The organism is Variovorax nivicola (assembly GCF_051216475.1).
Taxonomy (GTDB): domain Bacteria; phylum Pseudomonadota; class Gammaproteobacteria; order Burkholderiales; family Burkholderiaceae_C; genus Variovorax.
In genome coordinates, this window is record NZ_JBPJZK010000005.1 from 563,935 (window position 1) to 674,996 (window position 111,062).

Genomic DNA, 111,062 nt, shown 5'->3' on the forward strand with positions numbered 1-111,062 from the left:
TGGCGGCCGTTGGTTATAGTCCCACGAGTTTCACTGCTTATGGGGCTTGATGTCTCGCGTGAGCGAAAGTCTCTTGCAGATTCGATAGATACGTTCGGGTGGCCTCCCGGTTCATGGCCAAATAGTCTGGTCGTGTCCATTGACCGTTTCGAATAACTGCGCAGTAGTCGCCGACCGCTGGAATCTGGATGTGCTTTTGCGCACTTGACTTTGCTATCACCAACAGAACGAAATTTGAAATGAGGATCTGAACCGCATGCTCACCCAGCACTCTATCTAGTAGATTCTCTCGATGCCCCATCGGTTGTGTTTCATCGTAGACGATTGCGAATATAGGTAAGTTCATATCGCGTGATCGCTCGATTGCAGACTCCAAGGAATATGTCAGTCGATCGCGTAACGCATGAAGTCCTGAAAATTCTGCAGGTATATCTGCGAGATCCTCCTCAAGGATTCGAAGCATATCCGCTTCAACCGCGTTCTTGATGATGGTATCTAGCGATTCATCTTCAAGCTGTGTATTCATCCGCGCTCGGTATACCTCTCCATGGGATGTGTACCAAACAAGCTCTCTACCTGAGACTTCCACCCATAGATAGGTACAAAGCCAGTACTCACCTTTGAAGTCCCAACGGATCCTTACATGGCCGATTTCGATCCCGCAGCGGATGTCTACCTGTTGTGCCGTCATGGAACCGTGGCTCTGGTTCGCGACCCCGCTATACGCGCGCATCGCCCACTGCAATGCTTCGCGTACGCGCACGGATCGTTTTCCGCTGCTTTGAAGGGCAACCCCACCCAAAATTCTATGAAGCCGCTCCGTCCGATCGGCTGGCTCGGGCTCCGAATGCCGAGTCAGGATTTTGCGCAACTCTGTCTTCATCAACTCAGAAGTTTGGTACCGGTCATTGATAGCCGGTGCGAACGCTTTATCGAAAAAATTCCTAATTCCACTTCGCTCGAATCCTGCGAAAAACTGTTGCGCCTTCTCTCTCTGATGAGGAAGTCTGCCGTACCCATCACTTAGCTGAGTCGGGTTTCTGCCAGTAAAAAGGTAGTAGAAGATTCCCGCGATCGTTGTGAGGTCGGAAGCGGGATTGCGTTTGTCATCGCTGCCTCCGTTTAGTTCCGGCAGCGACAGAAATCTGTTGCCGAGTTCATCGCCTTCTCGAGTGAGCGTCTGCCGTTCATCATTGCTCTGGTCGAAAGCGAGACCAAAGTCCACTAAAACAGGAGAAGGCATCTCGCCGTCTCGCATGATGATGTTTTCCGGTTTGATATCTCTATGCAAAATTCCAACTGCGTGTGCACGGGCAACCGTATCCAGAAGCAGCAGGGTGATCGCGGTCGCTTGATCGAGGGTGACCTGTTTGGTTCGATTGCGCCACGAGCGCATGTTCGCACCTTCGATGAATTCGGTCGCGATGTATAGCTCGACACTCTTGTCTTCGTGGCGATGCGCATTGGTCTCGATAAGGCTCGGTACCTGAAGTCCTTGGAGAGATAGGTACGCCTGAGCCTCTCCATAAAATCTGGCACGCCGCTCTCTGCTGATCCCGCTCTTCTCCTGGATGACTTTCACGAAGGCGACTTGCTGGTTCCCCTTGCGGATGACCCTGTGTCCAACACCCTGTCCCCCTTGGCCGACCTTATCGTCGAGAACATCCCACCGTTCCTCAAACGAAGCAGCATCGACCCAAATATCAAGCGGTGACTCAAATTTCAAGTTCCGTCCCCTACGTTATCCATTGAGGCCTCATCGTACTAGGCACTACGGGTTTCGATGGTGACTTTGGGGTGAGGGCAAGCTGGCCGCAGCCCATGAGGGCATCTTTATTCGGGGGCTTACCTTCGTAAACGCCCACTTATCGCCGGTTAATGCGCTTGCGGGCCACGAGGGAGGCTGTGATCTTGTAGATGTCAGTGGCTGCTATGCGGAAGCGGACTGTCATTGACCGAGGCTGAACCTTTGACTTTGGCCAAGCGCTGACAACGGCCCGGCACCTTGTTCAAAGGGCCGCGTCCGACTCGACGCATGCAGAGTGTTTCCGCCGCTGGTTGCGCACGAAAGAGCCGGCACGCCTGCTCGCGAGGAAAACTGCCACGCTTGAAGCGGTGACCAGGAGTGCTGCCGCAATGATCGGCATCGACAGGGACCGACTTCCCACAAGCGCAAGCATCAGTGTCGACAGGATCGGGGTCGCGTTGGACAGCACGCCGACGATCCGCGTGTCGCCGCGGCGCATGGCCAGACTCCATAGATAGAACGCACCGCCCGTAGGGCCAACGCCCAAGGCGATCATCATCAGCCACTGAGACGCATCAAGCGAAACGGTCGGCTCGAGGGCTGCATGTCCAGCGAGAGCGAGCAGGCCCGACACCATGCAAGCCGGCCCCACGTCCACGGGGGATGAGGTCTTGCTGCGGGCTTCGGCGATGGAATAACTCGCCCAAATGAATGCCGCAGCAAGTGCGAACCCATAGCCCGCGTGCCAGCGCAAGGACATTTCGACGCCGTCGATGGTCGCCAGCACCACCCCGCCGAACGCAGCTATTGCCGCAGCGATATGGATCCATCCAAGCTTCAGCCCCTGCCCCGCCAGCGGAGCCATCAGGAGGATGAGCAGTGGCCACGCATAGTGCACGAGATTGGCATTGACCGGCGGTGCCGAACGCAGAGCGACGATGTACACCAGGTGATAGGTGAACTGGCCATAGACGCCCACCGCCAATGCACGCCAGTCCAGCGACCATCTATTCATCCATGGCAGCGACAACGCGCCACCGATGAGCAAGCTCATGCCTGTCAGATACAAGGGAGGAACCCCGGCAAGCGACACCGTGAGCGTGGCCAGCGAAGACCACATGACGATGGCGGCGAGTGCCGCAAACAGAGGCATCGGATCAAGCCGCTTTGGCGAGATCGAGGTGAAGGGTCTGGATCTCCAGAAACTCCTCAATGCCATACAGGGATCCTTCTCTCCCGATGCCGGACTCCTTGACGCCGCCGAACGGGGCAACCGCCGTCGAGATGGCACCCGTGTTCATCCCCACCATGCCGCATTCAAGCGACTCGCTCACGCGGAACAGCCTGCTCACATCGTTCGAGAAAACGTAGGCTGCCAGTCCATAGGGCGAGTCGTTGGCCCTGTCGACCACTTCGCTTTCCGTGTCGAAGCGAAACAGCGCAGCGACCGGCCCGAAGGTCTCCTCGTGGGCCAGGACCATGGTGTCGTTCGCCTCTGTCAGCACCGTCGGCTCGAAGAACTGGGAACCACGTTCGGAAGCCTTCCCGCCGCAAGCGATTGATGCGCCCTTGGCTTGCGCGTCCGTCACGTGTGCCTGCACCTTCTGAAGCGCGGCCTGGTTGATCAGCGGACCGATGGTGGTACCCGCTTCCGTACCTGCGCCCACTCGCAGCTGTCGCACTTCCTTCACCAGCCGATCGGTGAAGCGCCCGTAGATGCCCGCCTGAACGTAGATGCGGTTGGCGCACACGCAGGTCTGCCCGCTGTTGCGGAACTTGCTTGCCATGACGCCGGCGATCGCGGTCTCGAGATCGGCGTCGTCGAACACGATGACGGGTGCATTTCCTCCGAGCTCGAGGCTGACACGCTTGACGGTGTCGGCGCACTGGCGAAGCAGCGTCTTGCCGACGGCCGTCGATCCCGTGAAGGTCAGCTTGCGCACCGTGGGGTTGCCCGTGAGTTCGGCGCCGATGCCCGCCGGCGCACCCGTCACGATGTTCAGCACGCCCTTTGGAAACCCGGCGCGCTCGCCTAACTCGGCCAGTGCCAGTGCAGAGTACGGGGTCAGCTCGGAGGGCTTGACCACGACCGTGCAACCGGCGGCCAGGGCAGGCGCCAACTTGCGCGTGATCATCGCGTTCGGGAAATTCCAAGGCGTGATCGCCGCGCACACGCCCACAGGCATCTTGCGAACGAAGATGCGTCGGTTCGGCTGCGTCGCTGGAATGGTCTCGCCATAAGCGCGCACGCCCTCGCCCGCGAACCATTGGACGAACGACGCGCCATACAGGATTTCGCCTTTGGCTTCACTCAAGGGCTTGCCCTGCTCGAGGGTCATCAGGAGGGCAAGATCATCGGCGTGCGCCAGCATGAGGTCGTGCCACTTGAGCAACAGCGCTGCACGATCTTGCGCAGTCAGTGCCCGCCACGTCGGCAGCGCGGCCTGCGCCGCCTCGATGGCATCACGCGTGTCGGCGCCGTCACATGAGGGAATGGTGCCGAGCGCTTGCCGATTGGCAGGGTTCACGACTTCCATCGTTCCCCCGGCTCGGGCATTTCTCCACTGCCCGTCGATGTACGCTTGCTGGCGCCACAGCGCCATGTCCTTGAGTCGCAAATCCATGGCGCGTTGTTCCTTCAGGCGCCGATTTCAGCCTGATGGGCCTTGGCAAGCGCGATCATGCTTTCGAAGGTGAAGTCCAGCTTCGGCGTGCCGGGCGGCGGCATGGTGGCGCCCCAGCCCTTGTTGGCATGACGGCGATCGATCCAGGCAGAAGCGAGTCCGAAATTGTTCGCAGGTGCGTGGTCGTGGAAGAGACTTTGGGCGGTGTGAAGGATGTCCTTCTTCTGGAGACCGAAGTCGCTTTCCAGGCGCTTGAGCATGTACTCGAAGTTGCGCGGGCTCGGCTTGTAGGAGCCGATGTCCTGCGCGGTGTAGATCGCATCGAAGACCACCTGCAGGCGCGCATTGCTCGAACGGAACGAAAGACGATCGACGTTCGAAAGAATCACGAGCTTGTAGTGCTTCTTGAGGTACGCCAGTGCCTCGACCGAATCGGAGAACTCTGGCCAGTCCGGCACCGATGCACCGAAGATGTTGGCTTCCTCGTCACTGACGCTGACTCCCCACTCCTTGGCCAGACGCTTGTAGACGAGTGTCAGCAACTGCGAGTAGGGCATCGCCGGCGTTTCCTCTTCTTGCGCGGACTCGTGCTGCGCGTAGTTCTCGAGGACCTGGTCTCGCGTCTTGTCGTTACCCGCCTTGGCGCGCAGCGGCTCCAGCGCGTTGTAGATCCCGGATTCCCAGTCGATCAGGGTGCCGTAGCAATCGAAGGTCAGTACTTTGAAGTCGGAGAGTTTCATGGTTGCTCCTGGTGGTGGTTGATTCAAGAAAAGACGTGAGCGATGGAAGCGCGAAGGCGCGCGATGAGGACGTCAACGTCCGCTTCCGTGTAGTTCAGGGAGGGTGCGAAGCCCAGAATGTCATCGCCGAAAGCGCGGAAGACCAATCCGTTCTGGAACGCATGATCGAGCACGCACTGGCCCAGCTTGAGCGCCGGATCGGGCTTGGTCTTCGTGGTCTTGTCGGTGACCAGCTCAACAGCGCCGAGCAGGCCGCGGACGCGGACTTCGCCCACGCACGACAGGGATTCGAGGTCTTTCAGACTCGCTTCGAAGTATTTCCCGACGCGCTGACCGTTCTCGAGCAAGCCGCCGTCCGTGTACAGATCGAGCACGGCGTTGGCCACCGCAGCGCTGACCGGATGCCCTGCATAAGTCTGTCCGTGACCGAACGCGGTCCCGTCGCTGCCGCCCTCGGCGATGCCCTGGTACAGCTCCTCCGAGATCAGCGTCGCGCTCATCGGGGCATAGCCGGCCGTCAAACCCTTGGCCAGGGTCAGGATGTCCGGCGCTACGCCTTCGGAGGCGCACGCAAACATGGGCCCTGTGCGACCGAAGCCGGTGATGACCTCGTCGACGATCAGCAAGATGCCCAGCTCATCGCAAGTCTTGCGCATGGCGGCCAGGAATCCGGGGGGCGGAATGATCACGCTACCCGAGCCCTGGATCGGCTCGCAGATGAATGCCGCCACGTTGTCGGCGCCGAGTGCCGCCACCTTGTCGCGCAGCGCGCGCACCGTGCTCGCGAGTACCGCCTCCGGATCCGGTCCGTCCGCATGGCGGTAGGGATACGGGGATGGGATATGGTGTTGCTGCGGAGCGGGCACATCGAAGAATCGATGGAACAGCGGCAATGCGGTCAAGCCGCTGCCCACGGCCGAGCTGCCGTGATAGCCGCGTTGAAGGCCGATGAAGTGCTTCTTGTCCGGTTTGCCGATGGCGTTGAAGTAGTAGCGGACGGTGCGAATCGCGGTGTCGACAGCATCGGAGCCGCCCTGTCCGAAGAGCACACGGGTGAGGCCTGCGGGGGCCAGCGCCGTAAGACGCCCGGCGAGGCGGATGGCCGGCTCGCTCGCGAAGTGAAAGTAGCCGGTGGCATACGGCAGCTTGCGCATTTGCTCGGTGGCGGCCTGCACGATCGATTCGTGGCCGTAGCCGACGTTCACGCACCACAGCCCGGAGAATGCATCCTGCACGCGGTGGCCACTGGAGTCGATCAGGTGGATACGGTCAGCCTCTTGCCAGATCGTCGCGCCCCGCTTTTCGTGTTGCCGCAACGCAGCAACCGGATGGAGCCAGTGGCGCCTGTCGATCTCTGTGAGTTCGGCGAAATGGTCCGACATGTTCATGGAAATCCTCTTTGGTAGGTGTTCAGAAAATCGTGGCCCCGGGAGCCACCGGGCGCTCGGTGGTCAGCAGCACGGGCGCTCCGGAATCGCTGCGCGCGCCCACGACCAGTACCTGCGATTCGAAGCCCCCAATGCGGATGGATCCCAGGTTCATCGCGCACACCACCTGCTTGCCGATGAGGTCTTCCGGTTTGTAGAGCTCGGTGTACTGGCCGCTGGACGTGCGGGTGCCGATCTCGCCGAAGTCGATCTTCAGCTTGTAGGCCGGCACTCTGGCCTTGGTGTTGAGCGCGGCTTCGACGACGCGTCCGACGCGCAGTTCCAATCTCTCGAATGCATTGGGATCGATGTCAGTCATGAGTGGCTTCTTTCATTGCGTCCAGTTGGGGAAGAAACTTGCCCGGGTTGAGCAGGTTCTTGGGGTCGAGGGCGCGTTTGATGCGCCAGGCCATCTCCAGCTCTACCCGGGACTTCACGGCCAGCAACTCATCCCGCTTGGCGACGCCGACGCCATGTTCGGCAGAGATCGATCCGTTCATCGCCATGGCAATCCCGTCTGCGATGCGGGTGATCGATTGGCTGGCTCGCGCCAGATAGTCGGCAGCCGTTTCGTCTGCCGGTCGCAGAGGGTTGAAGTGCACGTTGCCGTCGCCGACATGCCCATAGATCACCATGCGCGTCTTCGGCTCGACATCGAGCACGCCGGCCGATGCTTGCGCGATGAACTCCGGAATCCTCGAAAGCGGAACTGAGATGTCGCAGCGAACGCTTCCGCCGGTTCGTGTCTGGGCATCCGAGATTTCTTCACGGATTCGCCAGAAGTCGCTGGCGTGCGCCTGCGTTGCGGCCACTGCCGCATCGCGGATGCTTCCATCTTCCAGACCCACTTGCATGACGTCGTAGAAGTCACTCTCGAGTTCCTCTTGCGATCGCCCAGCGCCCATTTCGACGAGCACATACCAGCCTGCACGCGTGGAGAGAGGCGTCCGTGTATCGGGAAGATGGCCCAGGACCAAGTCAAGGGCTGTCTGGGAGATCAGCTCGTAGGCGGTCACGTCCTGGCCGACGCATTTGCGCAGTTCTGAAAAGAAGGCCAGTGCGATCTCGGGCGTATCGAACGCCAGGAAGGCCGTGCAGACAGCGCGCGGCTGGGGCATCAGCTTGAGAACGGCGGCCGTGACAATACCGAGGGTGCCCTCGGCGCCGATGAAGAGCTGCTTCAGGTCGTAGCCGGTGTTGTCTTTGCGCAGGGCTCGCAGCCCGTGCCAGATGCTTCCATCGGGCAGTACGGCTTCGATGCCCAGCACGAGATCGCGCATGTTGCCGTACCGCAGGACGTTGGTGCCCCCCGCATTCGTCGAGATGTTTCCGCCGATCTGGCAACTTCCCTCTGAGCCGATGCGCAGGGGAAAAAGCTTGCGCACCTCCTCGGCCGCCATGCGCGCCTGGTGCAAGGTCACGCCGGCCTCGACGACCATGGTGTCGTTCACCGCGTCGACAGAGCGGATGCGGTTCATGCGCGACAGGCTGAGCACGATGCTCTCGCCCTTGGCATCGGGAACGGAGCCGCCGAGCAACGAAGTGTTGCCACCTTGGGGTACCACGGGGATGTCATGCGCGTGGCAGTACGCCACCACGCGACTGACCTCGGCGGTGTCGGCTGGTCGGACTACGGCCAGCGCTTTCCCATGGAAGACGCCTCGGTAGTCGGTCGCAAACGGCCGCGCGCTTTCTTCCTCGACCAGGCAATTCGCCGCGCCGACCAGGGAAGAGAGTTGCTCGATGTGTGATGAAGGCATGCGACGAATTTAGGGGCGATTGCGACTCGCAGATATGTACGAAGAATAGGAATTGATAGTCAATTTCTGCACTGATTCGTAGAATTTCCGAATGCAACTCGACGAAGCTCTTCGCACTTCACCCCTCCAGGCAGGCGCCGTGGTGGCTGCCTCCGGGCATCTTGCGAGAGAGATTTCCTGGGTTCAGGTGGTCGATCACCCCGACATCGAAAGCTGGGTCGAGCCAGGGCACCTGCTTCTGAGCACCGGCTACAACTGGCCGAAGGGTGGCAACGAGGCTGCCGTGCTTGTCGAAAAGCTCGCGGCCAAGGGCGCGTGCGGCGTGGTGTTGGCGGTCCCTAACTTCGTCGAGCATTTCGAGGCCGAAACGATCGCCGCCGCGGATCGGGTGCATTTGCCTCTCATCGAGTTGCCTTGGGAGGTGCCATTCAGCGCGATCACCCAGTACGTGCACCGAGAACTCGTGGACCGCCAGAGTCGAGCGCTGACGAAGTCGGAGCAGATTCATCGCCAGCTAACGGAGGCCGCAGCAACGGGAGACAGCCTGCAGGACGTTGCCCGCGTGCTTGGCCAGGTCCTGGAGCGCTCGGTTCAGATCTACTCCGCCGAGGGCGGACTGCTGGCAGCTCATGCCATCGAACACGGCGGGCATGTTTCTCCGCTCTTTGAGCAAGGCGTTTTCCGCGCGTTGTCCGCAGGCGGCGGCGTCAAGGCGATGGACACGCAGACACGCGCCGTGCGCTGGCATCCACGCCCCTCGCGCCTGGCAGTGACAGCCCAGAGCGTGGTGGGGTGCGCCGTGCGCAATCGCAATGGCGGACTCGGCTACGTCCTGGTGGCCGAAGGCGTTCCGCCGCTCACTGAGATCGACCTGCGCGCAGTCGAGCACGCCGGAACCGTGGCCGCTTTGCAGATTGCACATCAGCGCGAGCTATCAGCCCATGAAGCACGTCTCGGCTATGCACTGGTCGCTGCGTTGCTCGAGGGGCGTTTCGACGAAACGCCCAGTGCCATCGAGCGCGCCCGTTTGTTGGGCTGGGATCCGGAGCAGCGCTATCGATTGGCAACGATCCTGCTCGACGAACCCAACCCGCTCTCCAGCGAAGGCCTCGGGCGGCGCGAGCAACTCGCGGGGCAATTGACACAGGCGTTCCGACAAAAGGGCGTTCAGCCACTCATCAGCTTGTCTGCCAATCAGATCAACGCGCTCGTCCCGGACACCATGGATGTCGAGTGGCTCTGGTCGAACATCGCCCACGGCCGCTCTGCAATGGGCGTGAGCGAATTTCATCGGGGGGTTGCAGGCATGCATTCGGCGGGACGCGAGATCGCCGACCTCATGCCGCACACCAAGCCGGGCCGCGTCCACTTCTCCGAAGAGGCCATGTTCCCTCGGGTACTCGCTGGCGATGCGGCAGCGCGCCGGATCTTCATCACGCGGTTGTTCGGCGCGTTGGAGGCGGACAAGCGTGGTCAAGCCCTGATCGATACCGCCATTGCGCTGACCGACGAGGGATTCAATCTGCAGCGCACTGCAGACCGCCTCGAGGTGCACATCAGCACATTGCGCTACCGGCTGGGGCGCCTGAGCGAACTGACCAAGCTGGACCTGGACTCGGTCGAAGGACGCTTCCGGCTCCAGCTGGGCGTGCGGTTGTACCTGGCCGAGCAGCCCTGAGCGGCTTCAGCCGGCGAGCAGGCGCTTCACCAGGTCTGGTGTGCTGCTCACGCTGTACTTGCGCAGCAGGCGAGTCTTGTAGATGTCCACGGTGCGTGGGCTGATGTTGAGTGCCCGTGCGACTTCCTTGCCCGTCTTCCCCTCGATGAGCAGTGCCGCGATGTCGCGCTCTCGCGGCGTCATGGAGCCGCGCAGGGCCGAATTCACCTTGCGCCCGGTCGAGAGGTCGGTGAAGGCCCAGAGCGTGTCGTGGTGAGGATCGTCCGGCGTGTATGTGAATCCGCTGACATGCACCCAGAACAGTTCTCCGTCGAGCCGGCGCATGACCCGGTCATCAGAGAAAGTGTGGTGCTTGACCAGCACGGGGGCGATGCGGTCACCGGTCTGTTCGAAGTGCGTCTGTGTGGGATACAGCCGCTCGAAGGAGGACCCCACCAGATCGTCGACCTCTGCTCGAAAGATGGCGGCGAATGCCCGGTTGCACGCAATGATGACGCGATCTCGCCCTAGCGCCTGACCGACCGGCGCATCCTGAAAGGCGCGGTGGTAGTCGATCACCTGGTTCTTCTCGGTTGCTTTATTGCGCATCGATGAAAAGTCCCCTAGGAAAAAACACTTAGGTGTTTGGCACCTATTGTCTTAGGAGTATACGACTCCTAGACTCCTATCGCATTAGGTGCTCAAGACGGAGATTTTTCATGTCGGTGTTTGTTCTGCGGAATGCGAACCTGCTGGACCTCGAGAAGGGGGAACTGGTCGATGGCATGGACGTCGTCGTTGTCGACGGTCATGTGGCGGAAGTCGGGTCGCGGCTCGCTCAACCGAGGGCGACGGATGCCGTCTACGAGCTCTACGGCCTGACGCTCATGCCCGGCCTGATCGATTGCCATGTGCATGTGACGGCCTCGTCCGTCAACCTGGGGCTTGCGGCACGGTTGCCCAACGCGTTGGGCATCATTCGGTCGCTGCCGATCCTCAGGGGGATGCTTATGCGCGGCTTCACGACCGTGCGCGACGCGGGCGGCGGCGACTGGGCCCTGGGCCAGGCTGCCAAGGATGGTCTGATCGAGTCGCCCCGGCTCTTTACATCTGGCAAGGCACTCTCGCAAACCGGCGGCCACGGCGACTTCCGTGCACGCAGTGACCAGCTCGAGTCCTGTGCATGCTCGTTCCGCATCGGAAACATCGGCCGCGTCGTGGACGGCGTGGACGAGGTGCGACGCGCAGCGCGCGAAGAGCTGACCAAGGGGGCAACCCAGATCAAGGTGATGGCGAGCGGCGGTGTGACCTCGCCGAATGACCCCATCGGCAACACCGGCTACTCGATGGACGAGCTCCGGGCAATCGTCGATGAAGCCACTGCATGGCAGACCTATGTGATGGCGCATGCCTATACGCCGCGCGCCATCCGGCGTGCTGTCGAAGCAGGCGTGAGGACGATCGAGCACGGCAACCTCGTGGACGAGGCCACAGCCGTGCTGCTGAAGGAGTCTGGGGTGTTTGTCGTCCCCACCTTGATCACCTTCGATATGCTCTCTCTTGAGGGTGCCTCTCTCGGTCTTCCGCCGGAGTCGATTGCCAAGGTGGACGACGTTCGCCTGGCAGGCCGCGAGGCCGTCGCAATGCTGCATCGAGCCGGCGTGAAGATGGGATACGGCAGCGACCTGCTGGGCGAGTCACACCGGCACCAGAGCGAAGAACTGCGGGTGCGCTCCGAGATCATCGGCAATCTGGAGGCATTGCGCAGTGCCACGACGGTGGCAGCGGAGATCGTCCAGCACGCCGGCAAGCTGGGCGTCATTCAGCCTGGTGCAATCGCCGATCTTCTGGTGGTGCGGGGCAACCCGCTTCACGATATTGGTGTGCTGACGGGGCAAGGCGAAAACATCGCGGCCATCATGAAAGATGGAAAGTTCGCAAAGAACGAACTGCCGGCGCGCACTGGCACTGCACTGGCGAACTGACATGGACGCACTTCTCGAAATCTCGGACGTGCGTGCCACGTTTGGCGGATTGCACGCACTTGATGGGGCGACCTTCAATGTCGCGCGCGGCAAGACGACCGGGCTGATCGGTCCTAACGGCGCGGGCAAGACAACGCTCTTCAATGCCATCACGGGATTGTTGCCACAGGCGTCAGGGCGAATTGCGTTCAACGGCAAGGACATCTCGAACCTGAGGCCGGAAGGTATCTCGCGGGCGGGCTTGATCAGGACGTTCCAGCTCGCGCGCGGTTGCCCGCGGATGACCGTCTTCGAGCACCTGATGCTCTATGGACCGCGGCAACGTGGAGAAGGATTTTTTGCGGGTCTCCTTGGCAATGCAGCGGTCCGTGCACGCGAGGAAGAACTGCGGGAAAAGGCGTGGGCGATGGCGCGCAGGCTTCGTCTGGACCATGTGCTGGACAACCTCGTGCCGGCCCTGTCGGGTGGACAGAAGAAGCTTCTCGAGATCGGGCGGGCGCTGCTTGCCGAGCCCGAGATGATCCTGCTGGATGAACCCATGGCAGGCGTCAATCCGGCGCTTGTCAGTGAGATCGCCGATCAGCTCGAGGCCGTCAAGTCCGAAGGCATCACGATTCTCTTGATCGAGCACGAGATGGCGCTCATCAAACGCCTGTGCGAGGAAGTCGTCGTGATGGCCGAAGGCAAGTACCTGACCCACGGCAGCTTCGACCAGGTCACCTCGGACCGTCGCGTTCAATCCTCTTACCTTGGAAGGAGCCGCGCATGACGACTCTGAATGTGCGTGACATCCGCGGCGGCTATGGCAGCGCGGACGAGATCGTCAAAGGCATCGATCTCGAAGTGAAGGCGCGCGACCTTGCCGTGATCATCGGTCCCAACGGTGCTGGCAAGTCGACGTTCCTGAAGCTCGTGGCCGGGCTCCTCAAGCCCAAGACCGGCCATGTGGAGATCGATGGACGCCATCTCGTGCCCGGCAGTGCACAGGATGCCTGCGAGCAAGGTTTGAGCTTCGTGCCGCAGGAACGCAACGTCTTCCAGAGCCTGACTGTGCGGGAGAACCTCGAGATGGGCGGCTATCTGGTGCGCTCGGAGCTCAAAGCCCGGGTGGAGGCGCAGCTCGAGCGCTTTCCCCTGCTCAAGCCGCGTCTGAAGCACAAGGCCGGAAATCTTTCCGGTGGCCAGCGGCAGGTGCTCGCGATGGCCATTGCGCTGATGACGCAGCCGAACGTGCTGCTCCTGGACGAACCGACCGCGGGGCTCTCGCCTGCCGCGGCCGACGAAGTGTTCGACCTGATCCGCGAGTTGGCGGGCCAGGGTCTCGCAATCCTGATGGTCGAACAGAACGCGCTGCTGGCCCTTGGGTACGGCACGCGAGGGCTGGTTCTCGTCGCCGGGCGAAAGCTCCGCGACGCGAGTGCCTCGGATCTGCTGGCGGACGACGAGGTCCGCCACCTCTTCCTTGGCGGCGCACAGATTCACTGATTTCAACTTCCTTGGAGCATGGCTATGACTAGCAGAAGATCTTTCCTGACGACAAGTACCGCTGTGGCCTTCGGGGCAGCCCACCCGCTCCTTTGGGCGCAGAACAAGGAGCCGATCAGGATTGGTATCCTGATTCCCTTGACAGGCGCTACCAGTCAATTCGGTGCGACGATGAGCCGGGCTGCACAGATCGCCGCTGAGGAAATCAACGCCGCCGGCGGAGTCAACGGACGCCGCGTGGAAGTTGTCATTGAAGACGACCAGAGCAATCCAGAGGCATCGGTACGCGCAGCGCGCAAGTTGATCGACGTCGATCGCGTCGTCGCCATCGGCGGGTCGTACGCCTCATCGGTGACGTCAGCGATCGCACCGCTTTGCTGGGAAAGCAAGACCGTCCTGGCTACGTCTTCGGGTGCGGACAGCATCACGAAGCTGCCTCACCAAGGCTATATCTTCCGCACGTCGCCGACGGTCACGCTGCAGGGCACGCGAGTGGGCGATCTCGGCATCGAACTCGGCTGCAAGAAGATGTTCTTCATGGGGCCGCAGACGCCTTTCGCGCAGTCCTACATCGACATCATCTCGGGCATCTTCACGCGCGCGGGCGGTACGGGCGCAGGACTGATCTACGAAGACAAGAAGTCCAGTTATCGTTCAGAAGTGGACCATGCGCTGCGTGCCAAGCCCGATGTGATTGTGCTCGGAGGCTATGTGCCGGATACGTCAGTTGTTCTGAAAGACCTCTACCGCGCCGGTTACGACGGCAAGCGCATCGGTTTCTCGTTCGGCATCAATCAGAAGCTGGTGGAGGCGGTGCCCGCCGAAGTAGGCGAAGGCGCTTACTCGCTGGTCCCGTCGGCTTCCGTGAACGCTGGCGCGTACAAGCGACTGATCGCAAAGATGAAGGTCGAGGCCCTGGACAGCTATTCCTGCCAGGTCTACGACCACGTCAACCTCGTGGCGCTCGCGCTGGCCAGCGCACCCACTGCCGAGGCCAACGGCACGACGGTGCGAGACAACCTTCGGGGCATATCCCAGTCGCCACAAGGCAAGGTTGTCGACAGCGCCCCTGACGGCCTGAAGCTCTTGAGCTCGGGAAGTCGCATCAACTTCGACGGGGCCAGCGGACCACTCGAGTTCGCCGACAACGGCGACGTCAAGGGCGTCTTCTTCCGCTACGAGCAGATCCAGAAGGGCAAGCTCGCGGTGACGAAGGTCGCTTGACCGAACCGAAGAACCGAGATGTTCTCCGACATTGTTCAACACCTGGTCAACGGGCTGGTGATGGGGGCAGTGGTGGCCCTGCCTGCCTTGGGCTTGACGCTGATCTTCAGCGTGCTTGGATTCATCAACTTCAGCATTGCGGCGCAGATGACGGTGGGCGCCTATGCAGGTTGGCTGGTCAACAGCTACCTGCACTGGCCTCTTGTCCCAGTTCTTGTAGTGGCATTTGCGATCGCTGGACTGGTGGGTATCGTCGGTGATCGGCTGGCACTGGTCCCTATGCGCCGCAGGATCTCGGCGCACACGCCACTGATGGTCGCCATCGTGTCGATTGCGTTGAACCTCGCCCTGGAGAACGCCCTTCGCTTCGGGTTCGGAAGCGATCTGAACAGCTTCGATATGCCCGTCGCCCGGGACGTCCAGTTCGCTGGCATTCGAGTCGGGCCGCAGCAGATGCACAACCTCGGCATCGCCCTTGCCGTCGCGGTCGTCCTGGCCGCTTTCTTCACGGTCACCCGCGTCGGGAAGGCAATGCGCGCGGTCGCAGACAACCCGGACCTGGCTCGCCTCAAGGGCATCGATCCGGCCAGGCTGTCGAACCTTGCCACGTTCATCGGGATGGGCTTGGCCGGCATCGGGGGCGCGCTGCTTGCCATCGACACCAGTGTGGACCCATCCACGGGATCGCGCCTTCTGCTGATCATCTTCTCCGCGAGCGTGCTCGGCGGGTTGACCAGCCTCACTGGTGCAGTGTTGGGGGCGCTACTGATTGGCATGGTGAGCGAGGTCGCGCTGCTGGCTATTTCGCCTGTCTACCAGTCGGCGACTGCGTTTGTCGCCATCCTGCTGGTTTTGTTGGTCCGTCCGAGCGGCCTGTTCGCCGGCGCGTCTGGAGTTCGCAAGTGACCTCGTATCTCATCTTCATGGCCACCTTGGCCGGTATCTATGCACTGCTGTCCCTCGGCTTGGTGACGATCTGGGGGCAGGGCGGAATGGTGAATCTCGGCTTGGTCGGGTTCTATGCCGTCGGCGCATACACATCGGCGCTGCTCTCGAACGCAGGCGTTCCGATCGGCATTTCGCTGGTCTGCGCGGCGCTTGTGGCAGGGGCGGTCGGCGTGGTGTTGTCCTATCTGACGAGACCACTTCGCGGGGACTACTTGGCCATCGTTTCGCTAGGCTTTGCCGAAGTGATCCGCCTCGTCGCAACGAATGAGAAATGGCTCACCGGCGGAAGTGACGGCCTTTCAGGTATTCGCTCTCCGCTCAAGGTCGAACTGGGTGCCGCGCACCCCTGGTTCTACCTGTTCTTAGTCTGGGCGATTGTCGGAGCCACTGCGTTCGGCCTCACAAGACTGTTCAGATCGCCATACGGACGTGCGCTACGCGCGGTGCGAGACGACGAGCAGGTGGCGGCCGTGGCGGGCAAGCCGGTGCTTCAACTCAAGCTCAAGACCTTTTTCGTGGGTGCTGCGCTGTCCGGAGTAGCCGGAGGCATCTATGCACACCTGACCAGCTACATCGCGCCGGATGGTTTTGTGCCGCTGCTGACAATCTACATCTTCCTTGCGGCCACGGCCGGTGGCTACACCCGGGTGCTTGGGGCCGTGGTCGGCTCGGTTGCCGTGGTTGCGCTGCTGGAGTCGACGCGATTTGCAGCGGCTGTGATTCCGGGCCTCACGGCCGTACAGATCGCTTCCCTGCGAGAGTTCGTCATCGCTATCAGCCTGATCGTGATCATGCAGCTCAAGCCAGAGGGGATGTTCCGTAGCGCCAATCAGAAGGCTGCTCCGGAACGCGTGTCACAGCAAGTCTCTCGCGCGCCGGTTTCCAAACCGGCACAAAGTTCCGACGATGCCCTGGCGAGCCGAGCATGAGTTCCCAGCAGAATTGGTCGGACTTCGCAGAACGTCTGGCACTGCGTGTCAACTTCGATTTGCTGACCATCCTCGAGGTGGACTGGGAATCGAATCTTGTAAGGCGCAGCTTCTCCACCGACGAGAAGAACTATCCGAGTGGCGGCGTGAAACGGCTGATGGGAAGTACGTGGGCGACTCAGGTGATCTTCGACGGTCAGCCGTTTCGCTCACAAACGAGCGCCGAGTTCCGGTCTGCATTCTCGGACTACAAGACCCTGGAAGCGCTCGACCTCTTCTATGCGCTGAACGTGCCTTGTCAAGAGTGGGGCCGAACAGTCAGGATCATCAATCTACTGCGTGGCGTGGGCGCGTTTTCCGAACAGGCAATTGATGCGATATTGCAACGAGAAGCGCTTCGTCGATAACGGGAATCAACTGTGACGAAATGGTGGCGGGCAACAGCGTGCGGCGATGGAGCTATACCCATTAGCGACCGCATGGAGCGCATCGCGCCTTTAGGTGAATCGAGGCGATTGTCGGCGATCAGCCTGAGCCAGAAGTTCGAGAGCGGACTCTCTTTCGTGTCCAGCAATTTCATGCACCGCAGCAACTGCGTGAATACGATGTCGCTGTAGGGCTGGCGCAAGGATTGGGGAACAGCAGGCCGCTATCGATCTGCTGTTGTCGATGCTTTGCCCGGCGTACCTCAAGGAATATTTCATGGCCGCGATGCCGTACTAGGGCGGTTCACTGCTCGGCCCTTTGGTGGTCCAAATGGTCTGCCCATGCTTGCAGCATTGATCGGCGCTCGTCGTGGTACGCATGCCGGTTGTAGGCTGCGCGCACGCGATTCACTGGTACATGAGCAAGGCAATGTTCAATCACGTCGACGCTTGCTCCAAGCTTGTTGAAGTGCGTGCTGAACGCAGCTCGCATGCCATGCGGAGTGCTCTCACCGCCATATCCAAGCCGTTCCAAAACGGCGTTGAGCGAACGATTGGCCATCGGTTTGGCGGGGTCAACACGGTTGGGGAACAGATGCGCATGCTCGCTCGCAGCCCTACTGCGTAGTTCCGTAAGCAGCAGAATGGCTTGGTCAGAGAGGGGGACCCAGTGTTCCTGTTTCGCCTTCATGCGTGTCGCCGGAATGGTCCACGACTTGCCTTGCAGGTCAAACTCCTTCCATTCGGCCCCGATGACTTCATTCTTTCGGCAGGCTGTCAAAAGAACCATCAGCATCGCAATGCGAGTCTCTGGATTGATGCGCGACGCATCGAGCGCGCGCAGAAAATTTCCCATGCGCTCCGAAGGCAGCGACAGATGGTGCTTTGGCCGTCGTGTGGCGAGTACCCGGCGGGGCGGAGTGGGGTTTGCTGCTAGCAAGTCAACATCAATGGCATGCTCAAAAATCGCGTCGAGATGGGTGCGCAGATTTCTGGCTGTCTCGGGGGCGCGTTTCTCCACCGTGGTCAGATGAGCTGCTAGCTCCACGCGCGTGATGCTCGCCACCGGTCGATTCTGAAACTTCGGAAGTAAATCGTTCTTCAGCTCGCGCTCGCGTTGCCTGATGGTTGCTGGGCGCAGTCGGCCATCGGTTACCGAACGCCACGATGCGGCCAAGGCGCCAAACGTCGATAAATCGGTCTGGAGCTTTTCCCGCTGTCGATGGTGAACGGGATTGATGCCATCTGCGACGAGTTTGCGAGCGTCTTGGTGCAGTTCACGCACACGCTTTAGCGTGGTGTCCGGGTAGCGACCCAAAGCCAGCATGCCCTCGGTTCCGTTCAGCGTGAAGCGGTACCGCCAGAGTTTTGTGCCGCTTGGCTGCACAAGCAAGAACAAGCCGCCGGGCTCTACGAGTTTGTAGGGGGCCAGATCGGGCTTTGCGTTTTTTACCTGCGTTTCGGTTAGCTGGCGCAGGCTCCTGTGTGGTGGTGTGGTGGCAGTCAATGGGCAGCGAAGGGATTTACGTACCCGTCAGCATACCCAAAAAATACCGGCTACCAAGGAAGTGCACCAAGATGCATTGCCATGCATTTTTAGTCTAAGCTGTTGTTTTATAAGGTATTTTTTACCAGCCAAGTCGTCCAAAAAAGTTCGGCCAAAATCAAAATGTGCTCAGTGCACATTACAGGTGGCGATTTTCATGGGTTTGCTGACTTGTTGATTGCCAATGATCTTTGCGTCGCGCGCGGCGCAGCGCTGCATTTGGCCGGTCAGCTTAGCAAAAGCACTCGACCTCTCCGAGTGCAAGGCAGGTAAGTGGGCGCAACAGTAGTTCGGGGCAGGCAGGCGGGCACCCCGGGGAGTGCTCCGGTTTCTTTGACCATCGGCGCCCGGGCGGCTAATACGATGCCGATGCGGCTACTCCGGTGCAGCAGCAGGTACTTGGGATTCCTGCACCGGCGCCTGTTGCTGGCTTTGTTGCTGCGGTGCGTCGACCGGGGCGGCCGGCCCGCATGCGCTGCGGTTCCTGATCGCGATGCCTTTAACGAGGTGGCGGGGCACGTGGTGTGTTCTTATCAACTGCGCCAGCGCCTCGCTGCGCGCTGGTTCGCATACCGGTAGAAACATGTGCAATGAGCTCATGGTGTCGTCCCGTGAACGCCAGAAAAGAAAGCTCGGATCTGAAAGAAGGGGAAGGCGGCCTCTGGCGTGGCCGGCGGCCATTATGAGCGCCTGAATTCCGCCGTGCGCAATCGCCCTCCCGGCGCAGATGCCTTCGGTCGAATGACCCCTACAGCGTCTCGTTTTCCTTGAGCACGCCCGCCTTGCGCAGGGCGGAGTCCAGCCACTTGGCTGCCGTATCGCCTTTCTTGATGGCCTCGATGCGTGCAGCTTCGTCCTCGACCTTCTGCTTTGCGGCCTGAAGAAGCGCCTCGACCCTTTCCCGCTCGACCACCACCACGCCGTCTGCATCGGCCACGATCAGGTCGCCTGCACGCACGGCCACGCCGCCCACGGACACCGGATGCCCGATGCGGCCCGAGGCCAGCTTCGTCGGGCCGTTGGGATTGGTGCCGACCGAGAAGACGGGAAAGTCCATCTCGTCGATCTCGACGCTGTCGCGCACCGCGCCGTCGATCACCACGCCGGCGATGCCGACCTGCCGGCAGGCGTTCATCATGATCGTGCCCATCAGGGCGGCGCTCTGGTCGCCCTTGCCGTCGATCACCAGCACGTCGCCGGGCTTTGCCAGCGCGATGGCGGCATGGATCATCAGGTTGTCGCCCGGCCGCACTTCGACCGTGAGCGCACTGCCGGCCAGCTTCATCCGGTGGCGCAAGGCCTGGATGCGGCCGTGCAGGGCGCCCCGGCGGCCCGCCACGTCGGCGAGGATGGCCGGCTGGAACGCCGCGGCCTGCCGGACCAGATCGGAGGGAACGCGCTCGAAGTCGCGAATGATGTCGGGTAGCTGGTTCATCGTCTGTCTCTCGTTCTTACTCGGCCTTGACGTCGGCGTCTTTCACCACGCGGCCCCACTTGCGCTTGTCGGCAGCCAGGAAGGCGCGGAACTGCTCGGGGGTGCTCCCTACAGGCTCCAGGCCGTCGGCCGCGAGCCGCTTGGAGATCTCGGGCATCGCCAGCACCTTGGCAACTTCGCGCTGGATGCGCTCGACAACGGCCGGCGGCGTGTTCTTCGCCGCGCAGATGCCTGCCCAGGTCACGGGGTCGAAGTCGGGAACGCCGGCTTCCGTCACGGTCGGAATGTCCGGAAAGGCTGCCAGCCGGCGCGGGCTGGCCACCGCCAGCGCGCGGAGCTTGCCTGCACGTGCGTACTGCATCGAGCTGACGGGCTGGTCGAAGATCATCGAAACCTGGCCTGCAATGAGGTCCGTCATGGCCTGGCCAGTGCCTTTGTAGGCCACGTGAACGATGTCGATGCCCGCGCGGCTCTTCAGCATCTCCCCGGCAAGATGCCCACCGGTGCCCGTGCCGGAGGACGCGAAGTTGATCTCGCCGGGCTTCTGCTTGGCGTATGCAACGAGCTCCTTGACGCTCTTTACCGGCAGGGTCGCATTGACCAGTAGCATGTAGGGCGCGTTGACGACTTGCGTGACCGGTGCAATGTCCTTCTCGGGATCGAAGGGCATGCTCTTCAAGATGTACGGCTGGATCGACAGGGTTCCCGTGGTGCACATCAGCAGCGTGTGCCCGTCCGCGGGCGCGCCGAGCATCGCCGATGCCGCGATGTTGCCGCCGGCGCCGGGACGGTTCTCGACCAGCACCTGCTGCCCGAGCCCTTCCGCCAGCTTCGGCGCGATCAGTCGCGCCACGACGTCGTTGGAGCCACCCGGCGAAAAGCCGACGAGGATCTTCACCGGTTTCGACGGAAAGGCATCTGCAGCCCACGCATGGGTGGCGCCAAGCCAGACGGTGCCCGCGGCAAGGGCCGGCAACAGCTTCAGAAGAGGTTGGAGTTTCATTGCAGTTCCTGGTTGATGGCTTGGCCCGAGAGTTCGTCGCGCGCCCGCGCAATGCGGCGGCAACCTTCCAGCAGCTGCTCTGTGCTGGCGGCGAACGAAATGCGGAAATGCGTCGGCACGCCGTAGGCACTGCCCTGCAGCGCCGCCAGGTCCTGCGAATCGAGCAGGTGCATCACCCAGTCGTCGCTGCTCTCGATTGCAACGCCCGTGCGCGTGCGAAGCCCGAACAGCGCGCTGCAAGACGGGAAGATATAGAACGCTCCGTCGGGCGCTGCGCAATGGATGCCGTCGATGGCATTGAGCGAGGCAACCACCATGTCGCGCCGCTTCTCGTATTCGCGCCGATTCGAGGCAATGGTGTCCTGCGGCCCCGTGAGCGCGGCGACGGCCGCAGCCTGTGCGATCGAGTTGGGCCCGGAGGTGCTTTGCGACTGGAGCTTGACCATCGCCTTGATCAGCGCCGAAGGCCCCGCGCCGTAGCCGATGCGCCAGCCCGTCATCGCGTAGGCCTTGGAAACGCCGTTCACCGTCAGCGTGCGGTCCTTGAGGTCGGGCGCCACCTGGGCCATGGTGGCGAACTCGACGTCGCCATAGATCAGGTGCTCGTAGATGTCGTCGGTCAGTACCCAGACGTGGGGATGGCGCCGCAGCACCTCGGCCAGTGCCTGGAGCTCGGCACGCGTGTAGGTCGCTCCGCTCGGGTTGTTCGGCGAGTTCAGCATCAGCCACCGCGTCTTGCCGGTGATGGCGCGCTCGAGGTCGGCAGGCTGCAGCTTGAAGCCCGATGCCGCCGGGCAGTCGACGAAGACCGGAACGCCACCGGCCAGCAGGGCGATGTCCGGGTAAGACACCCAGTAGGGCGCCGGCACGATCACCTCGTCACCTGCCGCGACCGTGCACATGAGCGCATTGAAGATCACCTGCTTGGCGCCGGTGCCGACGATGATCTCGCCCGGTGCGTAGGCCAGCCCGTTCTCATTCAGGAACTTGCCGGCAATGGCCTCCTTCAGCACCGGCGTGCCACCCACGTCCGTGTACCGGGTCTGGCCGTCGGCCATTGCACGGATTGCCGCTTCCTTGATGTGCCCGGGTGTCTCGAAGTCGGGCTCGCCCGCGGTCAGGCCGAGGATGTCCCGGCCCATCGCGCGCAGCTCGCGCGCCCTCTGGCCGGCCATGGAACTGGGGGATGGTTTGATTCGATTCAGACGTGGTGCGATGTGAAGCATGCACGCAGTATCAAAGTCAGAGTGCCGCAGGACAAACGAGAAATCGGAGGAGCGCGGTATTCCTTTTTTTCCTGCGAGGCCATGGGCGTACATTCCGCTGGCATGAACTTCACTTTCAAGCAGCTGGAGGCCTTCCTCTTCAGCGCCAAGCTCCAGAGCTTCAGCGCCGCGGCGGTGAAGCTGCACACCACGCAGTCGGCCATCTCCAAGCGCCTGGCGGAACTAGAGGAATCGCTTGGCGGCCCCTTGCTGCATCGCACCTCTCACGGCCTGGAGCTGGCTCAGGCCGGCCGGGAACTGCTGCCGCTCGCGGAAGAAGCGCAACGGCTCTGGCAGCGCATCGAGCACGACATCAGCCTCGACAAGACGCTGCGCGGAACCTTCCGGGTGGGTGTGACGGAGCTGATCGCGATGACCTGGCTCACGCGCCTGATCCAGCTGCTGCAGAAGCTGCATCCCCAGGTCACGCTGGAGCCGGTGGTGGACGCGGGGCTCACGCTCTTCGAACGGCTCGAAGCCAACAAGCTCGACCTGACCATCATGCCCGGCATCTTCTGGGGCCAGGCCTTCGAATCGATCAAAGTGGGGCAGGTCGACCAGGCCTGGATCGCGAGCCCGCGGCTCGACATTCCCGCCCGGGCGCTGAAGCCGCACGAGTTTGCCGACTACCCCGTGATTGAGCAGCCTGCCGGCGCCTCGAAGAACAGGTTCTACGAAGCCTGGCGCGCGGAGCACGGCTTCCGCTTCGGCAAGGTCATGCTGACGAACAGCACGACCGTTTTGCGCGAACTGACGATCAGCGGCTTCGGCATCAGCCAGCAGGCGCTCGACTATGTGCGCCCGGACATCAAGAGCGGCCTGCTGCGCGTGGTGAAGAGCGACCCCATGCCGCCGCCGCTGGTCTACAGCGCGGTCTACCGGCGCGACAACTCCAGCCCCGCGCTGGCGCGCATCGTCGAGCTGGCCGTGAAGACTTGCGATTTCACCTTGCGGGCAAGCCAGCACGACGTGGCCCCGGCGCGCCCACCACGGGGCTCGGGCGCAACGCTGAGGCAACGCTCGCTGCGCCAGGGCGTGAAGACGCCCGGCAGAAAGACCAGGAAATAGATGCGGGGCTACTGGGCCACGTGCCCGTAGCAGGCCTTCAGGCCCGTGTAGTCGTAGTAGTGCGCGGTGCCCGCTGCCTTGGCGCCATCGCAGGCCGCCTTGAAGTCGGTTTCCTTTTCGTTGTAGAGCATGCGCACCAGCAGCTTTCCGCCGCCGTCGGCGAACACGTCCCACTGCATGTTGGCCGCCATCGGCGAGACGTATTCGCCGCGCCACGTATTGCTGTCGTAGCTGAAGCTGGAGGCCTTGGGCACGCTCTGGTCCACGCCCTTCAGGCCCATGCGCACGGCGAAGGGCATCATGATTTCGGCGTGCGTGAAGCGCAGCTTGGCCGCGTGCGAGCGGTCGCCCTTGGCGATTGCATCGACCTCGTTGAACATGTCGTCGACCAGGATCTGCGACATGCGCGAAGTGATGTCGCCCTTCTCCGTCATGCCGGGGCCCTTGTCGTAGAAGTCGGAGCCGTCGTTGAGCGCGGCGAAGAACTTCGCCTGCGCTGCCGGCATGTAGGCCGTGAAATCGACGCCGGCCTCGCTGCGCATCGCGGGCGCGATCACATACAGCTCGTACAGCAGCGCGCCCGCGTCGCCGGGCGACTTGATCGACGTCTTGCCGTCGCCGCTCAGGCTGGGCGCGAACTTGCCGTCGTCGCTCGTGTAGCTGAAGCTGCCGCTGTTGGCAAAGCTGTAGGTGCCGTTGGCGATCTTGTCGACGAAGCTCTTGGCGAACAGGCGCTCCAGCAGCAAGCGGCCGGCGGCCGCGGCCTCGGGCGTGACCGTCAGGCCGCTCTGCTTGGCGAGCAGGTCGGCATCGTTGCTCTTGTAGTCCTGGTAGGCCAGACTGGCCTGGTACGTCGTGTAGAGCGGATCGGTGGTGTTCGTCACCAGGTCGGTCGCCTTCACCAGCTTGTGGAAGTACAGCAGAAAGCGGTTGGTGCCCACAGGCTGGCTCACGGCCGTGCCGTTGTCGGGGTAGGGCGCCGGTGCCGACGGATAGGTCAGCAGTGGTGCCAGCGCAGGCTGCACCGTCTTGAGCGACTGCACGAAGAAGTTGCCGCTGTCGACGGCGCGGTCGACGCCGGAGGTCACCGTCACGATCTGGCGCGGGGCGGAGCCGGCGTTGTCGCCGATCTGCTTCCAGTAGGCCGGCAGGCGCTGAACCAGCCTTGCCGCGAGCTGCGTGTGCTCGTTGATGCCAACTTGCGTCTCGTTGCCGTAGCCGGGCGTGCTGATGCCCGCCACGCCATAGCCGAGCAGGAAGTTGGCTTTCATGATCTTCAGCACGTCGGGCCCGAGCTTTTCGCCTAGCGGCGTGAGGGCGCCGTCGTCTTGCGCTTTCTTCCACATGTTGTAGACCGCAAGGTCGTACTTGAGGCCCGAGAGCCCGCGCGAGCCGTGGCGCGCAACCACCTCGGTGTAGACCGGCGAGAAGCCCGCGGGCGCCGCCTCGTAGGTGCTGACATCCTGCTGCGGGCGGTATGGTGCCTTGGTCTGGTAGTAGCGGTCGGTCAGGGCGGCGGCCGTTACCACCGCCTTGATGTCGTCAGTGTTCGCGGCCGATGCGAGCGCATCGCGGATGCGCTGCAGACCCTCGTCGGATGCGGCCTTGAGCGCGGCCTTGGCAACAGGGTCGGTCTCGGTGTTGATGTCGCCGAGCAGCTTCGACGCGACCACGCCGACAGAGATCGCCACCTTGCCCGCAGCAGTCTTGAAGTCGAGCCCATTGGCTTCCATCTCCGCGACCACCGCAGTCGATTGAAAGTCGACGACGCCCGGAGCTTCCTTCGGCGCACGCAGCACGAGCGCTGAAGTCACCGGCTTGGAAGAGGGGATGGACGGATCGAGCTCGGTGGCATCGGTGCCGATCTCGGCCACGATGCCCGCGCCCGAACCGGCGAGCGTGAAGCCGCCCTGCTTGTCCGACCGGGTGGAAGGCTCGCCCGCATCGCAGCGGCCGTTGGAGTTGACGTCCAGGCAGACCTTGGCGTTGACGAAGTAGCTGCCGACCACGACCCCGCTGGTGCTGGTGGTCGTTGTGTTGCCGGGCGTTGTGGAAACCCCGGAGGCTGGAGGCAAAACGAAAGAAGAGCCGCTGTCTCCCCCTCCGCATGCAACCAGCAGGAGCGCCGAGAGACTGAGACAAGAGATCGGCGCAAAGGCCAGGGCACGGCGAAGCGGGGAAGTTGGTTGCAGCATGTGAGTCACGGACGAGCGAAAAAGGGTGGAGCTTTCAGCGCGTGCGTGACACGGCGGTGACTGACAGAGCGCGGCAGAAGGTGGTCAGGTACTGGTCAGATAGACCTTGCGGAGGGGGAGAATCACCCGGCACTTTCCCGCGCACCATGCATCACCATCAAGCCGTCCTGCTCTTCCTTTTGTTCACGGCGTCGACGCACTGCCTTGCCGCCACGGGCATCGAGGACATGCGCTCGAACGATTCGGTTCAAGGGCTCTACGAGATACGCGAGAAGGCGCGCGAATTCGTTGCACGGGAGAACGCCGCATCGGGGGACAAATGGGAGGCGGGGGAGCCGAACCTCAAGGTTTTCGTGCCCAGGTGCGTGGCTCCCTTGAAAGCGCGGTGGGACACGATCCGCTGGTCGTCGGTGACCAAGGGCGGTGAGCTGGTGCCGCACAGCCGCCGCGTGATCGCCGTGAGCTGCACGCGAACCGTGGGCCGCGCGCAGAGCGCGGGGAAATGGGACGTGCACGTCCCCGTGGTGCCGGCTACCACTTCACCCGCGCACCGATCGGGCCGTTGATCGGGCCATTGCCGGGCCCTGCACGGCCCGGCTGGCTGCGGGATTTCACCAAGGTTGCGCATTTGCCTGTGCGGCGCATACTGGCGGAAAAGCCACTCGTCGGCCCCTCCGGGGTTCCAGGCGACAGCCAGGAGACACGCGTTGCAGCGAACGAACATTGCGAACCCGGCCTATTTCCACAAGGTCGTCGATTGCCAGTACGCCTGCCCGGCGCACACCCCCGTCCCTGAATACATCCGCATGATCGCGCAGCGCCGCTACGGCGACGCGTACATGATCAACTGGGCCTCCAACGTCTTCCCCGGCATCCTGGGGCGCACCTGCGACCGGCCCTGCGAGCCGGCCTGCAGGCGCGGGCGGGTGGAAGAGGGCAACACAGGGGCGCCCGAGCCGGTGGCCATCTGCCGGCTCAAGCGCGTGGCGGCCGACATGAAGGACGACGTGCGGGCGCGCATGCCAACGCCAGAGCCGAAGAACGGCAAGCGCGTTGCCTGCGTCGGCGCAGGTCCGGCCTCGCTCACCGTCGCGCGCGACCTGGCGCCTTTGGGCTATGAAGTGACGGTGTTCGACGGCGAGGCCAAGGCCGGCGGCTTCATCCGCACGCAGATTCCGCGCTTTCGCTTGCCGGAGTCGGTGATCGACGAGGAGACGGGCTACATCCTCGACCTGGGCGTCGAGTTCCGCAGCGGCGAGCGCATCGACTCGATGACGGCGCTGATGGCGCAGGACTGGGACGCGATCTTCGTCGGCTGCGGCGCGCCGCGCGGGCGCGATCTGGATGTGCCTGGCCGACAGGAAGCGGCGGCCAGCATCCACATCGGCATCGACTGGCTGAACTCTGTTTCCTTCGGCCACGTCAGCAGCATCGGCAAGCGCGTGATCGTGCTGGGCGGTGGCAACACGGCCATGGACTGCTGCCGCTCGGCCCGCCGCCTGGGCGGCACCGACGTGAAGGTCATCGTGCGCAGCGGCTTTGCCGAAATGAAGGCCTCGCCCTGGGAAAAGGAAGACGCCCAGCACGAAGGCATTCCGATCATCGACTTCCACGTGCCCAAGGCCTTCGTCCATGAAGAAGGCAAGCTGCTGGGCATGCGCTTCGAGATCGTCCGCGCCGAGTACGACGCCAAGGGCCGCCGCACGCTGGTGCCCACCGGCGAGCCGGACGCGTATTTCGAATGCGACGAAGTGTTGGTGGCGGTGGGCCAGGAAAACGCATTCCCGTGGATCGAGCGCGACTGCGGCATTGCCTTCGACAAGTCGGGCCTGCCGAAGCTGGACGAGAACACCTTCCAGTCGACGGTGCCCAACGTGTTCTTTGGTGGCGATGCGGCCTTCGGCCCCAAGAACATCATCACCGCCGTGGCCCACGGCCACGAGGCTGCTGTGTCGATCGACAAGCTGCTGCGTGCCGAGCCGGTCTACGTGCGCCCGGCGCCGATGACCAACCTGGTGTCGCAAAAGATGGGCATCCACGAGTGGAGCTACGACAACGACACCTCCAACGACCTGCGCTACAAGGTGCCGTGGGCCAAGGCCGAGACCGCGCTGGCCAGCATCCGCGTGGAGGTGGAACTGGGCTTCGACGCCGCCACTGCCTTCAAGGAGGCCGAGCGCTGCCTGAACTGCGATGTGCAGACTGTGTTCACCGAAGCCGCTTGCATCGAATGCGATGCCTGCGTGGACATCTGCCCGATGGATTGCATCAACTTCATCGACAACGGCGAGGAGGCCGAACTGCGGCCCCGACTCAAGGCGCCGGCGCTCAATCTGGCGCAGGACCTGTATGTGTCCGGCGGGCTCAAGACGGGCCGCGTGATGGTCAAGGACGAAGACGTCTGCCTGCACTGCGGCCTGTGCGCCGAGCGTTGTCCCACGGGCGCGTGGGACATGCAGAAGTTCTTGCTGAAGATGACACCTGCCGGGCAGGGGCATGCGCAGGAGGTGGCCGCATGAAACAGATCGAGGCGGTCAACGACTTCGTCATCAAGTTTGCCAACGTCAACGGCTCGGGTTCGGCCTCTGCCAACGAACTGTTCGCCAAGGCCATCCTGCGCATGGGCGTGCCGGTGAGCCCGCGCAATATCTTCCCGAGCAATATCCAGGGCCTGCCGACCTGGTACGAGGTGCGCGTGACCGAGCAGGGCCATCTCGGGCGGCGCGGCGGCACCGACATGATGGTCGCGATGAACCCGCAGACCTGGGACGCCGACCTGGCCGAACTGGAGCCCGGCGGCTATCTCTTCTACGACAGCACGCGGCCGCTGCCGCCGTCGAAATTCCGCAGCGATGTGCGCGTGATCGGCATGCCGCTCACCGAGATCTGCAACGCCGTTTATCAAGACCCGCGCCAGCGCCAGCTGTTCAAGAACATCGTCTACGTGGGCGCCCTGGCCATCCTGCTTGGCATAGAGCCGGAAGTGGTCGAGAAGCTGTTCGGCGAACAGTACAAGGGCAAGGAAAAGCTTCTGGCCTCCAATGTGCAGGCGCTGCACCTGGGCTGCGATTTCGCGAGGGAGAACCTGCACGAGCCATTGGGGCTGCGGGTGCGGCGCGCCGACGGGGTCGGCAACCGCATCTTCGTCGACGGCAACAGCGCCGCCGCACTGGGCTGCGTGTATGGCGGCGCCACGGTCGCGGCCTGGTATCCCATTACCCCGTCGTCCTCGGTGGCAGAGGCCTTCCAGAAGTACTGCACCAAATTCCGCGTGGACCCAGCCACCGGCCAGCACCGCTTCGCCATCGTGCAGGCGGAAGACGAGCTCGCCTCCATCGGCGTGGTGGTCGGCGCCGGATGGAACGGTGCGCGCGCCTTCACGGCGACCTCGGGGCCGGGCATTTCGCTGATGAGCGAGTTCATCGGGCTGGCCTACTTTGCGGAGATTCCCGTCACGCTCATCAACGTGCAGCGCGGTGGCCCTTCCACCGGCATGCCGACGCGCACGCAGCAGGCCGACATCCTGTCGTGTGCGTATGCCTCGCACGGCGACACCAAGCACGTGCTGCTGTTTCCCGAAGATCCTCACGAGTGCTTCGAGCACGCGGCAGCGGCGCTGGACCTGGCCGACCGGCTGCAGACGCCGGTGTTCGTGATGACCGACCTGGACATCGGCATGAACCAGCGCCTGTGCGAACCCTTTGCCTGGGACGACAGCAAAGCCTACGACCGAGGCAAGGTCATGAGCGCCGAAGAGCTCGAGGCGGGCCGCGACTTCGGCCGCTACAAGGACGTGGATGGCGACGGCATTCCCTGGCGCACCCTGCCCGGCACGCACCCCACCAAGGGCAGCTACTTCACGCGCGGCACCACGCGCGACGCCTACGCCCGGTATTCGGAGCGCGGGCCGGACTACATCTACAACATGGAGCGGCTGCTGAAGAAGTTCGCAACCGCGGCCACGCTGGTGCCACAGCCGGTGCTTGGGCCTGCCGCCGAAAAGACCAAGCTGGGCGTGATCTATTTCGGCTCCACCAGCCCATCCATGCACGAGGCGCTGCAGGCGCTGGAAGAGCGCGGCATCCATCTCGATGCGCTGCGGCTGCGCGCCTTTCCTTTTCCGGACAGCGTGGTGCAGTTCCTGGCGCAACACGAGCGGGTGTTCGTGGTCGAGCAGAACCGCGACGCACAGATGCGCAGCCTGCTGGTGAACGAACTGGACGCCGATCCGGCCCGGTTGATACGGGTGCTGCATTTCGACGGCACGCCCATCACTGCGCGCTTCATCGTGCAGTCGATCAGCGCGCATGTGCGACAACAGACGACGCAAGCCTCCGGCAGCACCGATACGAAAGAGCCTGCATGACCTACCTTGCCAAGCCCCGGTTGCGCCATCCGACGCTGGCCACCAACAAGGTCGGCTACACGCGGCGCGATTACGAGGGAAAGATCTCCACGCTGTGCGCAGGTTGCGGCCACGACTCGATCTCCGCCGCCATCATCGAAGCCTGCTGGGAGCTGGACATCGAGCCGCATCGCGTGGCCAAGCTCTCGGGCATTGGCTGCAGCTCGAAGACGCCCGATTACTTTCTGGGCGCATCGCACGGCTTCAACACCGTGCACGGCCGCATGCCCAGCGTGCTGACCGGCGCCAACCTCGCCAATCGCGACCTGCTGTACCTGGGCGTTTCGGGCGACGGCGACTCGGCTTCCATCGGCCTGGGTCAGTTTGCCCACGCCATGCGGCGCGGCGTGCGCATGGCCTACATCGTGGAGAACAACGGCGTCTACGGCCTCACCAAGGGCCAGTTCTCGGCCACTGCCGACCAGGGCTCCAAGAGCAAGAAGGGCGTCGTCAACACCGACAGCCCGGTGGACCTCGTGGCCATGGCACTGCAGTTGGGCGCCAGCTACGTCGGGCGGGGCTTTTCGGGTAACAAGGCGCAACTTGTGCCACTGATAAAAGGGGCGATCAGCCACGGCGGCTCCGCCTTCATCGACGTGATCAGCCCCTGCGTTGCCTTCAACAACCACCCCGGCAGCACCAAGAGCTACGACTACGTGCGCGAGCACAACGAGGCGGTGAGCCGCATCGACTTCATCAGCGGGCGGGACGAAATTGCCGTCGATATCGAACCGGGCGAAGTGATGGACGTACGCCAGCATGACGGCACGCTGCTGCGCCTGCGCAGCCTGCACCCCGACTACAACCCCGGCGACCGCTACGCCGCCATGGCCTACATGCAGCGGCACCACGAGATGGGCGAGGTGGTGACCGGCCTGCTCTATGTCGACCCGCTGGCCACCGACCTGCACACGGCGCTCAACACCAGCGACCAGCCGCTCAACGCGCTGGGGCCGGACCAGTTATGCCCCGGCGCCACGGCGCTGGAGCGGCTCAACGCCTCCTTGCGCTGAGCCGCAGTCGGCGGCACCATCCACGACGCCACTTCCGGAGGGTGCATCATGACCGAGCGCACTGTTTTCCAGTCCATCTCGCGCAAGCACGTGATCAGCCTGGGTCCGCAGGCGAACGTGCGCGACGCCGCTTGCGTGATGACGCGCGCCAACTGCGGCAGCGTGCTCATCATGGACCTGCCCGACACGCTGCTGGGCATCCTCACCGAGCGTGACCTGATGACCCGGGTGCTGGCCAAGGGGCTGGACCCTGACCGCACGGCGGTGCGCGACGTGATGACGCCCAACCCCATCTGCGTGCCGCCCGAAACGTTGGTATCCGATGCGGTGGTGCTCATGCTCGAACGGGGCTTTCGCCATCTGCCACTGGCGGCGGGGGCGAAGATCCTCGGCGTGTTCTCGGTGCGCGATGCGCTGCCGCGGGAGATTGGCGCGGCCGTGAGCCTGACCGAGTTCCGCGAGCAGGTGAACGACGTGCTGGGTTGAGGCACGGCGTTCGGTCCCGCCGCGATCGCCGCTGCCTAAAGGGACCCGGTGCGCGGTCTCGCGAGACCTTGGCTCCTAGAGATTTGTGGCTGACTTTGGCGCTTCTTGCGGCTCCTGGACCTCGACCACTCTGGCGACCGAACCGTGCACGCTCGTGGTCGCGCCGGTGGGCACCGGTGTGGCCTTGGCCCAAGTCACGATCCTGTCGAACTCCGACTTGGCGAGTTGCAGGTTCGCGGCATCTATCGGGGCGGGCAGGCGCGTGTTTGCCAGCAAGGTCGGCTGGGGCCGTGTGCGAGCCTCTGTCGGCTTGCGCTGAGGCTCGTTCAGAACGGGCGCGGGCGTGAACTTCGTTCGCCCCCTGAATGGCCTTCCCAATCGGAAGCCCTGCACCATACCGGCCAGATGGGCGCTGTTGCTCGCGGCGTGATTGGATACGGTACTTGGCTGGTAGCGTTTTGCGCTCTCGTCGCGCCAGTAAAGCTGTTGCTTGATACCGGCGGGTTTCTCCACGACCTGGCGTTCGAATCCGGGCACCTTGCCGATCCACTTGGCCATGCGTTCCGCCTGCTGGTTGAGTTTTTCCTCGAGGTAGAGCGTGCGGATGCCGAGCAGTGCGGGGACTTCGATCATCCCGCTGCGCATGCCGATGATCGACACGCCCGTGTATTCCTCGGCCAGCAGGCACCACAGGCCCAGTTGCGCGGAGCGCGGATCGACCGTGACATCGGTCCACAGCTGGGTCCAGTCGGCGTCTTTCCAGAACTCTGCCAGGGTGGGCAGCGTGCGCAGGCCGATGTAGTCGCCTGCGGCCACGGGAATGACGGAAGACGAGCGGCCGATCTCCTCATGCAGCATGCGCCACGTCAGGATCGACGTGAAGTGATGCGCCTTCTCGGCCCTTCTCGGGCCCTCCTTCGCGAACAGGAAGACATAGGCGCGTTTCTGGAGAAAGCCTCGATCCGTCAGGAACTTGCGGACGTCCGGGCGCTTGTCGATGACGCCGGGACCCGTTTTCTTCGGGACCTTGTCCAGTCGCCAGAGGTCCCGCGTACTGTTTCGTGTGCTCCCTGCATCTTTCTGGAAGGCATCCGCAATGACGCCCGTGCCGAAGGTCGCGGAGCACATGCGGATAGGGAATGGAATCATCGTCTTCATGAAGCCGGGAAGATTCTTGAAATCCCTGCTGCTTACCAGCCGGTAGACATCCTTCATGCACTTTTCGCCCGCCGCGAGAGACGGATCGGACGAATGAATGATCTGAATAGAGGCCACGCGGCTCGCATCTACGATGGATTTGTAGAAGTTCTCCAGCTCCAGTCCCTGGACGCGCAAGGACGGGCTGTAGATGATCAGCACCCCCAGCTTCGCCTTCAGCTTGAGGGCTGTAGCGATGGAGTTGCGGTCTCCACTCATGTGGGCACCCTGGACCAGGACCTCTTCGACGTCAGCGCTCTTGAACGGCATGCGATACCTTTCGTGGAGAAGGGGGGTTCCCCATTTCAGAAAAACAAGATCGCCGCCTCGTCTCTAGGCATCGGGCCTGACGCCGATGATCGAAAAGAAGCGGTTCAGGTCACCGTCTTCGCGCAACACCTCCTGCATCAGTTGAGGCAGCGGCATGCGCCCCCAGGCCACCGCGCGGTTGACGAGGTAGGGCGTCGGGCTGTGCGGCTCCTCGCGCATCAGGTAGGCGGCGGCCAGTTCCAGCAACTGGTAGGCCTCGGCACGGCTGCCGATGCGCCCGCTCGCCGCGGCTTGCGGCAGCGGCCCGGAAGGAGGAGAGATGGAAGAAGGAGAAAGAGGGGCTTCGCTCATATCGTTGTCGTCCATCGAGGTCGCAGCGGGAGTTGATGCATATGCCGCCCAGCTGGCGGGCGGCTCCACCGGCATGGCCGGCTCTTCTGGCTCTTCTGGTTCTTCTTCGTCGCGCGGGTCGCGCTCCTGCAGCAGGCTGCGCAGCGCTTGCCGCATACGCGCCAGCATCTCCGCCACCTTCGAAAGGCTGGGTGCATCGGCGCCAAAGCGTTCGTCGAGCAGGGCTGTCAGCTCCTGCCAGATGTCGGCGGCCAACGCCACCCGGTCGTCGAGCGCGGCAAGCGCATGCAGGTCGCGTGCAGCGTGGTCGAGGATGTCTTGGCGCGATACCGTCTGCGCGCTCGGCTCCTCGGCCACGTCCTTTGCCTTCGACCTGGCGTTGCCTGCGGCGGCGGCCGCACCGGCACCGAACTCGGTGGTCAGCGCGCGCTGCCAGTCGCCCAAGTTGATGAAGGGCGGGGAGAAATCTGGCCACGCGAGCAGCGGCACACGCATCAGCAAGGTCTGCGCGAGGGTGTCGTTGAGCCACACGAAGGTGGCCGTGCGCATGTCGGCGTCGCCATCTTCTCCGATGCACGGATGCACGTCTTCCCAGAAGTCGCGCGCCAGCCCTTCGAGCAGCCGCGTGCCCGCGATCAGCCCGTCGATTGCATGGCGATGCACCCACGCCTCGGTGAGCCACGCGGCCACCTGCAGGTCCTTGCTGCGCCGTTGCAGCACTTCGGCGCAAAGCATCTCGGTGGCGCGCCAGTCGGCCTTCTTTAGCGGGCGCGTCCATTCGCCCATCGGCAGGCTGGCGTCTTCCTCCATGCGCGCATCGCGGATGCGGGAGTACACCGGGTCGTAGCGCAGCGGCGGCCCGGCGGGGCCTTCGCCTTCGATTTGCAGCGGCGCGAGGAAGGCCGCGAGATCGGGTGCGAAGCCGTTGGCGGCCTCGGCGTTCAGGGGAGCGAGCACGGCGGCCATCAGGGCGTGTTCCATTCAGGGGCCCGCATCGGGAACGCGGCGGGCCAGATCAGGGCGGTCTTCTTGCCGGCGGGGCTTGCGGCAACGCGCAGGAACACGCGCGCGCGTCCTCCTGCAGGCGACTGGGCGGTGTCGCCAGCCGACTGGGCCACCAGCGGAAACTCGAACTTCAGCAACTGCGAGCGGCCGTCCGGGCGTTGCGCCGTGTCGGCTTCGCGCTGGCGCTGCGCCAGCGTGAACAGCGCCCATGGGTCCGCGAAGCGGAAGCTCACGGTCTGGCCGTCGGTCAGCAGCGCGTGCTGCTGCGGATCGGCGCGCGCCACCAGTGGCGAATCTTTTGCGATGCGCAGCACCAGCGCCACCGGCATGCCGTATTCCCAGCGCAGCGTGCGCGGCGGGTCGCGCTGCTTGAGCACCTGGTCGCCGACTTCGAAGGACCAGTCGATGATCTTGTTGCCCTCGATCTCGGCGCCGGTGTTCACGCGGAAGTCCACGCTCAGGTCGTAGCCCGGCGTGGCGCCGTCCTCGGTCGGGAACAGCGGGAGCATGAAGTCGCGCGCGCGACCGAACTGCTCGGCGAAGCGGCGCGCGGCCGACCCCGGCATGGCCGAGGTGCGCACGGTGCCGTCGGTGCGGTTGTCCTTCAGCGCGCGCGACAACGGGTCGAAGGCCCGCGCCAGGTCATTCACGTCCGCCGGATCGGCCAGGTCGAAGGCGCGGCCCGTCGCTGCGCCGAACGGATGCCGCCCCGCCAGCGAGCGGTTGAAGCGCGTGGAGAACTGCGTCCACAGCTCCTGCTGGTCGCCGAACTGCAGCTCGTAGCAGCGCGCGAGCAGGGCGCTGTAGATCTGCTGGTGGCGGTCGGCAAAGTAGTCGCCGATGCGCGCCGCCGGCGCCTTGCCGGCCAGCTTGGCGGCGCAGGTCTCGCGGTCGATCTCGGCGCCGGTCGTGCCCAGGAACTGTTCGAGCAGCAGCAGGCTGCTGTTCGGGTTCTTCAGCCGGTAGCGCTCCAGGTCGCGGTTGATGGCCTGCCAGCGCTGCGCGAGCACCGAGCCCGCACCCGCGCCGTCGAGCGCCGCGATGTAGCTGTCGGCCAGCTTGCCCAGCGTTTCGGTGCGATTGAACTGCTGGCCCAGGTAGGCCGCGAGCGAGCCCGTGTCCGGCACGCCGAAGGCCACCAGCATCGGCCCGCGCTCGCCGCGCCAGCCCTGGAAGTCGCGCCCGCGCATGGCGTACAGCTCCGACTGGTTGAAGGCTTCGTCCACGCCTTCGAGTCGCTGCAGCGCGTCGCGCGACATCATCGCGCGCAGGTCTTCGGCGCGCGGGCCGGCGCCCAGTTCGTACAGCAGCGCCTGTATCTTGGCCAGGCGCTGGCGCGAGGCTTCGTAGGCCGCGGCCTGTGTGTCAGTGGCCATCAGCGCGCCCGACGTGGGGCGCATGCCATCGTTCGCACCGGTCGCGGCCTCGGCCACCTGGTCGACCACCAGTTGCGCGAAGTGCGCGTTCAGCGCGCTCTCGATGCCCGGGCGAACCGTGGCCGGAAAGGCTGTCATGCCGTCGGTCATGTAGCGCTTGCGGATGTCGCCGACGGCCAGCGCCTGGTCGAGTCGCATGAGGTCCCACGTGGCCGTCGAGCGCAGGCCCGCGCCCGGCAGCTCGCGGTCGCGTGCGGCGGCCATGAAGGGCTGCGCCAGCAACGCGGTGAGCGCGTCGCGCAGCGCGATGCGTTCGGGCGCCAGTGCGAAGCGGCCTTCCTTGTCTTGCCACACGAGGCCGGGCTGCGCGCCGCCGAAGCGCAGATTGAACTCGGCGCGGAATTTCTGGAAGGCATCTTGCGCGCGGCCGCGCACCGCATCGGCCGGCTCCTGCCCCAGCAGCCGGTTCTGCTCGATGCGCGCGATCGTGCGGTCGTACGAAGCGCCCAGCACCAGCACCGGCTGGCGCATCCAGCCGCCCTTGCCGGAGGCGACCAAGTCTTCCTGGTCCTTGATGGCGGCGATCACTTCGCGATAGCTGGCCGTGGTGCGCGCGAAGGTGCCGGCACTGGCGAGCGAGGGCAGCAGCCGCCCCAGCGATTGCTCGGACACCAGCAGCTCGTTGTTGACGAACAGCCGCGTGTCGAGCTGCGCCGTGCCCTTGTCGAGCGCGCAGCGCAGCGCCGACTGCACCGGCGCCAGCGGAATCGCCAGCGCATTGCCCTCGGCCGCCTGGCGGAAATAGCGCAGATTGCGGCTCAGGTCGGCCGGCAGCTCGGCGCCCAGTGCGTAGCGCACGGCCACGCGCAGGTCTTCTGCGTTGCCGGTGGAGGGCTGGCGCAGTCGTTCCACCGCCTGCAGCGCGGTGTCGAGCTGTTCGGCCGAACCAAGATAGCGCTGCAGGGCGCCGAACTCGGGCTGGTCTTCCACCAGCAGGCCGTTCTTGCGCGGTGCATCGCCGATGGTCTTGAAGCTCGGCGGCAAGCTGCAATTGGCACCGACGATGAATTCGCCGGTGGCCTCGTCCTGCTCCACGCCGCTCAGCTGGCTCACGCGGGCCATCAGCTCGCGGCGCAGCGTGCTCACCGCGATGTCGCCGAACTCGCGCTCGATGCGTTCGATCACGCGTTCGTTCAGGTCGTCGAAGGGCCGCCACGAGCCGGGCATGAAGAAGGAGTAAGTGCCGTCGGTGCGCAGCCGCTCGTTCATGGCCAGCAGCGACAGCGCCTTGTTGCGGTACCACGCAGTTGGAATGGTCTCGCCGCGCTGCAGTGCGCGCATGCGGTATTGCGCGTCGTGCTGCAACTGCGAGAGCGCCGACACCAGCGTGCTGTTGTGCCGGTGCAGCTGCCACGTTGCCACCACCAGGCCAATGCCCCAGCCGCTGAGGAAAAGAATGGCCGTCCAGCGCAGCGCGCGGTGCAGCACCGGGCGCGCCAGCGTCTGCGTGCGCGACGGCCGCGTGAGGCCGTATTCGAGAAAGATCTTCTTCTCGAACAGGTCGCGCAGGAACGCCGGCTGGCGCATCAGCTGGGCGATCAGGTCGCCGCCGATGGGCTCGAGGTCCTTCTGGCCGTAGCTGTCGTGCTCGGCGTCGATGGCGGCAACGGCCTGCGCCGATTCGCCGCTGTCGCCCGTCAGGTAGATGCCGCGGAAGAAGAAGGGCTCGTGGTACGCGCTCGGGCGCATCAGCTCATCGACATACAGCTGCAGCTGGCCGCGCAGTGCCTCGATGCGCGAAGGCAGCAGCAGCTGCGGCCCGGCGCCCTGCGGCGCGGTGTCGGTGGCGAAGAGCTCGGCCGACACGTCGGACACAGAACGCACCACGGTGCCCACCGCCTCGTCGACCCAGCCCGGCTGGTAGGTGGTCGACAGGTCGTAAGGCGAAGACCAGCCCAGCATGCTCGCGCGCAGCGGCTCAGGCAGGGCGCTCGCAAAGGCGCTGAAGCCTTCGAGGTGTTCCGCGCCGGTGACCAGCACATACACCGCGAAGCGCATCGCAAAGCGGTTCTGCGCAAGCCACAGCCGGCGGTGCGCCAGCTTGGCACGCTTGGAGAGTTCGAGCCGGCCGTCGGTGCTGTCGTCGAGCAGCAGCGCCGCCGGAATGGTGATGACCACCGAGTCGAACGGCCGCTGCGGCCGGTAGGCCCGGCACATGCCGAGGAACTCGTCCCACGGCTTCTCGGAGGCATCGTCGTCATCGGGCGAGCCGAGGTAGGCGCCCTGGATGTCGATGACCACGCCGCGATCGAAGAAGTGCCAGGAGATTCCCTGCGTGGTCGCGGCAGAAGCCGACTCGGTGCTCAGCGCGCTCGCCACGCCTGACTGCTCGATGGGCAGCTGGCGATGGTCGTCACCCTCGTTGAGCAGCATGATCCACGGAATGCCGTAGCGGTCGGCGCGCGAGGCGATGTTGCCTTCGATCAGCTCGACGGCCTGGCGGAACGAACTGCGCAGCGAGTCGAAGCGGATGCGCGCGACCTTCGGGTCGCTCGACGGCTTGGCGTGCGAGCGGCGTGCCGCAAAGTACAGCACCATGCCGAGCACGAGCAGCACCACCAGCGTGAGCACCGCGATGGAAATGAGGAAGAGCTGGTCTGTCAGCATGGCGACGACCTCCTGGGGCTCTTTGAATGGCGCATGTCGTTCATCGCTGGTAGGCCCCCGATGCATCGACCGCACCCGGCTGCAGCACCTGCCGCACCGGCCACGACTGCCACAGCCACAACAACTCCGACACCGCCAGCAGCGAGGCGGTACACAGCAGGAACAGCACCGTCCAGCGGCTCAGCGTGGGCAGCTTGCGCGGTGCGATGTGCGAGAGCGTGCTCGCATAGGCCCGCTCGGACACCACGCGGTCGCGGCCGGAGAAGTCGGCCTGACGCTGGTAGACGAACTGGAACAGCTCTTCGCGGTAGCCCAGCAGGCGCGCTTCTTCGCCACCACCGCGGTACTTGCCCTGGAAGCCCAGCGCCAGCGCAAAGAGATACAGCCGCGCGATGTCGCGGCGCGAAGGCTCGCGGCCCGAGAGCAGCTCTTCGATGCGGCTGAACACCAGGTCACCCGCGATGTTGGTGCGGAACAGCGAAGACTCCAGCAGATGTGCGGTCCAGCGCTCGCGGCCGATCCACGGCGTGTGCAGCAAGATCTCGTCGGCCAGCGCGGCCTTGAGGTAGCGCGCATCGGCCACGTTCTCCAGCTCGAAGCGCGTGCTCTCGCGGCGCGATTCGAGCGATTGCAGCTCGAGCAGGTTCTCCAGATGGCGGGCCAGCGCCTGCGCCACCATGTCGATGTCGGTCTCGCGCGATTCGGCGGTGCGGTCGCGCGCTTTCACGATCTCGTCGTAGAACGCGCGGAACTGCTTGGTGATGTGGTCGTCGACCGCAAGGTCGGGGAGGGTGCGTGCCATGGGGGTCGATCAGTCTTTGATGAACAGCACGATTTCCTGCGGAGGCTGCGCGGTGGCGCCTTCGTTGGCGTTGGCGATCACCAGCAGTTCGCCGGGCACGGTCAACGCGGTGCTGGTCTGGATGGCGTAGAGCAGGTAGCCCGAGCCGGGGCGCAGCCCAAGCTCGTCGGCCGACTCGATGGGCCGGCGCACCGCGCCCAGCACGCGGCGCTCGCGCAGTGAGGGGTAGGCCGACTGCGCGCCGACGATGGCGCTGTCCATCCAGGCCAGCAGATCCTTGTCGGACTGGCCGCGCAGGCCGACGACGATGCGCGCGCCGGCCAGCCACTGCGGCTGCAGCGTGGTCTCGAATGCGCCCTGGCGAAACTCGAACTTGTGCTCGCGGTACTCCTGACTCACTTCGGACACCGCGTCGCGCAGCGCCAGCAGCAGAGGCTGGAACACGCGCGAGGGGTTCGCATGGTCGTAGTCCATCGGCACCGGCGGCAGGCCGCCGGGCCGTAGCAGGCTCAGCGATGCCAGCAGCGCGCACAGCGACCAGTACATCGGCAGCGGATGCAGATGCGGCGTGCGCAGCACGGCCTCAGCATGCGGCAGGCCCGACAGCAGGCTGCGCAGCCGGTCCTTCAGTTCGAGGTGGGCGAGGCGGTCGTCCACGCGCGAGGAGGGCACGGCAGTCTGCTTCGCGACGAAGGCCGCCTTGCCGCGCAACTGGCCCAGCAGGCCGGCGGCCGCAGTCCACAGGGGGTTGTCGCGCGCTACTTCCAGCAGCGGCGGTTGTGCTTCGCCGAGCTTCACCACCTCGTTGTCCTTGAACACCTGGCCCAGGCGCAGATGCACGTGCGTGCCGGGCGGCACCGCGCCCGCGCTGAGCGCCAGGCGCGGCAGCATGCGGGGAATGCTCGCGGGCTCGGCGTCCGACACGGCGTCTTCCACCGGCGCACCTGATACCGAGCGAAAGCGCACGGTCGCGCCGCGATGCCGCGCGGGGCCGGCGACCGGCAGCGTGAGGTAGATGTCGAGCGGCTCGATGGCCAGCTGGTCCGCATGCGGCGCGAGCGAGAGTTCGAGCGCGCCGTGCGCGGCCTCGGCGGCCGAGTACTGCACGGCGGTGCCGTCCGGCAGGATGGCGTCGAGCGCCAGCACGCGCAGCAGGCCTGCGGGCAGCAGGCCCTGGTCGAACACCAGGCGGCGCACGCCCCAGCTGAACGGCGCGGCGGCCAGCGTCTGCCAGGCCACGAGGGAATCGGTGCGCGCAGAGAGCTGCTGGAAGTGCTGCGGCGACAGCAGCATGCCTTCATGCCACTCGATGCGATCGGTGATGGGGACGGCGCGGTGCACGTCAGACATGGCGGGCTCCTGCGCGGGAAGAAAGATGGAATGCGGTGTTCACTGGCGAGGGTCCGGGTTGTTCAGCGTGTGGTCGACACGTCGAAGCTTTGAACGTCGAAGCGGGCGACAACGGCGCCCTTGAGGTCTTCCACCCGCACGCGATTGGCGCCGGGCGTGGTGTAGTTCGCGAAGACGAGCACTGCCGCCACGCGCTGCGAGCCGAAGGCGCTGGAGGGCACGCGAATCGTCTGGCCCGGCACCAGCTCCCACGAGAGGTACGACAGGCTCTGCGGAAAGGTCTTCTGCAGGTCAGCGCGTGCGCCGAACCACTTGGCCGCGGTGAGCTCGGTGACGCGGGCGAGCATGGTGTCGTCGAGCACCATCACCACGTCGACCGCCACCGGGCTGTTCTGGTTGGCATCGGGCGAGGCCGACAGCGTGAGCTCGCTCCAGTTCACGCGCGTGCCCTTGGGAAACAGGCTGCCGCATGCGGCCAGCTGCGAGAGCAGCAGCAGGGCGGCGATCCATCTGAAGAGAGAAGTCTTTGTGCGGTTCATCGCGAGATTCCAGGGTTCGCCGCGGCCGAAGTTGCATACGCGGCGGAGGGCTGCGCCTGCCGCGCTCCCACGGCAATGCCCATCAGCAAAATCAGCAGGGAGGCCAGCACGCTGCAGCCCGCCAGCAGCATGACGTTTCCGCGCGTGAGCACGAAGCGCAGCGGCTGCACGGGCGCCGCATCAGCGGTGGGCGTCGTCACGCGCTCCGACGGCAGGCCCGCCGACACGACGGAAATCAGCACGCAGGTGGCCAGCAGCGTCAGCAGGTTGCGCGGCCCTTCGCAGATCAGGTCGATGGCCAGGAACAGCGCCAGCGCGGCCTCGATGGGCAGTTGCAGCATCGACAGCACGATGCCCGCGTAGCCCACGTTGGTCAGGCTGTTGTTGCCCGCCGATGCAAAGGCCGCGACCGTCGCGCCCATGCCGATCATTGCGATGTCGGCCGCGCTGAGCGTGCGGTCATAGAGATTGGCCACGAACAGTGCCAGCAGCACGTAGTACAGCGCCGAGCCCGCGCGCAGGAACACCGAGGCAGTGGGCACCACCAGCTCGACGATGCCGCGGCTGAAGCCCAGCCGTGCGCTCATCGCCTCGATGGTGTGCGGAATGCTGGCCGTGGTGCTCGACGACATCAGGCTCACCAGCATCGGCGTCTTCAGGTGCTGCAGCACATCGGCCAGCGGCTGGTTGCCGCGCTGGTGGATCACCGCGATGGCGCCCGCGGCCAGCAGCGCCACCAGCGCCACGAAGTGCAGCAGGAAGCCGCTCATGGCGCGGATGGTCACTGCGTCGGTCTGCGCGAACACGTGCGCAGACATGCCGAAGGCCACCACCGGCAGCAGGATGTTGGCGCGCGCGATGATGAGTTCGAGCGTGCGGTAGATGCCTTCGAACATGTGGTTGAGCGCGGCGTGCTGTGTGCGCGCCAGCGCGGCAAAAGCCAGGCCGAACAGCAGCGCGCACGACAGGATGCCCAGCGAGCGCCCCTCCACCAGCACGCGGAAGAAGTTGTCGGGCACCAGCGTGACGCGGGGGCGCTCGATGGCCGTTGCCTGCGTGCTGCTGTCGTGCAGGCGCATTTCGAGGTCGCCGCCGTCGCCGGCCTGCTGCACCAGTTCGCCCAGGTGCTCGCGCGATTCGGCGTCCAGGTGAGCGCCCGGTGCGTTCACCCAGCCCAGCGCCAGCCCGGTGGCCGCGCAGCTCATCACCAGCAGCAGCGCAAGGCCCGCGATCATCGCGATGCGGCGTCCCGGAAAGGGCAGCCCCATGGTCTGGCGCAGGCCGAAGAAGGTGGCGACCACCAGCAGCGGAATGGCCGCCATGCTCACGATTGCCAGGTAGACCAGCGCCGCCGTGTACCCCACGTCGCCCACCATGGGCGCATAGACGCCCACGACACCGCCTGCCGCCATGCACAGCAGCAGGGCGAGCAGGCTGTGGGACATGCGCGTCAGGAAACCCATGTCGGCTTGTTCCATCCCTTGTCGAGCGCGAAGGCGACCGTGGCGCGGGCCAGCTCCAGCGAGCTGTCGATCAGCGTCAGCGCGCTGTGCCCGGCGGCGTTCGCGGCCTTTGCGGCGATCGGCAGTTCCGTGCAGCCCATGATGACGGCGGTGGCACCTGTGGCGGCCAGTGCTTCCAGCGCACGCTCGAAGGCCGCCGCGCCGGCCTGCACGTCGCCGCCCTTCACGGCGCGGATGCAGGCGTCCACGTGGTCCTGGCCGGTCGTGGCGTCGGGCACGAGAAAGTCGATGCCGCGTTCGCGCAGCGCCTGCTGGTAGAAGCCCGAGGCCAGCGCGCCGCGCGTGGCGAGCACCGCCACCCGCACCGGCCGTTCGCTCGGTGCAGTGGCAATGGCGGCCACGCACGACTGCGCGATGTGGATCACCGGTGCCCGGCTGTGCTCGACCATCTGCGCATACCAGTGGTGCGACGAGTTGCAGGGAATCGCGATCACGCCCACGCCGATGTCGTTGAGCACGTCGATGCCCGCGAGCAGCGCGCTCAGCGGGTCGGGCCCCGTGCCCAGGATGGCGCTGGAGCGGTCCGGCACGTGCGGCAGGTTCGCCACGATCACCGGCAGGTGCTCCTGGTCGCGCGTGGCGGGAGTGAGCTGGATGATCTTTTCCATGAAGTCCACCGTTGCCGATGGGCCCATGCCGCCGAGAACGCCGATGCGTGACATGAGTGCGTGCTCCCTAGATCTTCAGTGGCCGGGGGCACACGACAGCGACCGCCGCGGTGTTGCCGATGACCAGCACCAGCGTGCGCAGCATGTCGCACACCGGGTCCACCGCCAGGAACAGGATGAACGCCGCCTCGAAGGGCAGGCCCAGGTAGGTGCAGGTCATGCCGATCAGCGACACCGTTACCAGCCCCGTCATGCCCGCCGAGGCAAAGCCCGCGAGCACCGAAGAGGTGAGCACGATGCCGATCTCTACCGGCGACAGCGAGCGCCCGTAGATCTGCGCGATGAAGAGCGTGGCGCACACGTAGTACACGACCGGCCCGATGCGCAGCAGCGACACCGTGAGCGGCACCAGCAGCTCGACCCGCGAGCGCGCGAAGCCCAGCCGCGTGACCAGGCTCTCGATCATGATCGGCATGCAGGTGGCGCTGCTGCGCGTGGCCAGCGCCAGCGCGAAGGGGCCGCGCATGGCATTGAGCGTTTGCCCCAGCGTGCCGTTGGAGCGCTTCCAGATGATCACGCAGGCCACCGCCAGCAGCACCGTCGACACCACCAGGAAGGCCAGCACGAAGGCGCCCATCGCGCGCAGCGGCTCGATGCCCGTCTTGCCCAGCTGCGCCGCGCTCATGCAGAACAGCACCACGGGCAGCGGAAAGCTCAGCCAGCGCATCAGCGTCTGGCAGGCGTGATAGACGGTTTCGAGCGCCTGCGTGAGACCGTCTGAAATGCGCGTGGGCACGTGCCCCACCGCCAGGCCGAAGAGCAGCGCGAACACCAGCGTCTTCAGCGTGTCGCCGTTGGCCAGCGCCGTGAAGATGTTGGCGGGCACCAGGCTCACCAGCATGTCGGCGAAGCTGGCGGTTTTCTTCACTTCATCGGTGCCGCGCAGGCTCATGGCTGTGTCGCTCGCGCTCAGGTCGCCGCCGACGATCTGGCCGAAGGTCTGCATGGTGCTGGCCGGCAGGTTCTCGCCGGGGCGAAGAAGCAGCAGCGTGGCCGCGCCGGCAATGGCCACGAAGGCCGAGAACGCGAGGAACACCAGCGCCACGCGGCCCAGCAGGCTGGCCGTGCCGCCGTCGCGAAACAGCCGCTGCAGGCTGAAGATCACGGCCGAGACCATGAAGGGCAGCGTGATCATCTTCAGCAGGTCGACGTAGATGTCGCCCACGAAGCTGAGGGTGGTGGCGAGCGGGGGCGCGAGCATGCCGAAGGCCACGCCGGCCCCGAGGCTGATGATCACGACCCAGGGGTTGAGGACGAAGGCGTAGAGCTTGGAGGAATTCATGATGGGTGCGTGTTCTTTGCGGCTCAGCGGTCGAGTGCCTGCAGCACCTTCTGGATGTCCAGCTTCTCGGTGCGCTGGGCGAGGAACTGGTTGACGTAGGCCAGCAGCGTGGTGTCGGTCACGGCCACGCCGATGCCCAACGTGTCTTCCAGGTCCTTCAGCGTCACGGTGCGCAGCACCAGCGACACGGTCGGGTCAGCCTTGAGCACGCGCTTGACCTCGAACTCGTCGCGGTAGGCGCTCACGATCTCGCCCTTGTGCAGGGCCACCAGCACCTCGTTCCACGTCGGAAACTCCTGCACCTTGGCGTGCGGGAAGTTGGTGCGCGCGTAGTCCGCGAAAGAAGACTTGGCGATCACGCCGATGCTGCCGTTGAAGTTGCGAATGACCTCGGGCAGCGGGCGCCCGTGCGAGATCTGCGCGAACTTCACGCGGTTGAGGATCAGCGAGTGGTTCAGCGTGAGGTAGGCGTCGCTGAACGCAATGGTCTGCGTGCGCGCCAGCGTGCGCGACAGCTTGCTGATGGCCAGGTCGGCCTGGCCGTTGGCCAGCAGGTCGACCACCGCGTTGAAGGTGCCGGCCTCGCGGTTGAAGCGCAGCTTGACGCCCAGTTCCTTGGCGAGCGACTGCGCCAGGCCGACCTCGAGTCCGGTCCACTGGCCGGCGTCGTCGAAGAAGAAGAACGGCGGCGTGTCGACCTTGAGCATGGCCACCACGAGCTCGCCGCGCGTCACGATGCGCGCGATGTCGGGCGCGAGCAGGCGGCCATCGGGCACGCGCACGAGGCCGTTGGTGAGCACGGGCGCCGGTGGTGCGACAGGGGCTGCCGGCTCGACCGGGAATGCGGGCGCGGGCGCTGTGGCGGCGGGCGCAGCGAGTGCGGCAGGCACGGCGATCACGCCCTGCGCCACGGGCCGTTCGCCCGCCGCGCTGGCGGAGCCACCCGCGCAGAGGCCGGCCAGCGCCAGCAATGTTGGAAGGGCGAGGCGACGCAGCGCGCTGTGCATGCCCGTGAGGTGTCGTGTGTTGTTCGACATGCTTGGATCTACTTTGGTCATTGGGTGGAGGCGGCGGGAGCCGGTGCGGCTGCGGGGGCAGGTGCGGGGGAGGGCGACTGCAGCGGCGCGGGCGCCACGGCGGCAGGAGCAGCAGCGATGGGCGCGGGCGCCAGCAGCTTGCCGATCTCCACGCCCATCAGGAACAGGAGCACGCACAGCAGTACCAGGCAGGTCACCGTGATGGCGACCATGCGGGAGCTCATCGTGAAAACGTATTGCGACATGAGTAGGTAGTGACCGTGTCAGGGAACCATTGAAGTGAACTGCCCCGGCACGACGACCTGGATCACGCCGCCCCAGTTGCATGCGAGCTTCGAGCTGTCCTGCAGGGCGGGCATGCTGCCGACCAGCACCGTGGGCGAGCCGGGCGCCCAGGGCGCGGCCGTTACCGGAATGCAGGGCATCGGCGTGAAGGCGCCGAGCGCGGCGGCGGTGGCTGCGGCCACCATCGGGTTCGACATGCTGTTGCAGGTGCCGAAGGGCAAGATGTTGGCGATCGGCTTGTTGTCCATGATGGTGGCCGCCGGCACGCCGCTGGTGACCACGGCGTTCACGGGCAGCACCACGAGGTTGGAAGGCGCGGCGCCGAAGCTGCACTGCAGCGTGGCTCCCATGCAGACGTGCATGCCCATGGCTCAGCCCCCCCTCACGAGTTTTTCCAGGCTCTTCATGAAGCCCGGCGATGCGGCTGTCTCCACAACCTCGTGGCCGGCCTGGTCGAAGCGGCGCGGGTTGCCGTGCGACTTGCCCTGGCGGTACGCGATTTCTTCCATCAGCTGGCCGTTGGGCCAGAAGCGCCGCAGCGGGCCGTGCAGCACGCTGGCCACGTAGGTGGACGACTGCGCCACGCCGCCGCTTGCCAGGTAGTCGAGCACTTCACCATCGAGCAGGCCGGCGCGGTACTGCTCGCGCCGCACCATGCGGCCTTCGTTGTAGTAGGTGGCTTCGCCTTCGAGGCGGCCGGCCACGTAGCGCAGCCGTGCCGTGACGTCGCCCGATTCGGCGTATGCCACGGCATCGCCATGCAGCGTGCCGCGCACGTGCTGATGCGTCTGCATGAGCTTGCCGCTGGGGTAGTAGCTGCGCGTGGTGCCTTCGGCCACGCCGCCGAAGCGCTGCGTTTCCTGCAGCAGCTGGCCGCGTTCGTCGAACAGGCGCATGGCGCCGTGCGGCACGCCGGCCTGGTAAGAGGCCTCCATCGCGGGCTTGCCCGCGGCCGAGTAAACCTGCATCGGCCCGTGCGGCACGTCGCCGAGGAACGACGCGCGCACCACCGTCTGGCCAGCGCCGTCGAGGGCTTCGCGCACCGCGGCCTCGGGCACCGAGGCCAGGTCTTTTGTTGGGAGGGAAGAAAGTGCCATGGCGTTCAATCGTTCAATTGATCTTCACAAGACCGCCCTTGAGCGTGACCATGCCGCCGCCTTCGACGGCGTTCATGCCCGAGGCCTTGCTGCTGATCGAAGGCGCTTCGTTCGACAGCGAGGCGCCGCCCTTGGCCGAGAACGCCACGCCGGCCTCGGCCTTGAAGTTGACGCCGGCGTTGGCGCCCAGGTCGGTGCCGGCCTTCAGGTCCAGCGTCTGGGCCGACTTGATGAGCAGCGTGCCCGTCACGTCGATCACCAGGTTGCCCGTGACCTTGAGTTCGTAGTTGCCCGTGACCGTCTGCGTGAAGTTGGCCTTGTTGTCGTGCGTCTCGTCGCCTGTGACGTCCAGCGCGCGCGTGCCCTTCACCGAGTGGGTCTCGTTGCCCGTGTCGACCTTGACCGTGCGGTTGCCCTTCGTGACGGTGTGGAGTTCGTTGCCGGCCATCACCGTGGTGGTCAGGTCGTTCTCGATTTCCACGCGCATGTCTTTCTGGGCGTGCATGTAGAGCTCTTCGGCGTCTTTCTTGTCCTCGAAGCGCATCTCGTTGCCCGCCGTTCCGGTCTTGGTCGAGCGTGAGCGGATGGTGCTTTGCGACGACATGCTCGGCAGAGCGACCGGCGTGACGTGCGTGCCGTTGTAGACGCGGCCCGAGACCAGCGGCCGGTCGGGGTCGCCGTCTACGTAGCTCACGATCACCTCTTGCCCAATGCGCGGCAGGAAGAGCGCGCCCCAGCCTTCGCCGGCCCACATCTGTGAGACGCGTATCCAGCACGAGCTTTTCTCGTCTTTCTTGCCCACGCGGTCCCACGGGAACTGCACCTTGATGCGCCCGTGCTTGTCGGTCCAGATTTCTTCTCCGGCTGGCCCCACCACCTGCGCGGTGTGGTTGCCCGCCACCACCGGTCGTGGCGTCAGTCGCGGCGGGCGGAAGGGCATGTCGGGAGGCAGGGTCTCGAAGTTGTTGCTGTAGTGCTCGTGCTCGGCGTGGTGCCGCACGCTGTGCACCACGTGCTTCGTGTTGAGGTCTTCGCGCGGATGCTCTTCCAGCATGAAGGTGGTGCCTGGCATCAGGTAGTGGCAATGGCTGTCGCCGCGGCCCGACTGGCTGCCGGTCTGGTGTGCTTCCAGACGGATGCGCGCCCGCGCATCTCCGGACGACAATGGCACGCGCGAGGGGTATTCGTAGTCGAAGCCGCGTCCGATGGCGGCTTCGCGCTTCGCCAGCAGGCTGGTGTCGGGCGTGAGGAAGTCGTAGTCGTCCACCGCATGCGACTTGGTCACCAGCCGTGCGTCCGACTCGAAGCGGGTAACGGCGTGCGTGTGCGCGTAGCCTTCCTCGCTGCTGCGCACGAAGAGATTTTCCGCGTGAGGGCAAGGCATGCACGCCGGGTTGTTGTCGGCCAGCACCAACGTGTGCGCACCGTCCGCGAAGGTGAAGAAATAGAAGATGCCTTCCTCTTCCATCAGGCGCGAGACGAAGTCGAAGGCTGTCTCGTCGTAGCGCACGCAGTATTCGCGAGGTGCGTAGGTGCCCTGCAACTGCAGGCTGAAGGCCACGCCGAATTCGCCGAGCACCTTCTGCAGGATGTCGGGTGTGCTCATGCTCTGGTAGATCACGCGGTCGCGGCCCAGCGTGAGCAGCCACATGCGTGGCACGAGTTCGAGCGAGTAGGTCGCGAAGTCCCGGTTGCTGCCCAGGTAGGTGAAGCGCGAGACGATGCCGTTGAAAAAGCGGGTTTCCTTCTCGGGCCGCTGCAGCGCAACCGTGGCCGAGGTGCCGATCAGGTCGTCGGCCTTCAGCGTGCCCGAATGGCCGCGCATGGTGAGCGAGCACGCGAACAGCTGCGACAACCCCTCGGTGGCCTGGAAGGCGTCGAGCACCAGTTCGTCCGGCCCGAGCACGGTCTTCACCGTCAGGAAGGCGGCGTGCTGGGTGAAGCCTTCGCGCATGTTCATCTATCAGCTCAGCGTTGCCGGTTCGAAGCTGAAGGCGAACGCGCCGTCGCCGTCCATGCCCATGTGCACCGCGGTGAACGCGGCGGCCATCGAGATGCGCTCCAGCACCTGGCGCGAGAGTTCGGGCAGCACCGCGTGGGCCAGGATGTGGTCGATGTTGCGCGCGCCGCTGTCCACCTCGGTGCAGCGCGCGGTAATGGCGTCTTCCACCTGCACGTCCCACGTGAAGGTTGCGTGGTGGTTCAGCGCGAAGCGCCGCGCCAGCTTGCCGAGCTTGAGGTTCACGATCGAGCGGATCTGTTCGTCGCCCAGGTGGTGATAAGGCACCAGCGCCAGCCGGCCCAGGAAGGCGGGGCTGAACTGCTTGAGCAGCTCGGGGCGCAGCCGCTCCACCAGCTCCTCGGGGTCGGGCCTGCGCCCGCCCTGCGAAGCCTGCGTGATCACGTCTTGCGCGGCGTTGGAGGTGAGCAGGATCAGCGTGTTCTTGAAGTCGATCTGCACGCCTTCGCCGTCTTCCATCGTGCCCTTGTCGAACACCTGGAAGAACAGCTCCAGCACGTCGGGGTGGGCCTTCTCCATTTCGTCGAGCAGCACCACGCTGTAGGGGCGGCGGCGCACGGCCTCGGTCAGCACGCCGCCGCGCCCGTAGCCCACGTAGCCGGGCGGCGCGCCCTTCAGGCTGGAGACGGTGTGCGCCTCCTGGAACTCCGACATGTTCACGGTGATGACGTTGCGCTCGCCGCCGTACAGCAGGTCGGCCAGCGCGAAGGCCGTCTCGGTCTTGCCCACGCCGCTGGGGCCCACCAGCATGAACACGCCTACGGGCTTGCCGGGGTCGTCGAGGTCGGCGCGGAAGGTGCGCACGCGCCGCGCGATGGCATCGAGCGCATCGTCTTGCCCGACCACGCGCTCGGCGAGCTTCTCTTTCAGGTTGAGCACCGTGTGCAGCTCGTCGGTCATCATCTTGCCGACCGGAATGCCGGTCCAGCCGGAGATGACCTCGGCCACCATCACGCCGTCGACGCACACGGGCACCATGGGCTCGTCGCTCTGCAGCGCCTCCAGGCCCTTCTCGAGGCGGCGCAGCGCGGCGGTGAGCAGCGTGGGGTCGTTCTCTTCGTTGGGCGGCGGTGCGTCGTCGCGCAGGCTGTCGGCGATCTTGCGGCGCAGCGCGACGATTTCCATCACCGCGTGCTTTTCTTCGTCGACCTTGTCGGACAGACGCTTGTGCTTCTGGCGCAGCGTGTCGAGCCGTGCGGTGAGGGCGGCGATGGCGTCCTGGTGGTCGCCGCCGGTGGCGGCTTCATGGCGCAGCACGCGCAGCTCGCTCTCCCCCGTGGAGATGTCGCGCGCGGCCGATTCGAGCTCGGCCGGCAGACCGTTCTGCCCGATGGCCACGCGCGCGCAGGCGGTATCGAGCACGCTGATGGCCTTGTCGGGCAGCTGGCGGCCGGTGATGTAGCGGTGCGAGAGCTTGACTGCCTCGCGCACGGCGTCGTCGATGATTTCCACGCCGTGGTGCTTCTCCAGCGTCTCGACCATGCCGCGCAGCATGTCGATGGCAACTTCTTCGCTCGGCTCCTCGACCTTCACGACCTGGAAGCGCCGCGCCAGCGCAGGGTCGCGCTCGACGTATTTCTTGTATTCGGCCCAGGTGGTGGCGGCGATGGTGCGCAGCTCGCCGCGCGCAAGAGCTGGCTTGAGCAGGTTGGCCGCGTCGCCCTGGCCCTCGGCACCGCCCGCGCCGATGAGCTGGTGCGCCTCGTCGATGAACAGGATCACCGGCGTGGGCGAGGCCTTGACCTCGGCGATGACCGACTTGAGCCGGTTCTCGAACTCGCCCTTCACGCCGGCGCCCGCCTGCAGCAGCGCAAGGTCGAGCGAGCGCACGGACACCTGGCGCAGCGCGGGCGGCACGTCGCCCAGCACCACGCGTTGCGCGAAGCCTTCGACCACGGCTGTCTTGCCGACACCGGCCTCGCCGGTGAGGATGGGGTTGTTCTGCCGGCGGCGCAGCAGCACGTCGATGATCTGGCGGATCTCGCCGTCGCGTCCGCGGATGGGGTCGATCGCGCCGTCGCGCGCGAGCTGCGTCATGTCGACCGTGTACTGGTCGAGCGAGGGCGTGGCCGAGTTGTTGCGGCGCGCGGTGGGCATCTGTAGCGGCGGCGCACCGGCGTCTGGAGCTGATGGCGCGGCCGACTGGTTCGCGGCAGGCGTCGAAGCTATCGGCGCGGCGGACAGTGCCGAAGCGGCCGCATCTTCAGGCGACGACTGCAGCAGGCCGGCGAGTTCGTCGCGCAGCGTGCCGCGCGGAATCTGCAGCAGCGCGGGCGCGGCATCGACCAGGCGGCCGCGCAGGCGGTCTACATCGAGCAGCGCCAGCATCAGCGTGCCCGAGCGGATGTGCTGCTGGCCCAGCAGCATCGAGCTCATGAGCCAGGCCTCCTGGAACAGCGGCGCGAAGTCGGGCGTCAGGCTCGGCGTGCGGCCGTTGCCGCGCTTGAAGGTGTCGAGCGACTTCTGCAGCTGCGCCTGCACGGTGTCGGGGCGCAAGCCGAAGCGGCCGAACACCAGCCGCAGGTCGGGTGCGTCGTTGTCCACCAGCTTCAGCAGCAGGTGTTCGAGGTCGACGTTGTAGTGCGTCTGCTGCACGCACAGCTCGGCGGCCTGTTCCATGGCGCGCTTGCATTCCGGGTTGAGCCGGCCGAGCAGGGTGCGGATGTCGATGTCCATAAGGCGTGTTCGGGTCAGGCGCCGGGCGCGTCGCCGCCGTCGCTGGTCAGGGTGTGGTGAACGGGCGGCAGTGCGCCGCGAAAGGTCGGGCCAGCGACCCACGAGGTCCAGCCCAGTCGCATCGGGTTCGCGGCGCCGAGCACGCTGCTGCGCAATTCGGTGGGTGCGAGGCTCAGCTCCATCTCGACCTTCAGGTCTTGCGGAATGAAGCGGCGCACCAGCCATTTGGCGAGCGCGTGGTCGGCGCCGCGTGGCAGCAGGGCGCGCAGGCGCCGCTGGCTCAGGTTGCTGAATGTGAGGCGAATGCCGGCGCCCTGGTCCCACACGCGCTTGCCGAGCACGGCGCCGCCGCCCAGCGGCGTGCGCATGTTCAGCCGGGCCGAGGCATCGGGTTCCAGCGCGAGCCAGCGGCCGCGGAACTGCGTGCCGTGCACCTGCACGCCGAGGCGGTCGCGCAGCAGCGCCAGCAGCGCGGTCATGCCGCGCGGCGCGCCGCCGAGCAGGCCGGCATGGCGCAGCCACAGGGCGGAGCCGTCGGGTGCGCGCACGCCGGCGCGCAGGCCCAGCGCGCTGGCTGCATCGAGCGTGGATGCCAGGGTGGAGCTTGAAGGCGACTGCGGGTTGAGCGCCACATGGTGCTTGCGGCGGCTGCGGTACAGGAACGCCAGGAAGCGGTGGTTGAAGATGTCGAGGAAGTCGGCCGTCGCGTGGTCGCGCTGCTGGCGGCGCTCCAGCAGCATCTCGGTGAAGGGCATCGGCAGCGGGCCGCCGCTGCCGCCCAGCGAAAGGGCGGGCGTGGTGAGTTCGAAGGGCTCGCCGGTCTGTGCATCGGTGCCGACTTCGCGCACGTCGCTGGCCTCGAACGCCAGCGTGACGAAGGCATGCAGCCGCACGGCCTCGCGTTCGCGCGGGCCTTGCGAGCGGCCCACGGGCACCGCCTCGGGCGCGGCGCGCTCGAGCAGGCTGATGGCCTGGAACAGATTGAAGTCCTGCGGGCGGGCGGTGAGTTGTTCGATCACAGCACGACCTGCCGGCCCGTCATCGGGGCCCATTGTTTTCTGACCTCTTCGCCGTTGCGCACCACGAGGCGAACGAAGGAGTTCACCGAGGTGTACATCGCGAAGAAGCGCGCGAGCACGGCCGACATCATGAGAGGGGAGCCGCCGACGAAGGCGTCGTCCTCGAATTCGAGCGTGACCTGCGTGCCGCGGCAGTAGCCGCGCCAGGCTTCGGTGCCCACGTGGGCGGTGACGCCGCGCGCCGAGAGCCCGGCGATGCCGCGGATCTGCGCATGGTCGCGCCGGCTGTCGGAGGCGAACAGCAGCAGCATCTCGCGCAGCTGCTCGCGGCCGGTGGAGCCGTCAACCAGCGACTGGTGGTTGAGCGTGAGCAGCGACACCAGCCGCCACAGCGTTTCGCTGCCCAGCGGCGGATCGCGCTGCGCGGTGGGTTCGTACAGGCAGCGCACGTGCGTGGGCTGCGATGGGCCTTCGGCCACGAGGCGCGCGCCCACGGGCACCTGCTCGGCCAGCCGCCGGTTGGTGCACAGCAGGTGGGCATACACCACGGGTTGCGCGGGTCGGCTGTGCGTTTTGCCCTGGTCGACGAAAGACAGGAACACGTCGGTGCCGGGAATGTTCTGGCGCAGGCAGGGCTCGCGCCGTGCGGCCCAGAACACCGCGCCGCCCTGCGCGCCCTGTGCGCCATCTACGTGGCCCAGCGCGGCGAAGCCCGGCACGTCGACAGGCTTGTCGGCGTCCGGGTCGGAGGCGATCACCGAGACGATGGAATGCACCTCGGTGGTGGCGTCGCGCTGGCGGTCGGGCACCAGCATGTATTCGTAGTGGCGCTGGTCCATCACCAGTGGCTCGCTCACGCGCGGAAACAGGTTGACGATGGGCGTGCAGCCGAGCTGGAAGTTGTCGGCATCGATGTGCCGCAGCGCCCTGGTGGCGCGGTCGAGCTGGAACACCAGTTCGCAGCTGCGCCCGCGACCCAGGCGCGAACGCAGGTGATGCAGGTCGAAGAAATGAAACTTGCGCGGAAACGCGAAGTACTCCTGCAGCAGGCCGTAGGCAGGCTGTGCGTTGGCGGGCTGCGGCAACACTTCTTCGCCTTCGGCAAAGCCGACTTCGCGCCATGCGTCGGCAGGCAGCATCTGGAGCGCGCCGCCTTCAGGGGTGACACCTACCGACTTCACGCCCGACACCAGTGCGTCGTACAGCGGCATCGTGGTCATCCAGTCGCCTTGCAGGTGGATGCGCAGGCTGTCGATCTCCAGCTCGGAGAAGTCGGCTTCAGCGTCGCATTCGAGCGTCACCCGCAGCACGGCGTCGGCGTCGATGGCGGCGTGCGCGATGCGCAGCGGCCACAGCACGGTGTCCCATGCGGTGCGGAAGCGGCACTCCTGCGACTGCGTGGCTTGTGTCCTCGCATGCAGCATGGTGTGGCGCGGCACGCGGAAGCCCGCCGTGACCTTGCCCTGTGCCGGATCGAGCCCGAACTGCGCCACCGACATCGAGGGCAGCGGCTGCACCAGCGACGGGCAGAGGTTGTCGAGCAGCGCGTAGGCGACGTCGGGAAATTCCTGGTCGAGGTCGCGATGCACGCGCGCCGACAGGAAGGCCACCGACTCGATCAGTCGTTCGGTGTGTGGGTCCAGCGATTCGCCGCCGTGCAGCGAGAGGCGCGAGGCGACCTTGGGATAGCGTTGGGCGAAGTCCGACCCCTGTCCTCGCAGGTAGGACAGTTCGCGCTTGTAGTACTGCAGCAGGTCGCTGTGCTGGATGTCGGACACGTCAGGCGACCTTCACCAGGCTGTCGGGCGTGCCGAGCAGCATTTCGAAATCCACGTGGCGCAGCGCGAGCCCGGCCCGCGCCTGCGCGCCGATGCGCACCAGCGCCACTTCATGCCGGTTGGGCGTGGCGCTCACTTGCACGCTCACGTCCGTCAGGCGCGGCTCGTAGCGCTGCACCGCCTGGCGCAGCGTGGCCGAGAGCTGCTGGAGGTCGGCGGCGTTCTGCGCGCTGAGCGCGGAGAAATCCGGAATGCCGTACTCCAGCACCGTGCCGCTGCCCTGCGCATAGTCGGCGGCCGACAGCGGCGAGCGCGTGTTGAACAGACGGCGCAGCTCACGACCAATGGAGTCCTGCAAGGACTCCATTGTTTCGAGATGAGCAGCGCCGCGGACGTGCTCGGACGGCGCCGACGCCAGCCGGTCGAACAGGGGCGCGACGCCCCCTTTGATGAGTTCGGACACGGTGGGCGCCGGGTGTCAGCGTCGAGCCGTCATGCGACCGCGACGTTCTTCGAGAGATCCCAGCCGAACGGTGCGATGCCTTCCTGGCCGCCTTCTTCCTTCTGCTTCGTGTACTCGACCTTGATGGCCGCGTAGTTCAGGGAGACGCTTTCCTGCGGCAGGTCACCGCCGCTGGACACCGAGAGGCCGCTGAGGATCACGTCGGTCAGGGTCACGACCATCAAGGGCAGCAGGCCGCTCTTGTCTTCGCGCGGGAAGGTGATGATGGTGTCGCCCGCGAACACCTCGCCGCCGGCGAGCTTCTGCAGCAGCTGGGGCGTGGCCGAGTCGCTGGTGCGGGTCACGGTGATTTCGGAGAAGCTGGGCTTGCCCGCGGTGCGTTCCTGGTTGGAGGTGCCCGCGGTCACGGCGAGGCCGGCGCCGAACTGGAAGCTCTGGACTTCCAGTTCGTCCTTGTGGCCCTCGATCTGGGTTTGGCCGGTGACACCTGGGATCTTGAGATAGATAGGCATGTGAATGTTCTTTCAGTAAGTCTGTTGGTTCGTCTGTCGATGCAGATGAATGAGAAGGGGGCGATCAGGCGGCGGCAGCCGGCAGGTCGGCGACCAGGCGGATCGAGGCCGAGAGTTCCTCGAGCTGGAAGTGCGGCTTCAGGAAGGCGATGGCGCGGTACGAGCCCGGCTTGCCCGGAACTTCGGTCACGTCCACGCGGGCCTGGCTCAGCGGGTACTTGGCCTTCATGGCCTGCGGCGCCGAGGGGCTCACCAGCACGTAGTTGGCAACCCAGTTGTTCAGGTGCTTCTGCATGTCGGCCTGCGTCTGGAAGCTGCCGATCTTGTCGCGCACGATCACCTTCAGGTAATGCGCGAAACGCGAGGCCGCCAGGATGTACGGCAGGCGAGCCGAGACTGCCGCGTTGGCGTTGGCCGAATCCTTGTCGTACACCTTGGGCTTGTTCACGGTCTGGCCACCGAAGAAGGCCGCGGTGTTCGAGCCCTTGGAGTTGACGATGGCGATGAAGCCGAGGTCGCTCAGTTCCTTTTCGCGGCGGTCGGTGATGGTCACTTCGGTCGGCGGCTTCAGGGCGATGTCGCCTTCGTCCGTCTTGTAGGCGTGGGCCACCATGCCGTCGACCTTGCCGCCGCCTTCGACGCCGCGGATGGCCGTGGTCCAGCCGTACAGCGAGTGAGCCTGCGTGATGCGAAGGCCCAGCTGGTAGGCCGCGTTGGCCCACAGGTACTTGCCGTGGTCGGTGCCGTCCACGTCTTCTTCGTAGTTGAAGTTCTCGACGGGAATGGTCTTGGCGCCGTAGGGCAGGCGAGCCGCATAGCTCGGCAGCACCAGCGAGACGTAGCGCGAGTCTTCCGATTCGCGGAAGCCGCGCCACGAAGTGAGCTCGGCGCTCTCGAAGGTCTTGGACAGGTCGCGCGGAATGCCGAGTTCGGTGAACGACTTGAAGTCGAACAGGGCGGGCGCAGCGGCTGCGATGAAGGGCGCGTGCGCGGCGGCGGCCACGCGGGAGATGCGCTCCAGCAGGGCGATATCTTGCGGGTGGCGGCCGAAGTAGTAGTCGCCGATCAGCAGCGAATAGGGGTGGCCGCCGTAGGTGCCGTATTCCTCTTCGTAGATCTTCTTGAAGAGCACGCTGGTGTCGTGGTCGACGGCGGTCTCCAGGTCCTTCAGCAGGTCTTTCTTGCTCACGTTGAGCAGGCGCAGCTTCAGGTTGCTGCCGGTTTCGGTGCCCGACACCAGGTCGTGCAGGCCGCGCCAGGAGGCTTCGAGGGCCTGGAACTCGGGGGCGTGCAGGATCGCGTTGAGCTGGTCGGTCAGCAGGCGGTCGATTTCGGCGACGCGCTCGTTGATCAGCGTGACCACGCCCTTGTCGGGGCTGGTCTTCATGCCTTCGTCGAGGATCTGCGAAGCCAGCTGACCGATCAGCTTCTTCGCGTAGGCGCCCTGCGAAGGCTCGGTCGTCATGTTGCCTTCGAGGACGATCTTGTCGAGCAGACCGAGGTCACTGGTCGTGACGGTGGTTGCTGCGCTGCCGGCTTCAGCGGCTTTGGATTTGTTGGCCATCTCTATCACCATTCAAAAGTTGCCGGATCGCGCCCGAAGGGCTGCGGCCGGCGTGGTTGATCACGCTGCCGGTGCTTCGGCTTCGGGGGACGATTGGGTTTCCGCAGCCGCTTGCGGGGCTGCGGCTGCGGCCGGGGCGGCTTGCGCGGGTGCGCTGCCGGCTTCGGCCCTGGCCTGGCTCTGGACCGTCTTCAGGTCTTCGGTGTTCAGCAGCACGCGCTCGAGCAGGTCGTCGAGTTCGTCGTTGCCGTCGAGCTTGGCGAGCAGGTCGCGCAGTTGCTGGCGGGCTTCGAGCAGCTTGGCCAGGCGGGGCACCTGGTCCACGATGGCTTCGGGGTGGAAGTCGCTGAATTCCTTGAAGCTCAGTTCGATCTTCAGGTTGCCTTCGCCCTTCATGGTGTCGGGCACCGAGAGGTCGAGGCGGGGGGTGATGTTGCCCAGAACTTCATCGAAGTTGTCGCGGTCGATTTCGACGAAGCGGCGCTCCTTGAGCTTCGGCAGCGGTTGTGCAGGCTGGCCCGACAGGTCGGCCAGCAGGCCCACGACCAGCGGCAGCTCCTTCTTTTCGACGGCGTCGCCGATCTCCACGTCATAGGTGATCTGGACGCGCGGCGGACGATTGCGTCCTACCCAGTTTTGCAGGCTATTCGACATTTTTCGCTCTCAGAAAAGGTTGAATTGACAAGAACACACGTTGAAATTTCTCGACGCTCTTCGCCTGGTTGGGGCGGTGCGCGGTCCGTTGCCGTTGCAGTCCCGGCATGCATCAAAGACGGATGGAAGATACAAATCGAGATATTTGCTAACAATCCCCAGAATTGGGGAGGGGTCCCGTTTGCGCTGGACAAAACTCAATGAAAACAAGTACCTGAGCTTTGTAAAGTTACACAAATGAGTGATTTGTCACGCAAGTGGGTAGCCGAATGCTAGGCAGACGCGCCGGCTGGCGCATCGGACCAAAGTTCAATGACAGGAAGGCGGGGGCGGTGCTATCGCGCGCGTGCTCCCGCGTGCGCGGGACGGCGCGATGTGTAACCGGAATGGAGGACCCGGGGAACCCGGGTGAGCGCAGCGCGGGGCTGCGTCAATGGCGCGAACGTCGCGGGTTTCGTGCGAAGCCGCGGGGGCGCCTTGCTAGAGCTCGATGAATGCCGAAGTGGCTTTGTTGAGTGCCAGTTTTCCCTTGGCGGTGATCGATTCGACCTGCGCCAGCTGACGGATCGCGCGCGCATCGGGGGCGCGGTCCGAAGGCGGAATGAAGGCAGTCACCAACTCTGCCGCACGCAGCACGCGCAGCCTGTCGATGTCAGCCGGCGTGTGAATAACGTATGGCAATTTCTGCTCGGCGATAACCCGTAGAAATTCCATGGACATGAGCCGTCTCCTTTTGGTTGAGGGCGTTTACGGCATTGTGCGCACAAACAATTAGCGTTGTCTAAACCCTGCGCCGCGCATGCCTTTCCTCGGGTGTACCGAAGTGTTCCTTTCGCGCTGCTGGAGCCACGAAGGTGCCAGTTTGTTTCCGGTAACTCGGCAGCTAGTTGAGCGCCTGCGCCGGCCACGCCGTGGTGTCCGGCATCACGATGTGCCATCGCACCGGATCGATGCCTTCGAAGGTCGCGCGATAGCGATCGGAGGCGCGGTCTTCGCCCGTCACGTCGCGGATCACGATGCTGTCGATGCGTTGCGAATGCGAGTGAAACGTTTGCGCGTAGATCTCCGGATCGGCTTCGCCCGAGTCACCCACCAGCACGAAGCGGCGCTGCGGAAATTCGGTGAGCAGCCGGTTGATCACGCCGAGCTTGTGCTCGCGCGAATCCTGCTCGCCGGGAATCAGCGTGCGCCACGTGGTGCTTTCGCGCAGATGCATGCTGCCCGCGGGAAAGTCGGCGTTGCGAATGAAATCCGAGAGCGCCGGGTAGAGCTGGATCGGACTCGCCGAAAGGTAATGAAAGCGCGTGTCGGGCGTCTTCGCCAGCGCGCGGTACCAGGCCGCCATGCGCGGCGCGGCCTCGAAGCGGCGCGCGAAAGTGTTGAGCAGCATCTCGCGCCGGTCGCGCACCTGCGTGTGCTTGATGGTGTCGTCGATGTCCGAGATGACCGACACGCCTTGCGCGGGCACAACCAGCGCATGGCCCCTGAAGCGATGCAGCAATTCGCCCGGGCCGGTCACGCCATGGAACTGCACCCACTCCTGCGGTGATGGCGACGTTGGCAGCAGTGGCGCGCGCGGTGCGTCGATCACGATGCGCAGGTTGCTGCGGCCGTCCTTGCCCGATGGCGGCATCGTCACGCGTGCCGGGCTGCCGTCGAAGTCGACGTCGATCACCTTGTCTTCTTCCGACTCCGCATGGAACAGCGCGGTGCGCTGGTTGAAACGCAGGCGCGCGGCGGGCGAGAGCTTCTTCAGGCTCAGGCCGAGATAGCGTGCGAGGGCAGTGTTGAGCCCCCAGCGATGCTCGCGCTCGAAGATCCACGCGTGGATATCGACTTCGAGCCGGCCGTCGACGGTGGGGCGCGCCGTGCCGGTCATGAAGAGCGCTTCTTCGTCGGGCTCGAGCGGCTCTGCTGCCTGCACTGCTTGCAGCGGCGCGAGACCCGCGATCAGTGCGGCGCTCGCCACCAGCGACCGGCGCCGCAAGTCCGGCAAGGGCAGTCGGTGGGGAGCGCTGTCGCTCATTTCGTCGTGGGGGCGACGCGCTCGTAAGTCACGAAGCTGAAGCCCAGGCCTTCCTTGGCCGAGACATGCGATTCGCGTTGCGTCTCGCGCCACGCGGCGGCGTCGAGTTCAGGAGCGTAGGCGTCGCCTTCGTAGTCGCGCGCAACCTCGGTCACCACGGCGCGTTGCGCAAGTGGCTCGGCCTCCGCGTAGATCTGCGCGCCGCCGATGACCCACACGACATCGGGAGCATCGGCCTTCGATGATTCGCAAAGCGATAGCGCTTCTTGCAGGCTGCCCGCGCGGAATGCGCCTTCGGCCTGCCAATCGGCCTGCCGCGTCACCACGATGTTCTGCCGGCCCGGCAGCGGCTGGAAGCGCGGCGGCAGCGAGTCCCAGGTCTTGCGGCCCATGATCACCGGCGCGCCCGCGGTCTGTTGCTTGAAGTGCGCCATGTCCTCCGGGATGTGCCAGGGGATGGTGTTGTTCGCACCGATCACGCCGTTGGCTGCGCGGGCGAAGATGATGTTGATGCGGGGCTTGCTCATTCCGCTCACACCGCCACGGGTGCCTTGATCGGATCGCCGTGCCGGTAGTCCAGCACCTCGAAGTCTTCGTACTGATAGTCGAAGATCGAGTCTGGCTTGCGCTTGATGTTCAGCGTCGGGTACGGATACGGCGTGCGGCTCAACTGCAGCGCGACCTGTTCGGCGTGGTTGCTGTAGATGTGGCAGTCGCCGCCGGTCCAGATGAAGTCGCCCACGTCGAGGTCGCACTGTTGCGCCACCATGTGCGTGAGCAGCGCGTAGCTTGCGATGTTGAAGGGCACGCCCAGGAAGATGTCGGCGCTGCGCTGGTACAACTGGCAGCTGAGCTTGCCGCGTTCGCCCTCGACCTGCGGTGGCGCCACATAGAACTGGAAGAAGGCATGGCAGGGCATCAGCGCCATCTTCGACAGCTCGGCCACGTTCCATGCGCTCACGATGATGCGGCGCGAATCGGGGTTGGTCTTGAGGGTCTTGATGACGTCGGAAATCTGGTCGATGTGGCCGCCATCGGGCGTGGGCCAGCTGCGCCATTGCACGCCGTACACCGGGCCCAGGTCGCCGTCTTCGCGCGCCCATTCGTCCCAGATGGTGACGCCGCGCTCCTTGAGCCAGTTGTTGTTGCTCGAGCCGGTCAGGAACCACAGCAGTTCCTGGATGATGGACTTCAGGTGCACCTTCTTCGTGGTGACCAGCGGGAAGCCCTCGTTCAGGTCGAAGCGCATCTGGTGGCCGAACACGCTCTTGGTGCCGGTGCCTGTGCGGTCGCTCTTGAAGACACCATGAGTGTCGACATGGCGCATGAAATCTTCGTACTGGGAGCGGACGGGGCGAGTGGGCGAGGTCATGTTGGGAATTTTACGGGGCGGCGCTAGCATTGGCCGATGACCGGCCATGACCACTCCCACGGACACAGCGAACTCAGCGAGATGGACCTGCGCGTCCGCGCCCTCGAAAGTGTGCTCACCCAGAAGGGCTACATCGACCCCGCCGCGCTTGATGCGCTGATCGACACCTACCAGACCCGCGTCGGCCCGCGCAACGGCGCGCGCGTGGTGGCTCGGGCCTGGGTCGATCCGGTCTTCCGGCAGTGGCTGCTGGCCGATGCCACTGCGGCGATTGCTTCGCTGGGCTACACGGGCCGGCAAGGCGAGCACATGGTGGCGGTGGAGAACACCGACGAACTGCATCACATGGTGGTCTGCACGCTGTGCAGCTGCTACCCGTGGCCGGTGCTGGGCCTGCCGCCGACCTGGTACAAGAGCGCGCCGTACCGCTCGCGCGTGGTGAAAGATCCGCGCGGCGTGCTCGCCGATTTCGGCACGACGCTGCCCGAGGCCACGCGCATCCGCGTGTGGGACTCGACCGCCGAGGTGCGCTACCTCGTGATTCCGCAGCGACCTGCCGGCACCGAAGGCCTGAGCGAAGACGAACTCGCCGCGCTGGTCTCGCGCGATTCGATGATCGGCACGCGGCTGGTCGAGGCGCCCGCCGAAGAGGGGAGCGCTGCATGAGCTACGTCACGAAGGCTGACCTTGGCGGCCAGCCGGGTTTCGGCAAAGTTGTGCCGGAGCCCGAGGGCGAGCTGTTTCACGCGGCCTGGGAGCCGCGCGCGCTGGCGCTCGTGCTGGCCATGGGCGCGACCGGTTCATGGAACATCGATGCGAGCCGTGCCGTGCGCGAGACGCTGCCGGACTATCGCGACCTGAGCTACTACCAGATCTGGCTCAGTGCGCTCGAACAACTGATGCTGCAGCGCGGACAGATCTTTCCCGACGAGATCGCGAGCGGAGAGATGCACCACGCGCCCACGCCCGTGGCCCGCGTGCTGGAGGTGGCCAATGTGCCGGCCGTTCTCGCCAAGGGCTCGCCGACCGAGCGGCCGGCCTCGGCCCCGGCGCTCTTCGCCATGGGCCAGCCGGTGCGCATGCACCACCTCGGCAAGGTCGACCATCACACGCGGCTGCCGGGCTATGTGCAGGGCAAGCGCGGCACCATCGTGCACGTGCATGGCGCGCATGTGTTTGCCGACAGCCATGCGCAGGGGCTCGGCGAGCAGCCGCAGTGGCTCTACACGGTGGAGTTCGATGAAGCCGAGCTCTGGGGCAGCGATGCGCCGCGCCAGAACCTCTTGGTGTCGGTCGATGCGTGGGAAAGCTATCTGGAGGCTGTGGCATGAAAGACATGCCCCTTTCGCCCGGCATGCCGCGCGATGCCGATGGGCCCGTGTTCAATGCACCCTGGGAGGCGCAAGCCTTCGCGATGACGCTGGCGCTGCATGAGGGCGGCCTGTTCACCTGGCCGGAGTGGGCCGAGGCGCTGGCTGGGCAGATCGCCGCCGCACAGGCCTCGGGCGATCCCGACACTGGCGAGACCTACTACCGCCACTGGCTTGCCGCGCTCGAAGGCATCGTGGCCCGCAAGGGCGCCAGCTCCGATGCCGAACTGGCTCGCTACCGCCACGCCTGGGACCACGCGGCCGACCGCACGCCGCACGGCCAGCCGATCGAGCTGCGCGGCGAGGACTTCCCCGGCTAGAGGTGCGTGCTGGTGCGGTGTGCCGCGGCCCGCATCGTGCTTGACCCGCTCTCGAAGCGGGTGCTAGCCTGCCGCCGCTTCCCCGTCCCTCCACAGAAAGCACAGAACGCACAACATGACGATTCACTCGCGCCATCTCTTCCCGGCTCCTACGGCCTCCACATCCACCCGCCGCTGGGCGCGCACCGCATGCCACGGCGCCGTACTCGCGTGCGCCATGCTGCTGGCCGGCAACGCCATGGCGCAGAAGCCGCACCAGGGCGTGCTCGACGCGGCCACGCAAAGCAAGGACGAGGCGCTCAAGATGCTGGAGCGCATGGTCAACATCGACTCGGGCTCGGCCGACACCGCGGGCCTGGAAAAGGTCCGCGAGATGGCGGTGGAAGAACTGCGCAAGCTCGGCGCGCGCATCGAGACCTTTCCGGCCGATCCGCACCCCGGCACCAACGTGGTCGCGACGCTGACCGGCCAGGGCAAGAAGAAGATCCTGATCCTTGCGCACATGGACACCGTCTTCAAGGAAGGCACGGCCGCAGCCAAGCCCTTCTACATCAAGGACGGCCGCGCCTATGGCCCCGGCGTGATGGACGACAAGGGCGGCGTGGTGGCCGGCCTGTATGCGCTGAAGATCCTGAAGCAGATCGGCTTCAAGGACTATGGGCAGATCACCTTCCTGCTCGACACCAACGAAGAAGTCGGCTCCGTCGGCACCAGCGCGCTCATCGAGCGCATCGCCAAGCAGCACGACGTGGCGCTGAACCTGGAGCCGGGCCGCGCGGCCGACGGCCTCGTGGTCGAGCGCAAGGGCTCGGCTACCGCGCTCATCGAGGTGAAGGGCCTGGCCGCTCATGCGGGCGTGGCGCCCGAGGCCGGTCGCAACGCGGCGATGGAGGTGGCGCATCAGGTGCTGCAGCTGTCGAAGACGGCGGACGCAGCGAAGAAGACCACGGTCAACTTCACGGTGCTCACGGCCAATGGCCCGACCAACGTGATTCCCGCGACGGCCAGCGCCAAGGGCGACGTGCGCGCGGCCACGCCTGAAGAGTTCGATCGTGTGGAGAAAGACCTGATCCGCATTTCGCAGAACAAGCTGATTCCCGAGACCGAGGTGCGCGTGCGCCTGATTCGCGGCCTGCCGCCGATGCCGCGTTTGCCTGCGTCGGAAAAGCTGGTGCGCATGGCCGAAGGCATCTACGGCGAGATCGGCAAGAAGCTCACCATCGAGAGCAGCGGCGGCGCGGCCGACGCGAGCCTGGTGGCGGGCGTCGGCGTGCCGGTGCTCGACGGCTTCGGCATCGTGGGGGGCGGCATCCACACGCCGGAGGAATACGCGGAAGTCGAGAGCGTGGTGCCGCGGCTCTACCTGCTCTCGCGCATGCTGATGGACTTGAGCGCTAACTGATCGCGAGCTAACCGCTCAGCCGCGCTTCGGAATGCCCAACCCCGCCACCACGGCGGGGCGCGCCACGAAGGCTTCGAGCGCGCGTGCAACGTTTGGAAAATCCTTGAAGCCCACCAGATCCGCCGCCTCGTAGAAGCCGATCAGGTTGCGGATCCACGGGAAGGTGGCGATGTCGGCGATGGTGTAGCTGTCGCCCATGATCCATGCGCGGTCTGCCAGGCGCTTGTCGAGCACGCCGAGCAGGCGCTTCGACTCGCCCACGTAGCGGTCGCGCGGACGCTTGTCCTCGTAGTCCTTGCCGGCGAACTTGTTGAAGAAGCCGAGCTGGCCGAACATCGGGCCAATGCCGCCCATCTGGAACATCACCCACTGCAGGGTTTCGTAGCGGCCAGCAGCGTCCTGCGGAATGAGCTTGCCGGTTTTTTCGGCGAGGTACATGAGGATCGCGCCCGACTCGAACAGCGCCAGCGGTTTGCCGCCTGGGCCGTCGGGGTCGATGATGGCCGGGATCTTGTTGTTCGGGTTGAGCGACAGGAACTCCGGCGACATCTGGTCGCTGGTCTCGAAGCTCACGAGGTGCGGCTCGTAGGGCAGGCCGGTCTCCTCCAGCATGATCGACACCTTCACGCCGTTGGGCGTGGGCAGCGAGTACAGCTGCAGCCGGTCAGGATGCTGCGCGGGCCATTTTTTCGTGATGGGAAAGCTCGAGAGATCGGTCATGGAGGGTGTCCTTGAGAGGGAGGAAACTGCAAGCGCCGGATTCTGCCCGGGTCGGGCAGATGGCGTGCGCGTGCGGCTTTGCCCTCTGCCTTGCCCTCAGATTCCCAGCCAGCTCATCAGCGAGGCCTCGACATCGGCCGAAGGCGCAACGAAGCCGACGTAGCTCGATGCCGCGAGCGCGCGCTTGCCCGCGTCGGTCTGCCCCAGGCTCAGCAAGGCTTCGCGCGCCGCGCTCACCGTGGCCGCATCGAGCTTGCGTGACGCGAGCCATTGCTTGATAGGCACAGCGCGCGATTCCGCGCAGACCTTGCCGCCGCCGTCTTTCCAGGTCTTGACTACGCTGGAGGCGGCCGTCGCGCCATAAGCCGCAAAGCCGTTCTGCACGTAGAAGGGCACGGCCTCCTGGAAGCGCGTGTTGGTGACCTTGACCGCCGTCGGCCCCTGCAGGCCCTGTTCGCGCAGCATCGCGCGCGTGATCACCGCGGTGATCGAGTCGGCATCAGGCATGACCAGCTGCTTGCCCGCCACGCTTTTCCAGTCGGAAATGGGCTGCTGCTCCTTGCACAGGAACGACACCTTGTAGTCGGTGTAGCCGGTGGTCCAGGCGAAGGCGCTGTACTGCCCGCTCTTGATGGCCGCGAGCGCCACGTGCGACGGGTGCACGAAGGCGAAGTCGACCTGCTGCTGCTTCAGCGCGTCGCGCGCGCCGTTGTACGAATTGAGCACCTTCACCGTCACCGGCTGCTTGAGCGCCTTGGACAGCACTTCGGCAATGGGCTCGAAGCGGGCGGTGACCTGCGCGTCGGACACGTTGTAGCTCACGCCTTCGCTGACACCGATCACAAAGGCATGCGCCGAGGCGCCAACTGCCAGAAGCAAACCCGCTGTACCGCGAGCGACGGTGCGAAGCGAGGGATGAAGAGTGCGGTGTGTCATGGAGGCCTTCTTCCGGTTGATGAGTAATGTTGTAACTAAATTATTACATTCATCTACGCGGAGGAACAGGCCTGGAGCGCAGGGTTAGCCCTTATGAAACAACACTTCGGCGAATCGGCGGCGTGTGCATCTCGTTCGGAGATACGCGGATCTTCAATCCATATGAATCTTGCGTAGAAACCCGCACCGGCGCGGCGGGGTGCGAACGAGACTATTGGCTGCAACCGGGCCAGAACGAACGAAAGCGACGCACCCATGAGCACCAGCACCATCGCAACGCCGCCCTACAGGGGCCGCTTCGACAGCACCTCCGACGCCGTCTACCGCAAGGTGGGGTGGCGGCTGATTCCGCTGCTATTCGTTTGCTACATCGTGGCGTACCTCGACCGCGTGAACGTCGGCTTTGCCAAGCTGCAGATGCAGGGCGACCTGCAGTTCAGCGACGCGGTCTACGGGCTGGGCGCGGGCATCTTCTTCATCGGCTACTTCCTGTTCGAGGTGCCGAGCAACGTCGTGTTGCACCGGGTGGGTGCGCGCCGCTGGATCGCGCGAATCATGATCACTTGGGGCCTGCTCTCGGCGGCCACCATGTTCGTGAGTTCGCCAGTGTCGTTCTACGTGATCCGCTTCCTGCTCGGCGCAGCCGAGGCGGGCTTCTTCCCCGGCATCATCCTGTACCTCACCTATTGGTATCCGGCCGCGCGGCGCGGCAAGGCCACGTCGTTGTTCCTCGCGGCGATTCCGTTCGCGGGCATCCTCGGCGGTCCGATCTCGGGCTGGATCCTGCAGGGCATGAGCGGTGTCAACGGATGGGCCGGCTGGCAGTGGCTGTTTCTGCTGCAAGGCCTGCCGACCGTGGCGCTGGGCCTGGTCGTGTGGCGCTACCTCGACGACCGCGTGAAGGACGTGCAGTGGCTCACGCCCGCCGAGCGCGAACTCATTGCCCGCGACATTGCCGCCGAAGACGCCGGCAAGGCCGAGCCGCGCATCCTGAGTGTGCTGGGCAACGGCCGTGTGTGGCTGCTGGCGCTGGTGTACTTCGCGTACACCTCGGGGCTGTACGGCATCTCGTTCTGGCTGCCGAGCATCATCAAGGCGATCGGCGTGAAGGGCGCGCTCGACATCGGCCTGCTCAGCGCCATTCCATGGACCTTTGGCGTGATCGCGATGTACTTCGTGGCCCGCAGCGCCGACCGCCGGCTCGAGTACCGCTGGCACAGCGCGCTGGCCGCCATCGTCGGCGCGATCGGCCTGGTGCTGAGCGTGGCCTTCCACGGCAACGCGACGCTCGCGATGGCCGGCCTCACGCTGGCCACGATGGGCATCATGTCGACCTTTCCGGTGTTCTGGGGCATGCCGACGGCTTTTCTCGGCGGCGCTGCGGCGGCCGCGGGCATTGCACTCATCAACTCCTTCGGCAATCTCTCGGGTTTCAGCGCGCCGTTTCTCATCGGTCTCATCAAGGACGCGACGCAGAGCACCGATGCCGGCCTGCACATGCTTGCCGGGCTGCTGGTGACTGGCGCGGTGCTGGTGCTGTTCGTCAAGCCGAAGCGCTGATCCGTTTATCTGCCTCCTTGAAAGAACCCCATGGACACGGTCGTGAGTTCGAACACGCGGCGTTCCCCGTCGCCTGAGCTGATCGCGCTGCTGCAGCGCAAGTTTGCCGAGCGCTTTTCCACCAGCCCGGCCGTGCTGCTGCAGCACGGCACCGACGAGTCGACCTACCTGCCGCAGCCGCCCGATGCGGTGGTGTTCGTGCGCAGCACCGAAGAAACGGCGTTCGTGGTGCGGGCCTGCGCCCGCGAGCGCGTGCCGGTCATCGGCTTCGGCGTGGGCTCGTCGGTGGAGGGGCACCTGCTGGCCGTCGAGGGCGGCGTGTGCGTCGACTTCTCGCAGATGAACAAGGTGCTGGCAATTCGCCCCGGTGACCTCACGGCCACGGTCGAGGCAGGCGTGACGCGCGGGCAGCTGAACGCGGAGCTGATGGGCACCGGCTTTTTCTTCTCGGTCGATCCCGGCGCCAATGCGTCCATCGGCGGCATGATCGCCACGGCCGCGTCGGGCACCAACACCGTGCGCTACGGCACCATGCGCGACAACCTCGTGAGCCTGACGGTGGTCACGGCCAATGGAGACACGGCGCACACCGCCTCGCGGGCACGCAAGAGCTCGGCGGGCTACAACCTCACTCAGCTGTACTGCGGCTCCGAAGGCACGCTGGGGCTGATCACCGAGGCCACCGTGCGGCTGCATCCGCACCCCGAGGCGTATGCGGCTGCGGTGGTGCACTTTCCGTCGGTGCGCGCGGCGGTCGACTGCGTGATCGAGTCGATCCAGATGGGCGTGCCGCTCGCGCGCGCCGAGATGCTGGACGCGCTGACCATCCGCGCCGTGAATGCGCACAGCCACACCAGCCTGGGCGAGAACCCGACGCTGTTCCTGGAGTTCGGCGCGAGCCAGGCGCAGATCGACGAGCAGGCCGGCATCGTGCGGGAGATCGCGGGCAACCACGGCGGCGGCGCCTTCCAGTGGGCCAACCGGCCCGAGGAGCGATCGCGCCTGTGGACGCCGCGCCATCACGCCTACTTTGCCTGCCTGCAGCTGAAGGCGGGCAGCCGCAGCCTGACCACGGACGCGTGCGTGCCTCTGTCCGCGGTCGCTCAGTGCATCGAAGAGACGCAGGCCGACATCGCCGAACACGGCCTGCTGGTGCTGGTGTTCGGCCATGTCGGCGATGGCAACTTCCATTGCCTGGTGCTGGTGGACCCGAACAGCGCAGCGGAGAACGAAGCCGCCGAGGCCTTCAGCCACCGGCTGGTGCAACGCGCGCTGCGCCACGGCGGCACTTCGACCGGCGAGCACGGCGTGGGGATGCACAAGATGAAGTACCTCGTCGAGGAGCATGGCGAGCACACGGTGGCGCTGATGCGCGCCGTGAAGCAGGCACTGGACCCGCACAACATCTTCAACCCCGGAAAGGTCGTCGCCCCGGCTGGGGCCTGAGTGCCCGAGCGGAGATGTGCGGCCTAGAATCCCCGGCCTTGCCTGCACCCCGCAGTGCGCGGCCGGAGGCCCTTCGATGGAGCTGCGTCAGTTCAAGTACTTCGTTGCCATCGTGGATTGCGGCAGCCTGTCGCGCGCCGCGCAGCAGCTCTTCATTGCACAGTCGGCCTTGAGCAAGCAGATGGCCGAGCTCGAAGCCGAGCTCGGCACCCAGCTGCTGCTGCGCAGCCGCAACGGTGTGGCGATGACCGAGGCGGGCAAGGTCTTCTACGAATACGCGCAGGGCATCACCAAGCAGGTGAGCGACGCCAAGGCCGCGGTGCACGTTGCGGCCGATTCGGTGGTGGGCTCGGTGGTGGCAGCGCTGCCGCAGAGCGTGTCGCCCATGATCGCGCTGCCGCTGATGCGCGCGGCGGCCCGGCGCTATCCCGACGTGGTGCTGCATCTGAACGAGGAACTCACCGGCAACATGGCCGACCAGTTGCTGCGCGGCCGCGTCGACGTGGCAGTGTTTTCGCCCGCCATGCCGGCGGAGGACATCCGGTTCGTCCCGCTGGTGGAAGAAGACTTCGTGTTTCTCGAATCGCCGCAGAGCCCGCATGCACTGCCGCCTGGCGACGTGAGCATTGCGCAGGCCACCGCGCGGCCGCTGGTGTGGCCTGCCAATGCGCACGGCCACTGCACGCGCTGGCTGGTCGATGCGGTGCTGGAGCAGTCGGGGCATTCCGCGGCGCAGGTGGCCGCGGAGATCAATTCGGTCTACACGCTGAAGGCGGCGGTGGAGGCGGGGCTGGGGCCGACCATCATGCCGTTTGGACTCGCACAGCGCGAAGTGCAGGAAGGCCGGCTTGTTGCGCATCGCATCGACTCGCCGTCGATGTTTCGCACGCTCGGGCTATGCGTATCCGTGCATCTGCCGACCACGAATGCGAAGCGCGCCGTGTGCACGCTGATCGGCGACGTGGTGCGCGATCTGTGCGAGAGCGGGCAGTGGGCGGGGGCGCGTGCCGTCGCGCCGGCGAAAGGGCCGGGGTCCTGATGCCCGGCTCTTCGTTTCAGGCGCGGCGCTTGCGCGCCGACGCTGCGGCCTTGGCAGGTGCAGCGAACAGGCGCGAGATGGCCTGGCGCACATCGGCCTGCATGTCGTCGATGGCCTTCGCATCGCCCGACAGGTGCTTCAGCAGTGCCTGCTGGAACAGTCCGTCGAACAGCGCATAGGTGGCCGAGGGCGGCATGCCGGGCGCTTCGCCCGAGAGCTCGGCAAAGCGGCTCATGATGCGCCAGATCATGTCTTCGAGGCTCTTGTCGATCTGCACGACATCGGCGCGGAAGGCTTCTTCGAACAGCGCCTGCGAACGCAGGTCGTACCAGAGGCGGTGCACGTGGCCTTCGTCGCGCAGCGTGTCGCCAAGGCTCTGCAGGAAGCCCTCCATAAGCTCGTCGTAGGTGGTGGCACTTTCCACCGCGTGGTCGTAGCGTGTGACGCAGCGCGCCTTGTACTGCTTGACGCTGCAGATGATCAGGTCGACCTTGTCGCTGAAGTAGTAGTGCAGCACGCCATGCGAGAACTCTGAGTTCTGGGCGATCTCGCGCAGGCTGGTGCGTGCATAGCCCAGTGCCGCCAGCGTGGTCAGCGCGGCCTCGCCCAGTTCGGCGCGCCGTTCCGAGAATTTGTCGACCCGCGCCTTGGGCACTCGTTCAGCGTGTTTCTTTAGCCGTTGATGTGTCGTCATTGAAAGCCGGACCGCACGCATGCCGGCCCCTGTGTTCTTCGTGATTGCAAACCATAGCACGCAAGCGGGAGAACCCGCATCCGGCGCGCCACACATGCCATTTTACGAAGTTTTGACAATCGTCAAAGAAAAACTTGACACCCGTAAAGTCGATTTCTACGATGGCCGCTCCATCTCACAACACATCTACAGGAGACAAGTGATGGCCAAGTTCGACTTGAAAGGGCGCAAGGCCCTGGTGACGGGTGGTGCGCGCGGCATTGGCGCGGGCATCGCCGAAGCACTGGCGGCGGCTGGTGCGTCCGTGATGATTGGCGACGTGCTTGCCGACCTGGGGCGCGAAACCGCTTCCAGGTTGTCCGCGTCGGGAGCGAAGGTGGGCTTCGTGCCGCTCGACGTCACGAAAGACGGCGACTGGGCCTCGGCCACAGAAACCACCGTGAAAGAGCTAGGCGGCTTCGACATCCTCGTCAACAACGCCGGCATCGAGATCACCTCGCTGGTGATCGACGTCGACGGCGACGACCTGCGCCGCATGCTCGACGTGAACGTGGCCGGCACGCTGCTCGGCATGAAGCACGCGTTCCGTGCGATGCGTCCTGGTGGCGGCGCGGGCGGTGGCGGGGCGGTGGTCAACATCGCATCGGTCGCGGCGACGATCGCTTTCCCGGCCATTGCGGGCTACTCGGCCACCAAGTCCGCAGTCGACCGCGCCACCCGTGTCGCGGCCATGGAATCCGGCAAGCTGGGCTACGGCGTGCGCGTGAACTGCATCTACCCGGGGCTGGTGCCGACCGACATGGGCATGAAGCTCGCCAGCGACATCGTGGCCGCAGGGCTCGCGCCCAGCGTCGAGGCGGCCGTGGGCGACGTGATCGGCCAGACGCCATTGGGCCGTCTCGGCGAAGTCGGCGACATGGCCGACGTGGTGGTCTTCCTCTGCTCCGATGCGGCCCGGTTCATTACCGGCGCAGGCATCGCGGTGGATGGCGGCATGGGCATGTGAGCACACAAAAAAGGAGACACAACATGAGCAGCAGCAAGAAGAAGCCAGTCGTCGTCTACGGCGCCTCCGGCTACACCGGGCGACTGGTGTGCGAATACCTGCGCGAGTACAACATCCCCTTCATCGCCGCAGGCCGCAGCGCGCAGAAGGTGGAAGCGGCGATGAAGTCCAACGTGCCCGGCATCGAGACCGCGAGCTACGAGGTGGTGGAGGTGAAGCATTCGGCGGCGGCGCTCACCGAGCTCTTCACCGGTGCCTCGGTGGTGCTCAACACGGTGGGGCCATTCGCCAGGTTCGGCCCCGAGGTGGTCGAGGCCTGCCTGGCCGCCGGCTGCCACTACACCGACACCACCGGCGAGCAGGACTGGCTCATCACGCTCGAGCAGAAGTACGGCGCCAAGTTCGCCGCCGCGGGCCTGCTGCTTTCGCCCGGCCTGGCGCAGATGTACACCACCGGTGAGATCGCGGCGCAGCTGTGCCTGGAGACGCCCGGGCTCGACACGCTGGACATCGCCGTGTTCTGGGGCGGCAGCCCGACCATCGCATCCACCCAGACCATCCTGGTCAATGCGGCCACGTCCAAGGCCTACTACCTGGAGCAGAACGAGTACGTGGAGTGGCAGCCCGACGCGGGCCTGCACCACCTGTCGATTCCCGGCCAGCACGAGGCGGCACTGGCACTGCCCTGGGGCGGCACCTCGCACCCGGTATGGTTCAAGCGCGATCCGCGCGTGGCCAATGTGAAGGTGCTCGGCGGGGTCTTCAACAAGCCGCTGATGCAGGGCGTGCCGCACATCGTGGCCGCCGCGCTCAAGGCCACCGAGGGCATGAACGACGAGGATCGCTATGCCGCACTGGCCCAGACGGCGGCAGGCGTGATGAACACCATGCCCCCGCGCGAGAACCCGCGCATCAACAAGTCCGTCGATTCGGTGCATGCCTCCGGTCCATTGGGCCGCATGCACTGCGTGATCTTTGGGAACTGCAACTACAAGCAGACCGGCTTGTTGCAGGCCTATGCGGCGGCCTCGCTGCTGCAGCAGGCGCCGCGGCGCGCCGGCTTCGCCTCGGGTTGCCAGGCCTTCGGGCATCGCGAGCTGCTGGGCGCACTGCGCAGCTTCGGACTGGTGCAGGAGCCCGTGCTCACCCGGCTGGGCTGACTCCCATGCGCCTGATCGACTACCTGGACAAGGGCGCTTCGCTGGGAGCCGCGGCGCCCTGCCTGCGCATGGGGGCCGTGCTGCTGTCGTACGGCGACGTGCAGCGCTTCAGCAACCGCGTGGCGCGGGCGCTGCGGCGCAGCGGCATCGCCCCGGGCAGCAAGGTGGCGGTGCTGTCGGGCAACGACCCGGTCGCCTTCGCATGCGTCTTCGGGCTGTCGCGCGCAGCGGCTGTGTGGTGCCCGATCAATCCGCGCAACGAGGCTGCCGAGAACCGCTACGTGCTCGACGCCTTCGATTGCAACTGCCTGATCTTCCACAGCAACTACGCACCGCTGGTCGAGCAGATGCGGGCTGACCTGCCCAAGGTGACGACGCTGGTCTGTCTCGACAAGGCACAGCCCTTCGCGCCATCGCTCGACCAATGGCTGGGGGATGCCGACGATGCGCCCATCGATGTGCCGGTGGTCGACGACGTCGCGATGATCGCCGGCACCGGCGGCACCACCGGCCAGCCCAAGGGCGTGATGCTGTCGGGGCGCAACCTCGAGGCGATGTCGGCGCTGACGCTGATGGGCTATCCCTTCGAGGGCCGGCCCGTCTACCTTGCGCTTGCGCCGCTCACGCATGCGGCCGGCGTGCTGTGCCTGCCTGTGATGGCGCTGGGCGGGCAGGTCGTGATCATGCCCAAGCCCGACTTGGGCGAGTTCCTCGGCCTCATCGAAGAACACGGCGTCACTCACACCTTCCTGCCGCCTACGCTGATCTACATGCTGCTGCAGCACCCGCAGCTGGCAGATGCAAAGCTCGATTCGCTGCAATGCTTCTGGTACGGCGCGGCACCCATGTCGGCCGCGCGGCTCGAAGAAGCGCTGCAGAAGATCGGCCCCGTCATGGCTCAGCTCTTCGGCCAGACCGAGGCGCCGATGATGATCTCGATGATGTCGCCGCGCGACCACTTCAACAATGACGGCACCGTTGCACGCCACCGCCTGTCATCGGCCGGCCGCCCCGGGCCGCTCGTGCAGGTGGGCGTGATGAACGGCGACGGCGCGCTGCTGCCCACAGGCGAGAGCGGCGAGAGCGGCGAGATCGTGGTGCGCGGCTCGCTCGTGATGCTCGGCTACTACAAGGACACGCGCGCCACCGAAGAGGCCTCGCGCCACGGCTGGCACCACACCGGCGACATCGGCTACCTCGACGCCGACGGCTTTCTCTACATCGTGGACCGCGCCAAGGACATGATCATTTCGGGCGGCTTCAACGTCTACTCCGCCGAAGTCGAGCAGGTGCTGATGCAGCACCCCGACGTGCAGGACAGCGCAGTCGTCGGCCTGCCCGACGAGAAGTGGGGCGAGCGCGTGGTGGCCGTGCTGCAGCTGCATGCCGGGCGGCAGCTGGACGTGGAGGAGATCAAGGCCTTCGTCAAGTCGCGCATCGGCAGCGTAAAGGCGCCCAAGCAGATCGAGGTGTGGCTCGACCTGCCGCGCTCCAAGGTGGGCAAGGTGCTGAAGAAGGAAGTGCGCGCAGCGCTGCTGTCGGACGCGGCGCGCTGAATCGGCCGCTGCTCTTCCACACGCCCGAGGCGTCGGCGAACAGCCGCAGGTCGGGCGCGATGGCGCGGCGCTACAGTGCCGCCATGCGCAAACACCTTTCCACCACCACCGGTCCCCAACGTCTTTTCTACGGCGCTGTCTCCGGCTGCGCCACTGCCGCGGCGCTGATGCCAGTGGCCATGAGCGGCATGGCGCGCGCACTGGCCGGGTGGTGCGTGGCCGTGGCGGTCTACCAGGTGCTGTCGTGGTGGTTGGCCGACACCTTCGATGCGAAGCGCACACGCGAGCGCGCGCAGTCGCTGGACCAGCCCAACGTGGTGATCCTGGTCTCGATGCTGGTGGTGGTCGGCGCCAGCGTGGTGGCCATCGCCATGCTGCTGCAGCAGGTGAAGGCGCTGAGCGGCTGGGAGCGCGCGGCGCATGTGGCGCTCGGGCTGGTGGCGCTGGCGGGCTCGTGGCTGATGATGCACACGATCTACGCCTTTCATTACGCGCACCGCTACTACATCGACCAGAAGAGCGGCACGCCCGACGGCGGGCTTGACTTTCCGGGCAAGGACGACGCTCCCGACTACTTCGACTTTCTCTACTACTCGTACGTGATCGGCATGACCTCGCAGGTGTCCGATGTGCAGGCGACGTCGAAGGAGATGCGGCGCATCACGCTGCTGCACAGCGTGCTGGCCTTCGCGTTCAACATGCTGGTGCTCGCACTCTCGGTGAACGTCGTCGCAGGCGCCGTGTAGGCGCCCCGCCGAAGCGCGCTCAGGCCGAGGCCTTGCGGGGCGAGCCCAGCTTGACGATGCCCGTCGACAGCGCCACGCCGCAGACGATGACGGCCGCGCAGATCAGCATCCACTGCGTGATGTTCTCGCCGAGGAACACCGCGCCGTAGAACAGCGCAAACACCGGCACCAGGAAGGTCACCGTCAGCGCGCGCGCCGGGCCCGCGCGTTCGATCAGCCGGAAGAACAGGATGTAGGCAACGCCTGTGCAGGCAATGCCGAGCGCCAGCAGCGCGAGCCAGGCGCGCAGGCTGGGCATCTGCGCGGGCCAGAGCCAGAAGGCGGGCAGGGCGAGGAACAGCGTGGCGCCGATCTGGCTGCCGGTGGCTGTGGTCAGCGCGGGCACGCCGCCCAGATGGGCGCGCGTGGCGCTGGCCGAGATGCCGTAGCACAGGCACGCACCCAGGCAGGCCAGCACCGCGAAGAGCGCGGCATTGCCGCTGGCGCCTGCGTGCAGGCCGGCGCTGCGGCTGGCGAGCATTGCCACGCCGGCAAAGCCGATCACCAGCCCGACGATGCGCGAGCCCGCAGGCCGCTCGCGGAACCAGGCCCAGGCCACGAGCGCGCCGAACATCGGCGTCGTGGCATTGAGCACAGCGGCCAGGCCGGTGTTGATGGTCAGCAGCGCGAAGCAGAACAGCGCGAACGGCATGCCCGAGTTGAAGACACCGACCGCGAAGCTGGCTTTCCAGTGCTTGGCGAGAGACGGTCCCTGGCCGCGCAGCAGCGCGATGGGCAGCAGGAACAGCGCGGCGATCGCCACTCGCACCGCAGCCGTCGGCAGCGCGCCGAACTCGGCCGCGCCGATGCGCATGAAGAGAAAAGACGCGCCCCAGAGCGCGCCCAGCAGCACCAGGTCGATGAGCCAGGCGGTGGGTGCGAGGGGCTTGGCGGCTGCGATGTTGTTGTTCGTTGTGGTCATGCGTCTTTCGCTCTTTGTCTCTTCTTCGTTGGATGTTCTTACAGCGCGCCTTCAAGCTCCAGAAGGGCGGTCTTGCGGTCGAGCCCGCCAGCGTAACCGGTCAGCGATCCGTCCGACCCCAGCACGCGGTGGCAGGGCACGATCACGCTGATCGGGTTGCGCCCCACGGCCGCGCCCACTGCGCGCACGGCGGCCGGGTTGCCCACGTTGACGCTCAGCGCGCCATAGCTCGTGGTGGCGCCAGCCGGGATGGCCAGCAGTTGCTGCCACACGCTCTGCTGGAACGCGGTGCCGTGCGACAGGTCGAGCTTCATGTCGAAGTTCTCGCGCTTGCCGGCAAAGTAGTCGTGCAGTTGCGCGGCCGCTTCGACCAGCGCGGGGTGGTCGTCTTTCGTGATCCAGCCGGCGGTGTCGGGCCAATGGCGCTGCTGGTCGAACCAGACGCCGGCCAGGCCCTGGTCGGTGGCCGCCATCGTGATGCCGCCGAGAGGTGTGTCGATGTGCGAGGTGTAGATGACTTTGCTTTTGAACTTCATGACGTTTCAGGCGGTGAGGCCTGCCGTAGTGATGAGGGGGAGTTCCGCGGCCGCCGTTTCGGTGGCAGTCACAGGAGACACAGGAGAGGAAGAGGGCGCGTGCCAGGCCCGCAGCACCGCATAGCTGCGCCACGGCCGCCAGGCTTGCGAGGCCTCGCTGGCCGCGCGCGCGGTGGTCACGCCCAGCGCCTTCTGCAGTGCCACGTCGCCGGCGGGAAAGGCGTCGGGCCAGCGCAGCGCGCGCATCGCGATGTACTGCGCGGTCCAGGCGCCGATGCCGGGCAGCTCCTGCAGCGCCGCGATGGTCGAAGGCACGTCGGCGCCCGCATGCAGCGCCAGCTTGCCGGACGCGACTTCGCGGGCAATGGCGTGCAGAGCCGTCTGCCGCTGCCGCACGATGCCGAGTTGCCCCAGCGCATCGCCGCTCGCGGCGGCAATGGCCGCAGGCGTGGGGAACAGGCGGTTCAGCCCTTCGATGGGCGTGACCAGCGGCTCGCCGAAGGCCTCGACCAGCCGCGAGCCCAGCGTGCGCGCCGCAGCCACCGTGATCTGCTGGCCCAGCACCGCGCGCACCGCCAGCTCGAAGCCGTCGACCGTGCCCGGCACGCGCAGCCCGTCGCCATGCGGGAAGGCCGCATGCAGCGCCGCGTTGATGGCCATGGGCTCGGCGTCGAGATCGAACAGTGCGCGCGCGCGGCTGATGACAATGGGCAGCACCGCGGCCAGCGAATCGCTGACCGACAGCAGCAGTTGCTCGCGTTCGAGGTCGAAGCGCAGTTGCAGCCAGCCCGCATGCGCCTGTCCGCTTTGCTGAACGCGCAGCGTGCGGGTCAGCTTTACATACGTGGGCGTGCTGCCCTTGGCGGGCTCCTTGCCGTCCGCTGTGGATACGACTTCGACGCCGCGCAGCGCACGGCGCGCGAAGAAGCCCAGCATTGCGTTGGCGTCGTAGGGCGGGCGAAAGCCCAGCCGCACCTCGATGGCCTTGCCTTCGCCACCTTCGACGGTGGCGCCACCGGCGCGCCGCAGGGCGCTCGGGTTCAGGCCGTAGTGCTCCAGAAAGGCCGCATTGAAGCGCCGCACGCTGGCGAAGCCGCTGGCCAGTGCCACCTGCGTCATCGGCAGGCGGGTGTCGGCGATGAGCTGCTTGGCGGCCAGCAGGCGGCGCGTCTGCAGATATTGAAGGGGCGAGACGCCGAACTGCACCTCGAAGATGCGCCGCAGGTGGCGATCGCTCACGCCGAGCCGCGCCGCAATCTGCGCTGCGCCCGGGCCGTCTTCCGACCAGGCGTCGGGCTCGTCGATCAGCCGTGCCGCCTGCAGCGCGAGGATGCGCGAGGCGTCTTCGGTCGACCAGCTGGCTGCACGCGGCGCCAGCTCGGGCCGGCAGCGCAGGCAGGGGCGGAAGCCCGCGGCCTCGGCCTGCGCCGCGTGGCGGAAGAACCGGCAGTTCTCGCGCCGCGGCAGCTTGACGCGGCAGACCGGGCGGCAATAGATGCCGGTGGAGGTCACTGCGGTGAAGAACGACCCGTCGAAGCGCGCATCATGCGTCTTCATCGCCAGGTAGCAGGCGTCGCTCTCGAGCGCTTCGGTGGGGGGGTGGCTGGTAGGCATGGGGAAATGATACGGTTTCGACTCGTTTCAACTGGCCGTTTTCGGACATGTGGGCATCTGGAGCCTTGCCTACAATGCCCCGTTTACAAAACCAACAGGGAAACGCCTTTCATGCAGCTCAGCGCGTCGATCTTCAAGGCCTATGACATTCGCGGCGTCGTGCCCGTCACTCTCGATACGGAGGTGGCGGAAGCGCTCGGCAGGGCCTTCGGCAGCGCAGCCCGCGCCGCCGGTGAGAAGTCGGTGGCTGTGGGGCGCGATGGCCGCCTGTCGGGCCCCGCGCTGGCAGAGGCACTGATCAAGGGCCTGGTGGCCACCGGCGTCGAAGTGATCGACGTGGGCGCCGTCACCACGCCTATGCTGTACTTCGCGGCTCACACGCTGTGCAAGAGCGGCATCCAGGTCACCGGCAGCCACAACCCCAAGGACTACAACGGCTTCAAGATGGTGCTGGCCGGCCGCGCGATCTACGGCGACGAGATCCAGGGCCTGCGCAAGACCATGGAAGCGGGCACCGCCCAGCTCGCCCCAGGCGGCAGCGTGCGCAAGGTCGACGTGACCGACGCGTACGTCAAGCGCATTGCAGGCGACATCAAGCTGGCACGGCCGATGAAGATCGTGGTCGATTCGGGTAACGGCATCGCGGGTGCGTCGGCACCTGCCATCTTCCGCGCCATTGGCTGCGAAGTGACCGAGCTGTTCAGCGAAGTCGACGGCGACTTCCCCAACCACCACCCGGACCCCAGCAAGCCCGAAAACCTCAAGGACCTGATGGCCGCGCTGGCCACGGGCGATGCCGAACTGGGCCTGGCCTTCGACGGCGATGGCGACCGCCTGGGCATCGTCACCAAGGACGGCCAGAACATCTTCCCCGACCGCCAGATGCAACTCTTTGCACAGGACGTGCTGTCGCGCGTGCCCGGCGGCACCATCATCTACGACGTGAAGTGCTCGCAGCGCCTGGCACCGGCCATCGAGGCGGCGGGCGGCGTGCCGATGATCTTCAAGACCGGCCATTCGCTGATCAAGGCGAAGATGAAGGAAATCGATTCGCCGCTGGGCGGCGAGATGAGCGGCCACATCTTCTTCAAGGAGCGCTGGTTCGGCTTCGACGACGGCACCTATGCGGGCTGCCGGCTGCTCGAAATCTTGAGCAAGAGCACGAACGCGAGCGATGTGCTCAACGCGCTGCCCACCAGCTTCTCGACGCCCGAACTCAACGTCGCCTGCGCCGAAGGCGAGCCGCACGCGGTGGTCGACAAGCTCGTGAAGGGTGCGAGCTTCGCGGCGCCTGCCAAGGTCTCGACGATTGACGGCCTGCGCGTCGACTGGCCCGATGGCTTCGGCCTGATCCGCGCATCGAACACCACCCCCGTGCTGGTGCTGCGCTTCGAAGGCCAGACCGATGCCGCATTGAAGCGCATCGAAGCCGAGATGCTGGCCCTGTTGAGAACCGTCAAGCCCGACGCCAAACTGGCCGAAGCCGCCCACTGAACTGAGCCCGTGCGTTCCTTGCTGCTTCGCCTCTACGGCGTCTTCACCACCGTCGTGCAACCGCTCGTGCGCCGCAAGCTGCGGCGCCGCGCCGAGGCCGAGCCGGGCTACGGGGTGGCCGTGGAAGAGCGCTTCGGCCACTACGACGAAGCCACCACCGGCCAGGCCCAGTGCTGGGTGCATGCGGTCTCGCTCGGCGAGACGCGCGCGGCCGCCATCCTGATCGCCGAACTGCGGCGGCAGTACCCGGGCATTCCGATTCTGCTCACGCACGGCACCGCCACCGGCCGCGAAGAAGGCGCCAAGCTGCTCGAACCCGGCGACACGCAGGTCTGGCAGCCGTGGGACACGCCGGGTGCGGTGGCGCGTTTCCTTGACAAGTTCCAGCCGCGCATCGGCGTGCTGATGGAAACCGAGGTCTGGCCCGAAATGGCCGCCGCCTGCGCCGCGCGCCGCATTCCGCTGGTGCTGGCCAACGCGCGACTCAACGAGAAATCTCTGGCCTCGGCCGAACGGCTTGCATGGCTGGCACGGCCCGCCTACTCGGCCCTCACGGCCGTGTGGGCGCAGACCGAGGCCGATGCGCACCGCCTGGTGTCGCTCGGCGCCAAGGTGGCCGGCATCTATGGCAACCTCAAGTTCGACGCCACGCCCGATGCGCGGCAGCTGAACGCGGCCGTGTCGCTGCGCGAGCGCCTGCCCAAGCCGATGGTCGTGCTCGCAAGCTCGCGCGACGGCGAGGAGCGGCTGCTGCTCGAAGTGCTCAAGCGTTTCGGCGCAACCTCGCCCGTGCCGCCCGAGCAGGGCGCGATCCGCTCGATTTCGAAGCGCGTGCACGACGTGCAATGGATGATCGTGCCGCGCCATCCGCAGCGCTTCGACGAAGTGGCGGCGCTGATCGAGGCCGAGGGCTTTGCCGTCGCGCGCCGCAGCGCGGCGGGCCAGCCGTCAGACGCCGAGATCTGGCTCGGCGATTCGCTGGGCGAGATGGCGCTGTACTACGGCCTGGCCGACGTGGCCCTGCTCGGCGGCAGCTTCGAGCCGTTGGGCGGCCAGAACCTGATCGAGCCGGCCGCCTGCGGTTGCCCGGTGATCATGGGCCCGTCGACCTTCAACTTCGCCGAGGCGGCGCAGTTGTCGCTGGCGGCCGGTGCGTCGCTGCGCGTCGAGGGCATGGAGCAGGCCGTGACGGCCGCGCTGAAACTGGTCGAGAACCCCGAGCGCCGCGCCACGATGGCGCAGGCTGCGCTGGCGTTCTCTTCATCGAACCGCGGAGCTGCCGAGCGAACGGCGGCGGCGGTGCTGGCGATTGCACAGGCAGCGGAACCGGTGACGGCGGCAGGCGAGCCGCTGGACGAAGAGCCGACGCGGGCCGAGCCCACGCTGGACTGACGACGACGGTCGGTCAGCGCACCGGCGGGTTCAGGATCACCGGTGGTACGGGCGCGGTCGGCATCGTCGGCGCTGGCGGATTGAACGGCTGCACCGGCACCGGCGGGATCACCGGAATGCTCGGCGGCGTCACGGTTGTCGCAGGCGGCACCGTGGTGCTGCGATCAGGCCCGGTGGCAGAGGGCACGGCCGGCACGCTGCCATTACTCGCCAGCGTCGCGTTGATCGCATTCATGTCGTCGGTCGTCAGCGTGCCGTTGGCCTGGCGCAGCTTCAGGTTGCCCAGCAGCACGTTGTAGCGCGCCTGCGCCAGGTCGCGTTTGGTCTGGTACAGCTGGCTTTGCGAGTTCAGCACGTCGATGTTGATGCGCACGCCCACCTGGTAGCCGAGCCGGTTGGCGTCGAGCGCGCTCTGGCTCGACGCCTCGGCCGCTTCAAGTGCCTTCACCTGTCCCGCGCCGGAGACGAGCCCGAGGTAGGCCGCGCGCGTGGCCTGCGCCACGCTGCGGCGGGTGCCGTCGAGCACGCTGCGCGACTGGTCTTCGAGCGCCAGCGTTTCCTTGATGCGGTTCTCGGTGGCGAAGCCGGCGAACAGCGGCAGGTTGAAGGTCACGCCGACCGTGGTTGCGTTGACGCGCGTGCCCACGGTGCTCGTGCTGGTGCCCGTCGGGTTGCGCGTGACGTTGTAGCCCAGGTTGGCGTCGAGCGTGGGCTTGTGGCCGGCCTTGGCCTTGTCCACTTCGAGCCCGGCCACATCGAGGCCCAGGCGGGCCTGCTGAATCGAGGGATGCACCTCGTCGGCCTGCGAGACCCAGGCGTTGATGTCCGCGGGCACGGCGGCGGGCAGCACCACCGGCACACGCAGCGGCACCGGCACGCTGCCGGGGCGGCCGACCAACTGGTCGAGCACGATCTTCTTCACCTGCAGGTCGTTCTCGGCCGCGATCTCCTGCGCGATCACCAAGTCGTAGCGGGCCTGCGCCTCGCGCGAGTCGGTGATGGTGGAGGTGCCGACCTCGAAGTTGCGCTTGGCCGACGCCAGCTGTTCGGCCACGGCGACCTTCTGCGCGCGCACGAGCGCCAGGCTGTCCTGGCTTGCGAGCACGTCGAAATACGCCTGGCTCACGCGCACGATCAGGTCTTGCTCGGCAATGGTGAGCACCGCCTGCGCGATGTCGGCCTGGCGCTTGCCTTGCTCGTACGTGGCCCAGTTGGCGGGCCGGTACAGCGGCTGCGTGGCGTTGATGCCGACGTTCTGCGTGTTGAAGTCGCGCGGCGTAGTGGTGCCGCGGCCGGCGCCCGTGAGGGTGTCGATGTCGAGGTCGCTGCGCGTCACGCCGGCCGTGAGCCCCACGGCGGGCAGGATGCCGGCCTTGGCCTGCGCGGCACGCGCGACGTTGGCCTCGTACTGAGCCCGCGCGCCCTGGTAGGTGGCGTCGTAGCCGCGGGCGGCGTCATAGAGTTCGTTCAGTGTCTGGGCCTGGGTCAGGGCCGGCGATGCGAGCAGGGCTGCGAAGGTGATTGCGAGCGCTGCGGAAAGAGGCGAAAGCCGGGGCCTGGAAGGCATTGAACGTCCTTGAAGAAAGAATCAGTAGCGCGGGACCGAAGGGTCGTGCGAAGACCAGGCGTCGATGCCGCCCGCCACGTTGGCGAGCTGGTCAAAGCCGTTCTGGTTCAAAAAGGCGGCCACGCGCTGGCTGCGCGCGCCGTGATGGCACAGGCATGCAATCCGAAGTTCGGGCTGGCCGTCACTCAGCTCGGCCAGCCGCCCGGGAATCTCGTTCATCGGAATCGCCACCAGGGTGAAGCCCTGGGGTGCGACGCTCGCCGTCTGCAGCTCCCAGGGTTCGCGCACGTCGAGCAGCACGGGGGTGGCGTCGGCGTTCTGGGCGAACCAGGCGGCAAGGTCGGCGGGGCGGACTTGGTCGATCATTCGGTCAACCGCCTGCTCAGAACGAGAAGCGCGAGGGCTCGGGGAAGTTCAGCAGGCGCGGGGCCACGATGTCCCAGGGCTGGATGGTGTCCCACTTGCTCTCGCTCGAGCGGGTGACGAAGTGGGCGCGCATCATCGGCTCTTCGCCCACGATGGCCGAGAGGCGGCCGCCGACCTTGAGCGAGCCCAGCAGGTTCTGCGGAATGCGCGCGACCGAGCCGCTGAGCACGATCACATCGAAGCTCGGGCCGCTGGCCAGGGGCACGGCGCCGTCGGCATTGCGCACTTCGACGTTGGTCACGCCGCTGCGGCGCAGCGTCTCGGCGGCGCGGGCGGCCAGCACGGGGTTGATTTCAAGCGAGAGCACCTGGGCGGCGCGGGCGCCCAGCAGGGCGGCCATGAAGCCGGAGCCGGTGCCGATCTCGAGCACCGATTCGTGCTTCTGGATGTGCAGGTCTTGCAGCGTGCGGGCCTCGACCTTGGGCGACAGCATGAATTCGCCGGGCACGGAGCCGTCGAGCAGAGGCAGTTCCATGTCGAAGAAGGACAGCGTGCGGTGTTCTTCCGGCACGTAATCTTCGCGGTGGATTTCGGCCAGCAGTTCGAGGATGTCCGTTTCCAGCACATCCCAGGGGCGGATCTGCTGTTCGATCATGTTGAAGCGCAAGCGCTCGAGGGTGGGGGTGGGGTTCATGGCGTGGTTTTCCTAGTGGGCTCAGGACAAACCTTCAATTTTAGGTGCCGCCGGTGACACCGTCGGCAGGGTCGGCCTTCCGGGGTGTGCGCTGAGCCCGTTGAGCACCACGTCTGCCTGGATGGCGAGGTACTTTTCGGGGTCTAGGGCCGATGCGCCGTCGACGCAGACCATGGCCGAATGCTTCCAGAGCATGAGGAAGACCATGGGCGCCACCACCGAATAGATCGCATGGTCGACATCCGTCGGCGCGAACTCCCCGCTGTCGATGCCGCGCTGGAAAATGCGCCGCAGCAGTTCGTGGCCGGGCCGGACCACCTCGCGGCGGTAGAACTCGGCCAGTTCGGGAAAGTTGGCGCCCTCGCTCATCATGAGCTTGGTCAGGCCCGAGGCCTGGGTCTTGCCGACGCGCTCCCACCACACGTTCATGCAGTAGCGCAGCATCTCGGCCGTGGTGCCTTCGAAGGCCTCGAACTCGGCATTCCACTCCGTGAAACGGCCGCCGAGGTTTTCCATGACCACGGCCTTGAACAGCTCGTCCTTGCTCGGAAAGTAGAGAAAGAGCGTGCCCTTGGAGACGCCGGCGCGCGCCGCTACTTCCTCGGAACGGGTGGCGGCAAAGCCTTTTTCGACGAACAGATCGAGCGCGGCGGCCAGCAGTTCGCCGGGACGCGCCTCTTTCCGGCGCTCGCGCTTGGCGTGCACCGGGCAGATCTTTTCGACGAAGGAGCGGGGCGTGGGCATGGTGTTAATGACTCGCGGGTTAGTAATGTAGTGACCGGCATCCGTCACGTCAAGCCGCGACAATATCGGGTTCGTCTTTCCCCAACCTGCCGGAGCAGCACCATGTCCACCTCATCGTCGCCTACCGAAACCATCGTGCTGGGCGGTGGCTGCTTCTGGTGCACCGAGGCGGTGTTCGACCGGGTTCAGGGCGTGCTGGACGTGGAATCGGGCTATTGCAACGGCCAGACCGTCAACCCGACCTACGAGCAGGTCTGCACCGGCCGCACCGGCCATGCCGAGGTGGTGAAGCTCGAATTCGACCCGGCGCAGATCAGCCTGCGCGAAATCCTCGAAATCTTCTTCGTCGTGCACGACCCGACCACGCTCAATCGCCAGGGCAACGACGTCGGCACCCAGTACCGCAGCGGCATCTACTACACCAGCGACGCCCAGAAAGAGGTGGCCGAAGGGGTCATCCGCGAGATCGAGGCCAGCAAGACCTATCACTCGCCCGTCGTGACTGAAGTGGCAAAGCTCGCCAACTATTCGACGGCGGAGGCCTACCACCAGGACTACTTCCTGAACAACCCGAACCAGGGCTACTGCGCATTCGTCGTGGGCCCGAAGGTCGAGAAGTTCCAGAAGACCTTCGCCTCTCGCTTGAAGGCCTGATCGCCTCCCGACCCCTGCGCATGGCCCGCCAGTCTCCCTCCCGTTCGTCGCGCACGTTCATCGTTGCGCTGGCGTTCGCGTTGTGGATCGCGGGCACGCTGGGGGTCATGCACCGGTCGCTGCACGTGCCGGGCCTCTCGCATGCCGAGGCGGCGGTGCAGGTGCAGCAGGCATCGCAGAGCGGCGAGCACAAGCACGCGGCCCACGGGCTGGGCAGCTTGTTCGGCGAGCACACCGACGCCGAGTGCCGGCTGTACGACCAGCTGGAGCACGGCTCCACCGCGCCCAGCGTGCCGCTGGTGGTGCTGCCGATGCTGCTGCCGTCGGCCACCTTTGCCTATCTGCAGGGCGAGGCCATCGCCCGCTGGATCGCGCTGTTCGACGCGCGCGGTCCGCCTTCCACTCGCTGAATCCCCGTGTTCCGGCCGCCGCCGCCCGCATTGCGCGGGTGGCGGCGGATCGTTCATCGATTTAACGAGTGTCCATTCATGATTCCCAATTTCCGTCGCAGTGCCGTTGGCATTGCCGTTCTTTCCCTGCTGTCCTGGTCGGCCTTCGCCCAGGACGCGACCACCACCACGACCACCACCGTCGCGCCCAGCGCCGAAGGCACGCTGTCCACCGTGGAGATCCAGTCCGAGCGCCTCAAGAAGGCGCGCATGGAACTCTCGCCCGAAGTCGGTGCGACCGTCTACCGCATCGATCGCGCGGCCATCGACGCGCTCGGCAAGGGCGATGCCACGCCGCTGGACGACGTGCTGCTCACCTTGCCCGGCGTGGCCAAGGACTCCAAGGCCTCCGGCTCGCTGCACGTGCGCGATGACCACGGCAACGTGCAGTACCGCGTCAACGGCGTGCAATTGCCCGAGGGCATTTCGGGCTTCGGCCAGTCGCTGGACACGCGCTACATCGATTCGGTCAACTTCCTGACCGGCGCCTTGCCGGCGCAGTATGGCCTGCGCACCGCCGGGGTGGTCGACATCCAGACCAAGCAGGGCTTCGGCAAGCCCGGCGGCTCGCTCGGCTTCACCTTCGGCAGCCACAACACGCTGGAAGAAAGCGGCTCCGTCTACGGCACCACCGGCAACCTGAGCTACTACCTGTCGGGCAGCCTGGTGTCCAACACCAACGGCATCGAGAACCCGCAGCCCACGCTCAATGCGCAGAACGACCGCACGCGGCAGGGCAAGACCTTCGGCAATCTCTCGTACTACCTCGACGCGGACACGCGCCTGGGCCTGATGTTCGGCACCTACAACGGCAAGTTCCAGATTCCGACCAACCCGAACCAGACGCCGTCTTTCTCCCTGGCCGGCTACAGCGACCTGGGCACGGGCTACAACGGCCTGCCGTCGTCCGACGTGCGCGAGCGCCAGACCGAGGCCACGCGCTTCGTCGCGCTGTCGTACCAGAAGACCGTGGGCGCGCTGGACTTCCAGATCTCGGCCTTCCACCAGTATTCGAGCCTGCACTACGTGCCCGATGCCGTGGGCGACCTGATCTACAACGGCGTGGCCTCCGACACCCTGCGTTCCAACTCGTCCAACGGGCTGCAGGCCGACGCGTCGTACAAGCTGAACGACGCCCATACGCTGCGCTTCGGCGGCGCGTACACGCGCCAGAACACGCGCAGCATCAATGCGGTGAACGTGTTCCCGGTCGACGACACCGGCGCGCAGGTCGGCAACACGCCGGTGCTCATCAACGACAACTCCAGCAAGGTCGGCCAGCTCGCCAGCCTGTACGTGCAGGACGAGTGGCGCATCGATCCGAAGCTGACCTTCAACTACGGCCTGCGCTACGACAGCGTCGATGCGTTCACCAAGGAGCACCAGTGGAGCCCGCGGCTGAACCTCGCGTACAAGCTGACCGGCGACACGGCGCTGCACGCGGGCTACGCGCGCTACTTCACGCCGCCGCCGCAGGAGCTGGCTTCGCAGCAGAGCATCAACCTGTACACCGGCACCACCAACCAGCCGGAAGTTGCCAATTCCGATCCGGTGAAAGCCGAGCGCACCCACTACTTCGACCTGGGCCTGGACCACAAGGTGAACGACAACCTGTCGCTGTCGGCCGATGTGTACTACAAGAACATCACCAACCTGCTCGACGAAGGCCAGTTCGGCCAGGCGCTGATCCTGTCGCCCTTCAACTACGCCAAGGGCTTCGCGCGCGGGCTGGAGCTGTCGGCCCGCTACAACGACGACCACTGGTCGGCCTACGCCAACTTCGCCTACCAGAAGGCGATGGGCAAGGACATCGTGTCGAGCCAGTCGCTGTTCGGTGCCGACGAGCTGAGCTACATCGCTAACCACTACGTGTACCTGGACCACGACCAGACCTACACGCTGTCGGGTGGTGCCAGCTACCGCTTCGGCGACAACCAGGTGAGCGGCGATCTGATCTTCGGCAGCGGCCTGCGCCGCACGCCCGACGGGGGCGCGCCCAACAGCGCGGCGCTGCCGCACTACGCGGTGGTCAACGCTGCCTACTCGCATACCTGGAAGGAGTCTTCGGGCGGTGACATCGTCGGGCGCGTCGCCATCCTGAACCTGTTCGACAAGAGCTACTTGCTGCGCGACGGCACGGGCGTGGGCGTGGGCGCGCCGCAGTACGGCACGCGGCGCAGCCTGTACGTGAGCATGACCACGCACTTCTGACACAGGCCCGACGCCAGATGACGCACACGAGGCTCTCGCGCACCGTCGCACTCATGCTGCTCTTCGCAGTGTGGGTGACGTCGACGCTCGGCCTCGTGCATGCCACGCTGCACGTGCCGGGCGACCGCGCATGGGCCCTGTCCGCCGAGCGCGCGACCGCCACGGTTGCAGCCGCCTCGGGGGCGCGCGCCCCGGCGCAGCGGCACACCTGGCTGCATGCGCTGTTCGGCGACAAGACCGACGCCGAGTGCCGGCTGTACGACCGGCTGTCGCATGGCTTCAGCGCGCCCGGCGTGCCGCTGCTGGTGCTGCCGATGGTGCTGCCGTCGGCCACCTTCGCGTATCTGCAGGGCGAAGCCGTCGCCCGCTGGATCGTGCTGTTCGAGGCACGCGGTCCGCCTTCCACTCGCTGAATTTCCGATGTGTTCCGACTGCTGTGCCCGCTTCGCTCGGGTGGCGGCCGGTCGTCCCTTGATTTCAACGAGTGTCCATTCATGACTCCCAATTTCCCCCGCAACGCCATCGGCGTTGCCGTTCTCTCGCTTGCCTCTTTCGCAAGCCTGGCCCAGGCGCAGTCTCAACCCGCCGACGCCGCCAGCCTGCGCGAGGTCACCGTCACCGGTAACCCGCTCGGCGCAAGCGAACTGATCGCGCCGACCACCACGCTGTCGGGCGACAAGCTGCTGCTGCGCTCCGAATCGACGCTCGGCGAAACGCTCAACAACGTGCCCGGCGTGAGCAGCAGCTACTTCGGCCCCAACGCCAGCCGCCCGATCATCCGCGGGCAGGACGGCGACCGCATCCGCATCCTGCAGAACGGCGGCGGCGCGCCCGACGCATCGGCGCTGAGCTACGACCACGCCGTGCCGGTCGACGCGCTGGTGACCGATCGCATCGAGGTGCTGCGCGGCCCGTCGGCGCTGCAATACGGCGGCAGCGCCGTCGGCGGTGTGGTCAACGTGATCGACAACCGCATTCCGACGGAGCCGATCAACGGCTTCGGCGGCCGCGCCGACCTGGGCTATTCCACCGGCAACAAGGAGAAGAACGGCGGCGTGGTGCTCGAAGGCGGCAACGACCGCCTGGCGATCCACGTCGACGCCTTCAACCGCGACTCGAAAGACGTGTCGGTGCCGATCACCCTCGAGTGCAGCAAGCCCGGCTCGCCGTGGACGGCACGCAAGATCTGCAACTCGGCCAACGAGGCGCACGGCGGCGCCGTCGGCGGCACGATGTTCTTCGACCAGGGCTATATCGGCGCCTCGGTCAGCACCTACCGCAGCAAATACGGCACCGTGGCCGAGGACGACGTCACCATCGGCATGAAGTCCGACCGCTACGCGATCGAAGGCGAGTGGCGCCCGGGCGGCTTCATCAGCAGCATCCACGTGAAGCTCAGCCACACGGACTACCGCCACACCGAGTTCGAGGGCGGCGAAGCCGGCACCACCTTCTCGAACATGAGCAACGACCTGCGCATCGAAGCGCGCCACCAGAAGATCGGCAACTTCGAAGGCCTGGTCGGCTTCAGCAGCGAGACCAACCGCTTCGCTGCCGATGGCGAGGAGGCCTTTGCGCCGCACAGCCGCACGCGCTCCAACGCGCTGTTCATGTACGAGGAATACGGCACTTCGTGGGGCCGCCTGAGCTTCGGTGCGCGCACCGAGCAGGTCCGCATCCGCTCGCTGGGTTATCCGGACGATCCGACGGTCACGCGCTTTGCGGTCGGCGAGCGCACCTTCAACCCGCACAGCGCGGCCTTCGGCGCGCTGGTGAACCTCGCGCCGCAGTGGCAGCTGACTTCGAACCTCGCCTACACCGAGCGCGCGCCAAAAGACTACGAGCTGTTGGCCAACGGCCCCCACGTGGCGACGGCCGCGTGGGAAGTGGGCGACCCGAACCTGAAGAAGGAAAAATCGACCGGCCTCGACCTGGGCGCGCAATGGAAGTCGGGCCCCAACACAGCCCGCGTCAACGCGTACGTCACTCGCTTCAGCAACTACATCGGCCTGACGGCATCGGGGCGCAACCTCGATGAAGAGGGCAACGTGGCCGAGCCCGGCGCCACCGACACGCTGGCCGAGTACGTCTACAGCGGCGTGCGCGCGCGCTTCACCGGCATCGAGGCCAACGGCAACCTGCGCCTGCTGGGCACCGACGGCTTCGCGCGCATGGGCGACGCAGGCACGCTCGACCTTGAGTGGCGCGGCGACATCGTGCGCGCGAAGAACCTCGACACCGGCGAGCCGCTGCCGCGCATCGCACCGCTGCGCCTGGGCGCGACGCTGGCCTATGCCAACGGCCCGTGGGGCGCGCGCCTGGGCTTCGACTACAACGCAGCGCAGCGCCGCATTCCGTCGGTGGGGGCGCGCGAAACCGATGCATACACGCTGTGGAACGCGGCCATCACCTACCGCATGAAGGTGCAGCGCGCCAACCTCACCTGGTATGCGCGCATGGACAACATCACGAACAAGCTGGCCTACAGCGCGACTTCGATTCTGACGACGACGGTGTATCCGAACGCGCCGTTGCCGGGGCGGACGCTGAAGGTCGGGCTGCGCGTGACGTTCTAAGAAGCAAAGTCGCCGGAGAGGGCGGGAGCGAAGAGGAGGGAGTCCCTCGGCTATCCTCGTCGAGTGAATTCCATCGTCATCTCCTCGCTCCTCCCCGTCGTCCTGCTCATCGCTGTCGGCTATCTGGCAGGCAAGCGCCGCTGGATCGGCGGCAATGCGGTGAAGGACCTGTCGCACCTCATCTTCCTGCTGCTCGCGCCCGCGTTGCTGTTCCGCGCCATGAGCACGGTGCACGTCGAGCAGCTGAGCCTCAAGCCCGTGGCGGCGTATTTCATTGCCTCGGGCCTGCTGTTCGCGGGCACGCTCGCATTGCGCGGGTTCAACCGCACGGCGGCGGTGCTCGCGCTGGCCAACACCTACAGCAACACCGTGATGATCGGCATCGCGCTGATCGGCCTGGCGTACGGCGAGGAGGGCATGGTGGTGCTGCTCACGCTGATTTCGCTGCATTCGCTGGTGCTGCTGACCAGTGCCACGGTGGTGCTGGAGCTGGCCGTCGCGCGCGAGCAGGCCGGCGCCGCCGGCGCAGACAAGCGTCCGTCGATGGCCCGCACCGTGATGCGCGCGCTGCGCAACGCCATCATCCACCCCGTGCCGCTGCCGATCATCGCGGGCCTGCTGTTCGCGCAGACCGGGCTGGTCATGCCCGAGGTCATCGACAAGCCGATCCAGCTGCTGGGCCAGGCCTTCGGCCCGATTGCGCTGGTGATGGTGGGCATCACGCTCGCGCTCACGCCCATCGGCCGGCACTGGCGCGGCGCGCTGGTGCAGGCGCTGGTGAAAAACCTGCTGCATCCGCTGCTGGTAGCCCTCATCGGCTGGCTGCTGGGCGTGCGCGGCATTCCGCTCACGGTGATGGTGGTGGCTGCGGCGCTGCCGATTGGCGCCAACGTGTTCCTGTTCTCGCAGCGCTACCGCACGTCCGAAGACCTGGTGACGGCCAGCGTCGCGGTGTCGACGGTGCTGGGACTTGTCACGCTCACGCTCGTGATGGTCTGGGTGCAGTGGCTGCCCTGAGTCCTTCGGTCTCTTCTTCTTAGCGCTGCGCGGACTTTCGCCTTAGAACGCTTCGCCGCGCGCCTATGCCGTTTGGCAGGGTGGCCGTTTGGCGAGATGCCGCGGGGCCGCTGGCACCCTACATTTGCCGGCTGATGATTCACCCGGCGCGCTCTTCGCCCCTTCTTGCTATGGCGGTGGTCGCGACGGTGATCGCGCTGCACGGCCGTCCCGCGCAGGCCGCGGAGCCCACTGGCGCGGCCAAGCCGTGCCGCACGCCGTGCCTGTCGGCGAACGTGCCGCCGCCCGCCGAGAAGTCTGAAAAGACAGACGAAGGGCCGTCGAAGCCGAGGCTCGTGATCAGGACGCGCGCACAGCCGGCCGCGCCACCACCACCGCCGCCGGCGCAACGCGAAGCGGCGGCACCACGCCCCGCGCCATCGAAGCGCTGCAGCGAAATCAACATGCGCGCCGCCGTCGGCGAGCCGCTTTCGGACCAGGACATGAAGACATTGAGGAGCCAATGCTGATGACGACCACCACCCAACGAGTTCGCACGGCACTGCGCGTGTTCGCGCTGTGCGCCGCCGCCGTGCTTGCCGCCGCTTGCGCGCACCGCCCCGCGCCCGGCAACGCCATGCCTTTCGACCAGGCCGTGAACCAGGCGGTGGACGACCTGATGGTGCAGACGCAGAAGCTGCCGGCCTTCCTGGCCAAGGTGGAGTCGACGCTCACGCAGCGCCGCATCGTGATCGACCCGCTGCTCGAAGGCGCGAGCGGCCAGCAGACCGAGGTGACGCGCGTGGCCGAGCAGCGCATCGTCCAGCGCATGCAGGCGCAGTTCAAGCAGTTCACTGTCACGCCGTTCAACGCCAGCGAGATCGGCAACGCGCAGTACGTGCTGAACGGCACGCTGGTGCGCGACAAGGACGCCTCGGGCGGGCCATACCGGCTGAACCTTGCGCTGACCGAGATCAAGAGCGGCGTGGTGATTGCGCAGTCGGTCACGCGCATCAGCGATGCCACGCTCGACACGCGGCCCACGGCCTTCTTCCGCGACAGCCCGGTGAACGGCAAGGATCGCGGCGTCGAGGGCTACATCCGCACCGCCGAAACCCAGCCCGGCCAGGCCGCCGACGCGCTGTACCTGGAGCGCCTGCCGACCTCGACTGTGCTGCAGGAGGCCACCGCCGCCTACGAGGCCGGCCGCATGAGCGAGGCGCTGAGCCGCTACGAGGCCGCGGCGAAGCGGCCCGACGGCCAGCAGCTGCGCATCTACAGCGGGCTGTACCTCACGCAGTCGCAACTCGGCCGCACGGCCGATGCCGAGAAGACCTTCGGCACCATCGCGCGCCTGGGGCTCGAAACCAACAACCTGAGCGTGAAGTTTCTGTTCAAGCCGGGCTCGACCGACTTCCTCTCCGACCCGAAGATCAGCACCGCCTATCCGATGTGGCTGCGCCAGATCGCGCGGCAGGCGGCGCAGATCGATTCGTGCGTGGTGGTCACGGGCCACACCAGCCGCACGGGCTCGGAGGCCGTGAACGAGCGGTTGTCTCTGCAGCGCGCGGTGAGCGTGAAGACCCGGCTGGTGGGCGAGGCGCCGCCGTTGTCGAAGAAGCTGCGCGAATCGGGCATGGGCTTTCGCGAGAACATCGTCGGCACAGGGGCCGACGATGCGAGCGACGCGCTCGATCGCCGTGTCGAATTCAAGGTCGTAGGCTGCGAGGCCTGACGACGACTTGACTCAGGGGGCGAGGCGCTCGCGCACCCAGTCGCTGCCTTCGAGCCGATAGCGCAGCCGGTCATGCAGCCGGCTCTTGCGGCCTTGCCAGAATTCCCAACGGTCGGGCACCAGCCGGTAGCCGCCCCAGTGCGGCGGGCGCGGCGGCGAGAGCAGATGCTTGGCGGCGAACACGGCCGCGTTCTTCACCAGCACGTCGCGTCCGCTGATCACTTCGCTCTGCGGGCTGGCCCAGGCGCCGATGCGCGAGTCGAGCGGGCGGCTCGCGAAGTAGGCGTCGCTCTCTTCGGCGCCCGCCTTCTCGACACGGCCCTCGATGCGCACCACGCGCTCCAGCTCGACCCAGTGGAACTGCAGCGACGCATACGGATTGCCCGAGAGCTCACGGCCCTTGCGGCTCTCGTAGTTGGTGTACCAGACGATGCCGCGCGCGTCGTAGCCCTTGACGAGCACGATGCGGCTGGAGGGCCGCAGGTCGCTGCCCACGGTGCACAGCGTCATTGCGTTGGGCTCGGGCACCTTCGCGTCGATGGCCTCGGTGAGCCAGCGCTCGAACTGCTTCAGCGGATCGCCGGCGCTGTGGGCTTCGCCGAGCTCGGCTCGCTCGTAGCTCTTGCGCAGTGCCGCCAGTGCGTCATTGGAGAGAGGAGAAGTCATGCCGGGATTGTTGCGCACATACTAGGCGCATGACGACACAGAAGGCGAATACCCCGGTGGTGATCGTGCTGGCCTCGGGCCGCGGAGAGCGCTTCATTGCGGCCGGCGGCACGGGCTCGAAGCTGAAGGCGCTGCTCGCCGGCAAGCCCGTGCTGGAGCGCACGCTCGATGCGGTGCGCGCCAGTGGCCTGCCGTGGCATGTGGAAGACGCGGGGCATCCCGGCATGGGTGACTCGATCGCGGCCGCCGTGCGCGCCACGCCCGATGCGCAAGGCTGGCTGATCTTGCCGGGCGACCTGCCACTGGTGCTGCCCGCAACGCTGCAGGCCGTGGCTGCTGCCCTCGGCGGCCGGGTGAATGCAGTGCAGCCGCAGTACCGGGGCGAGCGCGGGCATCCGGTGGGCTTTGGCGCCGGATGCGGCGCGCAACTCGCAACCCTGGAAGGAAGCCTCGGCGCATCGTCCATCCTGCGGTCGATGCGCGCCATCGATTCGGTCGCCGACCTGGCGGTGGACGATGTCGGCGTGGTCACCGACATCGACACGCCCGAGGCGCTGGCGCATGCCGAGGCGCTGTGGCTGGCGCGCGTGGGCGCCTAGCCTCCTCTATTCGATCAGGGCTTGGTGATCACAGCGCAGGCGATGCGCGGGCCCGAGTTACCTGACGGCTGCGTCGTGAAGTCGTCGGGGTCGCGGTGCACCACCAGCGCGCGGCCAATCACGCTGTTGGCAGCGCCGGGCGTCAGAGAGATCGCGTGGTCTTCCACGCTGAAGCGTGCCATGCCGTTGGCGTCGGCGCGCAGGCTTGGCAGTTCGCCGGCATGGCTGCCCGGCGCTGCAAACTTGCCATGCGTGCCGCCGGTCGGGTTGAAGTGGCCGCCCGAGGCATTGCCGTTGTCGCCGCAGTCGCCCTTTTCGTGGATGTGGAAGCCGTGCTCGGTGCCCGGCACCAGGCCGCGCACCTCGCCCGACACGCGCACGCCATGCTCGAGGGCGGTGAAGGTCACCGTGCCGCGCGTCGGGTTGGGCGTGATCGCGCCGGTCGGCACCAGCTCGACGGCCGTGCTCGGCTTGCCGCCCATGCTGCCGCAGGCGGCCAAAAGGGCCGAGGCGAGGAGGGCGGTGCCGGTGGCGATGAGACGACGTTGGTTCTTCATGTGTTTTCCTTGGAGGGTCCGGAAGGTTGGGAGGATTCAGGTTTGTCTGGAGACCCCGGAACATATACCGGAGCCTGCGGTGCATCGCAATCAGCAGCGTTCCCTGACTGGCGCTGCTCCTGTTCCTGTTCCTTTGCAGCGGCCAGCGCCACCAGCCGCGCCAGAGCCGCGTCGTGGATCGAGTGCCTCTGCAGTTCCAGCAGCGTCTGCTGCGCGTAGTCGAGCGAGGTGCCGTAGCGGCCGACGGCGTGGGCGAAGATGTGGCGGTAGCGCTCGTCGCTGAGCTCGCCCGTGAAGTTGGGGCTGCGCCGCGAGAGCGTGAATGCCAGCGCGCGCACATGGCCTTCGGCCGTGCCGCATTGCAGCCACCTGGGGTCGTACACGCCGGTCGGCATCTCGCGCAGCCAGAGCCGGCGCAGCGTTTCGAGGCCCTCGGCCTTCGGCACGCGGAACACCATGCCGCGGCAGCTGCCGCCCGAGAGCAGCCCGAACACGAGACCCGGCGTCTGCACGCTGCCGCGGTTCACGCGGCTCCACATCTTCAGCGCGCGGTGCCAGCCGTGCACCCAGGCCGGCCGACGCTCGGTAAAACCGAACTCGGGCCGCCAGATGAGCGAGCCGTAGCCGAAGAGCCAGAGATCCTCATGCCCGCCCCAGTCGGCGATGGCGCGCTCGAGCATCGGCTGCGGGTCGCGCAGGGGCTTGGGCATGGGGTCGAGTCCCGGCGGACCGGGGTTCGGCGCAGGGTCCGACACGGGGGTGTCAGGGCCGACGCCTACAATTTCCTGATCATGGTTCACCGCACCATTATTTACCGGCCACTTCCCTACGGAGCAAGACCCCCAATGAGTGACGACGACAGCCAGCAGAATTTCATCCTCGGATTCGTCATGGCGCTGATCGCCCTGGTGATCTTCTTCGTGGTGGGCATCGTGCTCTGGCACAAGGGGCACAACCCGGCGGCCGCCAAGCCTGCGGCCGTGACGATCTCGGCGCCGGCCCCTGCTGCGGCGCCCAAGGTGGCCGAAGTCACCGAGACGGTGACGGTCACGATCCCCGACGGCGCGAGCATCCGCGTGGTCAATGGTGTGGTGAGCTTCTACTTCGCAACCGGCAGTGCCGATCTCGCACCGGGCGCCGCCGAAGCGCTGGCCGCGGTCATCAAGGGCGTCGAGAGCGGCCGCAAGGCGGTGATCTCGGGCTTCCACGACACCACCGGCGACGCCGCCATCAACGAACAGCTCGCAAAGAAGCGCGCCGAGATGGTGCGCGACGTGCTCGTGGGCCTGGGCGTTCCGGCGGCCAAGGTCGACCTGCAGAAGCCCGCCGTGACGGCCGGCTCGGGCAACAACGCCGAGGCGCGCCGCGTCGAGGTGAAGCTGGTCGACTGAGCGCCCCGCGCCCCGGTTGCCAGAACAGAGAAGAAGCCCGGTAACGCCGGGCTTTTTTGCGTGCGCCTCCCTGCAAGGCGCGAATGGGTAAATTCGTATTGCCTGGCGCCCGGATTTCATCGGGCTTTCGCGCCTGGCTTGTTACCATGGGCCTCCAGGCCCACAGTCGCCCTGGCGACATGCAGCAAGAGCCACGTACCCCCATGAGCAGCAGCACAAACCCCACCGTCCGCGACGTTACCGATCGCATCCGCGAGCGCAGCCAGGGGCTGCGCGGCGCCTACCTCTCCCGCCTTGCCGAAATCCGCGATCGCGACCGCGGCTCCGACCGCATGGGCTGCGCCAATGTGGCACACGCCGTGGCCGGCATCCCGGCCAACGACAAGTTCCGCGTGGTGACCGAGCGCGCGCCCAACATCGGCATCGTCACCGCCTACAACGACATGCTCTCGGCCCACGCGCCGTACCAGGGCTACCCGGACATCATCAAGCAGGAGGCCCGCCGCCTCGGCGCCACTGCGCAGGTGGCCGGCGGCGTGCCCGCCATGTGCGACGGCGTCACGCAGGGCACGCCCGGCATGGAGCTGAGCCTGTTCAGCCGTGACTTGATCGCCATGAGCACTGCAGTCGCGCTCACGCACGACATGTTCGATGCGGCGCTGTTGCTGGGCGTATGCGACAAGATCGTGCCGGGCCTCTTGATCGGCGCTCTGCACTTCGGCCATCTGCCGACCGTGTTCGTGCCGGCCGGCCCGATGCCTTCGGGCCTTTCGAATGGCGCCAAGTCGAAGGTGCGCGAACAGGCGGCACAGGGGCTCGTGGGCCGCCAGGGCCTGCTCGACGCCGAGATGGCCGCCTATCACACGGTGGGCACCTGTACCTTCTACGGCACCGCCAACAGCAACCAGATGCTGCTCGAAGCCATGGGCCTGCACGTGCCCGGCACGGCCTTCATCCAGCCCGGCGACGCGATGCGCGAAACGCTCACGCGCGAGGCCGTGCGCACGGTGCTGGGCAAGGCGGGCGAGAGCGCTTTCAACTGCCCGCCGATCGGTGAGATGGTCGACGAGCGCTGCATCGTCAATGCCATGGTCGCGCTGCTCGCCACGGGCGGCTCCACCAACCACCTGATCCACTGGGTGGCCGTGGCGCGCGCCGCCGGCATCCTCATCGACTGGGACGATTTCTCGAAGCTCTCCGACGTGGTGCCGCTGCTGAGCCGCGTGTACCCCAACGGCAGCGCTGACGTGAACGAGTTCCAGGCCTCGGGCGGTCCCGGCTTCGTGATCGGCGAGCTGGTCGACGCCGGCCTCATGCACGCCGATGTGCTGACGGTGCGCTCGGGCGGCATCCGCGAATTCGCGAACATTCCCTCGCTCGTGGGCGAGTCGGAAGAAAAGCGCCTGCAATGGACGCCGGGTGCATCGCTGCAGAACGATGCCGTCACGCGTACCGTCGCCAGCCCGTTCAGCGCCACCGGCGGCCTCAAGCTGCTGAGCGGCAACCTCGGGCGCAGCGTCATCAAGGTGTCGTCGGTGCCCGACGACCGCCATGTCATCGAAGCCCCCGCGCGCGTGTTCGACTCGCAGGCCGCGCTGCAAAAGGCATTCACCGCCGGCGAGCTGGAGCGCGACGTGGTCTGCGTGGTGCGCTGGCAGGGCCCGCAGGCCAACGGCATGCCTGAGCTGCACAAGCTCACGCCGCCGCTGTCGGTGCTGCAGGGCAAGGGATTCCGCGTGGCGCTGGTCACCGACGGCCGCATGAGCGGCGCGTCGGGCAAGATTCCGGCCGCGATCCACGTCTCGCCCGAAGCGGCAGCGGGCGGCCCGCTCGCCAAGGTGCGCGATGGCGACCTGATTCGTCTCGATTCCGTCGCGGGTACGCTCGCCGTGTTGCTGCCCGAAGACGAATGGGCGGCGCGCGAGACCGCAACGCAACCCGAAGCGCAGCGCATCGCCGACGGACACGGCCTCGGCCGCGAACTGTTCGCCGGCATGCGCCGTAACGCACTTACCGCAGAAGAAGGAGCCTGCTCATGGCTATGAACGAAAAACTCACCGCGCTGGATGTGATGCGCGACGCACCGGTCATTCCGGTCATCGTGCTGAACGACGTGAAAGATGCCGTGCCCCTCGCGCGCGCGCTGGTGGCTGGCGGCATCCGCATGCTCGAAGTCACGCTGCGCACGCCGCAGGCGCTGCAGTGCATCGAAGCCATCGCCAAGGACGTGCCCGAAGCCGTGGCCGGCGCCGGCACCATCCGCAGCGCGGCCGATGCGCAGGCCTCGGCGCTCGCCGGTGCCAAGTTCGGCGTGAGCCCGGGCTACACGCGCGCGGTCGGCAAGGCCTGCCACGACCTCGGCCTGCCGCTGCTGCCCGGCGTGGCCACCGGCAGCGAAATCATGACGGCGCAGGAAGACGGCTACACGCAGCTGAAGTTCTTCCCCGCGCTGCAAGCCGGCGGCCTGCCCATGCTCAAGGCCTGGCAGGGGCCGTTCGGCGACGTCACCTTCTGCCCGACGGGCGGCATCCACGCGGGCAATGCGGCCGAGTTTCTCGCGCTGTCGAATGTGGCCTGCGTGGGCGGTTCGTGGATCGTGCCGACCGACGCGATCCGCGACGGCGACTGGGCGCGCATCGAGCAACTGGCACGCGCCGCGAGCCAGCTGCCGCGCTGAGCATCGCCATGAGCGGCGTTGATTTCGACGCGAGCGACCTCAAGGTCATCGCGTTCGACGTTTTCGGCACGGTGGTCGACTGGCACAGCGGCATTGCCGCCGAGGCCGAGAGCGCACTGCCTGGTGTGGACGGCGCGGCCTTCGCGCTGGCCTGGCGCGCCGGCTACCAGCCCGCGATGAAGGCGGTGATGGAACGCATCGCCGCGGGCGAGGGCGGCTTCACGTTGCTCGACGAACTGCACCTGAGCATGCTCGAGCAGGTGCTGCACGACTTCAGCCTGGCCGACCGCCTCGACACCGCCGCCAAGCGCGACCTGAGCCGCGCCTGGCACCGCTTGCCGGCCTGGCCCGATTCGGTGGCCGGGCTCACGCGGCTCAAGAAGAAGTTCACCATCTGCACGCTGTCGAACGGCAACATCGGCCTGCTCACCGAAATGGCCAAGCGCGCCGGCCTGCCCTGGGACTGCGTGCTGTCGGCCGAAGTGTTCAAGGCCTACAAGCCTGATCCGCGCACCTACCTTGGTGTGGCGGGCGTGTTCGACGCAACGCCCGGGCAGGTGATGCTGGCCGCCGCGCACCACGACGACCTGGCCGCCGCGCGCACCTGCGGCCTGAAGACCGCGTACATCGAGCGCCCGCATGAATTCGGTCGCGCCAGGCCGAAGGATGTGTCGCCGCAGCCGGACAACAGCCTGCACGCGCGCGACATCGACGCGCTGGCCGATCTGCTCGGCTGCTGATCAGTCCGTGAGCAGCTTCTCCACCGTGCGCAGGTTGCGCGTAGTGGTGCTCGACTTGTAGCGGGTCTTGCCGAGCAGTTTGGCCACCGGCGTATCGAGGCTCTCACCGCGCGGGCATTGCCAATAGAGCACGCCCTTGCCGCGCTTCAGGCGTTCGACATCGGCATCGACGGTGCCGGCCTTCTCCATGATTTCATCGAGCATCGCGGCGTCGGAGCCGAACACGATGTAGGGATGGCGCTCCTCGTCGATGCGCTCGAAGGGATAGGCCGCCGCCATATCGGCGATGGTCTTCTGCGTGAGCAGCACGATCCACGCGTCGTAGCCGAAGCGCTTGCGCAGGGCCTGCTCGATGCGCGTGCGCAGCGCGGCGGCATCGCTCTCGCCGGTGTCGAACAGCACGTTGCCGCTGGCGAGCACGGTGCGCACCGCGCCGAAGCCCAGTTCGACGAAGAGCGCCTTCAGGTCGGCGCTCTTGATGGTGATGCCATTGACGTTCACGCCGCGCAGCAACGCGACATGGCGGGTTGTTGTGGTCTGCTTCTTCGTGCTCGCCATGGCTGCCCGCCGTGGTTCAGCGCAGGCCGCCGCCGGCGGCGCCTTCGTCGCGCTGAATGAGCTCGATCTTGTAGCCGTCAGGGTCCGTCACGAACGCGATCACCGTGGTGCCGCCCTTGACCGGCCCGGCCTCGCGCGTCACGTTGCCGCCCGCGGTCTTGATCTTCTCGCAGGCCGCGTACGCGTCGGGCACGCCCAGCGCGATGTGGCCGTAGGCGGTGCCGAGTTCGTAGCTCTCGGTGCCCCAGTTGTAGGTGAGCTCGATCTCGGCCTGGTCGGGGTTGCCCTTGCCGTAGCCGATGAAGGCGAGGCTGTACTTGTACTCGGGGTTTTCGGACGTGCGCAGCAGGTTCATGCCGAGCACCTTGGTGTAGAAGTCGATGGAGCGCTGGAGGTTGCCAACGCGCAGCATGGTGTGGAGGAGTCGCATCTCGTGGTGCCGTGTAGTTATGAGGAAGGGAGGTCGCTATTGTCTGCCTCCCGGCGCGGCGATCAAGTCGCCAGTGTCAGCAGGTGGGCCTGGTGGCGCTTCAGGAATTCCATCAGGTGCTGCGGGTACTCGGACACCACGGCGTTGCGTACGCTGGGGCGCTCGGCCAGCGCCTTGCGCCAGGCGTCGACCTTGGGCACGGCGTCGAAGATGTGCGAATCGCTGATCGCGTCGAACACCTCGAAGTAGCGGAACACCGGTGCGAACACGGCATCGACGAGGCTGAAGCTGCGGCCTGCGAAGTAGGGGCCTTCGCGCAGTGCGGCCTCGACGCGCTCGAACTTGGCGACCAGCGCCTGCCGCTTCTGCTCGAACACGACCGCGTCCTGCGTGGTCTCGTAGCCCCAGAGGTCGGCGAGGATGGCCGAGCCGAATTCCATCCAGGCGCGGTGCTCGGCGCGGGTGAGCGGGTCTTCAGGATGCAGGCGTGCGCCGGGCTGCGTTTCCTCGAGGTACTCGCAGATCACGTTGCTTTCGAACAGCACGGCCTCGCTGCCATCGGGCCGCTGCACCTTCAGCAGCGGCACCTTGCCGAGCGGCGAGATGTCGAGAAACCACTGGGGTTTGTTGGCCAGGTCGATTACGACGCGCTCGAAGGGCACGTCTTTTTCATTCAGTGCGATCGCGGCGCGCTGAACGTACGGGCACAGCAGGTGGCTGACGAGGGTGAGGGCTTGTCGCGTCATGGGGCTTTCCGTTCTGGGGATGGATGTGTCTGGAGGAACGCCGCGATTCTTGCGATCCCGAACAACCTTTTCCCGATAAGCCCATTCGAGAAAAGGCCCCTGTGTGCTAGGCCGCCGTGTCGAGCCAGTGCGTGATGCGCCCGCCGTGCATCACGCCGATGCGGTCGGCCATCGCATGCGCCTCAGCCTCGTTGTGCGTGACGAGAATTGCGGCCTGGCCGGCCTGCTTCAGGATGCCGCGCACCTCAGTGGTCAGCCGCTCGCGCGTGCCGCCGTCGAGGTTGGAGAAAGGCTCGTCGAGCAGCAGCAGCGCGGGTGAGGGCGCAAGCGCACGAGCCAGCGCGATGCGTTGCTGCTGGCCGCCGGAGAGCTCATGCGGATAGCGTTCGCCCGCGTCGGCGAGGCCGACCAGCGCAAGCATTTCTGCGACGCGCGACTGCTGCGCCGCACGATCCAGGCGGCGCAGCCCGAAGGCCACGTTCTTCGCGGCCGACAGATGCGGAAACAGCGCGTACTCCTGGAACATCATGCCCACGCGCCGCTGCTCGGGCGGCAGGTGCTTCTGCGCGGACGACAGCAGCATGTCGCCGAGCCGGACCGTGCCGGCGCGCACGGGCTCGAAGCCGGCGATGGCGCGCAACACCGTCGTCTTGCCGCAGCCCGAGGGGCCGAACAGGCAGCCAATGTCGCCCGCGTTCAATGTCAGCGAGAAGCCATCGACGACCGTATGCAGGCCGCGCGGCGTGTCATAGGCGAGCGTGATCGCATCGATGTGCAGGGGGGAACTCATATCTTGTCGGGGCCGGGTGTGAGCGAAGGTGTGCCCAGCTGGTTGCGCGCAAGCAGCACGACGGGCAGCAGGCCGGCCAGCACGATGGCGAGCGCTGCAATCGCGCCTTCTTCATACGTGCCGCGCGCGGCTTCGGCATAGAGCCAGGTCGCGAGGGTGTCGAAGTTGGCGGGCCGCAGCAGCAGCGTGGCCGGCAGCTCTTTCATTGCGTCGACGAACACCAGCAGCGCGGCTGCAGCCATGGCGGGGCGCAGCAGTGGCAGGTGCACGCGGCGCAGCGTGCCGGCGGTGGTTTCGCCAAGCAGGCGCGAAGCCTGCTCGATGGCGGGTGGAATGCGCGCGAGGCCGGCCTCGATGCCGCCCACGGGCATCGCGAGAAAGCGGATCGCGCAAGCCACGACCAGCACGACGCCGGCGCCCATCAGCGGCAGGCCCGACCAGTTGAATGCGGTGGCCAGGGCGGCATCGAAGGCCAGCGCAGGCGTCAGCAGCCCGATGGCCAGCACCGTGCCCGGCACCGCATAGCCCAGAGTTGCCACGCGCGCCTGCCAGCGCGCGCGGTTGGGGCTCGAACCCTGGCTGCGCGCAGCCCAGGCTACGACCAGCCCCGCCACCACCGCAACCACGGTGACACCCGAAGCCAGCGCCAGCGTGTTGCCGAGGCTCGCGATCAGGCCGCGGGAGACGCCGCCGCCCTGATGCAGCCGCTTGGCGCTTTCCCAGACGAGGTAGAGCGCAGGGGCCACGAAGCCGATCAGCACGGGCGTCGCGGCCGTCGCAGTTGCAGCCCAGGCCGCGCCGCCATGCAGGCGCCGTGGCTGCACCGCGCGCATGCGCTGTGCCGAGCCGAAGCGCTGGTGCTGCCGGCCGTTGCGTTCGAGCCAGACCAGCGCCACCACCACGAACAGCATCGCGCACGCAATCTGCGCCGCCCCTGCCAGGTCGGAGCGCGTGATCCACGTGGTGTAGACCGCCACCGTCAACGTGTTCACGCCGAGGAATTCAGAAGCGCCGATGTCGTTGAGCGTTTCGAGCAGCGCCAGGCTCAGCCCCACGGCCAGCGCAGGCCGTGCCAGCGGCAGCGCCACGCGAAAGAACGCGCCGCGCCGGTTCTCGCCGAGCATGCGTGCCGCTTCCATCAGGTGCGCCGGCTGCGTCATGAACATCGCGCGCGCCGTCATGTAGACGTATGGATAGAGCACGAAGCCCAGCACGAAGATCGCACCGGGCATCGAGCGCAGGTCGGGCAGGCGGAACTGGCGCGGGCTGTCGAAGCCCAGCACCCAGCGGATCGCGCCCTGCACGGGGCCGATGGGGTGCAGCAGGTCGAGGTACGCGAAGGCGACGATGTAGGTCGGCATCGCCAGCGGCAGCAGCAGCGCCCAGTGCAGCACGCCGCGCCCCGGAAAGTCGTGCGCCGTTACCAGCCACGCGCAGCCGGTGCCGATCACCAGCACCAGTGCGCCCACGCCCGTGAGCAGCAGGGCCGTGTTGAGCGCCGCCTGCGGCAGCACGTGCGCGAACAGCGGGCCCCAGTGGCCGACGCCCGAACCGAACGCGAGCCACGCCAGCGTGAGCACCGGCGCGAGCACGCCGATGGCGATCAGGAACGACGCGCAGCGCCACGCCGGGCCCGCGGCGCGCAGGCCCGGCGGCTGGCGCCGCGCTGTCAGCATTCAGTCGCCGGCAAGGCGTGCCCGGCCGTCCATATCACTGGTCGAAGCCGACCTTGTCCACCAGGGCGCTGGCCTGCTTGCGGTACTTGGCGATTTCGGTCAGCGGCAGCGGATCGACCTTCAGCTCGCCGATGGTCTGCCCGATGATCGGGTCGAGCGCCACGCCCTTGCGCACCGGGTATTCGTAGTTGGTCTGCGCGTATAGCGACTGCGCCGGCTCCGACACCAGGAACTCGAGCAGCTTGACCGCGTTGGCGCGCTGCGGCGCGTTCTTTGCCACGGCTGCGCCGCTGATGTTGACGTGCGTGCCGCCGCTCTTTGCGTTGGCGAAGGTCGGGCGCACGACCTTGATGGCGTCGCCCCACTTGCGCGCGTCGGTGCCTTCCTTGGCGCTCTTCATCTGGCCGACGTAGTACGAGTTGGCCAGGCCCACGTCGCAGATGCCACCGAGAATGTCGCGCGCCACGTCGCGGTCGCCGCCCGTGGCCTTGCGTGCCAGGTTGGCCTTGACGCCGCGCAGCCACTGCTCGGCCTTGGCTTCGCCGTCGTGCGCGATCAGCGAGGCGACCAGTGCGGTGTTGTAGGGGTGCTGGCCGGCGCGGATGCAGACCTTGCCCTTGTACTTCGGGTTGGCCAGGTCTTCGTAGCGGAAGCTCGTGAGGGGCAGGCTCTTGTCGGCATACAGCACACGCGCGCGCAGCGAGAGCGAGAACCACTGGCCGTCGGCGCCGCGCAGGTTGGCCGGAATGGCCGATTCGAGCGCGGCCGATTTCACCGGCTGCGTTACGCCGCCATCGACCAGATCCATGAGGTTGCCGATGTCCACCGTCATCAACACGTCGGCCGGCGAGCGTGCGCCTTCGGCCTTGACGCGCTCCAGCAGACCGTCTTTCACGAACACCGTGTTGACCTTGATGTTGCTCTGGGCGCTGAAGGCCGAGATCAGCGGCTGGATCAGCGCGGGCTCGCGCGTCGTGTAGAGGGTGAGTTCGTCGGCTGCGGCAGCCTGCGCGGGCAGGGCGGCGACGGCAAGCCAGGCGGCGCTGGTGGCGAACAATGCGCGCACGGCGCGGCCTTGGACGCTTGAGCGTTCGGTCATGAGGATCCTCCAGGAGCGGGTGTTCTAGAAAGCTCCGAGACCTGTTGCAGGCATCGGATGAGAATAATTATCACTGGGGGTATGAATTGCGACGCCTTTGGACTTACAGGTCGAAGGCCTACTGCCTCGTTGCAGAGTACGGTGCCTGCACCGCTCAACAGGATGTGATGAACGTGAAGCGATCTGTTTTCGTGCTCGTGTCGGCGGTCTACGCGCTGTTCTGCACCGCGATGCTGTTCGGCATTCCGCGCAACCGCTACGAGTGGATGCTGGAAGACCCGGCGATGCGCGCCGACGGCATGACCTTCTGCACCTTGCCCATCGACCACGGGCTGGATGCGCGGGTCGAGTCCTTCGCGTACCTGATCCCCCTGCTGGCGGTGGCGGTGGTGCTGTCGGTGCGGCGGCGCAAGCCGCACTGGCTGCTGTGGGTCGGGCTGGTGCTGGTGGTGCTCTGGGGCGTCCGCTTCCTGGTGCTGACGCCCTCCTGCCCAACCCGATAGCAACCCTGGCGCAGGGGCTCAGCGCGCCGTCGGCACCTCGAACACCAGGCAGGTGGTCGTGGCGTGCGCATACAGCGTGCCGTCGGGCCCGTAGAGGCGGGCCTCGGCGGTGGCCAACTGCTTGCCGCAATGGATCACCTTGCCCTCGGCGCGCACGCGCTGCACCTTGGGTGTGAGGCCCTTCACGTAGTTCACGCCCAGTTCGGCGGTGGTGTAGGCGCGCCCGGGCGGCATCATCGTGTGCACGGAGCAACCCAGAGCCGAGTCGAGCATCGTCGCGACCCAGCCGCCGTGGATGGTGCCCAGTGGGTTCAGGTGCTGCGGCAGCGGCGTGCCCTGGAAGATGGCCACGCCCTGGCGCACTTCGAGGATCGTGAAGTCCAGCGTCTTGGCGATGGCTGCGTAGGGAATGTCGCCGTTCAGCATCGCCTGCATCACTTCGAGGCCGGTCTTGCCCGCGATCTGTTCGGGGCGGGCGAGGCCGGGGCCTGGGCCGGCGTCAAGGCGCTCGGCGATGCGGCGTTCTTCGGCGATCCAGGCTTCGAGCTGGCTGGGGTTTTGTGTCATGCCTGTGTTCCTTCTGGGGGCTTTGGCGGAGGGTGGTAGTTGCATATGCAATAGTTGCACATACAATAATATCCCATGGACACCTCCACCAAGCCACGCGGCTGCACCAGTTTCAAAGTGCGTCAACTGTCGCGCCGTCTTTCGCAGTACTACGACGCCGAGGTGTCGAAAAGCGGCTTGAAGACCACGCAGTACTCGCTGCTGTCGAATCTCGCACGGCTCGGCCCTTCGCGGCCGGTCGACTTGGCGGGCGAACTCAAGATGACCGCCTCGACCCTCAGCCGCAACCTGCAGCCGCTGATCGTTGCGGGCCTGGTCGCGCAAACCGCGGGCGCCGATGCGCGCAGCCGGCTGGTGCAGGTCACGCCCGAGGGCGAAGAGAAACGGCGCGAGGCGCTGGCCCACTGGAAGACCGCGCAGCAAAAACTCAATGCGCTGCTGGGTGTGGAGCGCGTGCTGGCGCTGCACCTGCTGATCGATGAGTCGATGGAACTGCTGGGCGCCGAAGACGTGCCCGACGGCGACGACTGACCCGCCACCCAAACCGCTTTCCCAACACACCGTCACGCGAGCAGTCACGCGCGGCTACCCGTTTTTCTTTTTTCCTCCACATCTCATTCCAACAGCCGAGGTCTCATGTTCGCCACCCCCGTTTCCGCATGGCTCCAGCGCCGCGGCATCCACTACGGATGGATCGTCGCCGCCATCACCTTCCTGACCATGCTGACCATGTCGGCCGCGCTGGGCCTGCCGGGCGCCATGCTGCAGCCGCTGGGCAAGGAGTTCGGCTGGAGCACCGAGCAGATCTCGTCGGCGCTCGCTCTGCGCTTCGCGCTGTTCGGCCTCATGGGCCCATTCGCCGCGGTGCTGATGGAACGCTACGGCCTGCGCGCGGTGATCTGCACCGGCCTCGCGCTCGTCGGCATGGGCATGGCGCTGGTCACCATGGCCTCGCAGCTGTGGCAGCTGTTCGTGCTGTGGAGCCTGATGCTGGGCCTGGGCACCGGCATGACGGCGCTGGTGCTCGGCGCGGTAGTGGCCAACCGGTGGTTCGTCGCGCGGCGCGGGCTGGTGATCGGCATGCTCACTGCGAGTTCGGCGACCGGGCAGCTGGCCTTCCTGCCGTTCGCGGCCTGGATGATCGAACACTGGGGCTGGCGCTCGGCCATCGTGCCGATCGTGATCGGCAGCATCCTCATCGGCGTGCTGGCGTTGTGCCTCATGCGCAACCGGCCTTCGGACATCGGCCTGCTGCCTTACGGCGAACTGCCCGGCACGCAGCCGGCAGCGCCTGCCGCTGCCGCGCCTGCGATGAACTTCGCCACGCCGTTCCGCGTGCTGAAGGAAGTGTCGACCAACCGCACCTTCTGGATTCTTGCCGGCACCTTCTTCATCTGCGGCCTGAGCACCAACGGGCTCGTGCAGACGCACTTCATCTCGCTGTGCGGCGACAACGGCATGGGGGCGGTGCCTGCTGCCTCGGTGCTCGCGATGATGGGCGCCTTCGACTTCGTCGGCACCATCCTCTCGGGCTGGCTGTCGGACCGTTATGACAACCGCAAGCTGCTGTTCTGGTACTACGGCCTGCGCGGGCTGTCGCTGTTCTGGCTGCCGCATTCGGAGTTCACCATCTACGGGCTGGGCATCTTTGCGATGTTCTACGGCCTTGACTGGATCGCCACCGTGCCGCCGACCGTCAAGCTCGCGGGCGCCACCTTCGGCCCTGCCAAGGTCGGCCTCGTGTTCGGCTGGGTCTTTGCCGCGCACCAACTGGGCGCTGCCACGGCCGCCTATGGCGCCGGCTTTGCGCGGACGCTGCTGCTGACCTACACACCGGCGCTCTACGCGGCCGGTGCGGCCTGCCTGGTGGCGGCGCTGATGGTGATGATGATCCGCCGCCCGGCGGCGAAGGCTGGCTCGCCGGTCACGCCCGCCGCCGCGGCCCGTGCCTGAACGCATCGAGGCTTTCGCCATGACCGCTTCAAACAGCACCACCGAACTCGACCCGCGCACGCGCCGCCTGCTCGAGGCACCCATCGTTCCCACGCTGCTGCGCCTCGCTGCGCCCAACGTGCTGGTGATGGTGGCGCAGGCCTCCGTCGGCCTTATCGAAACCTACTTCGTCGGCAAGCTCGGCACCAATGCGCTCGCGGGCATGGCGCTGGTGTTTCCCATCGTCATGCTGATGCAGATGACGTCGAGCGGAGCCATGGGGGGCGGCATTGCCTCGTCGATCGCCCGCGCGCTCGGCGCACGCCGCCGCGCCGATGCCGATGCGCTGGTGTGGCACGCCATCGTCATCGCGCTGGGCTTCGGCCTGTGCTTCACGCTGGCGCTGCTGCTCGGCGGGCGCTGGCTCTACGGGATCATGGGCGGCACCGGGCCCGCGCTCGATGCGGCGCTCACGTATTCGAACTGGGTGTTCGCGGGCGCTACGCTGGTGTGGCTGTTCAATTCGCTCTCGGCCATCATCCGCGGCACCGGCAACATGTCGGTGCCGGCCAACGTGACGGTGGTGGGTGTGGTGTTCCTCATTCCGGCGTCGCCACTGCTGATTTTCGGCGTCGGGCCGCTGCCGGGCATGGGCATCGCGGGCGGCGCGATGGCGCTGCTGCTGTACTACCTGTTGGGCTCTATCGCGCTCATCGTCTACCTGCGCTCGCCGCGCAGCCTGCTGCGGCCCACGCTGGCCGCGCTCAAGCTGCGGTGGCCGCTGTTCCGCGACATCCTGCGCATCGGGCTGGTGGGTGCGGTGTCGACGGTGGCGACCAACCTGTCGATCGGCATCGCCACCGCGCTGACGGGGCATTTCGGCTCGGGCGCGCTGGCTGGCTACGGCACGGCCTCGCGGCTCGAATACCTGCTGGTGCCGCTGGTGTTCGGCCTCGGCGCACCGCTTGTTGCGATGGTCGGCACCTGCATGGGGGCTGGGCAGCGCGAGCGTGCACTGCGCGCTACCTGGGCCGGCGCTGCGCTGGCCTTTGCATTGACCGAGACCATCGGCATTGCGGCCGCGCTGTTCCCGCGCCCGTGGCTGCTGCTGTTCGGCAACGACCCGGCAATGCTCGAAACCGGCGCGCACTACCTGCGCGTGGTGGGGCCGCTGTATGGCTTCTTCGGTGTCGGGCTGGTGCTGTATTTCGCGTCGCAGGGCGCGGGCCGCTTGCTGTGGCCGGTGCTGGGCAACATCGCGCGCCTGGCGGTGGCGGGCACGGGCGGCTGGCTGGCGCTGCGCTGGGGCGGCGGGCTCACCGGCGTGTTTGCCGCGCAGGGCGTGGCGCTCGTGGTGTACGGCATCGTGATCGCATCGGCCATCGCGGGCGGCGCATGGTTCGGCCGCGTGGGCTGGCCGCGCACCACCAACGGCTTGCTGCGGCGTGTGGCGCAGGCCTGAGAACAGTTTCCAACGACCTTCACCAACGAAAGACTCATCATGAAAATCAAGGACTCCGTGGTCTTCATCACCGGCGCCAATCGCGGCCTCGGTCTGGCCTTTGCGAAGGCGGCGCTGGCGGCGGGTGCGCGCAAGGTCTATGGCGCGGCGCGCGACCCGAAGAGCGTTACCTTGCCCGGCGTGACGCCGGTGGCACTCGACGTGACGCAGCCCGCGCAGATCGAAGCGGCTGTGCGTGAGTGCGGCGACGTCACGCTGCTGGTCAACAACGCGGGCATCTCGCGCGGCTCCAGCTTTCTCGGCTCGCCCGATGCGCTGGCCGCAGCGCGTGCCGAATTCGAAACCAACTTCTTCGGCCCCTGGGCGCTGACACAGGCCTTCGCGCCCGTGCTCGCGGCCAACGGCGGCGGGGGTGTGATCAACGTGCTGTCGGCCCTGAGTTGGACCACCTTCCCGAGCGTGGCGACCTACAGCGCGACCAAGTCGGCGGCCTGGTCGCTGAGCAACGGCTTGCGCAATGAACTGGCCGGGCAGGGCACGCAGGTCACGAGCCTGCACGTGGGCTACATGGACACCGACATGGCCGCGCACGTGCAGGGCGACAAGTCCTCGCCGGACGACGTGGCGCGCCAGGCGTTGGCGGGCGTGGAGGCGGGGCGGCCCGAGGTGCTGGCGGACGAAGTCTCGCGGCAGCTCAAGCAGACCTTGTCGAGCGCGACGCCGCCCTACGCCGGGGCCGCAGCCTGAACGCAAAACCCGGGCACGCGGCCCGGGTCTTCATCAATAGCGGTAGGGGTTGTTGGGGCGGCGGTCGTAACGGTTGGGCACACCGTCACCGTCGTTGTCTCGGCGGCCACCATGGCGGCGGCCGTCTTCCCAGCGGCGATCGTAGTAGTGGTCGCGGCGGTAGCCGGGGCCGTAATAGTGGCGCGGCGGAGGTGGCGGTGCGTAGTAGCGGCGCGGAGGCGGCGGTGCGGGCACGACGTACACCTGCGCCTGAATGAAGTTTCCGCTCGCATGGGCCTGGGCCGGAACGGTGAGCGTGGCCAGCGACAGAAGGGCCGCGGCGCCGAATGCAAAAGAAAGCTGTTTCATGTGATCCCCCGGTTGTGGTTGGAAGCCTCATCCTCGCGGCGTTGTGTGAAGTTGGTGTAAGGCTGGAGCGAATTCGGATGAAGAGCTGTAAGCCCGTGCGCGCAGGACGCGGCGCGGTCCAGACACAATTGTGAATGGACTTCACCCGCGAGACACGTCCCGCAGGTAGGCCATTGGCCGTATCGGCCGGAAGTTCAGCCGCGCGGGGCGGGCAGCATGCGGCGCAGGGCTTCGAAGAACAGGTCCGACTGCTCGCGCTCGCCCTGGATCTGCGCCGCCACGTGCGCGGCCAGCTTCGCATTGACCGGCACCAGCGGGCGGCCGGTCGACTGCGCGATCACCTGGTGCAGGCAGGCGCGCTCCAGGTAATAGAGGTCGTCGTAGGCGTGAGCGATGTTGCCGCCCGCCACGATCACGCCGTGGTTCGCGAGAAAGGCCACGTCCTTGCCCGCCATCGCGCGGGCGATGCGTTCGCCCTCCGCGTCGTCGAGCGCCAGGCCGTTGTATTCGGCGTCGATGGCGACGCGGTTCATGTAGCGCATGGCGTTCTGGCTGGCGGTCGGGTCTAGCGCGCGGTCGACCGTGATCGTGAGCGCCGTGGCGTACGGCATGTGGCAGTGCAGCACGACCGCATGGCCCGTGATGCGATGCACCGCGCCGTGGATGAAGAGGGCGGTGGGCTCCACGCGATGGCGCCCGGCGAGCACCTCGCCGTGCACGTCGATCAGCA

The 111,062-nt window shown here is 66.3% G+C and carries 106 protein-coding genes (1 of these 106 running past the window's edge); 44 read left to right on the top strand and 62 right to left on the bottom strand.

The window, feature by feature from the left end; translation table 11 throughout:
* Positions 1-37: 37 nt before the first annotated feature.
* The 7 genes from ACSFBF_RS22905 to ACSFBF_RS22935 form a co-directional block, all read right to left on the bottom strand.
* Positions 38-1,726 carry a serine/threonine protein kinase gene (locus ACSFBF_RS22905; protein ID WP_435470950.1) on the bottom strand — a complete coding sequence of 563 codons (1,689 nt, stop codon included), beginning with the start codon at positions 1,724-1,726 and terminating at the stop codon, positions 38-40.
* Positions 1,727-2,009: 283 nt separating this feature from the next.
* Complete coding sequence (locus ACSFBF_RS22910) at positions 2,010-2,900, bottom strand: DMT family transporter (RefSeq protein ID WP_435470952.1); 891 nt, start codon at positions 2,898-2,900, stop codon at positions 2,010-2,012.
* A gap of 4 nt (positions 2,901-2,904) precedes the next feature.
* Positions 2,905-4,371, bottom strand: a complete 1,467-nt coding sequence (locus ACSFBF_RS22915; RefSeq protein WP_435470954.1) for an NAD-dependent succinate-semialdehyde dehydrogenase — start codon at positions 4,369-4,371, stop codon at positions 2,905-2,907.
* Between the two features lie 14 nt (positions 4,372-4,385).
* Positions 4,386-5,111: a haloacid dehalogenase type II gene (locus ACSFBF_RS22920; RefSeq protein ID WP_435470956.1), complete on the bottom strand. Its 726-nt coding sequence runs from the start codon at positions 5,109-5,111 to the stop codon at positions 4,386-4,388.
* 23 nt (positions 5,112-5,134) lie between these two features.
* A complete protein-coding gene (locus tag ACSFBF_RS22925; protein WP_435470958.1) occupies positions 5,135-6,499 on the bottom strand; it encodes an aminotransferase class III-fold pyridoxal phosphate-dependent enzyme in 1,365 nt (454 codons plus the stop codon).
* A gap of 22 nt (positions 6,500-6,521) precedes the next feature.
* On the bottom strand, positions 6,522-6,857 hold the full coding sequence (locus ACSFBF_RS22930; protein ID WP_435470960.1) for a tRNA-binding protein: 336 nt from the start codon (positions 6,855-6,857) through the stop codon (positions 6,522-6,524).
* Positions 6,850-8,298, bottom strand: coding sequence for an FAD-binding oxidoreductase (locus ACSFBF_RS22935; RefSeq protein WP_435470962.1), 1,449 nt, complete (start codon positions 8,296-8,298; stop codon positions 6,850-6,852). Before ACSFBF_RS22935 ends, ACSFBF_RS22930 begins: the two co-directional genes overlap by 8 nt.
* A 91-nt stretch (positions 8,299-8,389) precedes the next feature.
* On the opposite strand from ACSFBF_RS22935, the gene ACSFBF_RS22940 reads away from it, so the two are divergent.
* Entirely contained in the window at positions 8,390-9,976 is a 1,587-nt protein-coding gene (locus ACSFBF_RS22940; protein ID WP_435470964.1) for a PucR family transcriptional regulator, read from the top strand.
* Positions 9,977-9,982: 6 nt separating this feature from the next.
* On the opposite strand, the gene ACSFBF_RS22945 is transcribed toward ACSFBF_RS22940, so the two are convergent.
* Positions 9,983-10,564 carry a helix-turn-helix transcriptional regulator gene (locus ACSFBF_RS22945; protein WP_435470966.1) on the bottom strand — a complete coding sequence of 194 codons (582 nt, stop codon included), beginning with the start codon at positions 10,562-10,564 and terminating at the stop codon, positions 9,983-9,985.
* A gap of 110 nt (positions 10,565-10,674) precedes the next feature.
* Here ACSFBF_RS22945 and ACSFBF_RS22950 point away from each other — a divergent pair, with 110 nt between their 5' ends.
* The 7 genes from ACSFBF_RS22950 to ACSFBF_RS22980 are packed head-to-tail and all read left to right on the top strand — an operon-like array spanning position 10,675 to position 16,933.
* On the top strand, positions 10,675-11,940 hold the full coding sequence (locus ACSFBF_RS22950; RefSeq protein WP_435470968.1) for a metal-dependent hydrolase family protein: 1,266 nt from the start codon (positions 10,675-10,677) through the stop codon (positions 11,938-11,940).
* Between the two features lies 1 nt (position 11,941).
* On the top strand, positions 11,942-12,709 hold the full coding sequence (locus tag ACSFBF_RS22955) for an ABC transporter ATP-binding protein (RefSeq protein ID WP_435470970.1): 768 nt from the start codon (positions 11,942-11,944) through the stop codon (positions 12,707-12,709).
* Positions 12,706-13,425 (top strand): ABC transporter ATP-binding protein, encoded by a 720-nt coding sequence (locus ACSFBF_RS22960; protein ID WP_435470972.1) that lies wholly within the window; start codon positions 12,706-12,708, stop codon positions 13,423-13,425. The genes ACSFBF_RS22955 and ACSFBF_RS22960 overlap by 4 nt, the downstream gene beginning before the upstream one ends.
* A 24-nt stretch (positions 13,426-13,449) precedes the next feature.
* Positions 13,450-14,649 carry an ABC transporter substrate-binding protein gene (locus tag ACSFBF_RS22965; RefSeq protein WP_435470974.1) on the top strand — a complete coding sequence of 400 codons (1,200 nt, stop codon included), beginning with the start codon at positions 13,450-13,452 and terminating at the stop codon, positions 14,647-14,649.
* Between the two features lie 18 nt (positions 14,650-14,667).
* Entirely contained in the window at positions 14,668-15,555 is an 888-nt protein-coding gene (locus ACSFBF_RS22970; protein ID WP_435470976.1) for a branched-chain amino acid ABC transporter permease, read from the top strand.
* On the top strand, positions 15,552-16,526 hold the full coding sequence (locus ACSFBF_RS22975; RefSeq protein ID WP_435470978.1) for a branched-chain amino acid ABC transporter permease: 975 nt from the start codon (positions 15,552-15,554) through the stop codon (positions 16,524-16,526). Before ACSFBF_RS22970 ends, ACSFBF_RS22975 begins: the two co-directional genes overlap by 4 nt.
* The gene (locus ACSFBF_RS22980) at positions 16,523-16,933 is read left to right on the top strand and encodes a hypothetical protein (RefSeq protein ID WP_435470980.1); all 411 of its coding nucleotides are present in this window, start codon (positions 16,523-16,525) and stop codon (positions 16,931-16,933) included. Before ACSFBF_RS22975 ends, ACSFBF_RS22980 begins: the two co-directional genes overlap by 4 nt.
* Positions 16,934-17,255: 322 nt before the next feature.
* Here the strand turns inward: ACSFBF_RS22980 and ACSFBF_RS22985 are convergent, their stop codons facing one another.
* The 5 genes from ACSFBF_RS22985 to ACSFBF_RS23005 all read right to left on the bottom strand — a co-directional run bounded on the left by ACSFBF_RS22985 (position 17,256) and on the right by ACSFBF_RS23005 (position 22,161).
* Positions 17,256-18,458, bottom strand: coding sequence for a tyrosine-type recombinase/integrase (locus ACSFBF_RS22985; RefSeq protein ID WP_435470982.1), 1,203 nt, complete (start codon positions 18,456-18,458; stop codon positions 17,256-17,258).
* A gap of 414 nt (positions 18,459-18,872) precedes the next feature.
* Positions 18,873-19,097, bottom strand: a complete 225-nt coding sequence (locus ACSFBF_RS22990) for a hypothetical protein (protein ID WP_435470984.1) — start codon at positions 19,095-19,097, stop codon at positions 18,873-18,875.
* A 148-nt stretch (positions 19,098-19,245) separates the two neighbouring features.
* Complete coding sequence (locus ACSFBF_RS22995; RefSeq protein ID WP_435470986.1) at positions 19,246-19,932, bottom strand: RraA family protein; 687 nt, start codon at positions 19,930-19,932, stop codon at positions 19,246-19,248.
* 16 nt (positions 19,933-19,948) lie between these two features.
* On the bottom strand, positions 19,949-20,935 hold the full coding sequence (locus ACSFBF_RS23000) for a Bug family tripartite tricarboxylate transporter substrate binding protein (protein WP_435470988.1): 987 nt from the start codon (positions 20,933-20,935) through the stop codon (positions 19,949-19,951).
* The gene (locus ACSFBF_RS23005) at positions 20,932-22,161 is read right to left on the bottom strand and encodes a pyridoxal phosphate-dependent aminotransferase (RefSeq protein WP_435470990.1); all 1,230 of its coding nucleotides are present in this window, start codon (positions 22,159-22,161) and stop codon (positions 20,932-20,934) included. Before ACSFBF_RS23005 ends, ACSFBF_RS23000 begins: the two co-directional genes overlap by 4 nt.
* Before the next feature lie 102 nt (positions 22,162-22,263).
* Between ACSFBF_RS23005 and ACSFBF_RS23010 the strand changes: the two genes are divergently transcribed.
* On the top strand, positions 22,264-23,268 hold the full coding sequence (locus tag ACSFBF_RS23010; protein WP_435470992.1) for a LysR family transcriptional regulator: 1,005 nt from the start codon (positions 22,264-22,266) through the stop codon (positions 23,266-23,268).
* An 8-nt stretch (positions 23,269-23,276) separates the two neighbouring features.
* Here the strand turns inward: ACSFBF_RS23010 and ACSFBF_RS23015 are convergent, their stop codons facing one another.
* Positions 23,277-25,343, bottom strand: a complete 2,067-nt coding sequence (locus ACSFBF_RS23015) for a histidine phosphatase family protein (RefSeq protein ID WP_435470994.1) — start codon at positions 25,341-25,343, stop codon at positions 23,277-23,279.
* 266 nt (positions 25,344-25,609) lie between these two features.
* Here ACSFBF_RS23015 and ACSFBF_RS23020 point away from each other — a divergent pair, with 266 nt between their 5' ends.
* The 5 genes from ACSFBF_RS23020 (at position 25,610) to ACSFBF_RS23040 (ending at position 31,367) form a co-directional block, all read left to right on the top strand.
* On the top strand, positions 25,610-26,029 hold the full coding sequence (locus ACSFBF_RS23020) for a hypothetical protein (RefSeq protein ID WP_435470996.1): 420 nt from the start codon (positions 25,610-25,612) through the stop codon (positions 26,027-26,029).
* 141 nt (positions 26,030-26,170) lie between these two features.
* Positions 26,171-27,982 carry an FAD-dependent oxidoreductase gene (locus ACSFBF_RS23025; RefSeq protein ID WP_435470998.1) on the top strand — a complete coding sequence of 604 codons (1,812 nt, stop codon included), beginning with the start codon at positions 26,171-26,173 and terminating at the stop codon, positions 27,980-27,982.
* Positions 27,979-29,829 carry a 2-oxoacid:acceptor oxidoreductase subunit alpha gene (locus tag ACSFBF_RS23030; protein WP_435471000.1) on the top strand — a complete coding sequence of 617 codons (1,851 nt, stop codon included), beginning with the start codon at positions 27,979-27,981 and terminating at the stop codon, positions 29,827-29,829. The genes ACSFBF_RS23025 and ACSFBF_RS23030 overlap by 4 nt, the downstream gene beginning before the upstream one ends.
* Positions 29,826-30,881 carry a 2-oxoacid:ferredoxin oxidoreductase subunit beta gene (locus tag ACSFBF_RS23035; protein ID WP_435471002.1) on the top strand — a complete coding sequence of 352 codons (1,056 nt, stop codon included), beginning with the start codon at positions 29,826-29,828 and terminating at the stop codon, positions 30,879-30,881. Before ACSFBF_RS23030 ends, ACSFBF_RS23035 begins: the two co-directional genes overlap by 4 nt.
* A gap of 48 nt (positions 30,882-30,929) precedes the next feature.
* Positions 30,930-31,367, top strand: a complete 438-nt coding sequence (locus ACSFBF_RS23040; protein WP_258350472.1) for a CBS domain-containing protein — start codon at positions 30,930-30,932, stop codon at positions 31,365-31,367.
* 75 nt (positions 31,368-31,442) lie between these two features.
* Here the strand turns inward: ACSFBF_RS23040 and ACSFBF_RS23045 are convergent, their stop codons facing one another.
* The 25 genes from ACSFBF_RS23045 to ACSFBF_RS23165 all read right to left on the bottom strand — a co-directional run bounded on the left by ACSFBF_RS23045 (position 31,443) and on the right by ACSFBF_RS23165 (position 60,900).
* A complete protein-coding gene (locus tag ACSFBF_RS23045) occupies positions 31,443-32,834 on the bottom strand; it encodes a hypothetical protein (RefSeq protein WP_435471004.1) in 1,392 nt (463 codons plus the stop codon).
* A 63-nt stretch (positions 32,835-32,897) separates the two neighbouring features.
* Positions 32,898-34,166 carry a type VI secretion system protein TssA gene (gene tssA / locus ACSFBF_RS23050; protein ID WP_435471006.1) on the bottom strand — a complete coding sequence of 423 codons (1,269 nt, stop codon included), beginning with the start codon at positions 34,164-34,166 and terminating at the stop codon, positions 32,898-32,900.
* Positions 34,151-38,233, bottom strand: a complete 4,083-nt coding sequence (locus ACSFBF_RS23055; protein WP_435471008.1) for a type VI secretion system protein — start codon at positions 38,231-38,233, stop codon at positions 34,151-34,153. Before ACSFBF_RS23055 ends, tssA begins: the two co-directional genes overlap by 16 nt.
* 40 nt (positions 38,234-38,273) lie before the next feature.
* Positions 38,274-39,035 carry a DotU family type IV/VI secretion system protein gene (locus ACSFBF_RS23060; protein ID WP_093058205.1) on the bottom strand — a complete coding sequence of 254 codons (762 nt, stop codon included), beginning with the start codon at positions 39,033-39,035 and terminating at the stop codon, positions 38,274-38,276.
* A 9-nt stretch (positions 39,036-39,044) separates the two neighbouring features.
* The gene (tssK, locus tag ACSFBF_RS23065; RefSeq protein WP_435471010.1) at positions 39,045-40,385 is read right to left on the bottom strand and encodes a type VI secretion system baseplate subunit TssK; all 1,341 of its coding nucleotides are present in this window, start codon (positions 40,383-40,385) and stop codon (positions 39,045-39,047) included.
* 62 nt (positions 40,386-40,447) lie between these two features.
* A complete protein-coding gene (locus ACSFBF_RS23070) occupies positions 40,448-40,924 on the bottom strand; it encodes a hypothetical protein (protein WP_097199654.1) in 477 nt (158 codons plus the stop codon).
* Positions 40,921-42,402, bottom strand: coding sequence for a dicarboxylate/amino acid:cation symporter (locus ACSFBF_RS23075; protein WP_435471012.1), 1,482 nt, complete (start codon positions 42,400-42,402; stop codon positions 40,921-40,923). The genes ACSFBF_RS23070 and ACSFBF_RS23075 overlap by 4 nt, the downstream gene beginning before the upstream one ends.
* On the bottom strand, positions 42,375-43,109 hold the full coding sequence (gene cuyB / locus ACSFBF_RS23080; RefSeq protein WP_435471014.1) for a cysteate racemase: 735 nt from the start codon (positions 43,107-43,109) through the stop codon (positions 42,375-42,377). Before cuyB ends, ACSFBF_RS23075 begins: the two co-directional genes overlap by 28 nt.
* Positions 43,110-43,122: 13 nt before the next feature.
* Positions 43,123-44,397, bottom strand: a complete 1,275-nt coding sequence (locus ACSFBF_RS23085; protein ID WP_093058209.1) for a dicarboxylate/amino acid:cation symporter — start codon at positions 44,395-44,397, stop codon at positions 43,123-43,125.
* A gap of 23 nt (positions 44,398-44,420) precedes the next feature.
* A complete protein-coding gene (locus ACSFBF_RS23090; protein ID WP_435471017.1) occupies positions 44,421-45,455 on the bottom strand; it encodes an ABC transporter substrate-binding protein in 1,035 nt (344 codons plus the stop codon).
* The gene (locus ACSFBF_RS23095; RefSeq protein WP_435471019.1) at positions 45,452-45,658 is read right to left on the bottom strand and encodes a hypothetical protein; all 207 of its coding nucleotides are present in this window, start codon (positions 45,656-45,658) and stop codon (positions 45,452-45,454) included. Before ACSFBF_RS23095 ends, ACSFBF_RS23090 begins: the two co-directional genes overlap by 4 nt.
* A gap of 39 nt (positions 45,659-45,697) precedes the next feature.
* The gene (locus ACSFBF_RS23100; protein WP_093078883.1) at positions 45,698-46,087 is read right to left on the bottom strand and encodes a DUF4280 domain-containing protein; all 390 of its coding nucleotides are present in this window, start codon (positions 46,085-46,087) and stop codon (positions 45,698-45,700) included.
* Between the two features lie 3 nt (positions 46,088-46,090).
* Positions 46,091-46,816: a toxin-antitoxin system YwqK family antitoxin gene (locus tag ACSFBF_RS23105; RefSeq protein WP_435471021.1), complete on the bottom strand. Its 726-nt coding sequence runs from the start codon at positions 46,814-46,816 to the stop codon at positions 46,091-46,093.
* A gap of 13 nt (positions 46,817-46,829) precedes the next feature.
* Positions 46,830-48,776 (bottom strand): type VI secretion system Vgr family protein, encoded by a 1,947-nt coding sequence (locus tag ACSFBF_RS23110; RefSeq protein WP_435471023.1) that lies wholly within the window; start codon positions 48,774-48,776, stop codon positions 46,830-46,832.
* 3 nt (positions 48,777-48,779) lie between these two features.
* Positions 48,780-51,512: a type VI secretion system ATPase TssH gene (gene tssH, locus ACSFBF_RS23115; RefSeq protein WP_435471025.1), complete on the bottom strand. Its 2,733-nt coding sequence runs from the start codon at positions 51,510-51,512 to the stop codon at positions 48,780-48,782.
* 14 nt (positions 51,513-51,526) lie between these two features.
* Positions 51,527-52,531, bottom strand: a complete 1,005-nt coding sequence (gene tssG / locus ACSFBF_RS23120) for a type VI secretion system baseplate subunit TssG (protein WP_435471027.1) — start codon at positions 52,529-52,531, stop codon at positions 51,527-51,529.
* Positions 52,528-54,309: a type VI secretion system baseplate subunit TssF gene (gene tssF / locus ACSFBF_RS23125; protein ID WP_435471029.1), complete on the bottom strand. Its 1,782-nt coding sequence runs from the start codon at positions 54,307-54,309 to the stop codon at positions 52,528-52,530. Before tssF ends, tssG begins: the two co-directional genes overlap by 4 nt.
* Position 54,310: 1 nt before the next feature.
* The gene (gene tssE, locus ACSFBF_RS23130; protein ID WP_435471031.1) at positions 54,311-54,772 is read right to left on the bottom strand and encodes a type VI secretion system baseplate subunit TssE; all 462 of its coding nucleotides are present in this window, start codon (positions 54,770-54,772) and stop codon (positions 54,311-54,313) included.
* A gap of 29 nt (positions 54,773-54,801) precedes the next feature.
* Entirely contained in the window at positions 54,802-55,284 is a 483-nt protein-coding gene (locus ACSFBF_RS23135; RefSeq protein WP_093058217.1) for an Hcp family type VI secretion system effector, read from the bottom strand.
* Between the two features lie 64 nt (positions 55,285-55,348).
* The gene (gene tssC, locus ACSFBF_RS23140; protein ID WP_435471034.1) at positions 55,349-56,848 is read right to left on the bottom strand and encodes a type VI secretion system contractile sheath large subunit; all 1,500 of its coding nucleotides are present in this window, start codon (positions 56,846-56,848) and stop codon (positions 55,349-55,351) included.
* A gap of 60 nt (positions 56,849-56,908) precedes the next feature.
* The gene (tssB, locus tag ACSFBF_RS23145; protein WP_435460894.1) at positions 56,909-57,502 is read right to left on the bottom strand and encodes a type VI secretion system contractile sheath small subunit; all 594 of its coding nucleotides are present in this window, start codon (positions 57,500-57,502) and stop codon (positions 56,909-56,911) included.
* A gap of 480 nt (positions 57,503-57,982) precedes the next feature.
* A complete protein-coding gene (locus tag ACSFBF_RS23150; RefSeq protein ID WP_007829428.1) occupies positions 57,983-58,222 on the bottom strand; it encodes a hypothetical protein in 240 nt (79 codons plus the stop codon).
* A gap of 163 nt (positions 58,223-58,385) precedes the next feature.
* The gene (locus tag ACSFBF_RS23155; protein WP_435471036.1) at positions 58,386-59,528 is read right to left on the bottom strand and encodes a phosphatidate phosphatase App1 family protein; all 1,143 of its coding nucleotides are present in this window, start codon (positions 59,526-59,528) and stop codon (positions 58,386-58,388) included.
* Complete coding sequence (locus tag ACSFBF_RS23160; protein WP_435471038.1) at positions 59,525-60,055, bottom strand: dihydrofolate reductase; 531 nt, start codon at positions 60,053-60,055, stop codon at positions 59,525-59,527. Before ACSFBF_RS23160 ends, ACSFBF_RS23155 begins: the two co-directional genes overlap by 4 nt.
* Positions 60,056-60,060: 5 nt before the next feature.
* A complete protein-coding gene (locus ACSFBF_RS23165; RefSeq protein ID WP_435471040.1) occupies positions 60,061-60,900 on the bottom strand; it encodes a thymidylate synthase in 840 nt (279 codons plus the stop codon).
* 36 nt (positions 60,901-60,936) lie between these two features.
* Here ACSFBF_RS23165 and nthA point away from each other — a divergent pair, with 36 nt between their 5' ends.
* From nthA to ACSFBF_RS23185, 4 genes are all read left to right on the top strand, one after another.
* On the top strand, positions 60,937-61,566 hold the full coding sequence (nthA, locus tag ACSFBF_RS23170) for a nitrile hydratase subunit alpha (RefSeq protein WP_435471042.1): 630 nt from the start codon (positions 60,937-60,939) through the stop codon (positions 61,564-61,566).
* Positions 61,563-62,231 carry a nitrile hydratase subunit beta gene (gene nthB / locus ACSFBF_RS23175; RefSeq protein ID WP_435471044.1) on the top strand — a complete coding sequence of 223 codons (669 nt, stop codon included), beginning with the start codon at positions 61,563-61,565 and terminating at the stop codon, positions 62,229-62,231. The genes nthA and nthB overlap by 4 nt, the downstream gene beginning before the upstream one ends.
* Complete coding sequence (locus ACSFBF_RS23180) at positions 62,228-62,590, top strand: nitrile hydratase accessory protein (protein WP_435471046.1); 363 nt, start codon at positions 62,228-62,230, stop codon at positions 62,588-62,590. Before nthB ends, ACSFBF_RS23180 begins: the two co-directional genes overlap by 4 nt.
* A gap of 115 nt (positions 62,591-62,705) precedes the next feature.
* On the top strand, positions 62,706-63,992 hold the full coding sequence (locus tag ACSFBF_RS23185; RefSeq protein WP_435471048.1) for a M20/M25/M40 family metallo-hydrolase: 1,287 nt from the start codon (positions 62,706-62,708) through the stop codon (positions 63,990-63,992).
* Positions 63,993-64,007: 15 nt separating this feature from the next.
* Here ACSFBF_RS23185 and ACSFBF_RS23190 read toward each other — a convergent pair whose 3' ends face one another.
* Both ACSFBF_RS23190 and ACSFBF_RS23195 read right to left on the bottom strand, forming a co-directional pair.
* A complete protein-coding gene (locus tag ACSFBF_RS23190; RefSeq protein ID WP_435471050.1) occupies positions 64,008-64,712 on the bottom strand; it encodes a glutathione S-transferase N-terminal domain-containing protein in 705 nt (234 codons plus the stop codon).
* 96 nt (positions 64,713-64,808) lie between these two features.
* Positions 64,809-65,648 carry a phosphate/phosphite/phosphonate ABC transporter substrate-binding protein gene (locus ACSFBF_RS23195; protein ID WP_435471052.1) on the bottom strand — a complete coding sequence of 280 codons (840 nt, stop codon included), beginning with the start codon at positions 65,646-65,648 and terminating at the stop codon, positions 64,809-64,811.
* A 255-nt stretch (positions 65,649-65,903) separates the two neighbouring features.
* Here ACSFBF_RS23195 and ACSFBF_RS23200 point away from each other — a divergent pair, with 255 nt between their 5' ends.
* The 3 genes from ACSFBF_RS23200 to ACSFBF_RS23210 all read left to right on the top strand — a co-directional run bounded on the left by ACSFBF_RS23200 (position 65,904) and on the right by ACSFBF_RS23210 (position 69,693).
* Positions 65,904-67,208: an MFS transporter gene (locus ACSFBF_RS23200; protein ID WP_435471054.1), complete on the top strand. Its 1,305-nt coding sequence runs from the start codon at positions 65,904-65,906 to the stop codon at positions 67,206-67,208.
* 30 nt (positions 67,209-67,238) lie between these two features.
* Positions 67,239-68,654, top strand: a complete 1,416-nt coding sequence (locus ACSFBF_RS23205; protein ID WP_435471055.1) for an FAD-binding oxidoreductase — start codon at positions 67,239-67,241, stop codon at positions 68,652-68,654.
* A gap of 76 nt (positions 68,655-68,730) precedes the next feature.
* Positions 68,731-69,693 carry a LysR substrate-binding domain-containing protein gene (locus ACSFBF_RS23210; RefSeq protein ID WP_435471056.1) on the top strand — a complete coding sequence of 321 codons (963 nt, stop codon included), beginning with the start codon at positions 68,731-68,733 and terminating at the stop codon, positions 69,691-69,693.
* A 16-nt stretch (positions 69,694-69,709) separates the two neighbouring features.
* Here the strand turns inward: ACSFBF_RS23210 and ACSFBF_RS23215 are convergent, their stop codons facing one another.
* A complete protein-coding gene (locus ACSFBF_RS23215) occupies positions 69,710-70,348 on the bottom strand; it encodes a TetR/AcrR family transcriptional regulator (protein ID WP_435471058.1) in 639 nt (212 codons plus the stop codon).
* A 241-nt stretch (positions 70,349-70,589) separates the two neighbouring features.
* Between ACSFBF_RS23215 and ACSFBF_RS23220 the strand changes: the two genes are divergently transcribed.
* The 4 genes from ACSFBF_RS23220 (at position 70,590) to ACSFBF_RS23235 (ending at position 74,855) form a co-directional block, all read left to right on the top strand.
* Positions 70,590-71,393, top strand: a complete 804-nt coding sequence (locus tag ACSFBF_RS23220) for an SDR family NAD(P)-dependent oxidoreductase (protein WP_435471060.1) — start codon at positions 70,590-70,592, stop codon at positions 71,391-71,393.
* A gap of 23 nt (positions 71,394-71,416) precedes the next feature.
* Positions 71,417-72,553, top strand: a complete 1,137-nt coding sequence (locus tag ACSFBF_RS23225; RefSeq protein ID WP_435471062.1) for a DUF5938 domain-containing protein — start codon at positions 71,417-71,419, stop codon at positions 72,551-72,553.
* Between the two features lie 5 nt (positions 72,554-72,558).
* On the top strand, positions 72,559-74,109 hold the full coding sequence (locus ACSFBF_RS23230; RefSeq protein WP_435471064.1) for an AMP-binding protein: 1,551 nt from the start codon (positions 72,559-72,561) through the stop codon (positions 74,107-74,109).
* Between the two features lie 83 nt (positions 74,110-74,192).
* Positions 74,193-74,855: a DUF1345 domain-containing protein gene (locus ACSFBF_RS23235; protein ID WP_435471066.1), complete on the top strand. Its 663-nt coding sequence runs from the start codon at positions 74,193-74,195 to the stop codon at positions 74,853-74,855.
* A gap of 19 nt (positions 74,856-74,874) precedes the next feature.
* Here the strand turns inward: ACSFBF_RS23235 and ACSFBF_RS23240 are convergent, their stop codons facing one another.
* Genes ACSFBF_RS23240 through ACSFBF_RS23250 form a run of 3 tightly spaced genes read right to left on the bottom strand, consistent with a single transcriptional unit; the run spans position 74,875 to position 77,966 of the window.
* Complete coding sequence (locus ACSFBF_RS23240) at positions 74,875-75,816, bottom strand: DMT family transporter (RefSeq protein ID WP_093058236.1); 942 nt, start codon at positions 75,814-75,816, stop codon at positions 74,875-74,877.
* A gap of 38 nt (positions 75,817-75,854) precedes the next feature.
* Positions 75,855-76,352: a methylated-DNA--[protein]-cysteine S-methyltransferase gene (locus tag ACSFBF_RS23245; RefSeq protein WP_435471068.1), complete on the bottom strand. Its 498-nt coding sequence runs from the start codon at positions 76,350-76,352 to the stop codon at positions 75,855-75,857.
* A 6-nt stretch (positions 76,353-76,358) separates the two neighbouring features.
* Positions 76,359-77,966 (bottom strand): DNA-3-methyladenine glycosylase 2 family protein, encoded by a 1,608-nt coding sequence (locus ACSFBF_RS23250; RefSeq protein WP_435471069.1) that lies wholly within the window; start codon positions 77,964-77,966, stop codon positions 76,359-76,361.
* Positions 77,967-78,077: 111 nt separating this feature from the next.
* Between ACSFBF_RS23250 and ACSFBF_RS23255 the strand changes: the two genes are divergently transcribed.
* Positions 78,078-79,460, top strand: a complete 1,383-nt coding sequence (locus ACSFBF_RS23255; protein WP_435471071.1) for a phosphomannomutase/phosphoglucomutase — start codon at positions 78,078-78,080, stop codon at positions 79,458-79,460.
* Positions 79,461-79,469: 9 nt separating this feature from the next.
* Positions 79,470-80,852: a 3-deoxy-D-manno-octulosonic acid transferase gene (locus ACSFBF_RS23260; RefSeq protein ID WP_435471073.1), complete on the top strand. Its 1,383-nt coding sequence runs from the start codon at positions 79,470-79,472 to the stop codon at positions 80,850-80,852.
* 13 nt (positions 80,853-80,865) lie between these two features.
* On the opposite strand, the gene ACSFBF_RS23265 is transcribed toward ACSFBF_RS23260, so the two are convergent.
* Genes ACSFBF_RS23265 through ACSFBF_RS23280 form a run of 4 tightly spaced genes read right to left on the bottom strand, consistent with a single transcriptional unit; the run spans position 80,866 to position 84,223 of the window.
* On the bottom strand, positions 80,866-82,419 hold the full coding sequence (locus ACSFBF_RS23265) for a TolC family outer membrane protein (RefSeq protein WP_435471075.1): 1,554 nt from the start codon (positions 82,417-82,419) through the stop codon (positions 80,866-80,868).
* A 21-nt stretch (positions 82,420-82,440) separates the two neighbouring features.
* Positions 82,441-82,785 carry a rhodanese-like domain-containing protein gene (locus ACSFBF_RS23270; RefSeq protein WP_435471077.1) on the bottom strand — a complete coding sequence of 115 codons (345 nt, stop codon included), beginning with the start codon at positions 82,783-82,785 and terminating at the stop codon, positions 82,441-82,443.
* Between the two features lie 16 nt (positions 82,786-82,801).
* A complete protein-coding gene (locus tag ACSFBF_RS23275) occupies positions 82,802-83,479 on the bottom strand; it encodes a protein-L-isoaspartate O-methyltransferase family protein (RefSeq protein WP_435471079.1) in 678 nt (225 codons plus the stop codon).
* 21 nt (positions 83,480-83,500) lie between these two features.
* Positions 83,501-84,223 carry a TetR/AcrR family transcriptional regulator gene (locus ACSFBF_RS23280; RefSeq protein WP_435471081.1) on the bottom strand — a complete coding sequence of 241 codons (723 nt, stop codon included), beginning with the start codon at positions 84,221-84,223 and terminating at the stop codon, positions 83,501-83,503.
* A 102-nt stretch (positions 84,224-84,325) separates the two neighbouring features.
* Here ACSFBF_RS23280 and msrA point away from each other — a divergent pair, with 102 nt between their 5' ends.
* The 6 genes from msrA (at position 84,326) to ACSFBF_RS23310 (ending at position 91,130) form a co-directional block, all read left to right on the top strand.
* Positions 84,326-84,877 (top strand): peptide-methionine (S)-S-oxide reductase MsrA, encoded by a 552-nt coding sequence (gene msrA, locus ACSFBF_RS23285; RefSeq protein WP_435471083.1) that lies wholly within the window; start codon positions 84,326-84,328, stop codon positions 84,875-84,877.
* Between the two features lie 20 nt (positions 84,878-84,897).
* The gene (locus ACSFBF_RS23290; RefSeq protein ID WP_435471085.1) at positions 84,898-85,287 is read left to right on the top strand and encodes a hypothetical protein; all 390 of its coding nucleotides are present in this window, start codon (positions 84,898-84,900) and stop codon (positions 85,285-85,287) included.
* Positions 85,288-85,365: 78 nt separating this feature from the next.
* Entirely contained in the window at positions 85,366-87,537 is a 2,172-nt protein-coding gene (locus ACSFBF_RS23295) for a TonB-dependent receptor (protein WP_435471087.1), read from the top strand.
* A 17-nt stretch (positions 87,538-87,554) separates the two neighbouring features.
* Complete coding sequence (locus tag ACSFBF_RS23300; protein ID WP_435471089.1) at positions 87,555-87,950, top strand: hypothetical protein; 396 nt, start codon at positions 87,555-87,557, stop codon at positions 87,948-87,950.
* An 81-nt stretch (positions 87,951-88,031) separates the two neighbouring features.
* A complete protein-coding gene (locus tag ACSFBF_RS23305) occupies positions 88,032-90,113 on the top strand; it encodes a TonB-dependent receptor (protein ID WP_435471091.1) in 2,082 nt (693 codons plus the stop codon).
* A gap of 63 nt (positions 90,114-90,176) precedes the next feature.
* Positions 90,177-91,130: an AEC family transporter gene (locus ACSFBF_RS23310; RefSeq protein ID WP_435471093.1), complete on the top strand. Its 954-nt coding sequence runs from the start codon at positions 90,177-90,179 to the stop codon at positions 91,128-91,130.
* Between the two features lie 139 nt (positions 91,131-91,269).
* On the opposite strand, the gene ACSFBF_RS23315 is transcribed toward ACSFBF_RS23310, so the two are convergent.
* Positions 91,270-91,614, bottom strand: a complete 345-nt coding sequence (locus tag ACSFBF_RS23315) for a hypothetical protein (RefSeq protein ID WP_435471095.1) — start codon at positions 91,612-91,614, stop codon at positions 91,270-91,272.
* 18 nt (positions 91,615-91,632) lie between these two features.
* On the opposite strand from ACSFBF_RS23315, the gene ACSFBF_RS23320 reads away from it, so the two are divergent.
* A complete protein-coding gene (locus ACSFBF_RS23320; RefSeq protein ID WP_435471097.1) occupies positions 91,633-92,844 on the top strand; it encodes an OmpA family protein in 1,212 nt (403 codons plus the stop codon).
* Positions 92,845-92,856: 12 nt separating this feature from the next.
* Here ACSFBF_RS23320 and pdxH read toward each other — a convergent pair whose 3' ends face one another.
* Entirely contained in the window at positions 92,857-93,510 is a 654-nt protein-coding gene (gene pdxH / locus ACSFBF_RS23325; RefSeq protein ID WP_435471099.1) for a pyridoxamine 5'-phosphate oxidase, read from the bottom strand.
* Between the two features lie 29 nt (positions 93,511-93,539).
* Between pdxH and ACSFBF_RS23330 the strand changes: the two genes are divergently transcribed.
* A complete protein-coding gene (locus tag ACSFBF_RS23330; protein WP_435471101.1) occupies positions 93,540-94,109 on the top strand; it encodes a nucleotidyltransferase family protein in 570 nt (189 codons plus the stop codon).
* A gap of 14 nt (positions 94,110-94,123) precedes the next feature.
* On the opposite strand, the gene ACSFBF_RS23335 is transcribed toward ACSFBF_RS23330, so the two are convergent.
* Both ACSFBF_RS23335 and ACSFBF_RS23340 read right to left on the bottom strand, forming a co-directional pair.
* On the bottom strand, positions 94,124-94,666 hold the full coding sequence (locus ACSFBF_RS23335; RefSeq protein ID WP_435471103.1) for a superoxide dismutase family protein: 543 nt from the start codon (positions 94,664-94,666) through the stop codon (positions 94,124-94,126).
* Positions 94,663-95,376 (bottom strand): gamma-glutamylcyclotransferase, encoded by a 714-nt coding sequence (locus ACSFBF_RS23340; RefSeq protein WP_435471105.1) that lies wholly within the window; start codon positions 95,374-95,376, stop codon positions 94,663-94,665. Before ACSFBF_RS23340 ends, ACSFBF_RS23335 begins: the two co-directional genes overlap by 4 nt.
* Before the next feature lie 135 nt (positions 95,377-95,511).
* Between ACSFBF_RS23340 and ACSFBF_RS23345 the strand changes: the two genes are divergently transcribed.
* The 4 genes from ACSFBF_RS23345 to ACSFBF_RS23360 all read left to right on the top strand — a co-directional run bounded on the left by ACSFBF_RS23345 (position 95,512) and on the right by ACSFBF_RS23360 (position 99,474).
* Positions 95,512-96,057, top strand: coding sequence for an OmpA family protein (locus ACSFBF_RS23345; RefSeq protein ID WP_435471107.1), 546 nt, complete (start codon positions 95,512-95,514; stop codon positions 96,055-96,057).
* Between the two features lie 203 nt (positions 96,058-96,260).
* A complete protein-coding gene (gene edd / locus ACSFBF_RS23350) occupies positions 96,261-98,102 on the top strand; it encodes a phosphogluconate dehydratase (protein WP_435471109.1) in 1,842 nt (613 codons plus the stop codon).
* A complete protein-coding gene (eda, locus tag ACSFBF_RS23355; RefSeq protein ID WP_093058255.1) occupies positions 98,093-98,734 on the top strand; it encodes a bifunctional 4-hydroxy-2-oxoglutarate aldolase/2-dehydro-3-deoxy-phosphogluconate aldolase in 642 nt (213 codons plus the stop codon). The genes edd and eda overlap by 10 nt, the downstream gene beginning before the upstream one ends.
* Before the next feature lie 8 nt (positions 98,735-98,742).
* Positions 98,743-99,474, top strand: a complete 732-nt coding sequence (locus ACSFBF_RS23360) for a haloacid dehalogenase type II (RefSeq protein WP_435471111.1) — start codon at positions 98,743-98,745, stop codon at positions 99,472-99,474.
* On the opposite strand, the gene ACSFBF_RS23365 is transcribed toward ACSFBF_RS23360, so the two are convergent.
* The 6 genes from ACSFBF_RS23365 to ACSFBF_RS23390 all read right to left on the bottom strand — a co-directional run bounded on the left by ACSFBF_RS23365 (position 99,475) and on the right by ACSFBF_RS23390 (position 104,773).
* Complete coding sequence (locus tag ACSFBF_RS23365) at positions 99,475-100,032, bottom strand: DUF1697 domain-containing protein (protein WP_435471113.1); 558 nt, start codon at positions 100,030-100,032, stop codon at positions 99,475-99,477.
* Positions 100,033-100,048: 16 nt separating this feature from the next.
* Positions 100,049-100,462 carry a lactoylglutathione lyase gene (gloA, locus tag ACSFBF_RS23370; protein WP_435471115.1) on the bottom strand — a complete coding sequence of 138 codons (414 nt, stop codon included), beginning with the start codon at positions 100,460-100,462 and terminating at the stop codon, positions 100,049-100,051.
* 62 nt (positions 100,463-100,524) lie between these two features.
* Positions 100,525-101,208 carry a glutathione S-transferase family protein gene (locus tag ACSFBF_RS23375; protein ID WP_435471117.1) on the bottom strand — a complete coding sequence of 228 codons (684 nt, stop codon included), beginning with the start codon at positions 101,206-101,208 and terminating at the stop codon, positions 100,525-100,527.
* 106 nt (positions 101,209-101,314) lie between these two features.
* Entirely contained in the window at positions 101,315-101,998 is a 684-nt protein-coding gene (locus tag ACSFBF_RS23380; protein WP_435471119.1) for an ABC transporter ATP-binding protein, read from the bottom strand.
* Complete coding sequence (locus ACSFBF_RS23385; RefSeq protein ID WP_435471121.1) at positions 101,995-103,674, bottom strand: ABC transporter permease; 1,680 nt, start codon at positions 103,672-103,674, stop codon at positions 101,995-101,997. Before ACSFBF_RS23385 ends, ACSFBF_RS23380 begins: the two co-directional genes overlap by 4 nt.
* Positions 103,675-103,708: 34 nt before the next feature.
* Complete coding sequence (locus ACSFBF_RS23390) at positions 103,709-104,773, bottom strand: Fe(3+) ABC transporter substrate-binding protein (protein ID WP_426392075.1); 1,065 nt, start codon at positions 104,771-104,773, stop codon at positions 103,709-103,711.
* Between the two features lie 173 nt (positions 104,774-104,946).
* Between ACSFBF_RS23390 and ACSFBF_RS23395 the strand changes: the two genes are divergently transcribed.
* A complete protein-coding gene (locus tag ACSFBF_RS23395) occupies positions 104,947-105,276 on the top strand; it encodes a hypothetical protein (protein ID WP_435471123.1) in 330 nt (109 codons plus the stop codon).
* An 18-nt stretch (positions 105,277-105,294) separates the two neighbouring features.
* Here ACSFBF_RS23395 and ACSFBF_RS23400 read toward each other — a convergent pair whose 3' ends face one another.
* Positions 105,295-105,843, bottom strand: coding sequence for a PaaI family thioesterase (locus ACSFBF_RS23400; RefSeq protein ID WP_435471125.1), 549 nt, complete (start codon positions 105,841-105,843; stop codon positions 105,295-105,297).
* A 75-nt stretch (positions 105,844-105,918) separates the two neighbouring features.
* Here ACSFBF_RS23400 and ACSFBF_RS23405 point away from each other — a divergent pair, with 75 nt between their 5' ends.
* The 4 genes from ACSFBF_RS23405 (at position 105,919) to ACSFBF_RS23420 (ending at position 109,984) form a co-directional block, all read left to right on the top strand.
* Positions 105,919-106,374, top strand: coding sequence for a MarR family winged helix-turn-helix transcriptional regulator (locus ACSFBF_RS23405; protein WP_435471126.1), 456 nt, complete (start codon positions 105,919-105,921; stop codon positions 106,372-106,374).
* Positions 106,375-106,479: 105 nt separating this feature from the next.
* Positions 106,480-107,796, top strand: a complete 1,317-nt coding sequence (locus ACSFBF_RS23410; RefSeq protein WP_435471128.1) for an MFS transporter — start codon at positions 106,480-106,482, stop codon at positions 107,794-107,796.
* Positions 107,797-107,815: 19 nt separating this feature from the next.
* Complete coding sequence (locus tag ACSFBF_RS23415) at positions 107,816-109,237, top strand: MATE family efflux transporter (RefSeq protein ID WP_435471130.1); 1,422 nt, start codon at positions 107,816-107,818, stop codon at positions 109,235-109,237.
* A 39-nt stretch (positions 109,238-109,276) separates the two neighbouring features.
* Complete coding sequence (locus ACSFBF_RS23420; RefSeq protein ID WP_435471132.1) at positions 109,277-109,984, top strand: SDR family oxidoreductase; 708 nt, start codon at positions 109,277-109,279, stop codon at positions 109,982-109,984.
* 33 nt (positions 109,985-110,017) lie between these two features.
* On the opposite strand, the gene ACSFBF_RS23425 is transcribed toward ACSFBF_RS23420, so the two are convergent.
* On the bottom strand, positions 110,018-110,332 hold the full coding sequence (locus ACSFBF_RS23425) for a hypothetical protein (RefSeq protein ID WP_435471134.1): 315 nt from the start codon (positions 110,330-110,332) through the stop codon (positions 110,018-110,020).
* Between the two features lie 194 nt (positions 110,333-110,526).
* Positions 110,527-111,062: the 3' portion of an aldolase gene (locus ACSFBF_RS23430; protein ID WP_435471136.1), read on the bottom strand. It continues 217 nt past the right edge of the window; only the last 536 of its 753 coding nucleotides appear in the window; the start codon falls outside the window, past its right edge — the gene reads right to left on this strand; it ends in the stop codon at positions 110,527-110,529.

Coding starts and splice junctions, on each gene's coding strand:
- ACSFBF_RS22950 (WP_435470968.1), top strand. CDS start 10,675: ATGTCGGTGTTTGTTCTGCGGAATGCGAACCTGCTGGACCTCGAGAAG.
- ACSFBF_RS23055 (WP_435471008.1), bottom strand. CDS start 38,233: ATGCTGACAGACCAGCTCTTCCTCATTTCCATCGCGGTGCTCACGCTG.
- ACSFBF_RS22930 (WP_435470960.1), bottom strand. CDS start 6,857: ATGACTGACATCGATCCCAATGCATTCGAGAGATTGGAACTGCGCGTC.
- ACSFBF_RS23185 (WP_435471048.1), top strand. CDS start 62,706: ATGACGATTCACTCGCGCCATCTCTTCCCGGCTCCTACGGCCTCCACA.
- ACSFBF_RS23390 (WP_426392075.1), bottom strand. CDS start 104,773: ATGACCGAACGCTCAAGCGTCCAAGGCCGCGCCGTGCGCGCATTGTTC.
- ACSFBF_RS22955 (WP_435470970.1), top strand. CDS start 11,942: ATGGACGCACTTCTCGAAATCTCGGACGTGCGTGCCACGTTTGGCGGA.
- tssB (WP_435460894.1), bottom strand. CDS start 57,502: ATGTCGAATAGCCTGCAAAACTGGGTAGGACGCAATCGTCCGCCGCGC.
- ACSFBF_RS23235 (WP_435471066.1), top strand. CDS start 74,193: ATGCGCAAACACCTTTCCACCACCACCGGTCCCCAACGTCTTTTCTAC.
- ACSFBF_RS23135 (WP_093058217.1), bottom strand. CDS start 55,284: ATGCCTATCTATCTCAAGATCCCAGGTGTCACCGGCCAAACCCAGATC.
- ACSFBF_RS23295 (WP_435471087.1), top strand. CDS start 85,366: ATGATTCCCAATTTCCGTCGCAGTGCCGTTGGCATTGCCGTTCTTTCC.
- ACSFBF_RS23335 (WP_435471103.1), bottom strand. CDS start 94,666: ATGAAGAACCAACGTCGTCTCATCGCCACCGGCACCGCCCTCCTCGCC.
- ACSFBF_RS23275 (WP_435471079.1), bottom strand. CDS start 83,479: ATGAACCCCACCCCCACCCTCGAGCGCTTGCGCTTCAACATGATCGAA.
- ACSFBF_RS23290 (WP_435471085.1), top strand. CDS start 84,898: ATGGCCCGCCAGTCTCCCTCCCGTTCGTCGCGCACGTTCATCGTTGCG.
- edd (WP_435471109.1), top strand. CDS start 96,261: ATGAGCAGCAGCACAAACCCCACCGTCCGCGACGTTACCGATCGCATC.
- ACSFBF_RS23020 (WP_435470996.1), top strand. CDS start 25,610: ATGCATCACCATCAAGCCGTCCTGCTCTTCCTTTTGTTCACGGCGTCG.
- ACSFBF_RS23095 (WP_435471019.1), bottom strand. CDS start 45,658: ATGAGCTCCCGCATGGTCGCCATCACGGTGACCTGCCTGGTACTGCTG.
- tssH (WP_435471025.1), bottom strand. CDS start 51,512: ATGGACATCGACATCCGCACCCTGCTCGGCCGGCTCAACCCGGAATGC.
- tssK (WP_435471010.1), bottom strand. CDS start 40,385: ATGTCTGACGTGCACCGCGCCGTCCCCATCACCGATCGCATCGAGTGG.
- ACSFBF_RS23340 (WP_435471105.1), bottom strand. CDS start 95,376: ATGCCCAAGCCCCTGCGCGACCCGCAGCCGATGCTCGAGCGCGCCATC.
- ACSFBF_RS23330 (WP_435471101.1), top strand. CDS start 93,540: ATGACGACACAGAAGGCGAATACCCCGGTGGTGATCGTGCTGGCCTCG.
- ACSFBF_RS23030 (WP_435471000.1), top strand. CDS start 27,979: ATGAAACAGATCGAGGCGGTCAACGACTTCGTCATCAAGTTTGCCAAC.
- ACSFBF_RS23360 (WP_435471111.1), top strand. CDS start 98,743: ATGAGCGGCGTTGATTTCGACGCGAGCGACCTCAAGGTCATCGCGTTC.
- ACSFBF_RS22970 (WP_435470976.1), top strand. CDS start 14,668: ATGTTCTCCGACATTGTTCAACACCTGGTCAACGGGCTGGTGATGGGG.
- eda (WP_093058255.1), top strand. CDS start 98,093: ATGGCTATGAACGAAAAACTCACCGCGCTGGATGTGATGCGCGACGCA.
- ACSFBF_RS22965 (WP_435470974.1), top strand. CDS start 13,450: ATGACTAGCAGAAGATCTTTCCTGACGACAAGTACCGCTGTGGCCTTC.
- ACSFBF_RS23165 (WP_435471040.1), bottom strand. CDS start 60,900: ATGACCTCGCCCACTCGCCCCGTCCGCTCCCAGTACGAAGATTTCATG.
- cuyB (WP_435471014.1), bottom strand. CDS start 43,109: ATGTCACGCATCGGCGTTCTCGGCGGCATGGGCCCATCGGCAACGGTG.
- ACSFBF_RS23010 (WP_435470992.1), top strand. CDS start 22,264: ATGAACTTCACTTTCAAGCAGCTGGAGGCCTTCCTCTTCAGCGCCAAG.
- ACSFBF_RS23250 (WP_435471069.1), bottom strand. CDS start 77,966: ATGCCTACCAGCCACCCCCCCACCGAAGCGCTCGAGAGCGACGCCTGC.
- ACSFBF_RS23150 (WP_007829428.1), bottom strand. CDS start 58,222: ATGTCCATGGAATTTCTACGGGTTATCGCCGAGCAGAAATTGCCATAC.
- ACSFBF_RS22960 (WP_435470972.1), top strand. CDS start 12,706: ATGACGACTCTGAATGTGCGTGACATCCGCGGCGGCTATGGCAGCGCG.
- ACSFBF_RS23220 (WP_435471060.1), top strand. CDS start 70,590: ATGGCCAAGTTCGACTTGAAAGGGCGCAAGGCCCTGGTGACGGGTGGT.
- ACSFBF_RS23200 (WP_435471054.1), top strand. CDS start 65,904: ATGAGCACCAGCACCATCGCAACGCCGCCCTACAGGGGCCGCTTCGAC.
- ACSFBF_RS22925 (WP_435470958.1), bottom strand. CDS start 6,499: ATGAACATGTCGGACCATTTCGCCGAACTCACAGAGATCGACAGGCGC.
- ACSFBF_RS23320 (WP_435471097.1), top strand. CDS start 91,633: ATGCTGATGACGACCACCACCCAACGAGTTCGCACGGCACTGCGCGTG.
- ACSFBF_RS22915 (WP_435470954.1), bottom strand. CDS start 4,371: ATGGATTTGCGACTCAAGGACATGGCGCTGTGGCGCCAGCAAGCGTAC.
- nthB (WP_435471044.1), top strand. CDS start 61,563: ATGAGCTACGTCACGAAGGCTGACCTTGGCGGCCAGCCGGGTTTCGGC.
- ACSFBF_RS23405 (WP_435471126.1), top strand. CDS start 105,919: ATGGACACCTCCACCAAGCCACGCGGCTGCACCAGTTTCAAAGTGCGT.
- ACSFBF_RS23005 (WP_435470990.1), bottom strand. CDS start 22,161: ATGCTTCACATCGCACCACGTCTGAATCGAATCAAACCATCCCCCAGT.
- tssA (WP_435471006.1), bottom strand. CDS start 34,166: ATGGAACACGCCCTGATGGCCGCCGTGCTCGCTCCCCTGAACGCCGAG.
- ACSFBF_RS23110 (WP_435471023.1), bottom strand. CDS start 48,776: ATGAACATGCGCGAAGGCTTCACCCAGCACGCCGCCTTCCTGACGGTG.
- ACSFBF_RS23270 (WP_435471077.1), bottom strand. CDS start 82,785: ATGATCGACCAAGTCCGCCCCGCCGACCTTGCCGCCTGGTTCGCCCAG.
- ACSFBF_RS23105 (WP_435471021.1), bottom strand. CDS start 46,816: ATGGCACTTTCTTCCCTCCCAACAAAAGACCTGGCCTCGGTGCCCGAG.
- ACSFBF_RS23375 (WP_435471117.1), bottom strand. CDS start 101,208: ATGACGCGACAAGCCCTCACCCTCGTCAGCCACCTGCTGTGCCCGTAC.
- ACSFBF_RS22990 (WP_435470984.1), bottom strand. CDS start 19,097: ATGAGCTCATTGCACATGTTTCTACCGGTATGCGAACCAGCGCGCAGC.
- ACSFBF_RS23210 (WP_435471056.1), top strand. CDS start 68,731: ATGGAGCTGCGTCAGTTCAAGTACTTCGTTGCCATCGTGGATTGCGGC.
- ACSFBF_RS23070 (WP_097199654.1), bottom strand. CDS start 40,924: ATGAACCGCACAAAGACTTCTCTCTTCAGATGGATCGCCGCCCTGCTG.
- ACSFBF_RS23425 (WP_435471134.1), bottom strand. CDS start 110,332: ATGAAACAGCTTTCTTTTGCATTCGGCGCCGCGGCCCTTCTGTCGCTG.
- ACSFBF_RS23075 (WP_435471012.1), bottom strand. CDS start 42,402: ATGGAACAAGCCGACATGGGTTTCCTGACGCGCATGTCCCACAGCCTG.
- ACSFBF_RS23040 (WP_258350472.1), top strand. CDS start 30,930: ATGACCGAGCGCACTGTTTTCCAGTCCATCTCGCGCAAGCACGTGATC.
- ACSFBF_RS23265 (WP_435471075.1), bottom strand. CDS start 82,419: ATGCCTTCCAGGCCCCGGCTTTCGCCTCTTTCCGCAGCGCTCGCAATC.
- ACSFBF_RS23245 (WP_435471068.1), bottom strand. CDS start 76,352: ATGAAGTTCAAAAGCAAAGTCATCTACACCTCGCACATCGACACACCT.
- ACSFBF_RS23420 (WP_435471132.1), top strand. CDS start 109,277: ATGAAAATCAAGGACTCCGTGGTCTTCATCACCGGCGCCAATCGCGGC.
- ACSFBF_RS23410 (WP_435471128.1), top strand. CDS start 106,480: ATGTTCGCCACCCCCGTTTCCGCATGGCTCCAGCGCCGCGGCATCCAC.
- ACSFBF_RS23100 (WP_093078883.1), bottom strand. CDS start 46,087: ATGGGCATGCACGTCTGCATGGGAGCCACGCTGCAGTGCAGCTTCGGC.
- ACSFBF_RS23365 (WP_435471113.1), bottom strand. CDS start 100,032: ATGGCGAGCACGAAGAAGCAGACCACAACAACCCGCCATGTCGCGTTG.
- ACSFBF_RS23255 (WP_435471071.1), top strand. CDS start 78,078: ATGCAGCTCAGCGCGTCGATCTTCAAGGCCTATGACATTCGCGGCGTC.
- ACSFBF_RS23060 (WP_093058205.1), bottom strand. CDS start 39,035: ATGGCACGCACCCTCCCCGACCTTGCGGTCGACGACCACATCACCAAG.
- ACSFBF_RS23280 (WP_435471081.1), bottom strand. CDS start 84,223: ATGCCCACGCCCCGCTCCTTCGTCGAAAAGATCTGCCCGGTGCACGCC.
- ACSFBF_RS22935 (WP_435470962.1), bottom strand. CDS start 8,298: ATGCCTTCATCACACATCGAGCAACTCTCTTCCCTGGTCGGCGCGGCG.
- ACSFBF_RS23380 (WP_435471119.1), bottom strand. CDS start 101,998: ATGAGTTCCCCCCTGCACATCGATGCGATCACGCTCGCCTATGACACG.
- ACSFBF_RS23035 (WP_435471002.1), top strand. CDS start 29,826: ATGACCTACCTTGCCAAGCCCCGGTTGCGCCATCCGACGCTGGCCACC.
- ACSFBF_RS23085 (WP_093058209.1), bottom strand. CDS start 44,397: ATGAATTCCTCCAAGCTCTACGCCTTCGTCCTCAACCCCTGGGTCGTG.
- ACSFBF_RS22910 (WP_435470952.1), bottom strand. CDS start 2,900: ATGCCTCTGTTTGCGGCACTCGCCGCCATCGTCATGTGGTCTTCGCTG.
- ACSFBF_RS23315 (WP_435471095.1), bottom strand. CDS start 91,614: ATGTCCTGGTCCGAAAGCGGCTCGCCGACGGCGGCGCGCATGTTGATT.
- gloA (WP_435471115.1), bottom strand. CDS start 100,462: ATGCGACTCCTCCACACCATGCTGCGCGTTGGCAACCTCCAGCGCTCC.
- ACSFBF_RS23305 (WP_435471091.1), top strand. CDS start 88,032: ATGACTCCCAATTTCCCCCGCAACGCCATCGGCGTTGCCGTTCTCTCG.
- ACSFBF_RS23345 (WP_435471107.1), top strand. CDS start 95,512: ATGAGTGACGACGACAGCCAGCAGAATTTCATCCTCGGATTCGTCATG.
- ACSFBF_RS23385 (WP_435471121.1), bottom strand. CDS start 103,674: ATGCTGACAGCGCGGCGCCAGCCGCCGGGCCTGCGCGCCGCGGGCCCG.
- ACSFBF_RS23190 (WP_435471050.1), bottom strand. CDS start 64,712: ATGACCGATCTCTCGAGCTTTCCCATCACGAAAAAATGGCCCGCGCAG.
- ACSFBF_RS23225 (WP_435471062.1), top strand. CDS start 71,417: ATGAGCAGCAGCAAGAAGAAGCCAGTCGTCGTCTACGGCGCCTCCGGC.
- tssC (WP_435471034.1), bottom strand. CDS start 56,848: ATGGCCAACAAATCCAAAGCCGCTGAAGCCGGCAGCGCAGCAACCACC.
- ACSFBF_RS23300 (WP_435471089.1), top strand. CDS start 87,555: ATGACGCACACGAGGCTCTCGCGCACCGTCGCACTCATGCTGCTCTTC.
- ACSFBF_RS22940 (WP_435470964.1), top strand. CDS start 8,390: ATGCAACTCGACGAAGCTCTTCGCACTTCACCCCTCCAGGCAGGCGCC.
- ACSFBF_RS23195 (WP_435471052.1), bottom strand. CDS start 65,648: ATGACACACCGCACTCTTCATCCCTCGCTTCGCACCGTCGCTCGCGGT.
- ACSFBF_RS22995 (WP_435470986.1), bottom strand. CDS start 19,932: ATGAACCAGCTACCCGACATCATTCGCGACTTCGAGCGCGTTCCCTCC.
- ACSFBF_RS23240 (WP_093058236.1), bottom strand. CDS start 75,816: ATGACCACAACGAACAACAACATCGCAGCCGCCAAGCCCCTCGCACCC.
- ACSFBF_RS23090 (WP_435471017.1), bottom strand. CDS start 45,455: ATGACCAAAGTAGATCCAAGCATGTCGAACAACACACGACACCTCACG.
- ACSFBF_RS23160 (WP_435471038.1), bottom strand. CDS start 60,055: ATGAGCAAGCCCCGCATCAACATCATCTTCGCCCGCGCAGCCAACGGC.
- ACSFBF_RS22920 (WP_435470956.1), bottom strand. CDS start 5,111: ATGAAACTCTCCGACTTCAAAGTACTGACCTTCGATTGCTACGGCACC.
- ACSFBF_RS23045 (WP_435471004.1), bottom strand. CDS start 32,834: ATGCCGTTCAAGAGCGCTGACGTCGAAGAGGTCCTGGTCCAGGGTGCC.
- ACSFBF_RS23205 (WP_435471055.1), top strand. CDS start 67,239: ATGGACACGGTCGTGAGTTCGAACACGCGGCGTTCCCCGTCGCCTGAG.
- ACSFBF_RS23230 (WP_435471064.1), top strand. CDS start 72,559: ATGCGCCTGATCGACTACCTGGACAAGGGCGCTTCGCTGGGAGCCGCG.
- ACSFBF_RS22980 (WP_435470980.1), top strand. CDS start 16,523: ATGAGTTCCCAGCAGAATTGGTCGGACTTCGCAGAACGTCTGGCACTG.
- ACSFBF_RS23180 (WP_435471046.1), top strand. CDS start 62,228: ATGAAAGACATGCCCCTTTCGCCCGGCATGCCGCGCGATGCCGATGGG.
- nthA (WP_435471042.1), top strand. CDS start 60,937: ATGACCGGCCATGACCACTCCCACGGACACAGCGAACTCAGCGAGATG.
- ACSFBF_RS23415 (WP_435471130.1), top strand. CDS start 107,816: ATGACCGCTTCAAACAGCACCACCGAACTCGACCCGCGCACGCGCCGC.
- pdxH (WP_435471099.1), bottom strand. CDS start 93,510: ATGACTTCTCCTCTCTCCAATGACGCACTGGCGGCACTGCGCAAGAGC.
- msrA (WP_435471083.1), top strand. CDS start 84,326: ATGTCCACCTCATCGTCGCCTACCGAAACCATCGTGCTGGGCGGTGGC.
- ACSFBF_RS22945 (WP_435470966.1), bottom strand. CDS start 10,564: ATGCGCAATAAAGCAACCGAGAAGAACCAGGTGATCGACTACCACCGC.
- ACSFBF_RS23155 (WP_435471036.1), bottom strand. CDS start 59,528: ATGAGCGACAGCGCTCCCCACCGACTGCCCTTGCCGGACTTGCGGCGC.
- ACSFBF_RS23000 (WP_435470988.1), bottom strand. CDS start 20,935: ATGAAACTCCAACCTCTTCTGAAGCTGTTGCCGGCCCTTGCCGCGGGC.
- ACSFBF_RS23400 (WP_435471125.1), bottom strand. CDS start 105,843: ATGACACAAAACCCCAGCCAGCTCGAAGCCTGGATCGCCGAAGAACGC.